This is a genomic window from Litorilituus sediminis (genome assembly GCF_004295665.1).
Lineage (GTDB): Bacteria > Pseudomonadota > Gammaproteobacteria > Enterobacterales > Alteromonadaceae > Colwellia > Colwellia sediminis.
Genome location: NZ_CP034759.1, coordinates 3,748,647 through 3,863,989, shown reverse-complemented (window position 1 = coordinate 3,863,989; position 115,343 = coordinate 3,748,647). Strand labels below are relative to the sequence as shown.

99 protein-coding genes (2 of these 99 cut by a window edge) are annotated in these 115,343 nt (G+C 39.0%); 23 read left to right on the top strand and 76 right to left on the bottom strand.

Going from position 1 to position 115,343, the window contains the following annotated elements:
- Nucleotides 1-1,019: the start of an OsmC domain/YcaO domain-containing protein gene (locus tag EMK97_RS17105; RefSeq protein WP_130603999.1), read on the bottom strand. Its footprint begins 1,168 nt before the window's first position; only the first 1,019 of its 2,187 coding nucleotides appear in the window; it begins with the start codon at nt 1,017-1,019; its stop codon lies beyond the left edge, outside the window.
- A gap of 443 nt (nt 1,020-1,462) precedes the next feature.
- Between EMK97_RS17105 and EMK97_RS17100 the strand changes: the two genes are divergently transcribed.
- Complete coding sequence (locus tag EMK97_RS17100) at nt 1,463-2,161, top strand: substrate-binding periplasmic protein (protein WP_170176801.1); 699 nt, start codon at nt 1,463-1,465, stop codon at nt 2,159-2,161.
- 57 nt (nt 2,162-2,218) lie between these two features.
- On the opposite strand, the gene EMK97_RS17095 is transcribed toward EMK97_RS17100, so the two are convergent.
- Nucleotides 2,219-3,358, bottom strand: coding sequence for a PQQ-dependent sugar dehydrogenase (locus EMK97_RS17095; protein ID WP_130603997.1), 1,140 nt, complete (start codon nt 3,356-3,358; stop codon nt 2,219-2,221).
- Nucleotides 3,359-3,646: 288 nt separating this feature from the next.
- Between EMK97_RS17095 and EMK97_RS17090 the strand changes: the two genes are divergently transcribed.
- The 4 genes from EMK97_RS17090 (at nt 3,647) to EMK97_RS17075 (ending at nt 5,463) form a co-directional block, all read left to right on the top strand.
- A complete protein-coding gene (locus EMK97_RS17090) occupies nt 3,647-4,321 on the top strand; it encodes a hypothetical protein (protein ID WP_130603996.1) in 675 nt (224 codons plus the stop codon).
- Nucleotides 4,321-4,701, top strand: coding sequence for a hypothetical protein (locus EMK97_RS17085; protein ID WP_130603995.1), 381 nt, complete (start codon nt 4,321-4,323; stop codon nt 4,699-4,701). Before EMK97_RS17090 ends, EMK97_RS17085 begins: the two co-directional genes overlap by 1 nt.
- 202 nt (nt 4,702-4,903) lie before the next feature.
- Nucleotides 4,904-5,188 carry a damage-inducible protein J gene (locus EMK97_RS17080; RefSeq protein WP_130603994.1) on the top strand — a complete coding sequence of 95 codons (285 nt, stop codon included), beginning with the start codon at nt 4,904-4,906 and terminating at the stop codon, nt 5,186-5,188.
- The gene (locus tag EMK97_RS17075; protein WP_130603993.1) at nt 5,185-5,463 is read left to right on the top strand and encodes a type II toxin-antitoxin system RelE/ParE family toxin; all 279 of its coding nucleotides are present in this window, start codon (nt 5,185-5,187) and stop codon (nt 5,461-5,463) included. Before EMK97_RS17080 ends, EMK97_RS17075 begins: the two co-directional genes overlap by 4 nt.
- 14 nt (nt 5,464-5,477) lie before the next feature.
- Here EMK97_RS17075 and arsJ read toward each other — a convergent pair whose 3' ends face one another.
- From arsJ to EMK97_RS17050, 5 genes are all read right to left on the bottom strand, one after another.
- Nucleotides 5,478-6,698, bottom strand: coding sequence for an organoarsenical effux MFS transporter ArsJ (gene arsJ, locus EMK97_RS17070; protein ID WP_130603992.1), 1,221 nt, complete (start codon nt 6,696-6,698; stop codon nt 5,478-5,480).
- 4 nt (nt 6,699-6,702) lie between these two features.
- Nucleotides 6,703-7,713: an ArsJ-associated glyceraldehyde-3-phosphate dehydrogenase gene (locus tag EMK97_RS17065; RefSeq protein ID WP_130603991.1), complete on the bottom strand. Its 1,011-nt coding sequence runs from the start codon at nt 7,711-7,713 to the stop codon at nt 6,703-6,705.
- Between the two features lie 48 nt (nt 7,714-7,761).
- Nucleotides 7,762-8,778: an ACR3 family arsenite efflux transporter gene (arsB, locus tag EMK97_RS17060; RefSeq protein ID WP_130603990.1), complete on the bottom strand. Its 1,017-nt coding sequence runs from the start codon at nt 8,776-8,778 to the stop codon at nt 7,762-7,764.
- 27 nt (nt 8,779-8,805) lie between these two features.
- On the bottom strand, nt 8,806-9,609 hold the full coding sequence (locus EMK97_RS17055; protein ID WP_130603989.1) for a metalloregulator ArsR/SmtB family transcription factor: 804 nt from the start codon (nt 9,607-9,609) through the stop codon (nt 8,806-8,808).
- A gap of 135 nt (nt 9,610-9,744) precedes the next feature.
- Nucleotides 9,745-10,902 carry an iron-containing alcohol dehydrogenase gene (locus EMK97_RS17050; protein ID WP_130603988.1) on the bottom strand — a complete coding sequence of 386 codons (1,158 nt, stop codon included), beginning with the start codon at nt 10,900-10,902 and terminating at the stop codon, nt 9,745-9,747.
- A gap of 167 nt (nt 10,903-11,069) precedes the next feature.
- Here EMK97_RS17050 and EMK97_RS17045 point away from each other — a divergent pair, with 167 nt between their 5' ends.
- A complete protein-coding gene (locus tag EMK97_RS17045) occupies nt 11,070-11,939 on the top strand; it encodes an AraC family transcriptional regulator (RefSeq protein ID WP_130603987.1) in 870 nt (289 codons plus the stop codon).
- A gap of 77 nt (nt 11,940-12,016) precedes the next feature.
- On the opposite strand, the gene EMK97_RS17040 is transcribed toward EMK97_RS17045, so the two are convergent.
- Nucleotides 12,017-14,302, bottom strand: a complete 2,286-nt coding sequence (locus EMK97_RS17040; protein ID WP_130603986.1) for a response regulator — start codon at nt 14,300-14,302, stop codon at nt 12,017-12,019.
- Between the two features lie 148 nt (nt 14,303-14,450).
- Here EMK97_RS17040 and EMK97_RS17035 point away from each other — a divergent pair, with 148 nt between their 5' ends.
- Nucleotides 14,451-15,203, top strand: a complete 753-nt coding sequence (locus EMK97_RS17035) for a substrate-binding periplasmic protein (protein ID WP_130603985.1) — start codon at nt 14,451-14,453, stop codon at nt 15,201-15,203.
- A gap of 84 nt (nt 15,204-15,287) precedes the next feature.
- On the opposite strand, the gene ribA is transcribed toward EMK97_RS17035, so the two are convergent.
- The gene (gene ribA, locus EMK97_RS17030) at nt 15,288-15,887 is read right to left on the bottom strand and encodes a GTP cyclohydrolase II (RefSeq protein WP_130603984.1); all 600 of its coding nucleotides are present in this window, start codon (nt 15,885-15,887) and stop codon (nt 15,288-15,290) included.
- A 232-nt stretch (nt 15,888-16,119) separates the two neighbouring features.
- Nucleotides 16,120-17,013, bottom strand: coding sequence for a LysR substrate-binding domain-containing protein (locus EMK97_RS17025; RefSeq protein ID WP_130604526.1), 894 nt, complete (start codon nt 17,011-17,013; stop codon nt 16,120-16,122).
- A gap of 128 nt (nt 17,014-17,141) precedes the next feature.
- Between EMK97_RS17025 and EMK97_RS17020 the strand changes: the two genes are divergently transcribed.
- The 3 genes from EMK97_RS17020 (at nt 17,142) to EMK97_RS17010 (ending at nt 19,374) form a co-directional block, all read left to right on the top strand.
- On the top strand, nt 17,142-17,588 hold the full coding sequence (locus tag EMK97_RS17020) for a DoxX family protein (protein WP_130603983.1): 447 nt from the start codon (nt 17,142-17,144) through the stop codon (nt 17,586-17,588).
- Nucleotides 17,589-17,683: 95 nt separating this feature from the next.
- Nucleotides 17,684-18,664, top strand: a complete 981-nt coding sequence (locus EMK97_RS17015) for a glutathione S-transferase family protein (RefSeq protein WP_130603982.1) — start codon at nt 17,684-17,686, stop codon at nt 18,662-18,664.
- The gene (locus tag EMK97_RS17010) at nt 18,661-19,374 is read left to right on the top strand and encodes a pirin family protein (RefSeq protein WP_130603981.1); all 714 of its coding nucleotides are present in this window, start codon (nt 18,661-18,663) and stop codon (nt 19,372-19,374) included. The genes EMK97_RS17015 and EMK97_RS17010 overlap by 4 nt, the downstream gene beginning before the upstream one ends.
- An 87-nt stretch (nt 19,375-19,461) precedes the next feature.
- Here the strand turns inward: EMK97_RS17010 and EMK97_RS17005 are convergent, their stop codons facing one another.
- From EMK97_RS17005 to EMK97_RS16935, 15 genes are all read right to left on the bottom strand, one after another.
- On the bottom strand, nt 19,462-20,688 hold the full coding sequence (locus EMK97_RS17005; RefSeq protein ID WP_130603980.1) for an SAM-dependent methyltransferase: 1,227 nt from the start codon (nt 20,686-20,688) through the stop codon (nt 19,462-19,464).
- 2 nt (nt 20,689-20,690) lie between these two features.
- Complete coding sequence (locus tag EMK97_RS17000; RefSeq protein WP_170176800.1) at nt 20,691-21,467, bottom strand: DUF1365 domain-containing protein; 777 nt, start codon at nt 21,465-21,467, stop codon at nt 20,691-20,693.
- Nucleotides 21,439-22,743 (bottom strand): NAD(P)/FAD-dependent oxidoreductase, encoded by a 1,305-nt coding sequence (locus EMK97_RS16995; RefSeq protein WP_130603978.1) that lies wholly within the window; start codon nt 22,741-22,743, stop codon nt 21,439-21,441. Before EMK97_RS16995 ends, EMK97_RS17000 begins: the two co-directional genes overlap by 29 nt.
- Nucleotide 22,744: 1 nt before the next feature.
- A complete protein-coding gene (locus tag EMK97_RS16990; RefSeq protein ID WP_130603977.1) occupies nt 22,745-23,467 on the bottom strand; it encodes an SDR family NAD(P)-dependent oxidoreductase in 723 nt (240 codons plus the stop codon).
- Nucleotides 23,460-23,933, bottom strand: a complete 474-nt coding sequence (locus tag EMK97_RS16985; protein ID WP_130603976.1) for a nuclear transport factor 2 family protein — start codon at nt 23,931-23,933, stop codon at nt 23,460-23,462. The genes EMK97_RS16990 and EMK97_RS16985 overlap by 8 nt, the downstream gene beginning before the upstream one ends.
- Nucleotides 23,934-23,995: 62 nt before the next feature.
- The gene (phrB, locus tag EMK97_RS16980) at nt 23,996-25,375 is read right to left on the bottom strand and encodes a deoxyribodipyrimidine photo-lyase (protein WP_246028823.1); all 1,380 of its coding nucleotides are present in this window, start codon (nt 25,373-25,375) and stop codon (nt 23,996-23,998) included.
- Nucleotides 25,376-25,402: 27 nt separating this feature from the next.
- Nucleotides 25,403-26,362 (bottom strand): YbgA family protein, encoded by a 960-nt coding sequence (locus EMK97_RS16975; RefSeq protein ID WP_130603974.1) that lies wholly within the window; start codon nt 26,360-26,362, stop codon nt 25,403-25,405.
- A 136-nt stretch (nt 26,363-26,498) separates the two neighbouring features.
- Complete coding sequence (locus EMK97_RS16970) at nt 26,499-27,191, bottom strand: ChrR family anti-sigma-E factor (RefSeq protein WP_130603973.1); 693 nt, start codon at nt 27,189-27,191, stop codon at nt 26,499-26,501.
- Nucleotides 27,184-27,753 (bottom strand): sigma-70 family RNA polymerase sigma factor, encoded by a 570-nt coding sequence (locus tag EMK97_RS16965; protein WP_246028822.1) that lies wholly within the window; start codon nt 27,751-27,753, stop codon nt 27,184-27,186. Before EMK97_RS16965 ends, EMK97_RS16970 begins: the two co-directional genes overlap by 8 nt.
- A gap of 145 nt (nt 27,754-27,898) precedes the next feature.
- A complete protein-coding gene (locus EMK97_RS16960; RefSeq protein WP_130603971.1) occupies nt 27,899-28,528 on the bottom strand; it encodes an LON peptidase substrate-binding domain-containing protein in 630 nt (209 codons plus the stop codon).
- Nucleotides 28,529-28,625: 97 nt separating this feature from the next.
- Nucleotides 28,626-30,431, bottom strand: coding sequence for a fasciclin domain-containing protein (locus tag EMK97_RS19385; RefSeq protein ID WP_130604525.1), 1,806 nt, complete (start codon nt 30,429-30,431; stop codon nt 28,626-28,628).
- Nucleotides 30,432-30,666: 235 nt separating this feature from the next.
- A complete protein-coding gene (locus EMK97_RS16950) occupies nt 30,667-31,218 on the bottom strand; it encodes a DUF3833 domain-containing protein (RefSeq protein WP_130603970.1) in 552 nt (183 codons plus the stop codon).
- A complete protein-coding gene (locus EMK97_RS16945) occupies nt 31,208-31,750 on the bottom strand; it encodes a chalcone isomerase family protein (protein WP_246028821.1) in 543 nt (180 codons plus the stop codon). The genes EMK97_RS16950 and EMK97_RS16945 overlap by 11 nt, the downstream gene beginning before the upstream one ends.
- Entirely contained in the window at nt 31,743-32,237 is a 495-nt protein-coding gene (locus EMK97_RS16940) for a DUF2878 domain-containing protein (protein ID WP_130603969.1), read from the bottom strand. The genes EMK97_RS16945 and EMK97_RS16940 overlap by 8 nt, the downstream gene beginning before the upstream one ends.
- 62 nt (nt 32,238-32,299) lie before the next feature.
- On the bottom strand, nt 32,300-33,124 hold the full coding sequence (locus EMK97_RS16935; protein ID WP_130603968.1) for a M90 family metallopeptidase: 825 nt from the start codon (nt 33,122-33,124) through the stop codon (nt 32,300-32,302).
- Nucleotides 33,125-33,332: 208 nt separating this feature from the next.
- Here EMK97_RS16935 and EMK97_RS16930 point away from each other — a divergent pair, with 208 nt between their 5' ends.
- Nucleotides 33,333-35,459 carry a TonB-dependent siderophore receptor gene (locus tag EMK97_RS16930; protein ID WP_130603967.1) on the top strand — a complete coding sequence of 709 codons (2,127 nt, stop codon included), beginning with the start codon at nt 33,333-33,335 and terminating at the stop codon, nt 35,457-35,459.
- 66 nt (nt 35,460-35,525) lie between these two features.
- Nucleotides 35,526-36,632: a PepSY-associated TM helix domain-containing protein gene (locus tag EMK97_RS16925; RefSeq protein ID WP_130603966.1), complete on the top strand. Its 1,107-nt coding sequence runs from the start codon at nt 35,526-35,528 to the stop codon at nt 36,630-36,632.
- A 23-nt stretch (nt 36,633-36,655) separates the two neighbouring features.
- Here the strand turns inward: EMK97_RS16925 and EMK97_RS16920 are convergent, their stop codons facing one another.
- From EMK97_RS16920 to EMK97_RS16910, 3 genes are all read right to left on the bottom strand, one after another.
- Nucleotides 36,656-37,603: an ABC transporter substrate-binding protein gene (locus tag EMK97_RS16920; protein WP_130603965.1), complete on the bottom strand. Its 948-nt coding sequence runs from the start codon at nt 37,601-37,603 to the stop codon at nt 36,656-36,658.
- A gap of 272 nt (nt 37,604-37,875) precedes the next feature.
- Entirely contained in the window at nt 37,876-38,385 is a 510-nt protein-coding gene (locus EMK97_RS16915) for a TlpA family protein disulfide reductase (protein ID WP_130603964.1), read from the bottom strand.
- A gap of 29 nt (nt 38,386-38,414) precedes the next feature.
- Entirely contained in the window at nt 38,415-40,550 is a 2,136-nt protein-coding gene (locus EMK97_RS16910; protein WP_130603963.1) for a TonB-dependent receptor plug domain-containing protein, read from the bottom strand.
- 320 nt (nt 40,551-40,870) lie between these two features.
- Here EMK97_RS16910 and EMK97_RS16905 point away from each other — a divergent pair, with 320 nt between their 5' ends.
- Nucleotides 40,871-41,422 carry a hypothetical protein gene (locus EMK97_RS16905; protein ID WP_130603962.1) on the top strand — a complete coding sequence of 184 codons (552 nt, stop codon included), beginning with the start codon at nt 40,871-40,873 and terminating at the stop codon, nt 41,420-41,422.
- Nucleotides 41,423-41,582: 160 nt separating this feature from the next.
- On the opposite strand, the gene EMK97_RS16900 is transcribed toward EMK97_RS16905, so the two are convergent.
- Nucleotides 41,583-42,263 (bottom strand): cyclic nucleotide-binding domain-containing protein, encoded by a 681-nt coding sequence (locus tag EMK97_RS16900; protein ID WP_170176799.1) that lies wholly within the window; start codon nt 42,261-42,263, stop codon nt 41,583-41,585.
- 219 nt (nt 42,264-42,482) lie between these two features.
- Entirely contained in the window at nt 42,483-42,821 is a 339-nt protein-coding gene (locus tag EMK97_RS16895; protein WP_130603960.1) for a zinc ribbon domain-containing protein YjdM, read from the bottom strand.
- A 200-nt stretch (nt 42,822-43,021) separates the two neighbouring features.
- On the opposite strand from EMK97_RS16895, the gene EMK97_RS16890 reads away from it, so the two are divergent.
- Nucleotides 43,022-44,083, top strand: coding sequence for a sensor domain-containing diguanylate cyclase (locus EMK97_RS16890; RefSeq protein ID WP_130603959.1), 1,062 nt, complete (start codon nt 43,022-43,024; stop codon nt 44,081-44,083).
- 18 nt (nt 44,084-44,101) lie between these two features.
- On the opposite strand, the gene folM is transcribed toward EMK97_RS16890, so the two are convergent.
- The 5 genes from folM to EMK97_RS16865 form a co-directional block, all read right to left on the bottom strand.
- Entirely contained in the window at nt 44,102-44,824 is a 723-nt protein-coding gene (gene folM / locus EMK97_RS16885; protein ID WP_130603958.1) for a dihydromonapterin reductase, read from the bottom strand.
- Nucleotides 44,821-45,459 carry a GTP cyclohydrolase I FolE gene (gene folE / locus EMK97_RS16880; RefSeq protein WP_130603957.1) on the bottom strand — a complete coding sequence of 213 codons (639 nt, stop codon included), beginning with the start codon at nt 45,457-45,459 and terminating at the stop codon, nt 44,821-44,823. Before folE ends, folM begins: the two co-directional genes overlap by 4 nt.
- Nucleotides 45,456-45,833: a dihydroneopterin triphosphate 2'-epimerase gene (folX, locus tag EMK97_RS16875; protein ID WP_130603956.1), complete on the bottom strand. Its 378-nt coding sequence runs from the start codon at nt 45,831-45,833 to the stop codon at nt 45,456-45,458. Before folX ends, folE begins: the two co-directional genes overlap by 4 nt.
- 189 nt (nt 45,834-46,022) lie before the next feature.
- Nucleotides 46,023-46,880, bottom strand: coding sequence for a hypothetical protein (locus tag EMK97_RS16870; protein WP_130603955.1), 858 nt, complete (start codon nt 46,878-46,880; stop codon nt 46,023-46,025).
- 71 nt (nt 46,881-46,951) lie between these two features.
- Nucleotides 46,952-48,229: a sensor domain-containing diguanylate cyclase gene (locus tag EMK97_RS16865; RefSeq protein WP_130603954.1), complete on the bottom strand. Its 1,278-nt coding sequence runs from the start codon at nt 48,227-48,229 to the stop codon at nt 46,952-46,954.
- A gap of 394 nt (nt 48,230-48,623) precedes the next feature.
- Between EMK97_RS16865 and EMK97_RS16860 the strand changes: the two genes are divergently transcribed.
- Nucleotides 48,624-49,718: an endonuclease/exonuclease/phosphatase family protein gene (locus tag EMK97_RS16860; protein ID WP_342774649.1), complete on the top strand. Its 1,095-nt coding sequence runs from the start codon at nt 48,624-48,626 to the stop codon at nt 49,716-49,718.
- Nucleotides 49,719-49,793: 75 nt separating this feature from the next.
- Here the strand turns inward: EMK97_RS16860 and EMK97_RS16855 are convergent, their stop codons facing one another.
- The 6 genes from EMK97_RS16855 to EMK97_RS16830 form a co-directional block, all read right to left on the bottom strand.
- Complete coding sequence (locus EMK97_RS16855) at nt 49,794-50,513, bottom strand: substrate-binding periplasmic protein (RefSeq protein WP_170176798.1); 720 nt, start codon at nt 50,511-50,513, stop codon at nt 49,794-49,796.
- Between the two features lie 29 nt (nt 50,514-50,542).
- Nucleotides 50,543-50,980: a nucleoside deaminase gene (locus EMK97_RS16850; protein WP_130603951.1), complete on the bottom strand. Its 438-nt coding sequence runs from the start codon at nt 50,978-50,980 to the stop codon at nt 50,543-50,545.
- A gap of 144 nt (nt 50,981-51,124) precedes the next feature.
- The gene (locus EMK97_RS16845; RefSeq protein WP_246028820.1) at nt 51,125-51,778 is read right to left on the bottom strand and encodes a DsbA family protein; all 654 of its coding nucleotides are present in this window, start codon (nt 51,776-51,778) and stop codon (nt 51,125-51,127) included.
- Entirely contained in the window at nt 51,778-52,230 is a 453-nt protein-coding gene (locus EMK97_RS16840; protein WP_130603950.1) for a disulfide bond formation protein B, read from the bottom strand. The genes EMK97_RS16845 and EMK97_RS16840 overlap by 1 nt, the downstream gene beginning before the upstream one ends.
- A gap of 454 nt (nt 52,231-52,684) precedes the next feature.
- Nucleotides 52,685-54,169, bottom strand: a complete 1,485-nt coding sequence (gene modF / locus EMK97_RS16835) for a molybdate ABC transporter ATP-binding protein ModF (protein ID WP_130603949.1) — start codon at nt 54,167-54,169, stop codon at nt 52,685-52,687.
- Between the two features lie 158 nt (nt 54,170-54,327).
- Nucleotides 54,328-55,383: an alkene reductase gene (locus tag EMK97_RS16830; protein ID WP_130603948.1), complete on the bottom strand. Its 1,056-nt coding sequence runs from the start codon at nt 55,381-55,383 to the stop codon at nt 54,328-54,330.
- A gap of 128 nt (nt 55,384-55,511) precedes the next feature.
- On the opposite strand from EMK97_RS16830, the gene EMK97_RS16825 reads away from it, so the two are divergent.
- The gene (locus tag EMK97_RS16825; protein ID WP_130603947.1) at nt 55,512-56,093 is read left to right on the top strand and encodes a TetR/AcrR family transcriptional regulator; all 582 of its coding nucleotides are present in this window, start codon (nt 55,512-55,514) and stop codon (nt 56,091-56,093) included.
- A 16-nt stretch (nt 56,094-56,109) separates the two neighbouring features.
- Here the strand turns inward: EMK97_RS16825 and EMK97_RS16820 are convergent, their stop codons facing one another.
- Together EMK97_RS16820 and EMK97_RS16815 are read right to left on the bottom strand one after the other, a co-directional pair.
- A complete protein-coding gene (locus EMK97_RS16820; protein ID WP_130603946.1) occupies nt 56,110-56,868 on the bottom strand; it encodes a substrate-binding periplasmic protein in 759 nt (252 codons plus the stop codon).
- A gap of 34 nt (nt 56,869-56,902) precedes the next feature.
- Nucleotides 56,903-57,904: an MltA domain-containing protein gene (locus tag EMK97_RS16815; RefSeq protein ID WP_170176797.1), complete on the bottom strand. Its 1,002-nt coding sequence runs from the start codon at nt 57,902-57,904 to the stop codon at nt 56,903-56,905.
- Nucleotides 57,905-58,375: 471 nt separating this feature from the next.
- Between EMK97_RS16815 and EMK97_RS19080 the strand changes: the two genes are divergently transcribed.
- The 3 genes from EMK97_RS19080 to EMK97_RS16805 all read left to right on the top strand — a co-directional run bounded on the left by EMK97_RS19080 (nt 58,376) and on the right by EMK97_RS16805 (nt 60,795).
- Nucleotides 58,376-58,519, top strand: coding sequence for a hypothetical protein (locus tag EMK97_RS19080; RefSeq protein ID WP_170176796.1), 144 nt, complete (start codon nt 58,376-58,378; stop codon nt 58,517-58,519).
- 246 nt (nt 58,520-58,765) lie between these two features.
- Entirely contained in the window at nt 58,766-59,743 is a 978-nt protein-coding gene (locus EMK97_RS16810) for a DUF1852 domain-containing protein (RefSeq protein WP_130603944.1), read from the top strand.
- A gap of 17 nt (nt 59,744-59,760) precedes the next feature.
- On the top strand, nt 59,761-60,795 hold the full coding sequence (locus EMK97_RS16805) for a methionine synthase (protein WP_130603943.1): 1,035 nt from the start codon (nt 59,761-59,763) through the stop codon (nt 60,793-60,795).
- Nucleotides 60,796-60,860: 65 nt separating this feature from the next.
- Here EMK97_RS16805 and EMK97_RS16800 read toward each other — a convergent pair whose 3' ends face one another.
- Nucleotides 60,861-61,691, bottom strand: a complete 831-nt coding sequence (locus tag EMK97_RS16800) for a sulfite exporter TauE/SafE family protein (RefSeq protein ID WP_130603942.1) — start codon at nt 61,689-61,691, stop codon at nt 60,861-60,863.
- Between the two features lie 182 nt (nt 61,692-61,873).
- Here EMK97_RS16800 and EMK97_RS16795 point away from each other — a divergent pair, with 182 nt between their 5' ends.
- Nucleotides 61,874-62,758 (top strand): LysR family transcriptional regulator, encoded by an 885-nt coding sequence (locus EMK97_RS16795; RefSeq protein ID WP_130603941.1) that lies wholly within the window; start codon nt 61,874-61,876, stop codon nt 62,756-62,758.
- An 86-nt stretch (nt 62,759-62,844) separates the two neighbouring features.
- On the opposite strand, the gene tehB is transcribed toward EMK97_RS16795, so the two are convergent.
- Together tehB and EMK97_RS16785 are read right to left on the bottom strand one after the other, a co-directional pair.
- Complete coding sequence (tehB, locus tag EMK97_RS16790; RefSeq protein WP_130603940.1) at nt 62,845-63,411, bottom strand: tellurite resistance methyltransferase TehB; 567 nt, start codon at nt 63,409-63,411, stop codon at nt 62,845-62,847.
- A gap of 266 nt (nt 63,412-63,677) precedes the next feature.
- Complete coding sequence (locus EMK97_RS16785) at nt 63,678-63,857, bottom strand: hypothetical protein (RefSeq protein WP_130603939.1); 180 nt, start codon at nt 63,855-63,857, stop codon at nt 63,678-63,680.
- A gap of 280 nt (nt 63,858-64,137) precedes the next feature.
- On the opposite strand from EMK97_RS16785, the gene EMK97_RS16780 reads away from it, so the two are divergent.
- Nucleotides 64,138-66,237 carry a methyl-accepting chemotaxis protein gene (locus tag EMK97_RS16780; protein WP_130603938.1) on the top strand — a complete coding sequence of 700 codons (2,100 nt, stop codon included), beginning with the start codon at nt 64,138-64,140 and terminating at the stop codon, nt 66,235-66,237.
- 132 nt (nt 66,238-66,369) lie between these two features.
- Here the strand turns inward: EMK97_RS16780 and EMK97_RS16775 are convergent, their stop codons facing one another.
- The 4 genes from EMK97_RS16775 to EMK97_RS16760 form a co-directional block, all read right to left on the bottom strand.
- Nucleotides 66,370-66,744 (bottom strand): hypothetical protein, encoded by a 375-nt coding sequence (locus EMK97_RS16775; RefSeq protein WP_130603937.1) that lies wholly within the window; start codon nt 66,742-66,744, stop codon nt 66,370-66,372.
- Entirely contained in the window at nt 66,744-68,423 is a 1,680-nt protein-coding gene (locus EMK97_RS16770; RefSeq protein ID WP_170176795.1) for a S41 family peptidase, read from the bottom strand. Before EMK97_RS16770 ends, EMK97_RS16775 begins: the two co-directional genes overlap by 1 nt.
- Nucleotides 68,424-68,580: 157 nt before the next feature.
- Nucleotides 68,581-68,811, bottom strand: a complete 231-nt coding sequence (locus EMK97_RS16765; protein WP_130603935.1) for a glutaredoxin family protein — start codon at nt 68,809-68,811, stop codon at nt 68,581-68,583.
- Between the two features lie 174 nt (nt 68,812-68,985).
- Nucleotides 68,986-70,068, bottom strand: a complete 1,083-nt coding sequence (locus tag EMK97_RS16760) for a tetratricopeptide repeat protein (RefSeq protein ID WP_130603934.1) — start codon at nt 70,066-70,068, stop codon at nt 68,986-68,988.
- Nucleotides 70,069-70,345: 277 nt separating this feature from the next.
- Between EMK97_RS16760 and EMK97_RS16755 the strand changes: the two genes are divergently transcribed.
- Both EMK97_RS16755 and EMK97_RS16750 read left to right on the top strand, forming a co-directional pair.
- Nucleotides 70,346-71,194: a GNAT family N-acetyltransferase gene (locus EMK97_RS16755; protein ID WP_130603933.1), complete on the top strand. Its 849-nt coding sequence runs from the start codon at nt 70,346-70,348 to the stop codon at nt 71,192-71,194.
- Between the two features lie 225 nt (nt 71,195-71,419).
- The gene (locus EMK97_RS16750) at nt 71,420-72,724 is read left to right on the top strand and encodes a metal-dependent hydrolase family protein (protein ID WP_130603932.1); all 1,305 of its coding nucleotides are present in this window, start codon (nt 71,420-71,422) and stop codon (nt 72,722-72,724) included.
- A 615-nt stretch (nt 72,725-73,339) separates the two neighbouring features.
- Here EMK97_RS16750 and EMK97_RS16745 read toward each other — a convergent pair.
- From EMK97_RS16745 to gcvT, 26 genes are all read right to left on the bottom strand, one after another.
- Nucleotides 73,340-74,107, bottom strand: a complete 768-nt coding sequence (locus tag EMK97_RS16745; RefSeq protein ID WP_130603931.1) for a hypothetical protein — start codon at nt 74,105-74,107, stop codon at nt 73,340-73,342.
- Nucleotides 74,108-74,458: 351 nt separating this feature from the next.
- Complete coding sequence (locus EMK97_RS16740) at nt 74,459-75,721, bottom strand: hypothetical protein (protein ID WP_130603930.1); 1,263 nt, start codon at nt 75,719-75,721, stop codon at nt 74,459-74,461.
- A 27-nt stretch (nt 75,722-75,748) separates the two neighbouring features.
- Complete coding sequence (locus EMK97_RS16735) at nt 75,749-77,692, bottom strand: tetratricopeptide repeat protein (RefSeq protein WP_130603929.1); 1,944 nt, start codon at nt 77,690-77,692, stop codon at nt 75,749-75,751.
- A gap of 2 nt (nt 77,693-77,694) precedes the next feature.
- Entirely contained in the window at nt 77,695-80,505 is a 2,811-nt protein-coding gene (locus tag EMK97_RS16730) for an ATP-dependent DNA helicase (RefSeq protein ID WP_130603928.1), read from the bottom strand.
- 23 nt (nt 80,506-80,528) lie between these two features.
- On the bottom strand, nt 80,529-83,213 hold the full coding sequence (locus tag EMK97_RS16725; protein WP_130603927.1) for an ATP-binding domain-containing protein: 2,685 nt from the start codon (nt 83,211-83,213) through the stop codon (nt 80,529-80,531).
- Nucleotides 83,214-83,839: 626 nt separating this feature from the next.
- Entirely contained in the window at nt 83,840-84,157 is a 318-nt protein-coding gene (locus EMK97_RS16715; protein WP_130603925.1) for a hypothetical protein, read from the bottom strand.
- A gap of 84 nt (nt 84,158-84,241) precedes the next feature.
- The gene (locus EMK97_RS16710) at nt 84,242-85,876 is read right to left on the bottom strand and encodes a TnsD family Tn7-like transposition protein (RefSeq protein WP_130603924.1); all 1,635 of its coding nucleotides are present in this window, start codon (nt 85,874-85,876) and stop codon (nt 84,242-84,244) included.
- Nucleotides 85,845-86,774: a TniQ family protein gene (locus EMK97_RS16705; RefSeq protein ID WP_130603923.1), complete on the bottom strand. Its 930-nt coding sequence runs from the start codon at nt 86,772-86,774 to the stop codon at nt 85,845-85,847. Before EMK97_RS16705 ends, EMK97_RS16710 begins: the two co-directional genes overlap by 32 nt.
- Nucleotides 86,774-88,336: an ATP-binding protein gene (locus EMK97_RS16700; RefSeq protein ID WP_130603922.1), complete on the bottom strand. Its 1,563-nt coding sequence runs from the start codon at nt 88,334-88,336 to the stop codon at nt 86,774-86,776. The genes EMK97_RS16705 and EMK97_RS16700 overlap by 1 nt, the downstream gene beginning before the upstream one ends.
- Nucleotides 88,337-88,346: 10 nt before the next feature.
- Nucleotides 88,347-90,536 carry a transposase gene (locus EMK97_RS16695; protein WP_130603921.1) on the bottom strand — a complete coding sequence of 730 codons (2,190 nt, stop codon included), beginning with the start codon at nt 90,534-90,536 and terminating at the stop codon, nt 88,347-88,349.
- Nucleotides 90,526-91,395 carry a TnsA endonuclease N-terminal domain-containing protein gene (locus tag EMK97_RS16690; RefSeq protein WP_130603920.1) on the bottom strand — a complete coding sequence of 290 codons (870 nt, stop codon included), beginning with the start codon at nt 91,393-91,395 and terminating at the stop codon, nt 90,526-90,528. Before EMK97_RS16690 ends, EMK97_RS16695 begins: the two co-directional genes overlap by 11 nt.
- A gap of 358 nt (nt 91,396-91,753) precedes the next feature.
- The gene (locus EMK97_RS16685; protein WP_130603919.1) at nt 91,754-93,019 is read right to left on the bottom strand and encodes a DUF2130 domain-containing protein; all 1,266 of its coding nucleotides are present in this window, start codon (nt 93,017-93,019) and stop codon (nt 91,754-91,756) included.
- 132 nt (nt 93,020-93,151) lie between these two features.
- Nucleotides 93,152-94,486: an McrC family protein gene (locus EMK97_RS16680; RefSeq protein WP_130603918.1), complete on the bottom strand. Its 1,335-nt coding sequence runs from the start codon at nt 94,484-94,486 to the stop codon at nt 93,152-93,154.
- A 3-nt stretch (nt 94,487-94,489) separates the two neighbouring features.
- On the bottom strand, nt 94,490-96,400 hold the full coding sequence (locus EMK97_RS19265; protein WP_130603917.1) for an McrB family protein: 1,911 nt from the start codon (nt 96,398-96,400) through the stop codon (nt 94,490-94,492).
- 73 nt (nt 96,401-96,473) lie between these two features.
- Nucleotides 96,474-96,602: a hypothetical protein gene (locus tag EMK97_RS19380; RefSeq protein WP_281274933.1), complete on the bottom strand. Its 129-nt coding sequence runs from the start codon at nt 96,600-96,602 to the stop codon at nt 96,474-96,476.
- 2 nt (nt 96,603-96,604) lie between these two features.
- Nucleotides 96,605-98,668, bottom strand: coding sequence for a BREX system Lon protease-like protein BrxL (gene brxL, locus EMK97_RS16670; protein WP_130603916.1), 2,064 nt, complete (start codon nt 98,666-98,668; stop codon nt 96,605-96,607).
- 62 nt (nt 98,669-98,730) lie between these two features.
- The gene (gene pglZ, locus EMK97_RS16665) at nt 98,731-101,313 is read right to left on the bottom strand and encodes a BREX-1 system phosphatase PglZ type A (RefSeq protein WP_130603915.1); all 2,583 of its coding nucleotides are present in this window, start codon (nt 101,311-101,313) and stop codon (nt 98,731-98,733) included.
- 8 nt (nt 101,314-101,321) lie between these two features.
- Entirely contained in the window at nt 101,322-104,819 is a 3,498-nt protein-coding gene (gene pglX, locus EMK97_RS16660) for a BREX-1 system adenine-specific DNA-methyltransferase PglX (RefSeq protein ID WP_130603914.1), read from the bottom strand.
- A 50-nt stretch (nt 104,820-104,869) separates the two neighbouring features.
- Complete coding sequence (gene brxC / locus EMK97_RS16655) at nt 104,870-108,436, bottom strand: BREX system P-loop protein BrxC (protein WP_130603913.1); 3,567 nt, start codon at nt 108,434-108,436, stop codon at nt 104,870-104,872.
- Nucleotides 108,437-108,451: 15 nt separating this feature from the next.
- Nucleotides 108,452-109,075: a DUF1788 domain-containing protein gene (locus EMK97_RS16650; protein ID WP_130603912.1), complete on the bottom strand. Its 624-nt coding sequence runs from the start codon at nt 109,073-109,075 to the stop codon at nt 108,452-108,454.
- A 1-nt stretch (nt 109,076) separates the two neighbouring features.
- Nucleotides 109,077-109,658 (bottom strand): DUF1819 family protein, encoded by a 582-nt coding sequence (locus tag EMK97_RS16645; RefSeq protein ID WP_130603911.1) that lies wholly within the window; start codon nt 109,656-109,658, stop codon nt 109,077-109,079.
- Complete coding sequence (locus tag EMK97_RS16640) at nt 109,655-109,852, bottom strand: helix-turn-helix domain-containing protein (protein ID WP_010607323.1); 198 nt, start codon at nt 109,850-109,852, stop codon at nt 109,655-109,657. Before EMK97_RS16640 ends, EMK97_RS16645 begins: the two co-directional genes overlap by 4 nt.
- 117 nt (nt 109,853-109,969) lie before the next feature.
- Nucleotides 109,970-111,493 (bottom strand): sigma-54 interaction domain-containing protein, encoded by a 1,524-nt coding sequence (locus EMK97_RS16635; RefSeq protein WP_130603910.1) that lies wholly within the window; start codon nt 111,491-111,493, stop codon nt 109,970-109,972.
- A 195-nt stretch (nt 111,494-111,688) separates the two neighbouring features.
- Complete coding sequence (gcvP, locus tag EMK97_RS16630; RefSeq protein WP_130603909.1) at nt 111,689-114,574, bottom strand: aminomethyl-transferring glycine dehydrogenase; 2,886 nt, start codon at nt 114,572-114,574, stop codon at nt 111,689-111,691.
- 76 nt (nt 114,575-114,650) lie between these two features.
- Nucleotides 114,651-115,040, bottom strand: a complete 390-nt coding sequence (gcvH, locus tag EMK97_RS16625) for a glycine cleavage system protein GcvH (protein WP_130603908.1) — start codon at nt 115,038-115,040, stop codon at nt 114,651-114,653.
- Nucleotides 115,041-115,166: 126 nt separating this feature from the next.
- Nucleotides 115,167-115,343 carry the 3' portion of a glycine cleavage system aminomethyltransferase GcvT gene (gcvT, locus tag EMK97_RS16620; protein WP_130603907.1) on the bottom strand. Its footprint extends 912 nt past the window's final position, so 177 of the gene's 1,089 nt are visible here — the last part of the coding sequence; the start codon falls outside the window, past its right edge — the gene reads right to left on this strand; the stop codon is at nt 115,167-115,169.

The window sequence follows — 115,343 nt, the reverse complement described above, 5'->3', positions numbered from 1 at the left end:
ACCTTAGCTTCCGCTAAGTTATTACCGGCACTCATACCATTACTTAAGAATAAATTTTCAATTAAGTTTGACGGAATAAAAACGGTCTCACCATCACTATGACGAGTATAAGGAATCGTACAAATGCCGCGCTCAATATTACCTGAGTTAGTATCAATTAAATGCGAGCCTCTAAGCTCACCATCATTATCATAAATACTTAAGCAGTAATCATCTAGCATACCTGCTGGCAAGCTATCGTCGTCCGTTAAAGCGAACCACTTTTCATTGGGGTAATGAACAAAGTCGCTATGAGCAATCTCTTCACCAAAGAATTGATCATTGTAAAAGAAGTTACAGTTTAAGCGCTCAATAAACTCACCTAGCGCAGAACATAACGCACTTTCTTTAGTTGCGCCTTTACCATTGGTAAAACACATAGGTGAAGCAGCATCGCGAATATGCAACGACCAAACATTAGGGACAATATTACGCCATGAGGCGACTTCTATTTTCATACCTAAATCAGCCAACATAGCGGTCATATTGCTGATGGTTTGTTCAAGCGGTAAATCTTTACCTAAAATATAAGTGCTTGAGTCGCTATCAAGCTGCTCCATTAGCATAGCTTGCGCATCATCTTCTAGGCTTTCAACGGTTTCAATTTTAAACTCTGGCCCAGTTTGTACCACTTTTTTCACCGTACAACGCTCAACAGAGCGTAAAATACCTTGGCGATCTTTATCTGAAATACTCTCAGGTAATTCCACCTGAATTTGGAAGATTTGATTGTAGCGATCTTCAGGATCAACAATATTGTTTTGCGATAAGCGAATATTATCGGTAGGAATATCGCGTGATAAACAATAAACACGAATAAAGTACGCCGCGCAAAGGGCAGATGACGCTAAAAAGTAATCAAAAGGGCTTGGCGCAGAGCCATCACCTTTGTAGCGAATGGGTTGATCAGCAACCACGGTAAAATCATCAAACTTGGCTTCTAGTCGCAAGTTTTCAAGAAAATTAACTTTAATTTCCATAGAATATTCCAAATATGTCGTATGTAGCTAGCTAGAGTTTTACCGCCAATTAGCAGGCTAAAAACAATAAACGAGCCATTTAAGTGCAATAACTGGATTATCCTAGGTTTCGAGCCAATAGTCTTGGGTTAATTACAAATTAGCGTAATTTTATCTAGCGCGAATATTTATAGCACTACTCAAGCATTAGTTTAATAATATCTTTTTGTTTACTTTCTTCGCTTAACAGTAACTGAGACTAGATATCCGCCAAAGTAAGTGAAAACAGCCCAGTCAGCTTGTCGAGTTTATACACGATTTTTTATGAAGCACCAGGTAAAGTATTTTGCAAATTAAAGCAAGCTCGCTAATACTTTTAGATTAAGATTTCTAAACTAAATTTTGTAATGTTTAACAAAGAAATAATTTTAGCTTGTTTTCTTTTTTGCGCGCCTTTTCATTGTTTGGCAGAAAAAATATCCGTTGCCTTTGGTAATACCTTGGCCCCTTGGGTAATGAGCGAAAGCCAATCAGGTATTTTGCTTGATATTGTCAAACAAGCCTTAGAACCTTTAGGCTACAAAGTAAAACCTTATTATTACCCTTATGCCCGCCGCATCAATGCATTTAGGCAAAAAGAAGTCGATGTGGTATGCGACATTAATTTAGCCAACATAAAACACCTTAGTTTACGCGGTCATTTTTCTGGCGAAATCTATCAATACGAGAATTATTTTTATGCGTTAAGCCGAAATAAGTTTCAATTTTCGAGTATGGATGATCTGGTGGGTAGTAGCATTGTCGCTTGGCAAGGTGCAATGTATTCACTTGATGACAAGTATGAAAAAATGGCTACTGCCAATCCATTTTATATGGAAATACATAACCAAAAATCACAAGTCAAATTACTCTTTAATGGCAGGGTTGATGTTATTCAACTGGATAAAAATATTTTCGAGTATTACCGATTACAAATTGCGAAAGATGGTTATATCAATGTAAATCAAGGCGTTGATAAATTTGCTTTTTTAACCCCTAACCCAGGTGGCTTTATGTTTCATTCACAAAAAGTGCGAGATGACTTTTTAACACAAGTGAACAAGATGATAGAGTCAGGTCAGATGCATCGTATCTTTCAGCAATATGGCGGCTCCTATCAATAGTTGATAAAAAACTGAGCTTCTTTTGATAGGCTTTTGCAAGCTCCTCTTAAACGCTCATTAACGCTTAGCTTGTAGCTTGAAAATGCCTTTACCATCAACAGCAGCATAAATATAGCCATCAGGCCCTTGCTTAACATTTCTCACACGGGTGAGCTTATCTTTTACTATGGCTTCACCAATAATCTTATTACCCTGCAAAGTTAGCATAGTTAAATAACCAAACTTTAAAGAACCAATCAGCAAATTGCCTTGCCAGTTCGGATATTTGTCACTGGTAACAAAGGTCATGCCTGATGGCGCAATAGACGGGTTCCAATACCATAGCGGTTGTTCCATCCCCGCTTTTTCAGTAATATCGGTAAAACGTGTACCAGAATAATTAATGCCGTAACTTATCACAGGCCAACCATAGTTTTTGCCTTTGGCAATAATATTCACTTCATCACCACCGCGCGGGCCGTGTTCATGTGTCCAAATAGCGCCTGTTTTTGGGTGCGTTGCCATACCTTGTGGGTTGCGATGGCCGAAAGAATATATCGCCTGCTTACTATTTGCTTTACCAGCAAAAGGGTTATCTGTAGGAATACGACCATCATCATAAAGGCGATAAACTTTACCGGCATCACGACTAATATCTTGAGGGTTATTATCTCGATGACCACGATCGCCAATAGAAAAGTACAAATACCCTTGATGATCAAACGCTAAACGACTGCCAAAGTGAACACGTTTATCATCATAAGCTTTGGCTACGTAGATATCTTCTTTATCGACAAGCTGGCTTCCCTTTTGACTCATCTTTAGCTTAGCGCGCATAATCGCTGTGCTTTTATTGCCTTCACCATCAGCTTTACTGTACGAGAAATACAGCCAGCCATTTTCGCTGTAATTAGGGTGTAAAATAATATCGAGCAAACCACCCTGGCCACCACGTGCGATTTTAGGTAGCCCCGTTATTTTCTCAACCGTGTTAGCGCCCTTATTCGCTAGCAATAACTCACCGCCACGCATGGTAATCAGCATATCGCCGCTCGGTAGCCAAGCCATGCCCCAAGGAATACCATCATAAGCAACCACTAACTCAGTTTCTAATGAGTGATTTAACTTTTCTGCTATCACTTTTCCTGAAGTAATACCGCTGGCATTCACTGAAGTAACAGCAAATACAGCAATAACAAAGGCAATTAATTTAGACATCAATTTGGTCACAAAGAAAACGAACTAATGCCTCACATCATAGCCAATTGCGATAAATTTGAAAATAGCGTGAAAGATTTCAACCAAAACGACTTGTGGCTTATTAACAGGCAGCTATGGGCGAACGGTGAATGCTCAGCAAGACTTTATTCTATTTCAAAGAAATTGTTATTTTATCGATTAACATTATGAAAATGATAGTTTTTCTGGTAGTTTTGTTTAATTGTGGTAGACGGACATTACCGAGAAGTCTACAGAATATACTGTTATATTTTTCAGGAGAGTTTGGTGTTACAAATTACAGAATTAATACCTATAACGGTTTTTGTAGCCTTAATACTTTTTATACTGAGAGAATTATTAGATATTGTTAAAAAGAGAGCAGAGCGTAAAAAAGCTATCAATGTATATAAAACTTTATTAAGTGAAGAGATTAGAGAAAACTTTACAACATTAGATGGGCTTTACAATGTAATAGAAATGCTTCTAAAAGGATCTGAACAAGAAATAAAGCCGCAAAAGTATAATGTCAAAACAGATCGCTATGACAATGATTTTGTAATGATTCAATTAGGCGAGAAATCTGAGTACGGTTTCTTATCTATGAGACTTCCGAATTTTAAAACAGAGCAGTTTAATAATCATATTTCTACCTTGGTTGCTCTTGATAAAGAGCTGTATGATTCCCTAAATGAGCTTTATAAAAAGATTAGATTTTGGAGTGACCTGAGGAATGATGCAGTATGTCTACTTGCCAATGAAATAGAAGATATACGCAATTACTTTTTAGGCGCAAACTTCCATCATTTAAAAGAAGAAAAAGAGTATAATATTCGCCTCTTGAGAGAAGCCCATATACAGCTAACAAATCAAACTATTAATTTTCATGCTGGTAAAGCGACTGCTATTGATGTGAAAAAGTATAAACGAATCAATCAGGATAATAGTGTTGGCCAGTATTAGTGGACGTTAAATCCTATATGCATCACCTCTTACATTTGACTATATATTTAGTACTGATGGTTTTATACCTGCTATATGATTCAGCAGGTAGATCGGATGCTAACATTCTTGAAGGTATAATTGTCGGTACAATGAGCTTTGCCCCTTGGCATGCGCTTTGGGCTGTTGCGAGTATTGCTTTTAAAGCATCAAGACCTGTTGTTAATGGCGCATATTTAGCATTACACCTTTTTTGGTGTTTTATTTGCCTACAAGTTGTAACTTCTATTGCTCGTGACTCAATGAACCTATGGTTTATATATATAGTATTTGCCCCCATAGCTATTTTTCTTGGGGCTTTTATTGGTAAAAAGCTCTTTAAAAATAGTATACAGCCCTAACAAGGCATATTCACAAAGCTCCCCTATTTATCAATTACTTTGTTAAATACCTAGGTACTGCTCAACTAAATCAGCAGATAAACAGCAAGCCTTTGATGTTAAATACTGCCTGTTTAACCACTAAATTTACTCGAACAAGTTGTCTTAGCAAAACACCAGTGCTAACATTTGTGTGTACACTTAGTATTTAAGGTAACTGATTATGGACACTCGTATACAATTTAGAGTTGATGAAGAAACCAAACGATTAGCACAGTTGATGGCTCAAAGCCAAGGGCGAACTTTAAGTGACGCATGCCGAGAACTTACCGAGCGTTTAGCTGAAGAACAACGAAAATCAATGAGTCATGATACATGGCTATCAGAACAAATAAATGCTGCATTTAGTAAGCTTGATAGTGACAAAGCTAATTTTATTGCACATGATGAAGCTAGAAGCTTAATGGAAGAAAGAAAACAAAAAATCCGCAACCGGAGTAAAACGTGATTTTTTGGGAAGAAGAGTCGCTTAATGATAGGGAAAAAATATTCGAGTTTCTTTACGATGTTAACCCTAAAGCTGCCGAAAAAACGGATCAAATAATTGAGGCGAAAGTTGAACATTTGCTGGAGCATCCACTAATGGGTGTTCAACGGGATATTTTTCCAGGCCGATTATTAATTATTCCAGAAATTTCAATGATCATTTCTTACTGGCTTGATGGAAGCACTATTCGAGTCATGCGAGTTTTACACCAAAAGCAAAAGTTTCCAGCTGAGTAACCCTATTAGCAAAACTAACCGTTTTGCTGCGGTAACTTGATTGAAAGAGCAGCAGCTAAGGCAATAAAAGCACAACTAACCCACAAGCACGTTGCTAAACCATATTGCTGATACAAAAAGCCAGAAAGTACCGTACCTATTAAGCGCCCCATGGCATTAGCCATATAATAAAAGCCGACATCAAGCGAGACGCCATCACGACCTGCATAACTAACAATAAGGTAACTATGCAGTGATGAATTCACCGCAAACACCGCACCAAAAATTAATAAGCCTACAATTAAACTTATTTGCACATAAAAATTAAGCTGTAGCGAAATGGCTATGCCCGCAGGAATAAGCAATAAGTAACATGCCCAGCGCATTGCCGCCGGCCCTGAAGGCACTTTACCTTGTTTTTTGCCAGTAACATAAGGCGCAAATGATTGCACAACACCATAGCCAATCACCCAACAAGCCATAAAGGTGCCAACCCACCAGTGATGCCAATTAAATTGCGCGGCAAGAAAAACAGGTAGCGCGACCACAAACCAAACATCACGCGCGCCAAAGAGAAACATACGTGCTGCAGAAAGATAATTTATCGCGGCACTTTTTGAGAAAATATCAGTGAATTTTGCTTTGTTTTTTGCCTTACCTAACTCAGCCTTTAAGGTCATTAAACTAAATAACCACACTGCTAATAAACATGCTGCCATCAAGGTAACAGCACCAGTAAATTCAAATAGCGTCAGTAACAAGCCACCTAAAAAGAAACCAACACCTTTTAAGGTATTTTTAGAGCCAGTTAAAATTGCCACCCATTGATATAACTTACCTTCAGCCCCTTCTTTTACTAATAATTTGATGGAACTTTTGGCACTCATTTTATTTAAATCTTTAGCGATACCTGACAAGGCTTGCGCCGCCATAACATAAGCAACCGTGAGGTAATCACTCGGCGCTGCTAGCATACCTAAGGCAACAATTTGCATGGCTAAACCAATATTCATGGTTTTATTAAGCCCTAACCTAGCACCTAACCAACCACCAACTAAGTTGGTTACCACGCCAAAAAATTCATAAAATAAAAACAGCATGGCAATATTTAACGGGCTATATCCGAGTTGATGGAAATATAACACCACCAACATACGCAGTGCGCCATCAGTTAAGGTAAACGCCCAGTAATTTCCGGTAATAATTAAATATTGCTTCACCTGCGGTGATAGCTGTTTTAATGACAAAAGCCCCACACGCTTATTCCTTATCAGATAAGCCAACTAAACGAGCAAGTTCAGCAGTACGATTAGCGTAGCCCCACTCGTTGTCGTACCAAACATAAAGTTTTACTTGCGTACCATTAACTACCATGGTTGATAAGGCATCAATAATACTTGAGCGCGGATCAGTTTTATAATCAATTGATACGAGTGGTTTTTCTTCAAAACCAAGAATATCCTTTAACTCATTTTCTGACGCTTCTTTCAAAAAGGCGTTCACTTGTTCACTTGTCGTAGCCTTTTCAACTTCAAACACACAATCGGTAATTGAGGCATTAGCTAGCGGCACACGAATAGCATGGCCATTTAACTTACCTTGCAGCTCAGGGAAAATATGGGTAATTGCCGTTGCTGAGCCTGTTGTTGTTGGAATTAAACTCATACCACAAGCGCGCGCTCTACGTAAATCTTTGTGAGGTGCATCTAAAATGGTTTGCGTATTGGTAATATCGTGAATGGTTGTCATTGAGCCATGCTTAATGCCTAGCTTTTCATGAATAACTTTTACCACAGGCGCTAAACAGTTTGTCGTACAAGAAGCCGCAGTAACTATTGGATATTGAGCTTTATCATAAAGATGCTCATTAACACCCATCACAATATTAAGCACGCCCTCTTCTTTTACTGGCGCAGTCACTACAACACGCTTAACCCCCTGCTTAAGGTAGGCTTGCAGCAAGGCTTTGGTTTTAATTTTTCCTGATGCTTCAATCACTACATCACATGCTGACCAATCAGTATCATCAATCGCGGTATTTTGTGAGCAAGTAATGGCTTTGCCATTAATTAGCATACTATCGCCTTGGTGATTGGCATCATGGTGCCAACGACCGTGTACTGAATCAAAGGTCATTAAATGCGCTAATGTTTCAGCATTGCCCGCTGGATCATTGATATGAACAATCTCAATATCCTGCCAATCGTACATAGCACGCATGGTTAAACGCCCCATGCGACCAAAACCATTAATACCAATTTTAATTGTCATTGTATTTTCCTTTTTAAATATAAATCTTTAATTCGCGACTAGCTAAAACTATTTATGCTCAAACCAATGCTTACTTCGATTCACCATAGTCACTAACGATAGCATCACTGGTACTTCCACCAATACACCCACTACAGTGGCAAGCGCAGCCCCTGAATGTAAGCCAAACAGTGATATAGCCACAGCAACCGCTAGCTCAAAGAAGTTTGATGTACCAATTAAGCAAGCAGGTGCGGCAATGTTATGCGGGAGTTTTAGCCATTTAGCAGCTAAATAAGCAATTAAGAAAATGCCATAGGTTTGAATAAGTAGCGGAATAGCAATTAAACCAATAGTTTCTGGCTGTGAAATAATTGTTTCAGCTTGAAAGCCAAATAAAAGCACTACTGTTGCTAATAAACCTATCACTGACCAAGGCTTTAGTTTTGCCAAAAAGCCATCAAGTACGGCTTGATTGTTATTAAGCTTTTTACGTGTGATAGCGCCTGCAATCAAAGGTATCAAGACATAAAGTACTACCGATAAAAATAGCGTCTGCCAAGGTACTTGAATATCGCTAACACCCAGTAAAAATGCTGAAATTGGCGCGAAAGCAAATATCATAATGACATCATTCACTGACACTTGCACTAAGGTGTAGTTAGCATCACCTTTGGTTAATTGCGACCAAACAAATACCATAGCAGTACAAGGGGCAACGCCCAATAAAATCATACCTGCGATGTATTCTTGTGCCGACTCAGGATCAACAAAATCAGCAAAAAAGTAATTAAAAAATAGCCAACCAAGAGCTGCCATAGTAAATGGTTTAATTAACCAGTTCACCACCACAGTTAGCACTAAACCCTTAGGGTTTTTGCCAACATCTTTAATGGAAGAAAAGTCAATTTGCACCATCATGGGATATATCATTAACCAAATAAATAGCGCGACAATCACATTAACATGGGCGATTTCAAGGCCAGCAATCAGTTGAAAAGTTTCTGGGCTCCATAAACCCAAGAGCACACCTGCCAAAATACAAAGTGCCACCCAAAGTGATAAATAACGCTCAAAAATTCCCATATTAGGCTCCGATAACTACTGACAAAACTACTGACAAAAACTTGCTTTATCAGGGCGATTATTCATTGTTTTTAATCTTTGCAACGCTGACATTATCAAGGGCACATTATGCTCAGTGGTTTGTGCTATCACAGTCTTTGCCCATAATGGCAAATCAGGGTTAATGCGATAAAACACCCACTGACCGTGTTTTCTATCCGTTAAGATTTGCGCTTTTTTCAATACCGCCAAATTGCGCGAGACTTTAGGCTGGCTCTCTTGCTCAAGGGCCACCATCAACTCACAAACACATAACTCACCATGGTAATGGGTTAACATTAACGATTTAAGACGAATATCATCGGTAAGGGTTTTATAAAAGTCGGTTGGCGTTAAAGCAAACTCAGAGGAAGTTGCCTGTTTAAAATCAGCCGCGTCGCAGTTATCAACCAACAAAAACATCGATATTCTGTTATTAATTTCTTGTAAGCTATCATCAAAAGCCGTACTAGATTGACGCGACTTAGGGTCGATAAAATCCCACGCAAGTTGTTGCCTAGCTCCCGGATAGCTTCGACATTCACTATTGGCCTTATCACAAAGAGTAATAACATAATCAAACTTCTGACCAGCAAAAATGCTTAAGTCTTTTGCGGCTAAATCTTGCGTAGTAATAGCCATTTTCTGCAATGCAGCTATCGCGCGTTTATCTACCTGCTCAGGGTGAGTGCCTGCACTATAAACATCGTATTTATCACTGGCTCTATATTTTAAAATGGCTTCTGCCATTTGCGAGCGAGCCGAATTACCCGTACATAAAAAGAGCACTCGAGTTTTCAAAGCATTGGTCATCTATAGCTACCTCTTTAATGAATGCGACAGATTATATATACGAAAAACCATATATACAATTTTTTATATAAAAAAAGTCCGCAATAATGCAGACTTTTTGAACATCCATAATTTACTTATAAATTTATCAGAGCGTTATTTTGCCGCATGTAAAATACGTTTAACGATATCTAGCGTTAAATCACCCGTTTCAGATAACTGGGTTAAGCCCATTTTTTCCATATTAGCCACTAAAGTATCAATATCGTTATCATCAATATTGTAATGACTTAGCTGGGTAACAATACCAAGTGAGTTGAAAAATCTCTCGGTTTTATCAATAGCAGCATCAATTTTTTCATCATCACTACCGTCAGTAATATCCCAAACTCGCTCAGCATATTGCAGCAACTTGGCACGTTTATGAGTTTTTCGCTCTCGCAATAAACTTGGTAGCACTATGGCTAAAGTACGACCATGAGCAATGCCAAACATAGCCGTCATTTCATGACCTATCATATGCGTAGACCAATCTTGCATAACACCGACACCAATTAAGCCATTAAGTGCTGATGTGGCAGACCACATAAAGTTTTTACGGGCAGCAATATCAGTATTGTCTTGATAAGTCACAGGACCATCTTCAATTAAAGTTTTTAGCAATCCTTCTGAAAACCTATCTTGCACCTTAGCGTTTTGTGGCTGAGTTAAGTACTGCTCAATAACGTGAATAAAGGCATCGGCAACACCATTAGCAATTTGCTCTTTCGGTAAAGTTAAGGTTAAGTCCGGATCTAAAAATGAAAACTTCGGATAAACAAGTGCTGAGGTAAACGGGTATTTTTGCGCATTGTAAGTAATTACGCCAAAGGTGTTCATTTCAGAGCCAGTAGCAGGCAAGGTAACCACACAACCTAATGGAATAGCACTTGCTGACGGCACACTGGCAAAACCATTGAACAATATTTTTTCATGATCAGCTTGTTGCTTGGCAGCTAAGGCAACAAACTTAGTGCCATCCATCACAGAGCCACCACCAACAGCCAGCAGAAAATCAACATTTTCAGCTTGAACCAGTTTTACAGCCTTCATTAACGTGTCAAATTCTGGATTAGCCTCAATACCGGCAAACTCTAGTACTTCACGCTCACCTAAACTGGCTTTAATTTTGTCTAAGGTACCGAAACGTTTAACGCTACCGCCACCATATAACACCAAGACTTTGGCATCCTTAGCTATTAAATTATCTAATTCATTTAATCTATCCTGACCAAATACAATTTGTGTTGGATTATAATAATCAAAGTTTTCCATGGTTTGTCCTCTCTCAGTAAAGTATGCCTATTTTACTAATAACACCCCATATTAGAATGACAAAAACCACCAATTTCATGCCTAAAACTATCACAATAAGAATTTAAAAAGATATTTACTAGCGAATTAAGTATACTCGAGACAAAGAAAATAGAGACTTAACCGCTATGAATAACCTAGTTAATAATTTAATGAAGCTTGCCAAGGAAGAAGGCTACAACAACACCTATTTACCCGGTGTTGGTATATATAAAGCCAGTAGCTCAACAGCGCGAGTGCCCTTATGTTACAGCCAAGGCATTATCATCATTATTCAGGGGCAAAAGCGTATACACTTTAATCAACACAGCTATGATTATAACCCTGAGAATTACCTGACCCTGACGCTACCGCTTCCGGCAGAGTGTGAAACCATAGTACAAGACGGCAAGCCATTATTGGCACTTGCCATAGATTTAAACTTAACCATATTAAGTGAGTTAGTGCGGGTACTCGATGAGCATGGTAAAGGAAGACACATAGACAATATTGCCGAAAGCAAAGGTTTATTTGTTAGCCAATGTACAGAAGCGTTTTCATGTGTGGTTTCACGCCTTGCAGATTGCCTAACCTCTAAACTACAGTGCGATATTATTGGTCAAGGCTTGCTGCGAGAAATCTTCTTTCACGTATTAAGCGGGCCGCAAGCATCGCCACTGTTCGCTTTAGTATCGCACAATACCCATTTATCGCGCATGGAAAGAGTATTAAAACACCTACATAATAATTTTACTGGTCATTTAGATGTTGACCAACTTGCTGCTATGGCCAATATGAGTAGCTCAAGCTTTCACCGTAACTTCAAACAAATTACCGCATCATCACCGATACAGTATGTGAAAAAAATTCGCTTAAGTAGAGCTAGGGAGTTGCTGCAAGATCATGGCCTTAAAGTAAAACAAGCAGCGGCTCAAGTTGGTTATGAAAGCCCCACTCAATTTAGTCGTGAATTTAGCCGCTACTTTGGCTTAAGCCCGAGTGACTGTGCAAAAGCCTAGAGCTGCTCTAGGCGTAAATATAATAATTTTAAACCATTGCAAGAGCTATCAGCCATATAAATGCTATATGATTGTAGCTAGCTGTGTTTAATAGGCCAAACCCCTGTGCTATGAGATAAACAAGCATTAATTTCATTATATAAGTCATCAGGATCATAAGGTTTGGCAATAAAGCCATCCATTCCTGCATCAACGCAGTGTTGCTTCTCTAGATTCATATCGCTTGCGGTAATAGCAATAATGATGGTGTGCTGATCTGTACCTTTCTCTAAACGTCTTATTGCTCTTGTTGCCGTTGCACCGTCCATTACTGGCATATGACAATCCATAAGAATAAGGTGGTACTTATGCTCTTGCCATAACTCTACCGCTTCTTTACCGTCATTGGCAGTGCTGACATTCGCTTTAATAGCAGATAGCATATTTACGCAAACCTTAAGGTTTATCTTAGAGTCATCAACGACTAAAATATCAAGCACCTGGCCCTCTAGCTGGCCATCGAGGTAAACCACATTATCAGGTAAGGCTTGCTCGCCACTCGCAGCTATCACTTTTAACAATGTTCTTTGAATAACTTCAGGTGGAGCAGGAAGCTCCAAAAAGGCGTCAATACCCAACTCTAAGCATTGCCAGTTATCAGTTTCATTGGCGCTAGCAGAGACCATAATAACTTTCGGTTGGCTAGCCAAAGCAATTTCTTTTAGCTGGCTATATAACTCAAAACCATTCAGTAAAGGCATATTTTTGTCAACAATGACTAAGTCATAGCTATTTCCTTGCTGATCAGATGAAATAATATCATCGATGGCATAAATAGGATCATTGATAACAACTACCGACATTTGCCAAGAACTAAGAAGCTCAAACAATAACTTGCCATTAAAAGATTGATCATCAACCACCAGAACCCGTTTATTGAAAAGTGTCGCCATATCTTCAGCAGAGAATCCTGTTTTAATATGGGAGTTTTGTAAGGTCAGCGAAAAATAGAAGCTACTGCCAACACCTGTATGGCTAGCAACCGACAATTTCCCCCCCATAAAGTCAACCAAGCGATGACAAATTGTTAGCCCTAAACCTGTGCCCCCATATACTCGAGTGGTTGAATTTTCCGCTTGGGTAAACTTATCAAAAATAGTCTCTAACTTATCTTCTGCTATGCCAACACCAGTGTCAATTACCGAAAACTGTATTTGACAGTGATCCGATTGCACATCATCGACATCAACCTTAAGGCTCACTCTACCTTCCGGTGTAAATTTAATGGCATTATTAATTAAATTGATCAATACCTGCTTTATTTTTGCCGCATCCCCGATAACATAATGTTCAAGTTTTCTTTCGAAAACTAAATTAAGCTCAAGACCACTCTCCTCTGCAACCGGTTTAAATAACAACATAACATCGTCGACAAGTTCAACAATATCAAAGTGATGCTCATCTTTTTCTAGCCGACCCGCTTCAATTTTAGAAAAATCTAAAATACTATTAAGCAAGTCCAGCATGTGATTGGCACTTTTTTGAATTACTCGGGCAAATTCATATTGTTTTTTATCAAGTGGGGTTCTTAACAGTAGCTGCGTCATACCATACACACCATTCATCGGTGTTTTTACCTCATGACTCATATTGGCTAAAAACTCACTTTTAAGTTGATTGGCTTGCTCAGCTTTTTCTTTTTCTTCTTCAAGTTTGTGAAAAGATTTTGCTAACATTTGCCACATGCCATTGTAGGAATTAACCAGATAGTTTAACTCATCATCAACAACTTTATCCCTACCTTCTAGGGCGATATCTTTGTGCTCTTTGATTGCGCTAGTCGCCATAGACTTTGCCAAATAGGTTAGATGACGACCAACAAGTAGGTAAACAATAAATAAAATAACAAATGAAACGATAAAAGTTTTCGCGCCTTGCGTGATTAGCGTGAGCAGTACCTTATCGGCCAAATGTCGATAAACAGGATACAAGTCACTAACCACATATAGTTCTCCTAATGTAGTTGTTTCACCTTCATACTCAAAACTTACCGGCCAACGGCCAACACGTGAATATTCAGTCTCGTCTACACCAAGGTTGTTAACAACTTGCCCATCTCGAATTAACTGCACTAAGGCTATATCTGGGAGGTTTTTGATTCCGCTAAGCTGAACGCTAATTTGCTCATCATCCTCAACCCATAATGCATTGGCGATGGCGGGTAAATAACTTGCCTCTATTTGAAGTAATCTTTCATCCAATACAGACATGTCACGATTGTAATCCACAAATAAGTGAACCAAGGTAATAATGAGCGTTAATAATGAGCTACACAGCATTATCCAGATCAGTAAGCGCTTAGCTATAGAATTTTTAAACTTCATCTACATTATCATCCTTAAATATAGAAGTTCGCTGGGAAACTAAAAACCTTGTCTATATTTAGGCTAGTAAACAAGCCATTCTTTTGCAATTTTTAAATAACTTACTAAGTTTAAAGCGACACAAAAATAAAATTCACAGGCGGGTGACATGCATATTCTCAAACTCTCCTTATTGGTACTGCTGCTAATGCCAATAAAGACTTATGCACTAACAAAAATTAATTACATGGTCATTCAAGACCAAGCGCAGCCTTTTCAAAACCATCAAAATAAAAAGCACCATAACGGCATTATTACCGACATAGTGAAAGAGATTTTTCCTGCGTCTGACTATGACTTAACCATACATACACTGCCATTTAACCGCATGATTAAAACACTGGAACAAGGAAAATTGGAGAATTGGATTACTTTTGGCTCACCAAATTGGCCGGGAGTTCAATCGCTAAATTTATCTCAGCTACCCGTATTTAATGTGCAACATTCGTTATTAACGGCAAAACAGCATGAATTTGACATCAAGTCTGCGCAAGATCTTTTTGGCAAAACCGTGATATTACTACATGGTTTTGATTATCCTGGTTTAGAAGAGCATATTAGCAATAAAGACATCAACGCGATCAAGGTGAAGTCCTATAGTTCGGCCTTTAAAGTAGTCAACAGACTAAAAGATAAAGCAGGCTTTGTAGAAATGACAGTACGTATTAATTACAACCTAAAGGAGCAAAAGCTAGCACCTGATGATTATAACTTGCTTAATTTTTCCAGCGTTATTGCTGACTACAATTTACATTTAGCCATGGCACCCGATATGGATGCCAAGATAGAAAATCATATCAACGAACAGCTCAAAAAAATGCAAAGCTCAGGTAAGTTAAAGGAGATTATAGACGCTTACTAAACCAATTTAATAAGCTCAGTTAATATGTGCAACCTAAGTGACTTAGCTGAAATGACTTAGCTTAAGTGGCTTAGCCAAAGTAAATTAATCAAACTTCAACTTATGACCAGCATTGTCCACTTTAGCTTTTAAGTAGTCTTCGTTACCGTCTTTGATATGCGTTGAGGTATTCACTTCTTTTTCTACCGTTAAACCATAGTCTGATAGTGCTTTGACTTTTTTAGGATTATTGGTCATCAACTTAATACGAGAAATGGATAACGCCTCTAACATTTGCCCAGCTTCAGTAAAATCACGCAAGTCATCACCAAAACCTAAGTGATTATTGGCTTGGTAGGTATTCATGCCTTCAGATTGCAATTTATAAGCATCAATTTTATTGTACAAACCTATGCCTCGGCCTTCTTGGCGAAGATATAAAATAATACCGCCCTGCTCTGCCATTTGATTAATGGCTTCATCAAGCTGTTCACCACAGTCACAACGAGATGAATGAAAAACATCCCCTGTTAAACACTCAGAATGTAACCTTACCAGTGGCACAGCTTGAATTTGATCTGCTTGCCCAAAAATAATGGCGACATGCTCTTTGTCAGAGTTAAGGCCATGAAATGACACCATTTCTGCTGGAATGTGGCTTTGTGAACCAACTTTTAAAGAAATTCTTGTACGTACTTCAGCCATAGCTACTACTTATTTACCCACTTACTATGAGTTTATATCAAAAAAATAACACCAGCGAGCTAGGTCGCTAGTTGAAGATGGCGCATTATACCCTATTATTTTTACTGTTCTGAGCATTATTACGATTTTTCTTCTGCAGAAATCACTTTCTTAATAATTCACTTTGTTTCTTCACCTAGCAATCGTGCAACTTAATGCTTAGATAGAAAACACAGAAAGATTTTAAGCCAAATTAGAGAAAGTGTTGCTGCAATATTTCTCTTAAGCGCGCTAATCCTTTGCCTTTATTCACCGTTTTCCAAGCCATAAATAAATCACTCGCTTCGCTGGTGTGCTGATAATCTAAAGCAACTAACTCGCCTGAGTCTAAATAACACTGAACTCTATTTTTAGGTAAAAAACCCACACCAATTCCCGCTAATACAGCATGAATTTTATGTTCAACAGAGCTGACAAAAAAGTGCTGGCTCTGCTCAATAATGTTACTCGACCAAGGAATGCCGCGCTTGGTTGAGTCATGCGTGATCACGGTTCGATATTGCTGTATATCAGCTTTAGTCACAGGTCTATTAAAAAAGCTCAACTCATGATCTTTTGCCGCAACAAACACTTGTTCAAGTACTGATAAAGGCTGTGTTCTTATACCTTGTTGCGCAGGTATTGGCGCAGGAGCACCAATAAGTAAGTCAACCTTATCTTCTATCAGCGCCTCCCAAGAGCCATTCATGACTTCTTCGGTAAAATCAATTTCAATATTAGGGTGTTCTGTTAAAAACTGCGCAATAGGAACAAAAAGTGATTGCACATCAAAGATGGAATCCACCGCGAGTCGAATGCTCGGCTCCCAGCCGTGAGAGATTGTTTGTGTTTGCGCAGTCACTTTACTGACCGCGCCAAGTAATTTACGTCCCTCAACAAGTAGATGCCTGCCCGCAGGCGTCAACACAGAACGGCGACCTTGTCTGACAAACAAGGTAACCCCTAATTGCTCTTCCAACTTTTGCACTATATAGGATAGCGCAGAAGGCACTTTATTTAGTTGCTCTGCTGCTGCAGCAAAGCTACCCCGACTATCAATGGCATCTAGCACTAACAAGGCTTCTAAAGTAATTGGTGAGCTATACATAGGGTAAATATAATTATTCAAATAATTTGAACATATTAAACAAAAAACAGGACTTATTCCATCAAACGACAAAACATACAATAGCTACACATTAACAAAACAAGACAGTTTATCTAACGGAGACAATCATGAATACATCAATAGTTAAGAACATTTTAGCATCAAATCCCAGCTTTGCTGGCCTGCCACTACGCATTATTGCTGGCATTATTTTCGCTGCCCATGGCGCTCAAAAGCTCTTCGCCTGGTTTGGCGGTTACGGCCTAGATGGCACCGGCCAATGGATGGAGTCTATCGGTATCACTCCTGGCTACTTAATGGCAATGATGGCTGGAAGTGTTGAATTTTTTGGTGGCTTATTACTCATTATCGGCTTACTAACAAGACCTGCTGCTTTATTACTTGCTTTTACCATGCTAGTTGCCATTTTCAGCGTACATATAGATAACGGTTTATTTATGAGCAACAACGGCTATGAATTTGGTTTAGCACTATTTGCCATTAGCATAGCGCTAATGATTCAAGGTGCAGGCAAATATTCAGTCGATAACTTCTTAGCTCGCAAGTTGAGTTAATAGCGTATTAACTTACTTATATCGATACAAAAGCGCCTAACTACTAGGCGCATTTATTAAACTAAACGCAAACATAAACAAGATTGAGGTTTATTATGGGACTAATTATTAACGGCAAATGGCATGACCAATGGTACGACACTAAAAGCCATCAAGGTGAATTTGAACGACAAGAAAGCCGCTTTCGAGACACCATTAGCAATGATAACACTAGCCAGTATCCAGCTGAGGCTAATCGCTATCACTTATACGTATCGCTTGCTTGTCCATGGGCACATCGCACGCTGATTTTCAGACAGCTAAAACAGTTAGAAGACATTATCTCGGTCAGTATTGTTCAGCCAGAAATGTTAGACAATGGCTGGGAGTTTGGCGAGCCAACTAGTGAGTTTGCAGATAGCTTGTATCAGCAAGAATACTTATACCAGCTCTATTTAAAAGCAGCGCCTGACTATCAAGGTCGAGTTACAGTGCCAGTACTTTGGGATAAAAAAACGCAAACAATTGTCAATAATGAGTCCAGTGAAATTATTCGCATTTTTAATCATGCTTTTAATGAATTAACTGGCAACTATGATGACTACTATCCCCAAGCATTACGTAGCGAGATAGATAGCATTAATGAGCGTATTTATCACACCATTAACAATGGTGTTTATCGTGCAGGCTTTGCCACCACACAGCAAGCCTATGATCATGCTTATGACGAGTTATTTGCTAGCCTTGATTGGCTTGAAGCGCACTTAAGCAGCAATAGATACCTAGTGGGCGATACCCTAACCGAAGCTGACTGGCGATTATTCACCACCTTAATTCGATTTGATGCCATCTATCACGGCCATTTTAAATGTAACCGTAATAAGCTTGCAGAATTTAGCAACATTAGTCATTACCTGCGCGAGTTATATCAGTTTGCTGATGTAGCAAAAACCGTAGATCTGCACTACAGCAAAGTGCACTACTACGCTAGTCATAAAACCATCAACCCAACCTTAATTGTGCCTAAAGGTCCAGTGCAAGACTTTCTTGCGCCACATAACCGAGCGCAGTTATCAGCGAAAAGGAGACAGTCATGATCAAGCATTATCCTTTTGCTCAATTGGGCAAAGCCAATCATGGCTGGTTACAGACCAGCCATCATTTTAGCTTTGCCCATTACTACAACCCTAAAAGAATGGGCTTTGGCACGCTGCGTGTTATCAATGATGACTGGGTTGCTCCCAAATCAGGATTTGCTCCACACCCCCATAAAAATATGGAAATCATTAGTTTTATTCGCACAGGGGCAATAACTCATCAAGACAGTGAAGGCAATAAAGGCATCACCAGTGCGGGACAAGTACAGGTAATGAGTGCCGGAACTGGCATAGCTCATTCAGAGTATAACCTAACTCATGAGCCATTAACCTTTTATCAAATATGGATAGAGCCAAATAAGCATAATATCAAACCGCGCTGGGACTGTAAGTCATTCCTGAACAAGGCCAGCGATACTGAGCTGCCCTTGTTAGTCTCTGGCTATCAAGAAGATAGCGAACAAGCACTGTTTATTAACCAAAAAGCACGTATTTATGGTGGTAAATTAGCTCAAGGTGCGCAAGTTGATATAGCGATTAAGCACCAAGCCTATGTGTTGGCATCTTCAGGTGAGTTCACGCTAATTGATGGTCAACAAAGTGTTGAAATGAAAAAAGGTGATGGCGCAGAGGTAAGCCAGCAAAAGCAATTAACGATAAAAGTAACGAGCGAAGCTGAGGTGATAATTATCGATGCGCCCGAGCATTAGGAGAATTAGGATTATCAAGCTCACTAAACCATAGTCTAAACAATAGTGAGCTTTAGCCAATCCTAGCCGTATTTACTTTCCTGTCGTTTATTTTCGCGCAACAAGATGTACAGTACTGGTAGAGCGCTCTAAAAAAGCCCCTTCACAATAGGCAAAATAATATAGCCATAAACGCTTAAACGCTTCATCATAGCCAAACTGAGTTAGCTCAGACCAAGAATCAAGAAAGGCACTGCGCCAATCAGCCAATGTTTTCGCATAATCTAAACCAATATCATCAATTGATTCAATCACCAGTGACGAATGTTGACTCATATGCTCGGTTAACACTGTGATGGAAGGTAAAAAGCCGCCCGGAAAAATATAACGCTGAATAAAATCAACATTATTTTTATAGTAGTCAAAGCGCTGATCGGCAATGGTAATTGACTGAATTAACATTTTACCGCCAGCTTTTAACCTTTGCTGGCAAACCTGAAAAAAGCTCGGTAAGTATTCATAACCTACCGCTTCTATCATCTCTATCGAGACTAATTTGTCATACTGACCTTGTAAGTCTCGATAATCTTTTTTCAACAAGGTAATTTGTTGCTCTAGTCCTAAGGCTTTTATTTTCGCTTGGGCAAAGTCGTATTGCGCATCAGAAATCGTGGTGGTGGTTACTTTACAACCATAATGCTGAGCGGCATAAATAGCTAAACCGCCCCAGCCACTACCAATTTCTAATAGGTGATCACTTGAGGTTAGCTCTAAGCGTTGGCAAATGGTTGCCAACTTATGCTGCTGAGCTTGCGCTAAGCTGGCAGTAGGCGTTGGATAAATGGCCGAAGAGTACATCATGCTGTCATCTAAAAAGCGGGTATACAGCTCATTACCTAAATCATAATGGGCTAAAATATTGCGTTTTGAGCCTGACTGGCTATTACGATTTCGCCAATGAAAGAGTTTGTTTTTAAGCTTACTTAACCAAGCACCTTTTTTCTCGAGCTGATCGGTTTGTTGCTGAGCTTTAGCAAAAATACGAATAACAGCGGTTAAATCAGGGCTAGTCCACTTACCATCAATAAACGACTCAGCAGCGCCAATACTGCCGCCACGAACAAAGTCCTTATAAACACTAGCATCATGAATAATAATTTTACCCTGCACTTTAGCCGCTAGATTTTTACTTGGAAAATAACAAGAGTGCTCGGCTTCAACGAGCTCTAAACAACCGTAATCTATTTTTTCTAAAACAGAAAACACTAAACGTCGACAATGTTTTTCCAACCAAGTTAACGATTTTGTTGTCGGTAAAACAGCAATATTTTCCATGTTCAACTCCTTTTTTTATCAGCTAAGCTTTGGTAGCCGATAAAGGGAATACGCTTACTAAATAGTTTCAATGCCTGCCAATAAATGCTGGCAAATATCTTTAACGTCATCACAGGTATTTGGCACCATACTTTAAAAATATTGCTACGGGTTAACGGCTGAGACTGCATATTCAAGCTTGCCGCAAACACCTTTTCTGATGAAACAAAGTTACGATAATTTTCTATATTAATAAGCAAGTTATTATTTTCATCACATGGCGGCTCAACCTGCCAGTGATAACTCATATTCAAATCCATAAAAGGAGATACTTGAAATTCTTTATCGGTAATATCTCGTTTTGTTAAATCAACTAAATAGTAATGGCGCTGATGCCAGGGGGTATTACTGACTTCTACTAACATTTGCTGACATTGGTTATCTTTGTTGTAGCAAAAGTAGAAGTTTGCTGGGCTAAAGTACAAGCCAAAACACCTAACCTGAACCAACATAGTGACGCGATAAACATCATCATTACCATTAAGCTGTTGGATTTTATCTTTAATACGAGCCAATAAAGGTTTTGGTTCACCTTTTAGGTAATCTTTTTCATTTAGCCACAGCGGCTTAAACCAAGAGTAACCAAATACCCCAGTTGCCCCTTGCTGTTTTTCCACTGATTCTGCATCAAGCGCCAGCATAAATAATGAATAACAAAACTGATGCGCTTTAGGAGAAAAGCGTTTGTGGCCTATTTTACCTTGAAAGATCTTATGCAACTTTGCTGCTGGCCTTGGCATTAGCCTCTCCATCTATCACTTTATTAAGAAAACAGCCAAAGCGTTTAGCTACCTCGATTGCACTTTTAACGCCGTCTTCATGAAAACCATTATGCCAATAAGCACCAGCAAAATGAGTATGGCGCTGACCACAAATTAAATGCCGCTGTTTTTGCGCTTCAATGGATTGCAATGAAAACACCGGATGATGATAAGTAAACTCGCGCAGTATTTTATCTTGGGCCACAGCTTGTTTTTGATTTAAGGTCACACAAAAGGTGTGCTCGCTATTAAGCCCCTGTAATATATTCATATTATAGGTGACGCTTGCGGATGCTTGTCGATTTGTTCCTAATTGATAATTCCAACTAGCCCAGGCTTTTTTTCGCTTAGGCAACAAGGAAGTATCTGTATGTAGCACCACCGAGTTGGCTTTGTAAGGCATGGCAGATAACAGCTTCTCTTCCTCTTCACTGGCATCGGCAAGAAGCGCTAATGCCTGATCAGAATGACAGGCCAAAACAACATCATCAAAGTGTTGCTCGCTGCCATCATTAAAGCGAATAACAACGCCCGCCTGTTTTCTTTGTATCGAATTAATATCAGCATTTACCTGAATATTTTTATCAAAGCGCTGACATAATGGTGCTAAATAGTTGCGTGAACCACCGGGAATTACGTACCACTGCGGTCTATCTTGAATATTGAGTAGCCCGTGGTTGTAGAAGAACTTAACAAAAAACTGAAACTCAAATGCTTCCATTTCCACTAAAGAGCTAGACCAAATCGCAGCCCCCATAGGTAAAATATAGTGCTCAGAAAAAAATGAACTAAAACCGTGAGCCGTTAAAAACTCACCTAAGGTCATCTCTTTTTTAAATTTATTTAACTGATAAATTTGTTTACACAATTTATTAAAACGAAGAATTTCTCTAATTAATAGCCAAAATTTTGGCCGAAAAATATTTCGTCTTTGCGCAAACAAGGTATCTAGGTTATGACCATTATACTCAAGACCTGTTTGACAGTTATGTACTGAAAAGCTCATTTCTGTTGGCTGTTTTTCAACGCCAATTTCATTAAGCAAGGCTAAAAAGTTAGGGTAGGTTTTATTATTAAAAACAATAAAACCTGTATCTATCGCATAGTCTTGCTGACCAATATTGACATCAACTGTGGCAGTGTGTCCGCCAATAACAGTATTTTTTTCAAAGACAGTGACTTGATGTTTTTTCGATAGTAAATAAGCCGCCGTTAAACCAGAAATACCTGATCCGATAATAGCAATATTCTTCATATTAAGACTCCTTAGTTAACAGCGCAGAAGACAATGATTGTGGAAAAAGAGCTAAAAACTTGAGCAGCAAAGTTAAACGCTTAGGAAAGTGCACATAGTTTTTACGCTGCTTTAATCCTTGAACTATTCGCTTACCTGCTTGCTTAGGTGTTAAAATAAAAGGCATAGGAAAGTCGTTTCTATCGGTCAGAGGTGTTTTAACAAACCCCGGATGAATAAGACTGACAGAAATACCCGCTGATTTTAAATCCACACGCAGACTATTGGCTAAGTAATCTAAACCTGCCTTGGAAGCGCCGTAAGCCTGAGCTCGCGGAAATGGAATTATGGTTGCGCTCGAGCTGATTAATGCTAACTGGCCACCACGGACAACTTTTGCCAAAAAGCCCTCAAGTAATGCGCCCATGGCTAATAAATTGGTTTCAATCACCTCTCGAAACGCTTGACCGTTAAAATGCTGGGCATCATCTATGTACTGACATGTTCCAGCATTCAGTATCAAAATATCGAGCTCAGCAACTTGTTGTGCAGCCGACAATACCGCTTCAGGGTTAGTGACATCAAAAGCAAGCTTAGTGACGGCCTCAGGATTAACTTGATTAAGTTTTTCTTTATCACGGCCACAGGCAATCACCTGATAACCTAAGCTCAAGTATTCATGGTACAGGGCAAGACCAATACCAGAACTACTTCCTGTTATCATCACAGTTTTAGCCCTAGTCATGACGAGCAGCCCTTTTTTTGATAAAAGCTATCAGTTTGCCAATAAAGGGTAAGTGCTCATACAACATGGCGCCTAAATCAACAAAGTCTCTATGATAAACCACTTTATCATCAATACCTTGCAATTGTGAGCTGCCATCTAGCTCTATGATATTACCTTTATTTAACTTAGGATGACAAAAGCGCATTTGCCAATAAATAGCCGCTTGATCTCCTTCAACAATCACTTGCTCAATACGAAAACGGCATAAGCTTAAATTGCTATATAAATGGTCAAAATAATCACGCAAGGCATCACGGCCTTGTAACGCCTGTATTGGATCAATAAAAATAACATCAGCATGATAAACATTATCAAGCAAATGCAGGTTATCTATAGATAATTGCTGGTAACTAGCAATAAAATTATCTAGCCATAGCGGATGGTGTTGACCTGCTTGCTCAATAGAATGAGATGATGTTGTCATTGCTACCCTCTTAGGAACTTATTGTGCGTACAATTTAACTGTGTACAACTTAACTGTGTGTACTAATTCGCTTTAAAAAATGCTAACGCCCTAAGCCGTGCTGATTTATGCTCAACTATCGGCGGCCAATACTGGCGTAAGCCATGCTTGGCAATATAGTCATGAGGAAAATGAATCTCCTTATCCGGAATATTTGCCAGCTCTGGTATATAGGTACGTATAAACTCACCATTAGGATCAAATCGTTCACTTTGGCGAATAGGATTAAAGATACGAAAATACGGTTGAGCATCACAACCTGTGCTAGCAGCCCACTGCCAGCCGCCATTATTGGCAGCAAAATCACCATCAATTAATTGCTGCATAAAATATTGCTCGCCCCAGCGCCAATCAATAAGTAAGTGTTTAGTTAAAAAACTTGCAACAACCATACGCAAGCGATTATGCATCCAGCCAGTGCTGTTAAGTTGTCTCATAGCGGCATCAACTAAGGGATAACCAGTTTTGCCTTGTTGCCATGCTTTAAAGGCATGAGCATCATTTAACCAAGGTAAACCTTGATATTGAGATTTAAAGCTCTCGTGTTTGCATAACTTAGGGTGATGAAAGAGCTGGTGACGATAAAATTCTCGCCAAATTAATTCATTTAACCAGGAAAATGCCTCAGCGTTTGGCGAGCTAAGTAAATCTGGGTATTTAGTTAGAAGTAACCTAAGAAGATACCTAGGGCTGATAACCCCTGCGGCCAAATAAGGTGAAATACCCGCCGTGCCTTTAATTGCTGGGAAGTCTCGTTTTTGTGCATATTGTGCAAGCTTTTCGGCTAAAAATTGTGGTAAAACATCGCGTTCATAATCTTTAGCCAAAGGCCAAGCGCTAGTTAAGCTAGTTTCAGTTTCACTGTGCTGACACGCTTCAAGCTGTTTATGAGTTAGCTTACCTAAATAATCAAAACCAAGCGCCTTAACATAGCTAAGCCAAGCCTGCTTAAATGGCGTAAATACCTTAAACATTTCACCTGATTGAGTTAAGAGTTTGCCTTTAGGGACAATAACATCGGCTTCAAACAGGGTTAACTTAACACCAGCTGCTTGTAATGCGTTATCACGTAAGGTCTCGTTTAACTCAACTTCACTATTGGCAACAATTTCACTGACTTGATTATTTTGACAATAGCTGACTAGGTAACTAATTTGCTCAGCAAAACTATCAACCTCAACCAATTTAAGCATGATATTAACGTTTGCTAGCTCAGCAACTAAAGCATTGGCATGGCGCATAATAAAGTCGATTTTTCTTGCTGACCAATCATGCTGCAACCACTGCTTATGGGTAACAAAAAATATCGCCTCAACAGGCGTATCTAACTTGTGCTGCGCTAAAACATACTGTAACGCTGGATTGTCATGGCTTCTTAAATCATTTCTAAACCAAAGTAACAAATTAATTCCTTATCAATAAAGAGCGTATTAATAACCATACCTAAGTCTAAGCTGCTCCGGGTAAGGAGACAGATACACTTGATTAGCAAGATACTGCTTAGGATATTGTAATAAATAGTGTTTTATTAACGTCAATGGCGCTATTAAGGGGATAAGCCCTTCTCTATAGGCAGATATTTGCTGACACAACTCTGCTCTTTCCTTAGCCTGTAAATGCTTAGAAAAATAACCTTGAATATGAGATAAGGTATTAGCGTGTTTTTTTCTGGTGGCAATCACCTTTAATGCTGACATTAAGCCGCTAATATACTCTTGCGCCTGCTGTTCAAGTGGCAAAGCGTTATCCGCCAATAATTGCCCCAACTTTTTATAGGCAATTAAATCATGACTCATGACAGTGTATTTATATTGGCTGTGAAACGTCATTAATTTATGGTGACTTAAGCCAGAAGCAACTAAGTTTTGCCAATGCTTATAAGCAAAAATACGGGCAACAAAATTCTCTCTAATTTTGGCATCATTTAATCGGCCATTTTCTTCACAAGGCAATAACGGATTAGCCGCCATAATTTCACGGGCAAAAGCACCAACACCATCAGACTTTAATGAGTTACCTTTCTCATTATAAACTTTCACTCGCTCCATACCGCAACTTGGGCTTTTCGCACAAAAAATAAAGCCGCTTAAGTTTTCACTCAGTTTGGCGACTTTTTTACCGTAAGCAGCCAACGCATCAGTAACATCGCCGCTACCATCAGGGCGAGCCACACGAATAATGTCATCTTTATTAATTAAACGAATTGTCGGTCTTGGAATAGGTAAACCAATGGCAACTTCTGGGCAAAATGATTTAAAGGTGACATGCTCACTTAACTCATTAATGCAAAAGTTAGACGGCTTATTACTGGCATCAAAGCGCACCTTTTCACCAATTAAACAAGCACTGATGCCTAAAGTTATTTCTTTTTTATCAATTGCGTGAATCATAGACAACTCCATAATTATATTAACCATTATTCTTGAGCTGAGTGATAAAATCACTTTAATCAAGGCAAAAGTTGCGCCGTTTAGTTCGCTAAATCAGCAGCTTTTAACGCAGAGTAAAGGGGTTTTAGCCTCAGTCCTAATAAATAAATGAGCCGATAGGATTAAGTAACTTATTAATACCTTGGGTAAAGTGCAGCGCATCGTTTGCCACCGTATAGCATAAGCAACCTTTCGCTGAAATTGGCTGATGAGTATCCTCACCACCTAACATGATAAAGTCACCTTTAACATAGCTACCCTTTTCATCTTCAAATGAGCCATCAAGTAATAACGTCAACTCAAAGCCTTTATGGGTATGTTGTGGCACGCCACCACCTGGTTCAATATGTAACAAGCTAGTATGAATTTCATCTTCATCGAGTTGTATTCTGGCTCTAGCGAGCTTACCTATATGCGCCGTTTTGCCAAAATTCATATGCTGCAAGGCGCGCGGTAAGGTATAAGTACTGTTATTAAAAGCAATAGTCTTTTCTTCTAATACCGCTAACTCTTCAATATCAGATGAGGCAGTGATATCGGCTATCATGTCATCAAAATCAATGCTGGCAACTTGCGCTATATCTTGCTCATCATCAACAATAAAGCGATCTAAGTAGGTTTGTTCAAATTCAAAGTTCGCTTCAGCCACTTGCTCGGTAAGCAAAGCGATTTGCTGCTGACACTGCTGACACATATCCGCATGAATTGCGACACCAGCAGCTAAAGAAGCAGGTAGTTCGCCATCAACAAAGGCTTTTAACAACTCAAATGTAGGGTGGTGTTTAATCATGATTTTCTCCTAACTGCACTTTGAGTTTCGCCAGCGCTAAACGCAACCGAGATTTAATCGTGCCCAGTGGCAAGTTCAATTGCGCCGCTAACTGTTCTTGAGACATTTCCATTAAATAAAAACCTTTAACAACCTCTTGTTGCGACTCAGGTAACTTATTAATCACAGTAAGCAACTTATCGTGTTGTAAATGATCTTGATAAGTATCTGCTTCGCTGACAGCACTTTCTGCTAATGGCCAAATATCTTCACTTAAATTATCTTCTTTGTTGGCTTTTACCTTACGTAACATATCAAAAGTAACATTACGCATGACGGTATAAACCCAAGTGGTTGCTGCGCCTTTATCAGGGTTAAATAAATGTGCTTTACGCCAGACATTGGTCATGGTCTCTTGCACTACTTCATTCGCTTGCGCTTCAACGGGAAATTTACCCCGGGCAATACGCAAAATTTTAGGCGCAAAAAACTTAAACAAACAGGTAAACGCTTGCTTATTTCTACTAACGGCAACGGCATTAAGCCATTGACATAGTTGTGGATGATTGATTTCTTCAGACATGTTAATAGATTTAGCATTTGTCTTTTGGCATAGCAAATTTGTTTGCATTCGATTAAGCACCACTAAATTATTGACTTAACCATTAATACGAAACAAACGCGCTTAAGATCACTAAATATTAAATAATTTATAAGTAATTGATAAACTACTTGTAAATTATTGATTTTACAAATGCTTTAGCTTGCTCAAAACTTTGCTCGATAACAAAGTTAGCCTTTACACTGGCAGCGACAGGTAATAATTCTAACCACCTGGCAATAACCCAAGCCGGCTCATCAGAAATTTGCTCTGTATATAAACTGCTAAGCATTGCATCACGAGAGATAATATCTGCCAATGTTGGTGCTAAGCTTTGCCTAACAAAGCTATCTTCCCTAGCTTGCTCTGACCAATGGGCAAACACCTCAGTATCAGCAAAATGCAAGCTATCCTTGTCTATGGTGACATTACGTAAACGCACTAAAGCCGTACAGCTTACATCCACCTCTAAAATGCCGTCATGACCTTGGGCAAAGTCTTCTATGGTAACTAAGCTGCCCCAAGTAAACTGCTTATGGCTTTCGCCTTCACTTGAGATCATGCTTGAGGTTCCTTCACTTGAAGTCATGCTTGAAGTGATAACAAAGCCTTGCGATGATGAGGCAATGCCAATCATTTTTAAGTAACGCGCCTCGAAAATGCGTAAGCGCATTTTACCGCCCGGCAAAATAAACACAGGTAAGGGAAATACGGGTAAATTCGACACTGATGTCGCACAGTTATTAATCTTATTCATAGTTATTAATACGTTTGATTGACGCATTTTGATCAATCTATTTACGCAAAAAGCCCCATTAAAAATGGGGCTAAGTGTTATTCGAGTCGTTATGAGGTTATTCAAGAATCACAGTATCTATCACGTGAATAACGCCGTTACTGGTCTGGATGTTAGTCATGGTCACTTTAGCGTTACCTATCATCAGCATGCCACTTTGTTCGTCAACACCTACATCTACTTGCGCACCTGATGCCGTAGTAATTTGTTTACCATTGGCAGCATAAGCATCTAGGGCTGATAGCGCGGCATCTGAAACCACATGCGATAATAGTACGTTAGTTAACGCCTCTTTATCTGCTAATAAGTTAGCTAAAGCATCTGGGTCGATTTTAGCAAAAGCATCATTGGTTGGTGCAAATACAGTGAAGGTAGCCGTTTCATCCGCTAATGTAGTGACTAAGTCAGCAGCTGATAAAGCAGATACTAAGGTTGAAAAGGTATCAGGGTCTGCAAGGGCAACATCAACAATAGATTGCGAGCTCATATCAACTGAACTTGGCGGTAAGATCACGCTATCAACCACATGAATTACGCCGTTATCTGCCATCACGTCAGCAGCACTCACCTTAGCACCATTGATATAAAGCATACTATCAACAAAAGATAATGAAACTTTAGCGCCACTTGCCGTGGTTGCCATATTATCGCTTGATTGCGCTAAGCTAATCGCGCCATCAGCCATCACTTTTCCTGCTAATACATGATAAAGCAAGATATCAGTTAGTTGCTCAGTGGTTAAACTGTCAAGTGTTCCAGCGGGTAGTTTGGCAAAAGCAGCGTCGGTTGGTGCAAATACAGTGTAGTCATTGTCGAGATCACTTAAAACACTGTCTAAGCCGGTTGCTTGTAGTGCAGAAGCCAAGACAGTGAAATTGCCATTATTAACAGCAACATCAACTAAACTCATTGCATTAGCTGGAATATCCACATCACCAACAATAACCGCATCAATAACATGAATAATACCATTGCTGGTGTAAATATCTTTCACCTGAACATTAGCACCGCCAAAGGTAAGCATATCTGTCATGCTATTAATGGCCAGTGGTAACATAGCCATTGACGCTGTTTCTACTTGGTTACCACTTAAGCTATACGCGGTAACAGCATCAACCGCACTGCCAGCAATTACGTGCTGTAGTAATATTGATGAAAGTACCTCTGTGTTAGCTAGCAAGGTATTGATTGTCTGTTCACCGATTAAGGAAAATGCGGCATCAGTTGGTGCAAATACGGTAAACTCAGTACTTTCATCAGCAAGCACAGCATCTAACCCCGTTGCTTGCAGCGCCGCAACTAAGGTAGTGAAGTTACCGTCAGCAATAGCTGTATCAACAATATTTGCTGTTGGCGTCATCATCTCGGCTGGCGGTAGTAATACCGCATCAATCACATGAATAATGCCGTTATCAGTTTGAATATCTGTTGCGGTAACGGTGGCGGTATTGACCAACAAACTACCGTCATTAAGCGATAACCCTATGTTATCACCATTTACCATTGCAAGCGTTGAACCAGCGCTGGCAATGGCAGCTTCCGCATTTATTTCTTGAGCAATAACATGGTAAGTAAGAATATTCGACAAGGTATCAGTGTCGGCTAATAAAGCGTCAATGGTTTCTTGTCCTAACAAAGCAAAGGCGTCATCTGTTGGTGCAAATACCGTAAATTTCTGACTGGTATCAGCAAGTGTTGTATCAAGCCCAGTTGCTTGTAAGGCGGCAACTAAGGTAGTAAAGTCGCCAGCTGCAACCGCAGCATCAACTATGGTTGTGCTAGTAGCTATTGGCTCATCTGCAATCACTACTTCTTGTTTACGGTCGTCGTCATCATTACAACCTTGTAGCATTATCAACGTCATAAAGGCTACGCATATCGTTTTTACATTTTTCACGGTAATCCCCTTCAGTACTAATTAACTATCAGGGAAACTTACGAGATATAAATTGCACAAGATCACTTTTTTTCTTTAAAAAACAAACTATTTACAAAGTGATCTTAACTGGATTTTTATTCGTATTGGCGAGGGGGAGATATTATTTTTGACAAGATAAAAAATAAAAATTCTCTGATAAAAACCTCCCTAAAAAATTTGATTAATCTTTTTTACATGTCAGCGAAGCGCTAGATTTTTCAAAAAACAGCGTAATGTTAGCAACCGTTACCCCAAGCTTTTTCATCTTGGTTTTATTAAGTACTCGCTTATCATCAAGCTGATACATCCAATCATCTAAAGTAAAGGTATACACCTCATCATCAATAGGCACTTGCAAACTATATTGCCAATGAAAAGCAAAACCAGCATGTTGCCCGTATGCAACACCCACGACATCTTCTGCCGTACCTTGATACTTACCCTCTGCAAGTTTAACTAATTGCCAATTACGATAACTTACTTCACCATCATCAAAATAAAAGGTCTCTGCTAAAACACCGTTATTTTCCTGCCAGCTAGCATCAATTTCCACACAAAAACGTCGCGTAACTTTGTCAGTAAAATCTTGCACTGTTCCCCAAGCAAGCACTCTGCCTTGAAAATAGTCTTTAATATCAAATTTAGGTGTTGTGTTTTGATAATCTTGCCGGTTGTGCGAGCAGCTCATTAAGCTTGTTAGCAGAAAAATAAAAAAGATTAATCTAACTGCCATCGTACTGTACTCCTAAAAGTTGTCGTCTTAATGCCGGTTGACTAGTATTTGTTGAGAGCCAAATACTGAGAAAGTCATCACCAAACTGCTGATTATCTACCATGCCAATGGCTTTATCGTTAAAAAAGAACTGACTTTGACTGGCGGTTTTGAGCAAAGCTAAGCTATCGCCTGCCTTAATATCGGGCCAAAGATCAGTTAACAATTCGCTGTATTGCTCGATTTTCTCGTCAGGTATAGCTAAGTGCTGCCATTGCTCTAACGTTCTTGCTATTAACTCTTGGCTGGAAATATCACGTAAATAGCGAATTTTAAAATATACCGGCGAGTCAGACTGTAAGCTGGAATATGTGCCTGAGTGCGTGTACAAGGTGCTTTCGTATATATCCCAAAATAGCAGCGAAAATTTAGCACTGCCAACTTGCTTCATCTCACTGGGCAGTTGGCGATAGTGTTTATCATCACCATTATCAGCATAAGCTGTTAACTGAACGCACATGGCAACAATAAAGTAGGCAAGATACTTAAGCATAATGTACTCCTTTGGTTAAGCAATTGGCTTTAATATAGAAAAACAACAGCATTAACGGACCCCAAAGCAGTGCCAGTAATAAGTAGGTAGGTAAATTATCCAAGCCAAAAGTAACCGCGCCTAATCGCTCACCAGCAAGGTAACTTAACGGAGCAAAAATAGTACCTGCTAACCATTGATAAACTCTGTTCACCGATAAAAAGGCCAAGCTATGGTTCAAGGTAGCAGCAAAGGCAATCCATAAAACCATTAGCCACACAGGGAAAAACTGTTCTTGATTAAATTGAAAAATATTCAGGTAGGTCAGGGCAAAATCAACGCCTATGCCAATACAAGCAACAAACACTAACAAGCGTATTTCCGCTGGTTTATTTGGCGATAAAAATATGTGTAGCAATAGCCAGCTGATCACAGCAGGAATAAAGCTATTACCCGATAAAATTAACCCTAGCCAAGAAATATTGAAGGCGAATAAATTGAACCACATACATCTTTCTGCTCATTGGTGTTTTTTCTTACTACGTAACCGCAGAGCAAAAAGATCAGTAATTAACACCAATGAATAGGATCTACTTGGTAATATTGACGTAACTGTTGATACAGCTCAGGAAATTGCTGATGAAATGCTTTGGCTTTTTCAAAAAATACTTCACTGGCGACAGCAAAAAATTCTGCCGGATTAGTTGCGCCATAATGATCAAATAATGACTGTTCACCGAAAGCTGCTTGACGCTGAAGTTGATTAAATTGCGCCAAAAATGCCGCCGACCAATCACTATAATTTTGCCCTTTCGCTAAAATAGGCGCACCATTAGCTCGACCATTTTCTTGATCTAATTGATGAGCAAATTCATGAATGACGACATTGCGACCATCATCAGGAATCAAGGCACCTTCAATAGTATCTTGCCAAGATAACACCACCTTACCAAAATCCCATGATTCACCCGCCAATACTGACTTTTGTGCAAACTGTACACCATCTGCTTGCGTGGTTAACTGCTCTTTTATAAAAGCGCTCGGGTAAATTAAAATGGTTTTTAGCTTAGGGTAATAGTCGGTTTTTCTATTTAACAATAACAGGCATGCTTGCGCGGCAACCGTGACGCGAATGTCATCGTTAATTTTAACGCCATTACAACCAATAAACTGTTTTTCTGCCAAAAACACCTGAATATGTTGTTTCAACTGCAACTGCAAATCAGCTGGCATCAATCTAAAATACGGCATTCTCGCTTGCAGTATTTTTCGCCATGATTTTTTAAACGGCTGAGCCATTACTTTTTTGCGCTGATAACTTTGCCAATAAGGCTTTCCAGCAATAAAAGCGATTAAGGCTATGGCAACAAATAGCGGTAATACATATGAAAACATACTAAAACCTTTTTAATTAAGATTATTATGACATAAGAGCGCTTAGCTCAAATATCAAGGTTTAGTGTTTATTAACCTTTCCCTTACCCCTTCCTCCCTCCTTTCACATACAAATAAAAACAATTATCATTTGTATTGCGTTTATTTTGTGTAAATGCTATCTTCGCGGCGCTCATTTACAAACAACTTACAAATAACGGGAATAAACATGAACACTCTGAAGTTGTCACTTATTGCAAGTTCACTTCTCGCCGCAGGTACGGCATTCGCTGATCAGGAAAAGAAGAGCGATTTAGAAGTAATTGAAGTTAAAGGGAGTTATTTGAAAGGATACAATGCCCATGATGCCAGTGGTGCTTCTCGACTAAAATTAGACATCATCGATATTCCACAGTCTGTTTCAGTGATTACTGATAGCCAAATGTCAGACTTTCAACTGAACGATATCGATACGCTATTAGACACAGCGACCGGTGTTAATGTTGAACGAATTGAAACAGACAGAACCTACTACACTGCCCGTGGCTTTGACATCACCAACTTTCAGGTTGATGGCGTCGGCTTACCGCTAAGTTCTGGTAACAATCATGCCGATGAAGATACCGCGATTTATGACCGTATTGAAATTATCCGTGGTGCCAATGGCCTAATGACAGGTGTTGGTAACCCTTCTGCTACTGTTAACTTTATTCGTAAGCGCCCTACTGTTGATAACGAGCTTGCCATTAGTGGCACAATTGGCAGTTGGAACAAGCAACGATTAGAGGCCGATGGTACCTACAATTTCTCTGACAGTACCGCATTTCGAGGGGTATTAGTCAACCAAGATACTGATTCATATCTTGATCGCTATAGCCAAAATAAAACAGTACTTTACGCATTTTTATCTCATGACTTTTCAGATAATACCACCCTATCACTAAGTCACTCATACAGTGATAGTCGTGCAACAGGTAATAACTGGGGAGCAAACCCACTCTTTTATACTGACGGCTCGGCAACCGATTATCATGTCTCTACCAGCACCTCAGCTGATTGGTCAAATTGGGACGTTCTCAAACAAAATACAGTGGTGGAATTAAGTCACTTTTTTGCCAACAGCTGGCAATTAAGAGCAACCTACTCTCATAAAACCACCGATGAAGACACCGAATTATTTTATGTTTATGGCACACCGGATAAAACCACTGAGCTAGGACTTAAAGGCTACGCCAGTGAATATGACAACGATGATAAACATGACTTAGTAGACGTTTATTTAACAGGTGATTTTACCCTATTCAACCGTGATCATGAATTTGTTGTTGGTGCTAACTATTCAAAAATGGACGGTGAAGAAGTCTCTCTATACGATTACACCACAGGTAATGGCTTTCCTGTAATGCCACCATTAACCAAGTGGGACGGCAACACACCAAAACCAACCTTTAATGATGGCCGTACCGGCTCTGATGTTACCAGAGAGCAAGGAGCGCTTTACTTTACTGGTCGATTCAATATTGTTGATGGTTTACATTTACTCGCCGGCGGTCGCTACAATGATTGGAAAGTTGAGGGTGTATCGTACGATAAAGTACAAGATGCACAAGATAAAGAGTTCATTCCCTACCTTGGTGGTGTTTATGAATTTACCGACGGTATCGTTGCCTATGCAAGCTACACCGAAACCTTTGTATCGCAAACCGAGCTAGATATTAACAATAATGTGCTTGACCCTATCACAGGAGAAAGCAAAGAAGTTGGTATTAAAGGTAGCTTATTTGATGATAGATTAATTGCGACATTAACTTACTTCAAAACAGCTCAATCCAATGTTGCCCATGTTCACCCCGATACCGTTGACTTACCACCAGAGGAAAAGCGCTATATAGGCCTTGACGGTATCAGTTCAAAAGGTTTTGAAGTTGATGTAGCAGGTGAAATATACCCCGGCCTACAAACCAGTATTGGCTTTACCAGCTTTGATATTGATGGTGATAAAGGGGTTGCTGATTACACGCCTGAAAAATTATTTAAGCTTGCTGCGGTATATTCCTTTGAACAAGTGGAAGGCTTATCAGTTGGTGTAAATATGCGCTGGCAAGATGATATTTCTAGGGAGCAAGGCGTTGTTGGTGAAGGCTTTGACAACGCTGGTGAGACTATTGTAACTAAGCAGGACGCTTATGCCTTAGTTGGCTTAATGGCACGTTATGAAATAACTCCTGACATTCATGTTAGTGTTAATGCCAATAACATTACCGATGAAAAATACTTAACCAGTCTTTATTGGGCACAAGGTTATTACGGCGCGCCAGCGAACTACTCAGCGTCGTTAACTTGGTCATTTAATTAGTATTACCACAAAATAAAAGCACTACTTAGCAATAGGTAGTGCTTTTCTACCTTAGGTTAAAAGAAAATGCGAAAGTCTCTATTTAAATGGCACTCTATTACCGCGCTGGTGGCACTGCTCCCGTTAATACTGATCGCCATCACAGGTAGTATTCTAGTATTTAAAACGGAAATTGATACTTGGCTTATGCCAAAGCAAATGTCGGTGAATCTAACCGCAAGCCAGCCAAGAGAAAATCTCAACGTACTTATTAACAACATCAGCACGACTCATCCTAATTTTCTTATGGGTAGTTGGGAGTTATTTGATGACAAAGTCAGAGCAGATACCGCTTACATCATAGATAAACATTCTGGCGCTTGGTATAAACTTTATATCAACCAATACAATGGCGAGCTGTTATCAACGCCAGTACCGTTAAATCATAATTTAACAGATTGGCTTTTATCCTTACATTACACCTTTCTACTGGATTTTACTGGTACGGTATTAGGCTCAATTTTTGCCATTATTTTATTGTTTTTAGGCATCAGTGGCATCATTTTACACAAACGTTTTTGGGCCAAGCTATTTACCTTGCGCTTTAGTGCCGCCAGGCGAATTTTTTACAGTGATGTTCACAAACTCATTGGCATTATTTCTTCCCCTATCATTCTTATTTTAGCCTTTACCGGAGGCTATTATAATATCGCCGAAGTGGTACATGAGGTTAGTGAACACATAGAGCCACACCCAATTCTAAAAGCACCGCTTTATCATAAAGATACTGACTTTCAGCTGTTGTTAGATAAAAGTGAAAATTACATTGCCAATTTTAAAGCCAGCTATTTTACTTTCCCGTTTGAGCCTGAGCTTCATATTACTTTTTACGGTGAGGTACCTACAGCTAATCCGTTAACCAGTGAATATGCCAGCACGGTGACTTATCATAGAGAAACCTCAAAACTGCTCAGCAGTTACGATATACGCAACGCCAGTGATATCAATGCTGTTGTCGATACGTTTAGAAAACTGCACTTTGGTTACTTTGCCGGGCTACCAAGTAAAATTATTTGGTGCGTTTTGGGATTATCACCACTGTGGTTAGCACTAACAGGCTTATATTTTTACTGGTTTCGTAAAGCTCGCCCAAGTAAAAAAGCACTAGCAAAGCAAGCGGCACAAGCTTGTTAAAAAGGTATTTAATCTCAGGTTATTTAGTTAGCGATACATTGAATATTCAACCAATCGCTAACTTGTTGACTATATTTTTCTAACCAAATTTTTGCCGCTTGACGTTCATCAAACTTATCAGCAATCACTAACGCAGAAGCTTCAGCTATCATTTCTTTGCTAAAATCAACTCTGCTAATAAATTGATACACACAAGGCCAGCGTGACTGCAAACCTGGCCATGCCACTTTTTTTAACCAGCCTTGTTTAAGATTGCCACAATCGTGAACTAAGTTGGGGTTAAGCCCCCAAGAAGGATTAGACTCACAGCCTTTCTCAAAACGAGGAAACTCAACAAACTTCCCTTTCATACGAACATCAGTCCAGTTCGGCGACCAGTTAAGCAACATAATAGCGCGCTTTTTTTCAACCGATTTTTGTAACTTACGCCACAATGCCTTTTCATTGCTTAAGCGCTCAATGGTAAAGTCTAAATCAAGCGCGCGAATCAAATCAGCATCATGATACTCCCACGGGCCGGTATAATAAGTACCCTTGCCGCTAAGTGGCAGTTCAGAAAACAAGTAGGCGCATTCATTTAGCGCTTGCCAATTAGGTAAGCCAGCGCACTTTTGCTCAACATAGTCGGGATACCACCACTCTTCTCGAACAACTGCACTATGTGAGCCTAAATCATGGATATGCTGCTGAGCCAACATGCGAGAAAACTCTGCTCCCATTGACTGCTGCCAAACCTCAATTTGGATATGCACTATGCCTTTTCGCAATGCGCCCCACTGATCGTAGGCGCCTATCTCTTGATAATTAACAGTGTGATTAAATTGCTGCTCGATTAAGTCGCCAATAACATAGCTAAGCACCCGTTGGCTTGCCCAGTTATTAAGCGGCAGCGTGATAGACTCTTTGCTCGACGACGCCACGGCAAATTGAGGAAAGAAATAGAAAAAGATAAACATGAATAAAAACTTCATGTTGATAAAATGCAACATAACTCACCAGACTTATTTGTTAAACGCCCAAATTCCTCTGGATTAGTTTTATTTCCTTATCGTACTAACATCAATTACTTAAAGAATGATTCTTGCTATAACTGACTGCCAGTTACGCTATTGTAACAAGTTATAAGCTAAGATCAAATTAGACTAAAGTACGGTAGCTAAGGGCTAGAGATAGTTAACCCTATGAATAGTTAATAAAAAACCCGATAAAAATCGGGCTTTTCTGTTTCACTTTGAAATTAAGTTTATATGAGACACTTATTTCGACTAACGATACTTAAAGCATTAGCCAACTTATCTTCATCAATAAAGCCACGTTTTTTAACTATCAATTCGCCATGCTCATCAAATATCAAGGTGGTTGGCGATGCTTGATAACCACCTATCTTACGTAAAAATTGACGATCCGCCTTATACGCAGGAATACCGTTATGATAATACTTTAATTCCTTTTTAAGTTGTCTGGCATTACCTTGTGTGCCAACCAACACTATATTGACACTAGCTTGGCATTGCTCAAAAGCCTTTGCCAAGGTTTTTCCCTGCTTCTTACACCAACTACAATCAGGTTGATAAATCATAGCAATAGTAGCTAAAGCACTAGCTTGTTTTACCGCTAAAGACTGCTCAGCTGTTAACGGCTTCAACTGAAAAGGCAAGGCTTGTACGGGTGTCGCTAAGACACTAACACTCGCACTCAATAAGCCCAACATTAGTGTACTTTTTACTTTTTCAAATAAGTTAGATACGTTCATGGCAGCACCAGTTAAAGGTAAAGTAAAAATTAAAGCTTCACTTCAATACCGGCATACAGCTCTCTGCCGTGTAATGCGCCATAAATATAAGCAACATCGTAGCCACCATCAGCATCCCAGAATAATGGTGTATCACCACCATCTATTTGCGTTTCTTCAAAAATATTAGAAACACCGGCATATAGCTTGGTATGCTCTGTTAACTGATATTGCACCTTAATATCTGACGTTGAAAAGGCTTTACCCACTAAGGTTTTCACGCTGCTAGCATCACCTTTAATGTTATAACCCTCATAACCGTAATCACTTAAGTCTTTCTCGCCAAACCAAACTGTTGACCAGAATACTTTTAAGTTATCTTTTTCATATTGCAACTCAAAGCTAGCACGCTCTTCAACCGGTGCTATGGCATAAGAGGATTTAAAGGCATCATCATAATTAAACTTTTCTAGGCCAAGATTAACGGTAAAGTGCTCGGTTAGGTTATAGCCAACGGTAATATCATAAGTAGTAACCGAGGCAGTTTCTTTAAGTTGCGTTAATAACGGCACACCGTCTTCCGTTTCTTCCAACGATGCCAAATTATCTACCGAAGAGTGAGCAACTGAGCCAGTTACGGCCAGCACTTCAGTATCATAACTTAATGAATAGCTTGCCGATAATGACTCTTCTAATGAATCGATATCAATTTGATAACCTAATTCTGCATCCAAAATACCGTGATCTGTTTCAAAGAATGACAATGGCGCGCGATAGCCTCGGCCAGTAGAAAAGCGCGAAGTTAATTCCTCTGTATGGAAGTAACGTAAATCTAGGCGCGGCGCAAAAAAGGTTTCATCAATTTCAGTACCCACTTTTTCTGGGTCAACAAAGTCAGCGGTAACTTGGTCAACACGCATAGCAAGGGCTAGTTCTAATTCATCAATAGGCGTCCAGGTATCTTGAAAGAAAACACCAACAGTATCATAGTCAAAGGCATCACTTTGGTAGGCGGCAACCGCTTCTAGCGCATCAGTTGAAGAGCGCATTTCTTCACGACGAGTATCAACACCAAAGGTGATAAAGTGACTGTCTGATAATTCCATATCAATTTTGCCACGTAAGTACCACATTTTATCTTCTGCTTGATAATCAATGCCTTCATAAAAAGAGTCTTGAATATGCTTAGCATAACTTACGGCAAATTCTGCTACGGTATAATCACTTAATTCAGTTAAATACTTCACATAAGCTTCATCACGAGAGGTATCAATCCACTCAGTTGTTTCCCATGGCTTGCCAATATATTGCTTACGTACATCATCATCAACAAACAGCTGCTCTGATTCTTGTTGATCATAACCGGCAATGGCTGCGCCAATTGAACTCACTATATCGCCAATAACAGGGCCACCAAAAATTTCAGATTGCACTTTCGAAATACGTAGCTGCACATTACTACGGTCAGATAAATCTTGGGTTAAGAAAGTGGTTAGCGATAAGTTCTCAATAAAAGGTGCTTCACTTACGCCGTTATCGTCATGATCTTCTTGATCTTGCTTGTCGTATTGACCAATAAAAGTGATACCGGTTTTACCGTCATCAGAAATACCCGTAGCCATGCCTTTCATTGCGGTAAAATCATGAGAGCCTTTGGCAAAGTCAAAGCTGGCACCATTTTCATAAGCTTCTTTGGTAATAATATTAACCGTACCACCAATGGCTTCTGGGGCAATAAGTGATGCACCAGCACCACGTGCTACTTCTATACGGTCAACCCCAGTGGTGGCAATGGCATCTACTGCGTAGAAACCTGAAATCAGCGTATGGGTAGGTAAACCATCCACTAAAATCGTGGTATGTTCACCTTTCATACCGTTTAACATAATACGTTTAACACCACACATAGAGCACTCGTTAGAAACATTTACCCCCGGCTCATTATTAATGGCCGCGGTAAGGCTCAGGGCATTCTTATTTTCAATGGTTAGTGCATCTAACACTTCTGTTTTTTGAATAACATCTTTTAAACGACCTGCTTGATCGAGTTTTTGTCTAAGACTTCTAACTTCGATAACTTCAGTTTCGTTATCAACCGATGTTGCTTCTTCGGCAAAAGCGAGTGTTGGCGTAGCTAAAGGCAAGCTTGCCGCAATGGCAAGGTATAAAGGAGATAGTGATTTCATGGACAGCTCAAAAATAAAAATAATCGTAAAACAAAATTTGAGCGCTATTGTTAATCATTCTCAATTACATTTAGTTGATCAAAATCAATGAAGGTTACACTTTGTTACATTGGCAGTTATAAATGCCATTAACCATACAAAAGCCATGGATAAATTTAGCAAAATCAATAGCTAATCCTCTCCTGCTATAAAAAGAAACTTATCTGCCAGCCGTTAATTTAAAAAAAATTTAACGCCTCATTAAACTTTCCTAGCTGGCCTAGCAACTATATCTATAAACCAAGCAATGCAAAACCAACCAATACAGCTAGGAATCATACATGAGAACAATAATCAGCAAATCAAACTTAACCATGAGCTTAATCGCAGCATCAGTAATCACCATGACAGCAACGGCAGTAAATGCTGCTACTGAGGCGAAGCAAGAATACAAAATTTTCGTTTATCAAGACTGCCAAAAGGTAGATGAAATCCCGATGAATGAGGCACAAATTACCGCCTATCAAAAGCTTAATGGCCTTGAGTCGACCATGCGCGAGTTAGAAATCCCCGTAGATGAAATGGAAGAAGAACTTGCTAGCTATGAGCAAGAGTTTGAGCAATTAAGTGATAAAATTGTGGAAGAATCAGAAGGTGCGATAACAGTGAATAAAGCCATGATAAAGCAGCATGAAAAAATAGCCCAAAAAATGCAAGCCGTGGTTAGCGCTTACCAAAAAGATCTTGGTCTTTTAGAAAAACAAGCCAATGTTATTCAAGCCGCTGCTCATCAGTTTGAGCAAGCCATTAAGCCAAGTATCAAGCAATATCAAAATCAACATATTACTATTAATATCGGCACACACGAGCCAGACTGGCAATGCCATGCTTAACTTCACATAGCTTACTAGGGTCAGCAAAGGCGCTCAGCTCATAACACGGAGTTAGTTTTCATGGGCGCTTTTTAACGCATATAAAAAGCCATATTGCTGTTATTCAATAACTGTCACAACCGCTATCACAACTTCACCTTTAAAGCTGCATTAACCCAAGTCAAAGCCGATTTAATTTCAGTAATTTACCTTTCAGCTCTATGCGATGGTTTTTCTGTAATTTACTAAACACTCGACTAACGGTTTCTGGGCTTAAGCCATTATAATTGCCAATTTCAACCTTAGACATGGTTAGCAAAAACTCTGATGCTGATAAGCCAAGCTGTTGAAAAACCTTGCTGAGCGATAAAATAAAGTTAATGACTCGCTTTTCCGCACTATGCTGGCTAACCGCCAAAGAGTGCTTGTGAATCTTGTTTATCGCTCGACTCATCAGGCTCACTAAATTTTCTTCAATTTCAGGCAGCTCAGCAAGCACCTTAGCTAAAGGAATTTGACAGACCATGGCGGTTTCTAGTGCTTGTGCATAACTAGCATGTTTATTTTCCACCATGGCATCTAAGCCTAAAAGGCTACCTGGAAAGTGAAAGCCAGTAATTTGTTTAGTCCCATCTGAGGAAATGGTATAGGTCTTAACACTACCAGTGCGAATCGCATATAAAGACGAAAAGTTATCCCCTGCACTAAAGAGCATATCTTTGATATGAAACGGCTCACTACGGCTAACAAGCTCATTGAGTTTCTGCAGCTTTTGCTGATCTAACTGAGCGCCAATGCAGTTGCCTCGATGGCCACAAGTTTGACAATAAATATAGTGACCGCTGTGATTCCTATCCGCCATAATAAACATACATAACTTTAGTTAAAGGTATTATTACTATAGCTAAGAAAAATGACTTTTCTATAAAAGTGCCATGATATTAATATGACATTTCACTAACATTAACATTAGCTTAGTCGCAGAAAGGCAAGGCAAAGGCTTTTATTTAATGACTCGGTACTAAATAAAAGCACTAGCATCTAAGGACGGGACACTACTAAGATTTATGTTGCAGTGAAACTAAGCCTTTTTAACAAACTTAGCGGTTACCATCATTTCACCGACACCGTCTACTTTACAATCAAGCTCATGATCTTTTTTATCAAGTACGCGTCGGATCACCGCTTTAGTGCCAATTTTAATCACTTGTGAACTGGCTTTGATTTTCAAGTCTTTAATTACGGTAACTTTATCGCCGTCCGCTAATAACGCACCGTTAGCATCTTTTACTTGAATGACTTCTTCTTCAAGGTCGGCGGCCGTCCATTCGTGGCTACATTCAGGACAAATAAATAACGACTGATCTTGATAAACATAGTCAGACTGGCATTTTGGGCAAGGTGGTAATGATTCACTCATAATATCTTTACAAAGGCAATAATAAAAAAGAGCGCTAGTTTAACAGCTCAATAAGCGATTAACCAAACAGATCCTAGAAAATCTTTACTCATCAACAGTAAAGCGCAAAGCTTAGTAAGGTTCACAAACCATTGAAGCTTATTAACTATTTGCTATAGTAAGCATACAAAAAGACAATGATAATTGAGAAATTAATATTTATGGCTAAGGTAACGAGTAGTGAAAAAATCATTCGCAGATTATATGAAATTACCAATAGCCATGCGCTAGGCTTTGATAAACAAGTTGAACAACTTTTAAAAATGGGCTTAGAGCGCTTTAATCTTGATATTGCCATCTTGTCAAAAATTGAAGGCAACAAATACCTTGTTAAACACTGTGTTGTACCTGACGATGTAGAGCTAAGCTCAGGGGTCGAGTTTGACTTTAGCTCGACCTATTGCCATATAACCTGTCATGCTGATAAACCTGTCGCTTTAGAGCATGTCGGCCAACATGATCAGTATGCCTCTCACCCTGCCTATCAATCCTTTGGGCTTGAGTCTTATATCGGTATGCCATTGAAGCTTAATGGCCAGCTATATGGCACCATTAATTTTTCCAGCCCAACCCCTTACAACAGAAAGTTTCATGCCGTTGATATTGATGCGCTACAACTGATGACCTCTTGGGTTGAAGTAGAGCTGATTAGGCGAAAACAAGAAAAACAACTAATCGAGCTCAATGCCATTTTAGAGAAAAAAGCCTATCAAGATAGTTTAACGGCTATTCCTAACAGACGCGCCGCCTTTAAACATATCAATAGCGATCTTAATCGTATTAGCCGAGAAAATAACACTGCGGTACTCGCCATCATAGACATTGACTTTTTTAAGCAAATTAACGATAACTTTGGTCATCAAGTGGGTGATGATGTCTTAGTGCAAGTGGCAAAAACCATAGCTGATAGCAAGCGAGACTATGATTACCTCGCTCGTTTTGGTGGTGAAGAGTTTTTACTTTGGTTACCTAATATTAATTTAGACAAAGCAACAAAAGTCTGTAAACGTATAAAAGACCAGGTAGCGGCATTATCAAGTCAAGATAAAAACATTACTATTTCTATTGGCTTAACGCTTTTTAGCCCAGAAAATACTCAGCAGATACAGATTAAAGCTAACGCAAAAGCCAAGATAGATGAATTAATCACCCAAGCAGATAACGCTCTATACCAAGCTAAAGCCGCCGGTAGAAACTGTATAAAAACCTTCTCAAACCAATAAAAGCAGCGCTACACACAACTACTTAAGGTGTCTGCCACCATCAAGTTGTAGATTTCGCCCGGTCATAAAGTCACTCGCCAAGATAAAATCAATGGCATTAATGATTTCACTAAAGCCAGCCTCTTTCGGTAACAGTGCCTTAGCTAGTGCTTTTTCTTTATAAGCATCATCATCACCTTCATTAAACTTAATCATGGCAGGTGAAATCGAGTTCACCTTGACATCCGGTGCTAAAAGAGAGGCAAATGACATAGTTAAGCTATTTAATGCCGCCTTACTGGCCGCATAAGCCATATGCTTCTTACTACCTTTTTCAGCAACATAATCGCTAATGTGAATAATATCTTTAAAGCGACTTTCATGATTTCTCAGCAAACTTTGCAAAGCTAAGTTTAATTGATAAGGAATACCAACATGAATCGACATCATTTTCTCAAGGACTTGTGCCTGCTTTATATCGCTACCCGCTTGAATTTGATCAGGTAGCCAATCCGAGGCATTGTGAACTATCGCCCGTAATGATTGATAGTTAGCTTTAATCTGTTCAATAAAACTATCAACTTGCGCCTGTTGGTAAAAGTCTACCTGATATAAGTCAGCACCTTGTGAGCGCAACTCGTCTAAAACAGGATATGAACGACGATAAGTGCCAATAACATGATAGCCATTCGCCAATAAGTGGCTTGCCAACGCCAAGCCCAAGCGCTTACCCACGCCGGTAATTAATACTGCTTGTTTCACATTAAAAACTCCGCACGAGTTTGTGGATTTGATTTAAATATGCCACCTAAGGCTGTCGTTGAGGTTGACGAGTTTACATCCATCACGCCACGAGATTTTACGCAATAATGGGTCGCTTCAATAGAAACGGCAACATTATCGGTTTCAGTTAATGCTTGAATTGCGATTAAAATTTGTTGTGTTAATCGCTCTTGTACTTGTGGTCTTTGGGCAAAAAAGCGCACGATGCGGTTAATTTTAGACAAACCAAGTATTTTATCTTTTGGGATATAGGCAACTTTGGCTAAACCATCGATAGTAACAAAGTGATGCTCGCAGGTTGATGTTAGGTTAATATTTGACACCTTGACCATTTCATCTACGGCCATTTTGTTTTCTATCAGGCTAATACTTGGGAAGTTTTGATAATCTAAGCCGGAAAAAATCTCATGAACATACATCTTAGCAATGCGATGTGGGGTTTCAGCTAAGCTATCATCTTGCAAATCAAGCCCTAAGGTACTGACCACTTCAGTTAGCAAACCTTTAATGCGAAGGTACTTCTCATCGGCGGACATATCACTTGGTAATAACGGCGTTTCCAAGCCCTTTGCCACTAGCGTATCACGTACTAGTGCTGCTTCTAAGCTTATCATAACGCTTCCTCATCACTTTTTTGATAACTTAACGTTAACGATACTGAATCAGCAAATCGCAGCGCGTGCGGCTTATCTATACGCACTTTGGCAAAGGTCACCCAAGAGTGATCAGCACAAATCGCTAAGACATCGCTGGTCAGCTTTTCTAATAGCAGGAAACGGCCATTCTCCACTTTACTGATAATATTTTTACAAATCACTTTGTAGTTTAAAGCATTGTCAACATTGTCGTTTAAGCACATTTTATTGGCGGGATAATGCACTTCAGCATTAATAATAATATCTTGTTGCTTACGTTTTTCTTCTTCGTTAAAACCTATATATGTCCTTAACCTTAAATTGGTTATGGTAATAATGGCATTATGACTCATGTAGTGAACCTATTGGTGTTTATGTAATGAAAAGTATATACGTTGATTACTATTTTTGGGATCAGTAGCATATGCCCGTAAATCAATAGCAAACAAACAAGATAACAATTTACCTAGTGTTAAAGCAAATTACCTGCTGTTAAAGCAAGCAAAGCATGTTAATAACAATAACTAAGTCACCTATAAGTATTAATTCTCTTTTGCTCTAAGTATATATTGTGCTTTCGCTTTTTGATTGTAAGCATCAAGCAGTGACATTGAGCTGTTAACTTTAGCCAATTGTAATAAATCTATTTTAAGCTTACCTTGAGCATCAAACTGGCTGGCAAAGGAGCCCATATTTGGCATATCTACTTGCCAATTAACCAGCAAGCCTATCATTTGATTGCCAAATTGAAACGCTTCATATTCATTTAGCAAGGTCAAAAAGTCACTGAATGAAAAGCCCGTTTGTTGTGCTTGTGTAGTAAATGCTTCCCTATACCCTTGCGCTAATAAAGTCTCTTCATTAAACGCCAGTTGAAACTGATAAGCATGGCGTGTCTCATGAATTAAAAATGCTAAAGGTGCGTAGGTTTCCATGGCTTTAAGCTTGTCTGGATTTAAATAAACTAAACCCGAGCCTGGCGCTTTAACATCAAAAACAAAGTTTACCGCGCGAGTAGGATATAAGCTGTTATTGATAACCAGCTCAGGGCAAATCATCTGCAAGACCTGACATTCAATAGCAAAAACTTCTGGCAAAAGAGATATACGCTGTTCAAATGATAAATTTGGCCAGTCAATTAACGAGGCAAATAGTTTAGGCTCTTGTTTTAGCGCATTAAAAAAACGTTTGGCATCTTGGTTTCTTATATTATGTGCTTGCTTTAACCACGCTTGGTTTAGCTCACTTAAGGCATAAGCTTTCGGCGATTTCGCCTGCATAGCTTCATTAGCGTAAAACTTATCTGCATCAGCAAATGCATTCGGCATTACCGCAAGCGCTGAAATAACAGCAATGACTTTTACTAGAGTAAGACTAAATAACCGATAATATTGATTCATAATATTCCTAACGACTGACTACTCACTGCCGCAGCAGATGAGTTAATAATTTGATAAAGGCGCAAAAAAGCCTATTTCGCGACAAAGCAAGCCTTGCCACGTTTTTTCGCCTGATACATGGTTTGATCAGCGAGCTGAATTAATTTTTCAGGGCTATCACCGCCTTCAGGATAAAAAGCAATGCCAATACTGGCACTTAAAGACACTTGATAATTACAGCCATCATCACCAACAATAGCATAGGGTTTAGCAATTTCATCAATCGCCTTTTGCGCTAGATTCAAAGCAAATTGATTTTCCTGTAAATCAGGCAAACAAATGAGAAACTCATCACCACCAAGTCGGCCAACCGTATCTGAATCCCTAAAAATTGCACTTAAGCGCTGAGCAACCTTAACTAGTACCTGATCACCTCCGTCATGACCATAGTTATCATTGACTGGCTTAAAACCATCTAAGTCCATAAACATCACAGCAATCAAGCTTTGCTCGCGCTTAGCATATGCCAAAGCTGACGCTAGCCTTGCTTTGGTTAATCTTGCTGTTGGCAAGTTAGTTAAGGCATCATAATGTGCTTGCTGTTTTAACTCTTCTTTCGCCTGCTCAAGCGCAGCGATAGAATGATGTAACTCAGTAACATCATATTCAGTGACAAGAAAGACATAGTCTCCCGTTAACGGATGACGACTGGTGCGAATATCAACATTATGTCGTCTTTGCCCCTGCTTAGTTTGCATAACATGCTCTTGATGACCGTCATTTTGCGCCTGTGCTTGTAAAAGCCTGGCTTTTCCTTCATCGCTATTGACAAAACGTGCGCCAAAATCTAGCGCTTCATTATCATATAAAGCGGTAAAAGCCGGGTTTTCAAATAGTCGCTTGCCTTGCATATCAAAGCAACTTACCGCAACCGAGGTATAACGAACCGCTTCTGCAAACAATAAGTTTTCAGGCTGGTTATTACCATCTAATTGCTCGCTGATAAAAGCAATAATACCACGGTGTTTTTCTTCCCCTAACAATACAGCAACATGACGCATTAGCATCACTTTAGGTTTACCGTTAGGATAGGTTGTCCAAGGATCTGAAGTAACGCCTTCAAGGGCAGCTTTAACAAAGGTTTGCTCAGTGCGTTTTCTTGCCCCTTGAGTATCTTCAGATAAATCTTTATTTATCAACGCATCAACATCTGCCAAGCCCCAAAAATTCAAAGCATTTTGATTACCCCACCAAAAGCCATGGCGATCTAAATCGAACACCCAAATAATATCGGGTGAAAAATTAAACGCTGATAAATCAGCAACAGAGTTAATAACAGGTAAATGCGCTACTTTTACATCTTGATACAAGGCAAATCCCCAAAAGGCATGTTATAAATATATTAGAGCGTGTTGATCTTTGAGGTATAAATTTTGTTCGAATTAAACGCAATTTAATCGCGGCGTTTCGATTGCAGTATAGTTATTCTATATAAAATCGTAACAACAAAGAGTAAATTGCGTTTAAACGAATCTACAAGACAGCGGCTATTGAGCATTTTTACTGCGTTATCGCCTATTCATGTGGAATAACCACACTTTATAGGCTCTGCCTTGTATAAATACTCAATAGGCTGCTGCAAAAACATACAGCAAAGGTCAACACGCTCTAGTTTTACACTATTAAACTTAATGTCCTTTAACATGTAAACACTAGCTTTATTCAAAAGGGCTAAAAACCATCACTTTAAAACAAAATAATTGCATAGAGACGAATACTATCAGTAAAAGCACCATAAAAATTGCCACATTAAACTTATTTAACTATCTAGCACCGCCCTACGCTTGCTATGACTTTGACCGCATTTATAGCGAAACACAGTGGCAAAAAAAACAACACTGGCTTAGCAATTACTTAAGCAAGCAACAACCAGATATTATTGGCTTTCAAGAAGTATTTAGCATTGAATCACTAAAAACCTTAGTAACAAGCCATGGCTACAAGTATTTTGCCGTGATTGATCAGCCAGAAGTTATTGATGAGCATATTTTTCAAAAACCTGTGGTCGCCATCGCGTCTAAATACCCAATAATGAAGGCCGAAGCAATTAGCGTAAATAGCACATTAGCTAAAACCATAGGCCTTAATGACAAGTTTACTTTTGCACGCAAAGTACTTAGAGCGACAATAAACATCCCTAACTTAGGGGCTACTGATTGCTATGTGGTGCATTTTAAATCAAAACGTTCAACCTTAGAGTCCGAATCAAAACCAGAAAGTAAGCAAGCACTTACAAAGCAATTAGAAAATTACATCACAGGCAAATGGGCAGCAAGTTTACAGCGTGGCAGTGAAGCAACGCTATTAATGTGCGAAATCATCACAAGGCGAGAGAAAAGCAAGCACCCCATCATTTTAATGGGGGATTTTAACGATAACCTGCATGAAGGTGTATTAAAGCAACTAACAACCACGCAACTAGCCGCTGATAAAAGCCAAGATGAAGCCAAAGAATTTGCCAAATACCTACCGCAAGATGCCTGGCAACTCTACCTTAGGGCAATTAGCAATGAACAGCAAAATAGCTCAGAACTTAACGTAAGCAAACACTCAACGCTTAAAGAAAACAAACATTCAGCTCAAAAAGCGCGAACTGCCACACATTATTATGGCAGCAAAGGCTCAGTGCTTGATTACATTTTGCTATCGCATGAATTCGATGCTAGTCATCAAGATAGCTTTTTTATGATCAGTCAATATGATGTTTTTGATAAACACCTTATCAAGCCAAATTTTGAGCTAGATGGTGAAAGCAGTGATCATGCACCTGTAATGGTGACCTTAACCCTGAGAGCTTAAACCTGAGAACTTAACCTTAAGTGCTTAAGGCTAATTGCCCGTAATCAGCCTTGTTCAGCATAAAAACAAGCGCTGTTAATGAATAACTTCTAGCCCATATTGCTGCCATAAAAAATCTAAACTTGCTTTGCGCTTCATTTGCTCAAGCAAATTGTTAACATATTCAATGGTTATTTTACTTGGTTGACGAATAAGAATGGTATGACGATAAATTTGATCAAATTTATCAGAAATGAGCAATTTAGCTTTATCTTCTGGTGAATTAGAAAAATGATAATTTAAGTAAGCTTTTGATAAAACAGCAATATCACCTCGGTTATTTAAAATCAATTCAATACTACGTTTTTGGCTATCCGTTTGAATAATATTAAAGTGTTTATCCAAGTAATCTAAGTCGGCACTAAAGTTAGCAAACTGGTAATGATAGCCAAGCACCCCGACCATAACTTTCTGCTCAAAATGATTAAAGTACGCTTGCGTCTTCTGTTTGTCTGCTTTGGTTACATATAATTCACCACCAGATACAAATGGCTTAGAAGCAACCACAGGATAACCCTCCCAGCCCCACTTCTTGCTTTCAAACATCAAGACATCAAACTTATTCTTTTTAAAATCGCTATAACGACGCCTAGAGGTTGTTGGCACAGCAACAAATTCATAATCGTTTTGCAGTTGATTCATCTTAGCGATCATCTCAATGGTTATGCCAGAAACCTTATCAGACATAAATACGTAGGGAGGGAAGTCGTAAACCCCTATTCTGATCTCTTCTGCCGCCCAGCTACAAGATGACATGACAAAACTAAAACACAATAAAAAAGCTCTCATTCGCCGATATCTTCATTCCACAATTCTGGTTTTTCAGCCATAAAATCACGCATTAATTGCTTACACTCATCTGAGTCTACCATGTCAATTTCAACACCTCTAGATTTAAGCAGTTGCTCTTCACCCATAAAACTTTCATTTTCACCAATCACTACTTTAGGAATGCCATAAAGCAAAATAGCGCCCGTACACATAGAGCAAGGCGACAAGGTGGTATAAATAACTGATTCTCGATAAACGCTGGCACTTTGCCTGCCAGCATTTTCTAGGGCATCCATTTCACCATGTAACGTTGGACTACCAGTTTGTACGCGCTTATTATGCCCGCGACCAATAATTTTTCCTTTATGCACCAATACCGAGCCAATTGGAATACCACCTTCTGCTAACCCCAACTTGGCTTCTTCAATTGCCGCTTGCATAAACTTATCCATGAAAAGACCCCTTCATTTAACATGCATAACGTTAATACTAGTAGAAATTACAAAGACTAATAAAATTTCAGCAAAATTTATTTTTTCCATAAAAAAAGGAAAGCTACAATTTGCCTTCCTTTTTGTTGCTATTTGCTTAACAAGCTAGTAATGCTTGGCAATTTCCTGCTCTATTAACTGCTGTAATTGCTGATAACCAAAAGTCTGCATTTTTCTGCCATTAACAAAAAACTCTGGTGTCGCTCTGACTTGCAAAGATTTAACCGCAGCTAAATCATCATTAAGGGCTTGCGAGACTTTTTGACCCAAAACATCTTTGGCAAACATCTCTTGATCTAAATTTAAAGCAGATAAAAGCTGTTTAGCAATTTGTGGTTGCGATACATGATGCAATGTCCATTCTTGCTGTTTGGCAAACAATACTTCTAACGCCGGCCAAAACTGCCCTTGTAAATGCGCCGCTTCAAGTAACCTAACCACCTTATCGGAGTTTTTATGTAGTGGCGCATAACGCACCATTAACTTAATTTTACCCGGATATTTCGCCATCAACTTATTAACAAAAGGGAAAAACACTTTACAGGTTTCACAGGCAGGATCTAAAAATTCAACAATAGTTACCTTAGCATTATCATCACCTTTACTTGGCGCACCTTGACGAAGCAATTGCGTGAGCTGTTCATTTGATACTGCACTTTGATTTAAGCTCTGCAGGTTTTGATAAAAAACCGTCGCAATAGCGAATATGCCAACAAGCATCACGGTAAAGCCAATAAATAAGGTTTTTTTATTCATCATTACATCGATTCCTCGCTATCTCGATTTTTTGCTAAAAAAAGTAACACAGCCATTAGGGTAAAAGTTAATAAAGACATCATTGGCATATTTAAAAAGCCAAATAAATTCAGATGCGTTTCCGAGCAAGGAATATCTTGCACACAAGGCTGAGCGGCTTTGGGAATGATACCCGCCACTAAAAGCACATGAAATAACGCCACCAGCCAACCAAATAAGGTTAATATGCCGGCATAAGCTATCACCTTCTTATCCAATGGAAATAAGGCTAGTGGCATAATTAATACTAAAGGATAAATAGCAATACGTTGATACCAACACAAAGAGCACACAGGTAGTTTGACAATTTCGCTAAAAAATAAGCTCGACAGTGTGGCAATAGTAGCAATAGCCCAGACAGCAAATAGCATTAGCCATTGTCTAGACATTGCATTAGCAGATTTTTCATTAGACATTGAATTAGCTTGCTTTGACAATCGTTAAGAAATCAATGCCGCGATTGTACTACAGCTTATACCAAGTGAAATAATTATTTTACCAGTTCAGAGCTATGTCAGGGAGGTGAGAATAAAGCAAATTTATGCCGCTGTAGTCATTCTCCAGCCAAGAAATTTGTGAAATTATCATCTTCCTGACAAGCTCCCAAGGGCGAGTTTAAAAGGCTTATATGCTGTGTTATTGATTTTGACAAGGGAATAACCATTATCGAAAATCAATGCCTTGCCTATAAACCTTTTAATTCTCGCTAAATGATCAAATAGTTAATTCAATTGGTATTATTAAAGAGTACAGCTAAGCCATATCAACAAAATCTCACAAAACCCTAAGCAGAAAATATTCATGCCGCTTGCCGCTTGCCGCTAGCGATAAAAATAGCCATGGTCTTAGAACTTATTAGTTACTTATTAGTTACTTATTAGTTACCTTAGCTGTATAGCCTAAGCACTGTGCCTGTGCTTCACTTTCAAGCCCGTCAACTGTTTGTTCAACAAACTCAAGCTCATGGGTGATACAGTTAAGTTGATCTCTGATATCATGACTAACAAATATTAAATGCGTTTTACTATTGGCAGCAATATAGTCCATCAATGCCAATACCTTATCTCGATTATGATTATCTAAGCCTTGGCAAGGCTCATCTAAAATTAAAATCATCGGCAATTTAACCACGGCTCTCGCAATCAATACTAAACGCTGCTCACCATAAGATAACTGATTAAAATAAGTATTCTCTTGCTGCTCTAAACCTAATAAAACTAACCATTCACGCGCGATATTAACTTGATAACGGGTCGGGCTATCATACAAGCCAATACTGTCATAAAAGCCTGATAACACTACCTGAATCAAGGTTGTTGGCACACGATAATCACGGTGTAACTGCGCACTTACAACGCCATAATGACGTTTAATATCCCAAATAGACTCGCCACTGCCGCGCTTAACGCCAAAAAGATGAATATCTTTTCCGTAGGCTTTTGGACTATCACCAGAAATCATTGCTAATAACGTCGACTTACCACAACCATTTGGGCCAATAATCCGCCAGTGCTGCCCTTGCTCAAATTGCCAGTTTAAGTGATTAAAAACAGGCTTTTGTTCAAAGCTTACCGAGACATTCTTCATCGCAACTAACGGCGTGTCTTTATTTAAATTGTCATACTGCAAACAGTCAGGCAAATGATGTGGCAGGCTGTAGTGATGTTCATTAAGCTGTTGCCATTTTTCGCTAGCAATTACTTGTTCACGCTTACCTGAAAGTACAATACGACCCTCTTGCATATAAACCAAGTTATCAATGGTACTTGGCAGGCTTTGATGGTAAAAATCAAACAAGATAATACTCATACCTTGCTCAACCAAGGTATTTAAGACCTTACTTAAATGTGCTTGCGAACTAATATCAAGACCAGCATAAGGCTCGTCTAGCAGCATAACCTGTGGTTTTAGCATAAGTGCTCTTGCCATCAGCACTTTACGCGTTTCACCGGTAGAGAGTATTTTGAAAGGCTTTTCTAATAACGTTTCGATTGCCAGCAAGGCAACAATATCATCAAGTTCAGTTTGTAGATAAGGCTGCTCATCGACAATGACTTGCAACGCGCTACGACCATGATCAACACCTTCTTCCATAAAATCACTACGATCATTTAAACGATCCACAGCTAAGGTGTGCGCTTCAAGTTCAAAGCTGAGTGTGGTAAAACGCTCTGTTAGTGTCACTTGGCCTTGAAAATCACTAATCTCGCCAGCAAGTATTTGTGCTAATACCGATTTGCCACTGGCGTTATCGCCGACGACAAGGAGTGACTCACCTTGTTTAAGTGATAGCTGGTCAATAACTAATTGCGACTGATTAGATAACTGAAAGTGTAAATTCTCAATAGATAACATGGAATATTCAATATAAAATGCTGATGCGAAATTATAGTAACGCCAGCATTGGAATAGCTAGAATTAAATCGCTATTAGTTATATTGCTATCAGTTATATTGCTACTGCTAAGGAAAACTCTTTGGCACACTGCAACCAAAGAGTTTTATGCTTTTTCTTTACACTAAACTTGTTAACATCTCATCAGTGTAGGCAACAAGGGGCTCTTTGCTTTTCACTTTACTAACATAGTCAGGGTTGGCAATAAATGGTCTACCAATAGCAATTAAGTCAAATTTACTATCAGCAATAGCATTACTGGCGGTTTCGGCGCTATAACCCCCTACTCCCACCAAAGTTTTGTTGTAGTTTGCTCTCACATAACTCGATGCACTGCCGCCTAAGTAGTCGAACTCCATGCTGTCATCGAAAATTCCGATATGTAAAAACGCTAAGTTGCGCTTTTCTAATTCAGGCAATAAATAATCAAACACCGCTTTATCTCGAGCATCACCTGCCATATTAACGTAAGCCCCTGGTGATACTCTTAACGCAGTTCTATCTGCACCTATTTTATCAATAATGGCATCTACCACGGCGAGTGGGAAGCGCGCCATATTTTCACTGCTGCCACCGTATTCATCTTGTCGGCGGTTACTGTCATGGTGTAAAAACTGATCAATCAAGTAGCCATTAGCGCCGTGGATCTCTACGCCATCAAAACCAGCCTGCATTGCATTTTCTGCAGCTTTGGCATAATCAAGCACAAGTGAGGCGATATCTTCTTTAGTCACTGCCTTGGGCGTCTTATAAGTTAAGTCACGCATTCTCGCCACAGTACCTTCTAATCGAATAGCAGAAGGAGCCAATACCACGGCATCCTGATCATCCTTAGCATAAAAATAAGGATGAGCGATACGACCAGTATGCCAAAGTTGGGCAAAAATCTTACCACCATTTTTGTGAACCGCTGCGGTAACTTTTTGCCAACCGGCAATTTGCGCTTTGCTGAATAAACCCGGTGTGTTTGGATAACCTTGGCCATCTGGGCGAATTATCACCGCTTCGGAAATAATTAAGCCCGCATCAGCACGACGAGCATAATACTCAGCCATAGCTGGTGTCGGCACAAGCTCATCATCCGCCATACAGCGAGTTAATGGCGCCATTAAAATGCGATTATTTAGTTTAATTGTCTCGTTTAACGCATATGACTCGAATAAATTTTCCGTCATGAGAAGAACCTCTTTATTGAATGTTCGTTCAAGATACAGCCATTTGAACGATCATTCAATAATTATTTTTGAATGAATATTCAAATAAGAGTATCATAGCGCCAATTGACGCCGCTGGAGTTGTTTTAATGCGAAATGCAGAATTTGATAAAGAAGCTGTTTTAAGAGCAGCAATGCACGCTTTTTTGAATAAAGGCTACGCTAAAACCAGCATGCAAGATCTCAAAAAAGCCACAGGGCTTCACCCGGGCTCTATTTATTGTGCCTTTGAAAACAAACGTGGTTTATTGCTCGCCGCGCTTGAACAATATCGTTTAGATAGAGCAAGTGAATTTGAACAATTTTTTTCAGCACGTACTAGCACTATTGCCGGCATTAAGTCTTATCTTGATAACGTAGTATCTGAATGTATTAGTTGTGATAATACCCAAGCCTGTTTAATGACCAAAGCACTGAATGAAATTGCCGAACAAGATACAGAAATTCAAGCCATTATCAGTAGTAATTTAATCTTATTACAAAAGACCTTAGCTGAAAAATTTGCCTTAGCGCTCAAAGAAAAAGCCATTAGTGAAGAAAAAAACAGCGAGCACTTAGCGCGATATTTTTTGATGGGAGTCTACGGCTTGCGAACCTTTGCCCAAACGCATCCAGAGCCTGCAGTACTTAAGCAACTAGCCGAACAGCTTTACCAAGATATTATTAAATAGCTCCTTCAACAGTCACTTATTGGCTCTGCCATTTAGTGGCAATTTCACTGATAACACCTGACGATACTAACGCGTTTAATGCCTTTTCTAGCCTTTTTACCAATGCGCTATTAGTAGGCTTGCTTAAGGCAATGTACAAGCCTTTGCTGGTATTTAGCATTTGTGGGCCACGTTCAATAAGGCTGACATCATAACCGAGTGAATCAATCAGCTCAGATCTTGCCAATTCACCGCTAAGGATATAATCCACCCTATTACGAAATAGCATATGAATAACCTGCTCACGACTGCCAACGGTATAGATATTGGGCCTTAAACCTAACTTATCCATATAGTTCTTATAGTATTGCACCTTATGATCGCCTAACACCACAGCAACCATTGCATTGCTAATATCTTTAGGTGCTTTTTCTCTAGCGTTTTTAGTCAATCCCCAAAGATATATGTTTTGCCGTTTAACAGCCATAGGCAAAGCTAATAGCCAATGAAAGTCATGTTCTCGAGATTTGGTTCTAACAAGGCCAGTTAGCATAACATTTGCCTTGTGTTTTGCTTCATGAAATGCGCGCGACCAGACAATTTCTTGGTATTCAACCTTAATACCACTTGCCTTTGCTGCTTGGTTGATAATGTCAATCGCCATGCCAGAAATCTTGTTTTCATCAGTAAAAACAAAAGGGGGAATGTGCTCAACATAAACACGTATTTTATCAGCAGCGCTCGCTGTAATAGAAAGCAAACACAGGCAATAGAAAATAAATATCCGCCAACTCATACTATTTCGAACTAGACCTCTTTAACAAACTTTATTAGTGCTTTTTCAGTAATAGCCAAGCCTTGCTGTAATCTGGCAGGTGCTTATTTGCTTGATGATAATCGCGCCAGCCGCGATAGCTATCTACTAACATATCCAATTGAAACAGGTTATTATCAAACGCACCACCTTGGTCTGCTAACACGCCTAATCGACTATAAGCATTACCATCAATGTCATAGCTCACCATAAACAGCTTACCTAAGCCAAGTTGCTTAACGTTGCCAGCGAAGGTAACTTGAGGCTTTATTGCTATTTTTTCATCAATCTCATCGCCATAACCTAAAATACCTTTAACCTCAGCAAAATACCAATAACGAGCCTGCTCTCGCTTACCTATAGCATAATCATAGGGAATGCCATTATTGCGATGCACGTTAAAATAACGAATATCACCATCAACGTCTAATACACCGGTACCTTGCAACAAAACATCATGCAAGGCTTCTTCACTAATCCAAACAAGCGGCTTAGCAAGTGCTTTACCCTGATTATTTTCAGCCGATAACGCCCCGGCAATCACTTGCTGCCGAGTAAATTTAAAGCGCGTAAGCTCAGTTTTTAATTTATCAGCATCTGATAACGCTAAATGCATTTCATCAAATGGGATTTGATATAAAGCTTGGTTAAACTCAGCTGTTTTTACCGAACTGGCACTTAATAATTTAGTGTAATACTTGGTTAAGAAGATCTTGTCACGCGGAATAGCATTAAGCATACGTGATTTAACTTTATTGGTGCTTTTTTTCGCTATGCTTTGAGCAGTGTTAATATCTGGTGACCAGCGATAAAAGTCAAAATGACGGGAGATAAATTCAACATCGTGTAAACGACTCACGCCATTATTGCTGATATCTTCTCGATAGACCTTACAGAGAAAATCGAGCGTTTCTGTCACCCTTTCTAAGGTAATTTCCTCATCATAAACACTGCCGCCATGTACGGCAAAGTTATCATCTCGATGTGCGTTAATAAACTGCTGCGTATTTTTTGCCACGCTACACAAATCTTTGGCATTAAAGTGCTTCATTACGCCAATATTTGGTTTAAGTGCAAGTTTAAAATGGCCAGTGGAGGCACTATTAGCATGAAGCGTTAGCGGCAATATAGAAAAAAGCAGAAAAGATAGCGGCTTTAAAAAATCACTTAGCATAATGAAGTAATATGGTAATAAACAAAGGTTAAACCGAAGTTTAATTTATTCTCAGGTAATTAACACTGGTTTTTATAGTGTATTAGCCGCCTGCCTTTATAAGGCCTATCGCGGCACATGACTAGTCTAACTAAAATACTCCGCATTACCTTTGCTTAATACTATTATTACCTTAGTCCACATAGTCAATTCATTATTATCCAAGCACAGAATATTGTAATTTTACTACATTAACTTGATTTATTATCAATTCGTGCTACATTTTGAATGGTAAACACGTAATAAAACCACAAACAAATAGTAGAGGTGATAACTATGGAAGAGCAGCACAAACCATTAAAAGACGACCATGCTAGTGAAGTGACAGTATTTGATTATAGTAACGACAACCTGCCACGAGATTTTGATATTCGCATTAAAGTTGCTGAGCAGCGTGAAATATTAGAACAGTCTAAATAGTTGCTTGTCACTGGATTTGGCGAAACAACAATAACCACTTGTTTTTCGCCAAATTATATCAAAGCCTAATAATCCTCAACCTGTAAATCACTTATTTACATACCTTAGAACACGTCAAGCCAGATAAAACACCATAAACATGAAATAATTTCATGATTCAATGAATTAATATCAATTTTATTCATACAAAGAAGTCAGTATAAATCACACATTGCTTTCAACATTGAACAAAGGATTAAACTGACAATGTCTAACGATTTTAGCTTTACCATTAAAAACATCAGCTTTGATGAAAATTATCAGCCAGCAAATAATACTCGTGCAACAACCAATTTCGCCAATTTAGCTAGAGGCGAAAGCCGTCAACAGAACTTGCGCAACGCATTAAAAATGATCAATAACAGCTTTAATGCACTAGCACATTGGGATAACCCTCATGGCGAGCGCTATGCTGTTGAACTTGAAATCATCTCTGTTGATATTAATGTTCAAGAGGATGACCAAGCATTCCCATCAATTGAAGTGCTAAAAACCCACATTATTGATCATCAAACAGGCGAACGTATTGAAGGCATAGTAGGAAATAATTTCTCCTCTTACGTGCGTGATTATGACTTTAGCGTACGATTACTAGCGCACAATAAAGATCAAAAACAATTTACTATTCCTGAAGATTTTGGCGACCTGCACGGCAAGCTGTTTCAATGCTTTATTAACTCAGCCACATACAAAGAGCACTTTAACAAGCCGCCAGTTATCTGCTTAAGCGTTTCAGATAACAAAATCTATCAACGAAGTGATAACCAGCACCCAGTATTAGGTTTTGAGTACCTTGCCAATGAATCATCTTTAACTGAGCAATATTTCCAAAAAATGGGCTTACAGGTTCGCTACTTTATGCCGCCAAATAGTGTTGCGCCACTGGCATTTTATTTCTTTGGCGACCTACTTAATGATTACTCTAATTTAGAGCTGATCAGCACTATTAGCACCATGGAGACTTTTCAGAAAATCTATAGACCAGAGATTTACAACGCCAATGCCGTAGCGGGCAATCGCTACCAGCCGAACTTAAACAATCAAGATCATTCATTGACTCAGATTGTTTACGATAGAGAAGAGCGCAGTAAACTTGCGGTTAAACAAGGTAAGTTTGCTGAAGAGCACTTTATCAAACCCTACCAAAATATACTTGAGCAATGGTCTGCTAACTACGCGCTTTAATTAAAGGTACAAGAAAAATGAATAATATACTTTTGCCTACCTCAACCGCAGGTAGCTTACCTAAGCCTTCATGGCTTGCTCAATCAGAAACACTTTGGTCACCGTGGAAGTTACAAGGGGAGCAACTCATTGATGGCAAGCACGATGCCTTACGCATCGCTATACAAGAGCAGCAATTCGCTGGCATTGACATTGTCAGCGATGGCGAACAAAGCCGCCAACACTTTGTCACAACATTTATTGAGCACCTTGACGGTGTAGACTTTGAAAACCGTAAAACCGTAAAAATTCGCGATCGCTACGACGCCAGTGTGCCAACCGTTGTTGGCCCTGTTAGCCGTCAAAAGCCAGTATTTGTAAACGATGCTAAGTTTCTACGCAAGCAAACCAATAAAATAATTAAGTGGGCACTCCCTGGCCCGATGACCATGGTTGATACCCTTTATGATGCCCATTACCAAAGCCGTGAAAAATTAGCTTGGCAGTTTGCCAAAATACTCAATCAAGAGGCCAAAGAGTTGGAAGCTGCCGGTGTGGATATTATTCAATTTGATGAGCCAGCATTTAATGTCTTTTTTGATGAAGTAAATAGCTGGGGCATCGCCTGTTTAGAAAGAGCTATCGAAGGGCTTAAATGTCAAACCGCTGTGCATATTTGCTATGGCTATGGCATCAAAGCCAATACTGACTGGAAGAAGTCCTTAGGCTCGCAATGGCGTCAATATGAGCAAGTATTTCCTAAGCTGAAACAATCAAATATCGATATCATTTCTCTTGAATGTCACAACTCCCGCGTACCTATTGAATTACTTGAGCTAATTCGTGGTAAAAAAGTCATGGTTGGCGCTATTGATGTTGCCAGCAATAACATAGAAACACCTGAAGAAGTTGCCGAGACACTTAGAAAAGCACTTAAGTATGTTGATGCTGATAAGCTCTACCCATCAACGAACTGTGGAATGGCACCATTATCTCGACAGGTAGCGCGAGGCAAGCTACAGGCCTTAAGTGCGGGCACTGAGATTGTTAGAAAAGAGCTATTAGCTCAGTAGCCCCTTATAACAAAAAGCCCAGTATTTATAAGCTAAATACTGGGCTTTTTTAACCAATTAAACAGTTAAATAAAAAGCTGCGCTAGCATGCGTGCCCCGGTAATTAACAACACCACAGAAAACACTTTCTTCAGTTTATTAGCATCTAATTTTGCCGCAAGCGCTGCACCAACAGGGGCAAATAATACCGTTAGTGGCACAATACAAATAAAACCAATGACATTCACTAAACCGAAAGTACCAACAGGGGCATCAGTTGGTGTACTGCCCATCAGCAACATGGTTACCGCCCCAGGTAAAGAGATAATCAGGCCAATGGCGGCTGCGCTGCCAACAGCCTTGTGGGTTGGGTAGTTATATAAAGTTAATAAGGGGACAGAAAGAGTACCACCACCAATGCCAACCATAGCACTAAAAAAGCCTATCGATGACCCCATAACTGATTGTCCGAACTTATTAGGTAATCGCAAAAAAACAGCCGCCTTTCCCGTTCTAAATAACATATTTAATGCCGATAAGGTTGCTATCACCCCAAAAAGTAAAGTCAAAAACCTACCATCAATACGAGTAACTAACCAACTTCCAAGCAAAACACCAAGCAAAATAAAGCCAGCCCAGCGCTTTAATAAGTCAAAATCAACATTGCCCTTTTGTTGGTGAGAGCGTATTGAGCTAATAGAGGTAGGTACTATGGTTGCCAGCGACGTTGCTGTTGCCACCAACATGGCAGATTCGGCTGAAACCCCAAAGCTTTGAAATAAAAAAAACAGCACAGGCACAATAACAATGCCGCCGCCAACACCTAATAAACCAGCTAGAATCCCAGCAAATATGCCTGTGCTAACCAAAGCTAAAATCGTAGTAAAATTATTTGTTATCAATTCAATCATATTCATTACTAATTATGTCTCTGCCAAGCAAAGTCTCTCCGCTGCTAATCACTTAATTTTAATAGTTTTTTGCTGCTTTAAATAGCAAAAGGATATTGTACCGACACTTGTTTGATGAATAGAAATGATATAATTTCATTATCCGATGAACATAGCTCATAAGTTATAGGCAAATATTGGAGTTAACTATGCTAGAGAGAATACACTTAGAAATACTCACGGCAATAAAAGAGCATGGCACCCTAACCAAAGCCGCCGAGTCATTACACTTATCTCAATCAGCATTAAGCCACAGTATAAAAAAACTTGAAGGGCAAATTTCAACACCGATTTGGCAAAAAGATGGCAGAAACCTTCGCCTGACCGCCGCAGGTGAGCGCATTCAAACATTAGCTAACAGACTTTTACCTCAATTTTTACATACTGAGTTATTGCTAAAGCAAATTGCCAAAGGTGAAATGGGCTCGCTACGCATTGGTATGGAGTGCCACCCCTGTTACCAATGGTTATTGAGAGTGATAGAACCATACCTAGAACAGTGGCCTGATATTGATATCGATGTAAAGCAGGAGTTCCAGTTTGGCGCACTCGGGGCATTGCTTAGTTATGAAATCGATGTCCTTATTACACCAGACCCACTATTTAAGCCAAAAATAGAATACATCCCCGTTTTTGACTATGAGCATAGACTGGTCGTTGCTAGCTCTCACCCATTGGCAGAGCAAGATTTCGTTACACCAGAGCAATTAAGTGAAGACGTACTACTGAGTTACCCTGTTGAGCCCATGAGATTAGATATTTTTAGTCAGTTTCTCACCCCAGCGAAATGCTCTGTCAAGAAACATAAAAATATTGAAACAACTGAAATTATGCTGCAAATGGTAGCAGCTGGTCGTGGTGTTTGCGCTTTGCCCGGTTGGCTTGTTGATCACTACGCGAAAACAATGGCCATTAAAAGCATTCGTTTTGGTAAACAAGGAATTAACAAACAAATCTTTATTGGTATTCGCAAAGACGAACAGCAAGTCGGTTATTTAAAAGACTTTATCATGCAAGCGAAAAAGACAAGATAACCGGCTATTCATACAAGGCCAATAAATACAACAATAACGAGCAAGTTATATTTTGCTCGTTAAACCTGCTTAATTAACTTGTGAGCTTATTCAGGCTTTTTCGCCAACATAGTGGCAAACTGCAAGCTAGCACCATTGTGCATAGTGCCCACATCTTCGTTGTACTTTATAAGCTGCCAGCCGCTATACGCTTCAGATAACTGCTCTTCTGCTAAAGTAAATGGAAAAGGAACAGGACACGGATGAGCATCGGTATTCATGGCACAGACAATCAAGTTATAACCACCAGGTAAAGTACGCTTTTGCATATCTGCAATAACCTCTGCAATACGTGCAGGCGCTAAAAACATCAAGGTGACTGTACAAGAAATAAAACCATAGTCCTCTTCTAAGCTGGCATCATTAATATCGTAAACTTGCGCGTTAATATTACCGAGCTGCTCTTGGCTGCTAATCGTTTGCAGCATATCTATGGCGCTAGGATTAGCATCAATTGCGGTTACATCAAAACCAAGCTGGCTAAGATACAAGGCATTTCGACCGTTTGAGCAGCCCATATCTAACGCCTTACAAGGCTGAATTATTTTACACGCCTCAACCACTTCACTGTGCGGAGGATTTAAGCCATAACGGCTATTTATATCAACTGTCATTAGTATTACTTCGCTATAAACCAAGGGACTGTATCTTACTATCGCGCTTAGCCAACGAGGTAATAATAGATTCGTTATTTCGCCTAAGTTTGACGTTAATCAACAAGCATACATTTATAAAAATTTTCGCAAATGTATAACGGGAACAAATGCACAAACGCTAACAATACCATTCAACTAGGCTTATCTTATTTAGGACGGGTCATCAGCATATAAAAAAGGTAGTAAGTTATCGTTACTACCTTTTTGCTGCCTAAGCTAATAAATTAATACTTTTTAATCTCAGTCATACTAGCAAAATCACCCTCAACCAAATTTATGGTTGGCAATTGCTCCCACTGTGTAAGTAACTGATTAAACTCTTTTAACTCATCAATGCTAGCTACTTGGTTTAGCGCTTTATCTGCAATAGTATTCATGCGCTCTAAGTCATCTGCTGTCATCACACCTCTCCACCTATTACATTAAGCTTAGAGCAGTGCGAATAAACTGCAAGCGAGTCCAAGTCCATTATAAATAGGGTTAGCTCTATTTCTTATAAACAGCGCTATTCTTATACACAGCGCTATTAAACGTAAATATAACCTTAGTATTCATAAGGTCTTGTATATTAATTACATTTTTACAAATTGAAATTGGCAAGAATTTAGATCGCTAACTATAGTTAGAAAAACTCAACATCAACAAAGCATTACAGCCTACCTAAGTTAAGAGAGGGAATTCACAATGACCAAACAAAGTAGTCAACATCAAGACGTTCAATTACTTATTTCACAGGTAGACGCATTAAATCGTGTGCAAGCAGTTATCGAATTTGAATTAGATGGCACGATAAAAACAGCCAATGAAAACTTTCTTAGTACAACAGGCTACGATTTAGAGGAAATTGTCGGTAAACATCACCGAATGTTTACTAAGCCTGAGTATCACCAAAGTGATGAATACCAGCGCTTTTGGCAAAAACTCAATGAGGGTATATTTGATTCAGGTGAGTATCAACGTATAGGAAAAAATGGCAAAGAAATATGGATACAAGCTTCGTATAACCCAGTACTAGATGAAAACGGCCAGGTTGTTAGTATTATCAAGTTTGCCACAGATATTACCAAAGAGAAGCTTCGCCAAGCCGATTATCAAGGGCAAATTGATGCCATCAGTAAATCTCAAGCGGTGATTGAATTTAATATGGATGGCACCATCATCACCGCTAATGAAAACTTCTTAAATACCTTGGGCTACAGCTTAGACGAGATAGTCGGTCAACATCATCGCATGTTTGCCGAGCCAGCTTATGCTAATAGCCCTGAATACCAAGCATTTTGGCGCAATTTAAATGAAGGAAAATACGACAGTGGTGAATATAAGCGTTTAGGCAAAGGTAATAAAGAAATTTGGATACACGCAAGTTACAACCCTATCTTAGATTTAAATGGCAAACCATTTAAAGTGGTTAAATTCGCCAGTGATATTACCGCAGAAAAACTACGCCAAGCCGATTATCAAGGGCAAATTGATGCCATCAGTAAATCGCAAGCGGTGATTGAATTTAATATGGATGGCAGCATTATCACCGCCAATGACAACTTCTTACAAACCATGGGTTACCGACTTGAAGAGATTAAAGGTAAACACCACAGCATGTTTGCCGAGCAAGATTATGCGCAAAGCCTAGAATATAAAGCATTTTGGCAAAAACTAAACAATGGCGAGTTCGACTCTGGCGAATATATGCGGATAGGTAAACACGGCAAAACCGTCTGGATTCAGGCCTCTTACAACCCTATTTATGATGTAAACGGTCGACCTTATAAAGTCGTTAAGTACGCAGTTGATGTCACTAAACGAAAATTTGCCGTATCGGCCATAAAAGCATCTTTGCTTGCTATGGCTAATGGTGATTTAACCGCGAGCGTTGACGATGATTTGGGTACAGAGTTTAATGTGCTCGCCGATTCAATCAATGATTTAACTGTAAACCTTAGTAAAATGTTTAGCTCTGTGACTGACTCAGCCAATAATGTCTTTGGCGCATCAAAAGAGTTAACACAAGGTAACCAAGACTTAAGCGAACGTACCGAATCACAAGCTGCAAACCTTGAAGAGACCTCATCAACAATGGAACAGTTAACTCAGACTGTTCAGGAAAATGCCAATAATGCCAGTGAAGCGACAAAGAAATCGCAAAATGCCATGGATAGAGCAAGTGAAGGTGGTCAAGTGGTATCAAGTGCTATAGAAGCCATGGCAGCCATTGAAAAGTCGAGTAAAAAGATCTCCGATATTATCGGCGTTATTGATGAAATTGCTTTTCAAACCAATTTATTGGCATTAAATGCTGCAGTAGAAGCAGCTAGAGCTGGCGAGCAGGGTCGTGGTTTTGCCGTTGTTGCCAGTGAAGTTAGAAATTTAGCACAAAGAAGTGCCTCAGCAGCGAAAGAAATTAAAGGCTTAATCAATGACAGTGTCGAAGCGGTAAGTCAAGGTAGCAGCCTAGTCGATCGTACCGGCAATACCTTTAAAGATTTAATTGTCTCGGTAGAAGATGTCGTCACTATGATTTCACAAATTGAAATGGCCAGTAAAGATCAAGCTGCAAGTATTAATGAAGTCAACAGTGCTGTAAGTAATATGGACGATATGACCCAGCGGAATTCTGCCTTAGTTGAAGAAGCTGCGGCAGCCAGTAAATCACTAGAAAGTGAAGCACAGCAATTACTTGAACAGGTCTCACAATTTAAAACACAAGAGAGCCCTACGGCGAGTAAGCCAGTTACAGAAACGCAATCTCGTCCAAAAGTGCGACAAATTGCCAATGTTAGATTTTAAGGCTTAATTCACTTGCTATCACTAACAGCTCATATGTGGCTTTAATTTACCTCATGGTAAATTAAAGCCACTGACTAAATATATTTGAACACCATCACTTAAAACTTAATAGCGCTTGCTATAGCAAACTGTTTACTTAGCAATACACAGTTTAGTTTGTAGCGGCCATTCTTGCTGGGTATCGGCACGTTTAAGTAAGCAGTTATCCCCTTGCTTTCGTAACTCAAACACTAAGGCTTTTTTTGCTTCCTTTGGTAATACCTTAACACCCGATGGTGAGCTTACTGGTGCTGCAGTAAGTAATAACTTACTCGATTCTTGAAAAACATCTTGGGCAATAGGCACTTGCTTACCGCCTAGCGCTTTACTCACTGTTGCCACTATTTCTGCACGCGCTTCACTGCTATTTTCTGGTAAAAGCGCGGCAACTGATTCATGGGCACGAATTGAGCATGCAGCCAATGAAGTCATAGTTAAACCAATAAATAGTAAAGATTTCAATGTCATTACTGCTCACCTACTTTAGATTTAATATCGCGAAACTTATCAAAATATATATCGCTAATAATAGCATCTTGTCGTGGCGTGCGAGTTTTCACCGCAGGGCCAGTACCGACACTGCTAGCTGCATTTACCCTAGGCGTTGTCGACTGAGTTAGCGTTAAACTTGCATTGTTTTCAATCTCAGGACAAGTATTATGAGCAAGGTAATATAAAGCACTTGAAAGGAGAATTTCTTGCTCATCCCCTAAAGCGTTTAAGTAATCTTCTTGTATTGGACATCCCTGTATTTGATAGTCTTTGCCCGCTTCTGGTAATTCAGTTGGAATTAAGCCATCAGCGTAATCACCAAAACCTAAATGGTTTTCACCTTTAAACTGCACCGTAAAATAAGTTGAACCACAGTTATCTTCACTAACAAAGCCATAAGGCTTACCACAGGTTGTATCACCAATTTGAATCACTTCAACGCCAACGCCCACTAGCGCATTAATAAAAGATTCACTAGCAGAGCACGACGAGCCTGTCGTTAAGACATAGACACGTGGCAAATCAAGCGTAGGCAATGGCTGATTTTCTTGAATGATAGAATCACCACCTATAAGGCGACGTAAATCGAGGGTGACATCAAAAAATGGAATCACTTCACTGGCAATTTTGTCATTATAAACAATACGTTCATATAACTTATTTTGTGTGGCAACTTCACCAGCAACCATATAAGCAAGTTGTGAAGATAATGCGATAAAGCCGCCACCGTTGTAACGCAAATCAACCACTAAATCAGTAATTTGCTCATTTGAGAATTGGGTAAATTGTTCAAATAGATCTTTCTCAACCACAGTATTATTAAAGGAATTTAATAATAAATAGCCAACCTTCCCTTGGGCGGTATCTATGGTTTTGGCAAGCTGTAATGGCTTACCTGAAATAGCTGCGGTTTGCAGGATAACTTCATACTCTACATTGTTAATATCAACAAACTTAAAGGTATGAGACTCGCCTTCATTGCGACTAAACATGGCATCATTAATCGCATCTACATCACTTTGGCTGACGGTATTTACAAAATCAATGCCATCGATTTCTAACAGCTTAGAGCCGCGAGATACGCCTAAATCAAATGCTTGTGTATCTGGAGTAACATTTTTTACTTGCCAACTTCTCGGCACTTGACTGCTTTGAAAGTCAAAACTGATACCATAACCATAGGTAACGCCAAGCTGAGTTTGCTCTTCCACTTCACTTGTGGGCTGCATCCAGTGAAACTGATCTTTCGGCGCGCCTGAGTCAGTCACAGCCGTTGTTTTCAGCTGGTTAAAGTATTCAACCAGACCAAAGTTTTTAGGGTCTTTATCAACAACTTCTTTATACCAAAGATAGGTTTCGTGAGTAAAAGCACGTTGCCAATGCTTTTCATGAAGTTCACTGCCCGCTTTATCCGGGTACGCTATGCCTGTAATTGGGCTACTACCGCTGCGTGGCGATTGACATTGAGCAACAAAGTCACTCGATGGTTGGAAAACACCTTGAACCCAAGTAGGCTCGTTAGCGCCATTATTAGCAGGTGGAGTAAGTGGAGTCTCATTTGAGTCGCTAGAGCCACCGCAAGCAGAAAGCAAGCTTATGCCAAGCGCTACGCTTAATGACAGCAATGATTGTTTATTATTTCTGATGAAAGACATGAAGTATGTTCCCTTTTTAATAAAGTCCATGAAGTAATATAATACGCTTAAGTTTACAGTACGCTGAAGGCTGTTCATAATAACTTTATGTTAGAAAATATACAATGCGCTTTCCCTGAGAAAAACCACAAATTAACAATCACTTAAAGATAATAAATTAACCAGCCCCATAAAGCTTTTTAAAGTTTTTCACATTCCAACCAATCATAACTTCGTTGCCAATTTTTAAAACCGGTACAGAACGTGCGCCAATGGCATCAAGCTCTTTTCTACCACGCTGCATTTTGGCATTGGTTAATCGGTATTGAATACCGTTATCATCTAAATACTTCTTGGCTTCTCGACAATGAGGACATTTATCTGAGACATATAAAACAACGCGTTTCATTATTAACCTTTGCTTGATGTGTTAGGGCTGACTATTTTACTGGACTCTTAATGCAATACAAAGAAAATTAGCCAAGCCAGTGAGGTCGGGCTTTCGACTCTTTGACAATCTATTAGGGTAATTGTCTTAGTTAGCTTGCAGCGCTATGTTACAGCTGCAATGAAATGCTTAGCTTTAATGGATTTCATAAGTTGCGCCCGCTTCGTTTAGTGCTTGGTAAAAATCAGCAATATCGCAATTATCTTCCTGAGCACAAATCACCCGGTACTTTTCAATAGCAGGCTGATAGCCTTGTAAAGCAGCCTGAAATAGCCAACGAGCTGCCATTTCTACATTACCACTGCCCTCATAATCAATATCTGTTAAGTAAAGTTCAGCCAAATTAGTTTGCCCTGGGGCATAACCTAACTCTGCAGATTGCTTAAACAATTTAAACGCTTTATCAAAGCGCTCATTATCATGCACAACCTTAAGAATCGCCATTCCTCGAGTATTCTCCCGTTTACCGGCAATATAAACCCAAGGCTCTTTGGCAACGGTAGGGTTGGTTACAGCATGACCATCAATCATATAAACCGCCATATTTCGACCTATATAAGCAAACTCAGGCCGGACAACGCGATACACAAAGCCTTGTTCAAACAAGCTTTGTAGCTCTGCTGGCGAATAATTGTGACGCTGTTTTTCAAAATAATCAAAGTTAGTGCTATGACCAAAAAGCACGGCATCGGTAAGCGATTTTTTTAACGGATAAAAGTAATTACCATAACTAAGAGATACCGTACTGCCAGTAATATCGACAACTTTAGCAACGCGATAGTTATGAAGCGGCCGTCTGTCCCCTACACTTTGTCGATAATCTAAATAATAAAAGTCATTCACTTTAGGTGCTGCAATATAACTTTGACTTAGCCGCTGTTTTTCTTGCTCTTGTGAAAAGTACCAACTTAAAAGTAAGATAAGCATGAAACTACCAGTGAAGGTACTCAACAAACGTAGTTTGCTAAAAAGAGCTAAAGCAAAGTCTGAAAAGATCAGCTTTAAATCTGCGGTGTTGTTAGCAACATCAGCAAGGTTTTGACATTGTAAACACTGTACACGTGTATCACGTTTTACAGGGAAAATCGGCAAATATTCAATAATATAGAAGCTGTAGGTAATAACTGAACTAACGCTGTGCTGTTGGTTTCCGCATAGAGGACAACGTAATTTATCTGTTGTGCCTAAACTCACCGTTGACTCGCGATAATCCATCATCAAATATTCCTATTAGTCATTGCTTTTATTTTTATAGCATTCGTTCAAAAATCAGACAAGCCTTTTCTACTAATGATTTCGTATATCAAGCTTTGCTTTTCCTTTAAGTCGTTTACGCTGACAGCTTTGGTTAGTATCGCAGTAGCACCTGCACAAAAAGGGGCTTGTTCCTGCGCTACGACAGCGAATAAATACACGAGAGCAAGGCGTTATAGTCGCGTATTGCCATAGCAGAAATTATTGTTTAGCATACAAAAAAAGCAAAAAGGGAAAGCAAATGGCAAGTTCAAAGTTAAACATTCGCACTATGCGCCAAGATGAAGTTGCTATTGCCGTTGACTGGGCAAAGCAAGAAGGCTGGAACCCTGGAATCAATGATGCTGAACTATTCTACCAAGCAGATCCTAACGGCTTTTTCGTTGGCGAAGTCGACGGTGAAATAGTCGCGGTAGGTATTGCCGTGGTATATGACGATAACTTTGCTTTTTGCGGCCTTTATATTGTTGCCCCACAACATCGTGGCAAAGGTTACGGGCTTGAGCTAACCAAACATCGGCTTAACTATTGTGCAAACCGTAATATAGGCATTGATGGTGTTTTAGAGAATGTAGCAATCTATCAGCGCATTGGTTACATCCCTTTTTATCAAAATAAACGTTACCAGTTTACGGCCTCGGCTTCAGGCAAGCATTCAGCAACTGTGCGCAGCATTACTGCTGATGATCTACCTGCGCTGCTTAGCTATGACAGACAATGCTTTCCTGCGCCAAGAGATAACTTTCTCAAAGCATGGATAACTCAAGAAAACGGTAAATCAGTATTATTTAAAGCAAACGGTAAAGTTCAAGGTTTTGCTGTTAGGCGTCAATGTCATCAAGGCTACAAAATAGGCCCTTTATTTGCGGATAATATTGATATAGCCAAGCAATTACTAAGCGCTTTACAAACCGATATTTCCGGAGAAAGCGTCCTTTTAGATGTACCTGAAAATAATGATGATGCTGTTCAGCTGGCCGAATCCCTTGATATGACCGTTGTCTTTGCCACAGCAAGAATGTACCAAAAAGGGCTACCTGATATTAACAATGAAAAAATCTTTGGTATTACTACTTTTGAGCTAGGATAACAGCTGCTAAAGGAAGTTATCTGATATTGAAACGCTCAAAAGGTTAATCTAGAGTACATTCTGCCGCAGCGTAATTTTGAAATGACAATAATCCCGTTTACTCAAGTTTACGGTTTACCCGCCATTCAACGATGAGTTTCTTTCATTCAGCGATTTTTTATTTTCCCTTACCAGCAAGATTGCTATGGTAGAGTTCGAATTATAAACAATAAGAATGAATACATAATGAAATTTCTACTAAAAGCTAGCCTAACGATAGCACTAGTGCTTTCTATCCTTACTTGCAATCAAGCCCAGTCAAAGACACAAGTTATTCATGCCGGAAAAGTCTTAGCTATACCTGGTAAGCCATTATTATCTAAACAAACAATAGTGGTCACCGATGGCAAAATCACTCAGATGAAATCTGGCTTTATCGCGGCTAGTGATATTGCAAAAGATGCCCTGCTAGTTGATTTATCAAGTAGTTACGTTATGCCGGGTTTAATGGACATGCACGTTCACCTACAAGGCGAACTAGGACCGAATAACGATAGAGAAAAACTAAGAATGTCTGATTCAGACAAATTAGTTAAAAGCGCATATTTTGCTAAAAAAACCTTACTCGCTGGCTTTACAACGGTACGGGATTTAGGCGGTAGCCCAGAACAAAGCTTCGCACTGCGTGATGGCATCGCCAAAGGATATTTACAAGGCCCCAGAATCATAGCAGCAGGCAGTAACGTTGCGGTAACTGGAGGTCATGGTGACGTTGATGGTATGAGCCCAGATTTATTAGCGATGCATACGGCAAAAACAATCTGTGATGGTCCTTTTGATTGTCGCCGCGCTACGCGTCATGCAATAAAATTTGGCGCTGATGTTATTAAAATCACATCAACCGGCGGCGTTTTATCCGACACTGATACCGGTACAGGGCAACAAATGGCAGATGATGAATTAAAAGAAGTGATTAATGCCGCACACGCGTTAGGGCGAAAAGTTGCCAGCCATGCACATGCCGCATCAGGTATAAATGCCGCGTTAAGAGCAGGTGTTGATAGTATTGAACACGGCAGCTACGCCGATGAAGAAAGTATTAAATTATTTAAAGAAACTGGCGCATACCTAGTACCAACCTTAATGGCTGGGGATACCGTGGTTAACTTAGCAAAAAATACTAACTTTATGTCACCGGCAATAAGCGCTAAAGCGATTCGTGTAGGCGGTGATATGATTAAGAACTTTAAACGCGCTTATAACTCAGGTGTTAAAATTGCCTACGGTACTGACAGCGGCGTTTCTAAACATGGTAACAATGCTAAAGAAGCGGTATTAATGTTTAACGCAGGCATGACGCCACAAGATATTTTAAAGTCTGCCACCATTCATGCAGCCGATCTTATCGGCCAATCGAAGTCTTTAGGGACAATTGAAGCAGGAAAAATAGCGGATATTATAGCTACTAACGACAACCCACTTAACGATATCAAAGCCTTACTTGATGTTGATTTTGTCATGAAATCAGGTGAGATTGTTAAACAAAAATAATGCTTTTTTGCTGTTATCTGAAGCCTGTGGGTAAGTTCATAGGCTTGGAGTTCTTTTTTCTGCTTGGCGTCGCGGTGGCGACAGCACGAAAAGGGGAACGACCGCTCCGCTCCCCTTTTCAATCCCCAGAGCGCCCACTCAGTGAAAACATAAATCATCAATTTTGAGTTTACAGTCAATACCTGCCGATATTCGTCCATGAAAAGCGGCAGTCTTCGCCATCCATGGCTCAGCTTGACTGACACTTTAAAAATTGAGATCTATTCACTGAGATGGGAATTGGTGATCGCTATATCACTGTCGTTAGTTTCAACGTGTGTGATGCACGATAGAAGAAACAAGCACCAAGTCTGCTTCTTCAAACGCCGGTGTGAGGCACAATATTCACCTATTGCCATCATGGATGATGGCAAAAGCAATGTGGCACAAGGATGTGCCTTCATTGCTGTTAGGTCGAAAATATTGAGCTGAATGTTGGATTACGTTTGATGCAGCAGCTCCGTGGGATTCCAAAGGGAGGCCGGAGGCAGTCTCCCTTTGGGTGCCGTCGCCACCGCGACATACCAATTAATTTTGCTTGTTCCTGTATATATTAATTTCACACACAAATGCACTCTATTTTTGTAAACTTAACTCATAGTGGCAAATTTGATTTTTGATCTGATACTTTTCATTTAAGTCTGCCAAAATTACATTTTCCTGAGAAACAGATGAATAACCATAATGCAACATTAACAATACATATACATGGTTATTGAGAGTGATAAATTCAAAATGGAAATTTCGTGCAACTGGCTGATAAGTATCACTGTAAGAGATGTTTATATTGTTATCCCTATAACTAAAACCTACCGATTGTTTAGCATCTAGCAAAGATAAAGCCTCTTGAATATAGGGATTAAATCTAGGGTATACCCACCAACCAAACCCATCAGACACATCAGTTAAGTCAGGAAGCTTAACTACAAACTCAGATTTTCCGTCATTATTAATATCTGCGTATATAAACTCATCTTCCCTAATTTCATCACCATCAAGACTTTCAAACTTCACACTTTTTTTTGACCATAAAATGGTCTCCTTACCAATACTTAAAACATTCTTTACACCATGAGTCGTCAAATAACTTAATGTCATTGCTTCCTTTTGTGCTGTATTTAACTTTTGATAGTTTTTAGCAGCAGTTTTCTTAATAGAATATATAACCGATGAGCACAAACTCTTATCTTTCTCGTATATTTCTTTAACAATAAGTGGGGAAACATTTTCCTCTGCATAAGAGGCAATCGAAAAAAAACATAATATAGAAGAGTAAAAACAAAAAGTAAGCCCATATAAAGCTAGGTATAATTGGCGATATACTTTTAAATTTTTAATTAACAAAATGAATCCCTTCCAAAGTTTTTTAATGTTTGATTATCTTTAAAGTCAATGGCTAACATAACAAAAAAAGCGAGCCTAAGCTCGCTTTTTATTATTCTATATCAACCAGTGATCACGACAGCTCTAGTCGGAAACTCAGCACCTATATTTTTCAATGACTTACGACAAGCCTTGTTACAAACCTAGTTGGAAACTTTGCCCCTTTTTATTGAGAAAAAGTTCGCTAGATAAGCAATAGTACTTGGAAACCGCCTGAATCCCTTTAATAGCAAGGGATTCGGACTATGCACTTTAAATCTATATTGTTTACGGTTACAACGTCACGCTTTTTAACAAATTATCACTATAAAGCTATGAACTACTTTCTGAAGCAGCTAAATATTCTTGATGCGCTTTCTCCCAGTTAGTATCTGGGAACGCATTAAAAACCGCATCTAAAAACTCTTTATCATTTAGATTTTCGTAAGTGATATCTTTAAATATAACAGATAACTCCATTTTCTGAATCATACCTTCCGCGCTTGGGAAAACTCTTTCTAACTGCCTTTTTGCCCATTTAAATATTTGATCACTATCGACGTCTTTACCAAGAGTTCCAATCAATTTATTTGGTGGATTCCGTTCCACGATAGGTGTGTAATATTTAGCTATTTTGTCTATCGATTCATCAATGCTTTTCTGAAGGTTTTCTTTAACATTTTTTGAATGAGCATTTAACTCGCTTTTTAGACTCTCAATCTCTTTATCAAATATGTCTCGATTGCATTTAAGCATAACTCGACCATGCTTTTTTCCTAATGATGGAGAAAAATCGTCTCTGATTTGCTTTAATTTGTCTTCCAATTCTTTTGAAGATAGTTTGTTATCTTTTTCAAGCAGATCAAAACTAGTATTCAATCGATTCTGTAATTCCTTGTCTTCATCTCCTAGAGACTGGAAAACTTTCGGTATAGATATCTTTTGCCGCTGTATCGCAACACCAGTCATTTTAACTTCTACATATTGTAAATATGAGCTATAAACCCTGACCTGCCTTGTTATATCAAACTTTGCTACTGGGTTAATTTTGATAGAATGATCGATTTTCTCAATATCTGACTGTTGAACCGGATTGTTGGGGATCTCAGGAATGGTTGTTGATATTTTCTGATATTCTTCTTCAGATGTGCAAGTTGCCAAAGCAATTGCTTTGGCTGCGGGAGATAACCTTGTTGTAGCTTCCAGCACTTGCGCATCTGTCATTTTAATTGAATTAAAACCTAAGCTAGTTGAGCTTTCACTTTCGAGATATAAGGCCGTTGGAGAAAAGCTATAGCCAACACCGTCAACAATAATCAATGCAAATCGCAATTGAGGGATATTATTTATGATTAATACTTCCTCTAATTGACTTATCGCATCTATATCACCAAATCCCATTCGAACCGTATGCTCGCTAACATCCAAACATACAGTTACCATCCCATCACCTAGCTTATTGGAAATTTTAACAAACTCTTCTGCGACCTCATTTCTTATCCCCGGAGCCGCATATATCACTGATTCTTCTGCTTGCTTGATAAATTGACATAGTGCTTCTGAATCTATGTACTTAAAAAATTGTTCATCACTCAACGTTAAAACTCCCTTTCAAAACTTGTATTAAAAGCGCTCTTTATTATTAATAGCTATCGCTTTCCAGCCCCAGCTTGATCTTTTCTTGTTATAATTCAATACGGCTTTTCCCGAAACAGTATCACCGTCTTCAACATCACAATCTTCTAATAAATTTCTATCAATAAAAATATCAGTCGAGGTGAATCCAAGCCCATTAGAAATTCGGACATCATCACTGAATTCTTTTAAAACATTGGTACTGGCCTTTTCATCAGACTTGGCAATAGTTAACGCTTGGTACTTGGTGCCATGTTTTGTCTTGGACTTTGACAGCTTTGCTTTAATTGAATCACCAACGATTAGTCGCTCAGGTGTTTTTGAAAATGGAATAACGGTATCGACACCTCTATCAAAAATCACATGAACTAGCTTCTTAGCTACGTTCACATGATCGACCACTCCGATAAATGATGAGAAAATATCCCACTGATTAGCAGTTGTTCTTGTTTCAAATTGATAAGCAGTAAAACGATTGGTAATTCTGTCTAACTCACCTTTAAACCTGACAGCCGCCCCTTCTGGTAGAGATGAAAACGAAAATCTATTTTCGGGAAGAGTAATCTCCACTGGAAATCTATCTTCGCTATTATTTAAATATATCTTTCTTCTTTTTTTGTTGGGCTTATCTGGTAACGAAAAAACACTTCCTAGGTTTGCATGTATCCAAGGTAAGTTCTGAAATAAAACCTCTTCTGCTTTTCCAGCATGATCTTTATATAAAGATTGATTACTTGCCGCAGCTTCAGTGGCCGAAAACCAAGATTGACTCTGTAACATCTCAGCTTTCTCTGGTATCGACCATCCCTCACGATTTCTTGCATCCATAACACAAGTAACTTCATATTTTGCCGCTGAATAATTACCTTTTTCAATCAAAAGTTCCGCCAACTTTAATCGGAGGTTAGCAATAAAGTTTTCTTTTGGATTTGAGGACAATGCCCGGCAATAACAATTGAATGCACTACTTTTATCATAATTACCTTGTATATCCCCAAGTAACTCCCAAATCCAATATTCACCAATCTTTTGCTTTGCAACTTTTACTGCCAAATCAAAGCTCTTCTGATATTCACCAAGTAGGTTTAACGCTCGCGCTTTATTTAACTCCAACCAAATAGGGTCATCTGAACTTGGAATAACTCTATCTATTACCTCTAATAACAAAGGTAAAGATTCAAGATCATTATGTTCAACTGCTTGTTTCGTACCATGCAAAGCAACCTTTGAGGCCAAACTTGGATAACTATTTCCTGTGACGTCATCAACATATGGCTCAAAGTCCTCATCACGTAGGTTTTGAATTCCCCATATTTTTATAAATGCGGCTAGGTTGAAGTTGTGGTGACTGGTAAGCTTGTCTGCGAGGCCAAGGAAAAGGCTGTGTAACAGAGAAGGAACATTACAGTTAAGTTTTAGGTAATCATTCAACAATTTCTTTACGGCAAAAACATTCACGTTTTCATTATTAAATTGTGCTTTCGCTAGTTTGTAAATTTCCCAGCCTATACTGCTCCTAATATCATGATTATCAGGCTGCTCCGATAATGCTTTGGTATATATATTTATCGCTAACTGATGCTTCCCTTCTTTACTCGCTTGCTTTGCTCGTTGTGTCTCTTTAAATATGGGACTCGCCATATTTCTAACATACAAAACTTGCTTATTAAGTATCTCGTCATTTGGATCTATTGATAATGAGTCAAGCTGTTGCAGGTAATGATTTGTTGAATCGCTGTTACCAAGCTTGGCATCTCGCTTTATAAGATCGATAAGACACCATGCAAAAGCTTTAACATTCCACTCATCATTCGGAGAGCTATTAATTAGTTCAATGGCTAAATTATATGCTTCGTCTATTTTACCTACTTTTCTTAAAGCAAAAACATCCTTGCTCGTTTTTGACGACGTGTTATTGTTTTGAATAAACATTACTAATTAAACGCCTCTTCAATCAATCCCTCTACTTGATGCATTAATTTCTCCGAACCAGACAAGTTTTTCATGCCCATCAAGCGCGTGAACTGACTCTTTCCATTATAAAAGATATCAACAACGGCAGTCTCACCTGACCTATGAAAGCTGTACCTTTGCGTATAGTCTCTCGCTAATACTTCAGAAATTGAAATGTCATGCTCTTTGAGAATGTTGGTCAATTGGCCGTGAAATTCCTCTAAAAATGGCTCTGGGAACTCAAAATTTGTAGAAGCTGTGCTTAAACCTAAAGTAATTAGCTTACCTTTAAGACAACTAAGTTTTTCAGATAACAAATTGCCAGTCGCATTGTCCATACTACAATTCACTGCTGATATTTTGTTCTTACCATTGTATGAAACCCTTGCTGTACCAAACTCTTCACCCAGTTGGCAAAGATAAACTTCTTGATATTGATTATGTGTAACCTCAACTATCTTGATATCTGTATTAGATATTTGCTTACTCACTTCTAAATACAAATTGCGCAAGAACTGGTTCCCCTCAGGAATGTTTTCACAATTCAATGCTGGATTGGAATTATTCAAATCTTGCTCTTTATGAGAAGAAGTATCATTTACCGGGTAATTATTGTTCCCTCCAACACGCGAGATCCCAGTGCCTAATTTTACTTTGGGAGGATCTAAAACGAAAAGCTGTGAAGAAGATCTTGTTATGGCTGTGTATAGCCATCGGAAGTAATCTTGGCTAAGGGTTTTATGATGTGAGCTACACTTTAAGAATACATTTTGCCATTCACTGCCTTGAGCTTTATGACAAGTGATGGCATAACCAAATTTCACCTTAAAGGCATTAAAATAAGGATCTGCCAATAGCTCAAGACGAAACTCATTTTTTTTATCCTTACTTCTCAGCTCAGGATGACGATTAACAAAATCTACATACAATGCTTTATATTCATCAGAGCTTAAACTTGGCTCATCGTTATAGAGCAAGTTTTCAACAATCTTACAGACAAAAAAGCTGACATCGCCATTTTCGTCCCTAAAACCTAACTCAACATCTCGAAATTGAAGTTCGACTGTAAAAGTAATTGTAGTGCCATCTTCACCTTTTTTACGCAGTGTTACCTTTCTTAACTCAGGCCCTGAAAGCACTCGCCTAACCATACCGAATTCACCGTTGGTAATAACTTTTTCTTTTACATAGTGATTCGCGACAGAAATGATTTTATCGCCTGCAACCACTTCAGTTTGCATGGGGAAAAAATGTTCCCTCACTACTCTATTATATTGGCTTACTTGTGCATTCGATGAAGCAATAAGAATGGAGTTTTTAGTATTTGCTAACTTGTTATCACAAACATTTAAAAATCGAGTAAGGAGACTTTCGCTTGAAAGCTCGTGGACATCTTTCTCATTTATTTGAAAATCTAATTTATTAAAGACACCAACCTGCATAGATTCTCTTAGTGAGCTGGCATTATCCATAATACCGCTATCAGCTTTTTGTCTTACAACTTCTGTAAGCTCAAATTCATTTGAATTTAGCTGGTATTTATCTTGAAGGTAATTAGCGCTTAATGCAGGAGAAATATTCATCCCAACGGGGGGTAACTGCGCATTATCACCAATAAAAATAACTTTTTTTGTATGGTCGTTGTGATCAAGATTTATATAACTGAGTAAGTCTTTAAGCAAATAACCAGAACCAAATCGAAAAAACTCAGAGTCAGAGTAACTATCAGAAACCATAGAGGATTCATCAATGATATAAACTGTCTCAGATGTATTTTGATTTACTTTTATTTCAGCGTAACATCTAAACGTCTCTGAACCTTCAAGTCCGTCCAAGGTATACTCTTTAACGTTTTCGTAATTGTAAATTACTCTGTGGATGGTAGAGGCTTCTTGACCTATTTTATCACTGATTACTTTTGCTGCTTTTCCAGTTGGAGCCATTACCACAAATTGGCGACCAATAGCTGTTAGATATTGCGTTAGACCTTCTGTAATAAACGTTTTACCCGTACCTGCATAACCCTTTAAAAGGAAAACAGGCTCTTTATCCTTATTTAAAAACTGGTCTATTTGCTTTACAAGTTGGGATTGAGATTCTGTTAATGAGTGTTGTCGAAAACTATCAAATATATCAATATTCTTTCTTGTAATGTTCATTTGAAGATCAAAGCTTGATGCAGCGGCTTTACCAGCTTGCTTGAATGCTTCAAGAACATGATATTCTGATTTTTGAGAGTGAGTTCTTTGTGCTTCAACTAATTGCTCTCGAAGTAACTTTAGTTCATCTTCGGCACTCTTTAACGCTTCTGAGCGTTGGTCTAATTGCCCTTGCAAATCTTTATTATTAGATAATGTTTCTGCTAGTCCCGGCAATGGTTTAGGCTCAACAAAATCAGGAATATCAATATAGGTTTGTTTAATAGTCTGGATAAACCATTTGCCTACTAAAAATGCTTCTTTCAACAACCAGAGACTATGCTCTTTAGAATGTTTAACATTATTGTGGGCCGCTTTATTTCCATCAATACGCAGAGCATGCAGTTTCGCTACGATAGAGTGGTCAACAACTTCTTTAAAATCCCTGTTATTTAGCCGTTTGAACAAATCCGCTTCAGGATCAATTTCGATTGAAAGCTCTGTATAGATAAAACCTACTAGCGACTCAGTAAAGCATCTTAACTTAACTAATGCGGCCTGTGGATCTCGATGGACATAATCCTCGGCAGCACCACCTAAATCAGCTAGAGACTGAAAACCATCTCTTAAAAATGCAAAATTTGAATTCGACATCGTTACTCCTTCAACTCTTATCACTAGCGCCAATAATCACGGAAGCTTGTTTTAAGATCTGCAATTAATTTAGGAGCATTCCCTTCACACGTTAACCCGAAAAAGGTAGCAGCCCTCGTCGCACCAACGTAGAGATATTTGTCAAAAAGCTCTGGATTTTTCTTAGCGAGAACATCAACACCGACAAAAAATACGGCTTCGAACTCCAGTCCTTTAATGTGCTGAACATCAAATACTCTCACATCGTTAGCTTCACCTAACGACTTGCCTCCAACACATGCTTCCGCACGAATATTATGATCTTCCAACTCATTTGTTAATGCCTCTGCCATTGGTATCACTTCATCTTCATGATTGACCAATATCGCTATTGTTGGTAACCCTTCCACTTGTTGCCCAACGTTTCTCTCAACTTCAAGGATACGGTCTTTTAACCAGCCAACACATTCCCCTGTTGAATGAGTGTTTTCAATAATAACGGGAGGAACACCTTTATGATTGGCGTTCTTAGGCAGTTGTCCAACGAAGTCAATATCGCCTTTCATCCCCATTAACAATTTTTTGGCAAATTGATTCAATAATTCACTCTGTCGATAAACCACGTCAATTTTTTCTGTTTTCAATTTTGGTGAAATCCAATTTAGTTGCTCAGTACTCTGTGTCCCAAGCTCAGTTATACGCTGATTAAAATCACCACAGGCGAAAAAAGAACCTATAGATGGCTCAGATAATGATTCCATACAGGCTAATTGAATCGGAGAAAAGTCAGTTGCTTCATCAACTAAGATTTGATTTTTAAAACTACTTGCTACTGATTCAATTGCACTAACTCCAGAGCTTTCAATTTTTTGTTGAACAAATCGCTCTTTAAGTAGCGCTCTAGCTATTTTTAAATTAGCAAGAATGAGAATGTCTAACTCGCACTGTTCAATATAGTTTGGTTTTAAAGGAGTACTCTCAAACCAGTTCTTAAATACTTCTTCTGATTTTCGGAACAAGCGATAGCTGCGTGAGATCCCTTTTAGATATCTAACTTCAGCGTTCTTAAATTTTCTTAGCTCAGTCATGATGACAGTTGAACTACCAAGTTCAATAAGGTCATCTTGATTAGGTAGACGCTCACCTAACCAATCAATAATAGCGGTTGATAAACTTCCCTTAGGAAGGCTTCGCTTTAAGAATTTAGCTTTACCCAGTGCTCGGATTGCTTTTTTATAATCACTGAACGCTTGCTGCTGAGCGGTCGTAATTACTTCGTCTTCATCGTCTTCATCAAATTCTTCATTTTCTGAATCTTGCAGTTTCGCACTTTTCCAATCATTGATAACGCCTGTTAGCTCCTCAATAAACTGCTTATTTTTATTAAATTGAAGAGCTAGGTAACCTCTAAGATCCTTGTCTGTCCCAGTTTTTATTTCTTCAATGGTTTGAGTAATGTCAGCTTGATATTTCTCAAGCTGACGATAAAACTCAATTAGGTTATTTTCAGTTAGTCGGTCCTTAATGCCTAATAAACCACTACATATATGCTTTAATCTCTCGTCTTCAAATGACGACAGTTGTTCTATGCTTGAGCTTAATTCATCAGCCACACGGACCTGATGAAATGATATGAAATCTTCGTATACGGTAGGCAAACTGCCTCTTGCACTAATATTTAAATAACAATCAGGTTTTAAAATAAACCCACTACTATTACCTGATTGTAAAATCGAAAGCGTGTTCCGTCCCAAAATATTACTAAAGTTATCCCATGTTTTTAGCTGATCATTAGATGCTGGTACTTGCTCTTTAGCGAAAGCCTCTTTTAAATAGTGTTTGAGTAGGTCTGTTGGTGTAAACATGATCCAACTCGTTTTATGTCCAGCTTCACCTGAATCTAGTTTGTTAATTTTCGCTTTTTCAGCGGGATCTAATAGGTCAATATCTAACTTTTGACCCAGACGCTTAATGAGCGTTGTTGTTTTACCCGTTCCCGGAGGCCCCAAGATTATTAACTGGCTCTCTAGCGGCAATCTAAATATTTCAGATTGAATTTTATCTAGAATTGGCTGATCTCTAAGGCTCATCGCCACTCTAACTTGGTGGGCAACACCAGAAACCACACCACCGTCAGGTTGGTCTGAAAGAAGTAAATCTAAAGATGTCGTATCGGATAGATCAATTTCACCTTCAAAAAGCTTTCTAAGTGATGGAGCAATTGTGCTTACATCTTCATCTTCTGACGTAAAAACGGAATAAATGGAGTCCCAATTGTTTTCGACTTTACTAGGTTTAATGGTCAGCGTTTCGATAACTTCAACCAACTGAAGTTGACCGTCAATAGGCACTCTATACTCATCTCCAACATTTAGTGAAGCAAGATGTCCTTTTGGTGAACCATAACTGGCTAACTCATTATCATCGTTTAGCCTGATTGAGCCTTTCCTTGCAACATATAACGTTCTTCGTTGCTCACCATTATCATAAATGATTCTGGCAATAGCGGGTTCATCTTGTAGAGCTTGATTAGCAGCTAAAACAGAACTCGAAATTTTATTCATGCTACTCACAGCACCAGTATCATTAAAAGTATTTACGGCTGCTAGATGGGATGAGGAATTGGAGCTATCCGATTGGGATGAAGAAATTTTTGCCTTATCAGCGATTTCCTTTAATACATCCACTGTTTCATTAGCTAATTTCTTTAAATTGGAATTAACGTCCATCTATCGTACTCCTTGTGAAAAACTGGTGCTCTTTAACTTCGAGGCTTTCAGTTAAATATCTGGACGAACAAAATATTATTGATATTCAATTAGATTTTATTTGATCTTCCGTAACTATTTATCAACCTATCGATTTAATTTATAAACATTACAAGAAAGAAGCAACTCTCAAATGGCTTTTTACTAATAAATATAATCAGTTACAAAGTGAATGCTTCAACCATTAATCTTCACTAATGAAATGTTCAACAGCGACATCACAACTGCCTTTTTTAAGCAATTCGGCAAAACACGGACTGCACCATGTACCCAGAGCCTCAGCATAGTCAGGCTGAACCGAATTAGACGAAACAATCTTCTCTCTGGTATAGCTAATGCTATGTACTCGCTCACCTACATGTATTGGTCTGTCGCAGCCGAAGCAATTGCAAAAAGTTTCTTGGTTTAAATCACTCATATCTTCTCCTAAATTATTTCGCTAAACCTGTTTGAATTGGTTATGCATGTTAACTATTAAAGAGCAAACATCAGACCAATATTAAACTTAAACAATTTCAATAAGTTGAAAATTAACAACACGTACAATTGTAAAGATATTTATCTAATAGTAAATTTAATTATATTACTCAATGTATAATTTGCCCAGTATGATCATTAAGCTGCTGAATCACCTGTGGACTAAACCCATTTCTAAGCAACTCAAAATCACGTAACTGAATAACCGAATGCTTGCCATCACCCAGTGTCTGATAAAGGCTACCACTGTGCGTTCTTATCAACTGACTATTTGAGCGGCTCTCTATGATCCTAGACGTACATATGTAATCGCCTTTAAAAAACCTAAATGTCATATCCTCAACACATGTTGCCCAGAGCACGTCACCAATGTGCTCGTCTTTATCCATTACTGAAACAATTTGCCAATCTGAAACGATAGTATTCATGCGCTGAACTCCTAGGTAGGTTGTCCAACAATAGTAAAAAAGACTCGGTTAAAAATATAATGAAAGCATGGATCTAATCCTTAACTATTTTTTACCTATTGAATTTTCAATAATTTTAGCTGCCTCTTTCATTGTCTCAGGCAACTTTTTCGCATCATGAAGCAACCAGCCATGTCCGCCGATTGCTCTGTCCAACTCAGATAATGATTTGAATGCCCCCGGTAAACACTTAACTTTTATAGCGAGGAATATGTCTCTTGAGGCCCAATCGACTGATGGGTAATACTTTTGGGTTTGTGGCGATGGTAAGTTTTGATACAGCCACTCGCGGTCATTCTTATAAAGCCACATATAACAACTAAATGAGCGTTTTAATTCGTTTCGTGTAATTTGAGGATTGCTATCAATGGCTTGCAACAAAGCAGTTCGGTTTTTCGCTCTTCGTTTTGCCATGACCAAATGATGACGCCAACCAGATAAACCTTTGTGGCTTTGAATGAGTTGCTCAACAGTGCCAACTGATACATCATGATGTTTTGCAATATCAGCTCTATGCCATCCAACAAATGCTTTTCGCCAAACATCTCGCTCTATTTCATCGGTTAACTTCCATCGACGTCGATCAATTTCGTAGTTATTACGAAGGGCGAGTTGTTTTACATAGCCAACTGATACTTCTAAAGTAGCGCTGATCTCCCTCAGACTTTTGCCATCATCAAGAAGTTTAAATACATTACTTTCCAATGCTGAGTCGTGCCGCTTTAAAGGCTCACAATCAGGTTTTGAGGTTTTACTCAATGCAAAAAAATCTTCGGGTGATTTTGCAAGATAAGCCATTAGCAAAACATGTTTTAAATAATGGACTGGTCGGCGTTCATGAATGATATCCGCCACATAATTGAAATTGCTCAACTCAAGAGGTATCAGCTCTTCAGTAGCTTCAAATAGCTCTTTCCAATAGTTAAATAATTCATCCACCAAAAAACGATTTCTTATGTGTCCGCATTTGGTTAAAAATCCTTTTATCGTCAACCACTCAGTATACATATCAATCACGCTTTGAGGCTGATTGTCATCCTGAAGTAAACGGTATAATTTAGTGACAAAGCTTGATAAGCGGACTGCTTTATCATTTGGTTCCAATAAGATGGGTTCGCCACCTTCTGGTAAACAGTAGTGTCTGTTTATACCTCCTTCTCCTGAATTTAGATAAAACAATGGTTCTCCATGCTCTGGGCAGTGGCTTACCCCGTATAGTTGATGCTCGATTCGCCAAGCCAAAGTACCAAAATTCTCAAATGACTCTTCGATGCACTTTGCGCAATAGCGGTGTTGCTTGGCTAATGGCAGCGATGACGGGGCTTGCCGCGAATAACTCGCAATCAACTGCCCTTTTGCTGATAAGAGTACTTTCTTTAGCTTAGACGCTTGGTTCGACAGTGAAAAAGCGTAGAGTGGATAACCAGTCGCATGAGTAAGTAAATATACTGGATCTACTTCAAAGAATTTTGCTATCACGCTGATGTTATTGGGCAACACAGAATGAAGCCGCACGTGTGTACGGCCAAATATATCTAAATTTGTCTGTTTCCAGCTCCGATTGCCACTCGCGACATGGTAATTAGTGATCAACCCGTAAATTGACTCACCTTCCATAAATTGCGAATAACTGAAGCTAGGCATAACATCACGCTGCCATTGCGTTGCCGAGCATTTCATTTAAAAAATGCCAAATGACAGCTATTGCAACAGGGTGAAGCGGCAAACCAGTAGAATACTGGTCGTAAACACGAGCACCTTTAAACGCAGGGCATTTTAATCCCTGCTTTAGCTCCTTTACCGTATGTAAGTGAATACGTAACTCATCTGCACCATAAAAGTCGATAACATCTCTATAAAATGCTCTTATCGAGGCTCTCGCTACATCTAGTTCAATATCGTCTTGCCTTATTCCCAGATAATACTGAACCCTGATAGCAAGTTGCTGCTGCGATATATTTAACCTCCCATAAGCCATTTCTAAACAGAGTGACTCAACAGCAGGCGTGTTCGGCGATGTAAGTCTCATATCGCTATCAAACTCACTTCCGCATTTCATACAACGCCCATCTAGTGGTGGGATTGGCTGTTGCCTCAATTGGCCTATCTCATTACCACATGTATTACACTTTGAGACCAACACACACTTGTGCTTCGAACAGTGTTTCACACCGGGAACTTGGTGATCACGATGGTAATAAGGGATACCAAAACTTTCGATATCCTCCTTTACACACTCAGAGCACCAACGCCAAGGTTGTGCTAACTCACTACCTTTTATGTTAAAAGTAACGTTCTTTGAAAGACTGCGATGATGTTCAAGCTCATCTTGGGAGATAGATGAATTGAGCATATTGAAGCATGTATGCTTGGCGTGAACATCACTAGGTGCCAGTTTTAATGCTTCAATCAGTTTTTCAAAATCCCGACTAATGAACACGCCCGCAAGATGACGATAATGTGTTAATTGCCATTCCTGACGCATAGCACTGAAGTCCCGAAAGCTACTCATGACATATGAACGACCAGCTAAACCAAATAAATCTTCGCCGGGAAGTAGTTTTTGCAACTGTTCCATTAAGAATTCTCCGGCATAACACTTGATTTTGGACCTGAGCCTGCTTTCAACAAGGTTTTCGCTCCAATTTTTGCAGCGAGTTTGGCATCCATTACAGGTACTTTTTTACGTTTCGGTTTAACTTTTGCTTTGCGAACTTTATCTAGCTCCTGTTCAACTTTAGCGTCTGCTTCCTTGTCCGTGTCTGGTATCGTTTGCTCCTTCTTGTCCTTTTTCCGATTTTTTAATTCAGACTCAGATTCCACCAACTGCTTTGATATCTCTTTATTAATCTCAACTAAGTCGGCTAAAGGCGCTAAGTCTTCATATAAGTGGTACTTTTCATTTTTAAGAGCCTTTAAAGGCTTATGAAGCTCAGAAAACTGTTGACGGAACACGTGGGATAAAGCTTTTATCGTCAAGCCTTGGTCACCCTTGTGAAACTTAGACATATGACTCAATGCGGCTCGCATTAAGCTAATCGCGATAGCTGGGATACCTTGTGTCAGGCTGTGCAGGTGACGCTTTAAGTGTTCTTCAGGATCATGTTTACCATCTAATAAATGACACAAGTTTATTTCCTTGAAGAATCGGTTCCAAAAGCCACCTTCGACATCTGCCCCTAGCAGTAAAAGACTCCCATCAATTAAGGTTCGGCGGCTAATAGTTACGTCTTTACCAAATAGTTTTAACGTCGATAACGTGCCAATAAAAAAGAGCGGTACGCCTATGCGGTTAAAGATCTCCTCGATGAATTTAATTGAAGTTTTCTCATTGCTAATTAAGACTTTGTTGTCATTATCAGCAGCAACATTTGGCGCAATATTCTGAGCCTCATCTATAACCAATATGCCAACATTGTGTTTTAGCATTAATTTTCGAACTAAACGAATAAGATCGTCAACTGAATCGCCATTTTTCACATCACGTGTTAAATAAGGAATTTTAGTTGCAACTTGGATAGCTTCTATAACGGTCTTTAAAAACGCTTTTTGCCCCTTACGATTATGAATTTGCACATAAAGATATGGGATTTGAAGCTCTTCAATTTCTATTTCATTACCATCTGGATCGATGTAAGTTGAATGATAAAGCTCTTGCTGCATTAGCTGTAATATACGAACCATCAATGAAGTTTTTCCGGCACCGCTTAGACCAGCCAGCAAAAAGCTTCCGTTTGCTCTTAGCATAGAGTCGATGTCCTGACCCGTAATGGCTTTTAGATGAAACGCCTCCTGCTGATTTTTTCCATCTTGATGAACAGCCGTTATCATTTTGTTCTTAAATGCCGCATCAGCAGGGTTTCTATTTTTGTACCCCGCCTCAATCATCCGACGCAGCTTCTCATACAAAGCGTAAACTTCATCACGAGCAATATAACATTCAGCCAAATTATCTATGGCGCTTCGGATATAATAACTATGGTATTGAACAGGAACGTCGTCCAACGTTCCTAGTTGCGTAACACCGTCATCGCATGCCTTTTCAACTTCTTCCTGTAACATAGGGTATCCTAACCCTTCAATTAACGGGTTGCCTTTGCAGCTAGGGTTTGGGTGTGAAATGTATGTAATATTTGTCATTTGAATTCTCCTATGCTGCGACATTTTTACGTTTGTATGTTGGATCTAAAAGCTCATCACCACCTACCACATGGGGATCTGGTGTTTCGGTGAAATTGGCTGCATCTTCCATCGCTATTAACAAATCTTGATATTGAACTTGTTTTTCCATATCACCATGTTGCTGTTTTCTTTCTCTTACTGTCTTATCAGGGCTAACCGCTTGAGACTTCTTAAGCTTGCGAACCTCTTCTTTTACAGTATTGTCCAGCTCTTCTAGCGACATATTCAGAAGAACACGTTCACTAAAACGCTGCTCATCTAGCAGAGCCAAAAGCTCTTTCAGTGTTTCTTGATGAGCCAAAACTTGTGCCCACAAGCGATTTTTGTATTGACAACTTCGCTCCGTGATCTCCATTTGGATCAACTTTTTTTTATCCTCAGGGTGACGACACCAAATATGGCTAGAATTTACATCGGTGTATCGTATTTCTTCTTCAAAATGCCCCTCATTCTTTGCTTTATCCAGCCATTTAAGCGCCATTACTTCAGGGCTGTTGTAAAATACTCCTCTGAATCTAACGCCTTTAGCAGTGACCATAGCGCGATCCTTTTTCATCAACGCATACAAAAGCGCATCCTTAGACTTTTTAATAGGTGGAAAAATGGACTGTTTGAGACCCCAATTCCAAATATCACGAGGTGTTAAACCAACTTCATCACGACACATTTCAAAATTGTGATTATCAACTTTTGCTGCGGTATTATTGCGATGGATGATTTCTCGAATTAAACGTTGCATGAATTGCTTATAGGTATACACAGCACCTCTTGACGGGTGGGCATCTTCTTTTTTCGGGGCTTTGTAAACCTTACCTTCATGCTGCGGTATCGCTTTTCCTTGGACAATATCAAAAGCTTTTTCAACGGTCCCTTTGCAATCACCACGGTGATACGCATTAAAATTCGCCGCTTTAATACCAATTTTGCCTTTTAACACTGAAGTAATCGCGTTGTGGCTATTTTCTGTGCCTCTATCTAACGTTAATTCGTTACAAATATCTGCACAGGGCCAATCTTTATGCGTGATTTCAATCCCAAATTGTCCGCAAAACTCAACCTTGTCAGTAAAAGCATTGAAGAGCGCTTGCGATTCAGCGTGCCAGTCTGGTCCATGAAAACAAACATGAACACCCACGATCATTGAACTGACTACATCTATTACAAAATAGATGGTTGGTCGCCCAATACTCAGTTGTTCGTCATTGGTGTAGTCGTAACGAATGTATATATCAGCCGTAGTGCTATCAATTTCATAGCGGCTTCGTGGACCTCGTAAACCATGAGCTGCTAACCCCGGTTTACCAGCGTGGTCTTTTTCATACAGAATGCTGCCTGTGCGTCTACGAATAAACTCCAATGTGCCAATACATTTTTTAAGATGACGCTTAAATGCTCTCGGACTAATTAAACGGACGCGCGGTAATACAGCATAAAACTCTTCAGCGACATCATCATCTTCAGCACCCTCTGGCCTAATTAAAACCACACAGTATTCTTTACAATAATCTTCATATAGATCCTTCAAGTTAACTTCTTGCAGGTCTTTTAGCTTTTTAGAAAGTTCAAATATATTCTGCTTATCTTCAACCGTTATATATCGGAAGGGGTTACCATATTGTGTGTCTATGCCGGGTTTAGATTTAAGGCAAGTACTGCCATCTTCCTTGTAAATCGGCTTTTCGGGACCAACATATTTTTTACCTAGCTCTTCATAGTGAGGTAACAACGCATTTGGCACACTACCGTATCGAAAATATCGATTAATTGATGCTTGAACCCACTTTCTGCTGCGCCCAGACTCTTTAATTAAGCGAGCTAAGATGCCACTAGGATCACCATAAAAATATTGATCCAACTGATATGGGTCTTCCACTAAGCTAGAAATTGCCAAATATGCTGCATCACGTCTTTTTATCCAACTCGGCTTAAGCTCTGAATCATCAGCCATCAATAGATCTGAGTGATCGTGCTCTTCCAGTTTTAATTCTTTCGAAGCCAACTTTTCCTGAACCCAATCAAATGATTGCGCTTTAGGACGTTTAGGTGGATCGCACAGCATATCTACAATAGCAACTTGAGCACGGTCTTGGTTCACGTCAACAATCAAATACTCGGCTGGATTTTTATTCGTACTAACTAGTTTCTGATTAAGCTGCATACTTCACCTCCACAGGATTAGCGATGAGAGGTCGAAATAATTCGATTTCCTGAAACAGGTCAATTTTCAAATCTTTAAAATAAGCTGCTTTTTGGAATAACGCTTGAGCATGGAACAAATCCATATTTAGCTCATCTGATACCTTTTCGAGAATGTTTCTCAACGTATAAACCGCGTACTTGTCGTCATATTGGCGAAACGTTTTAATGAATAATTGATAAAACTCCTCACTGACATCCAGCAATTCTGGATACTCAAAACACTCTCGGAGGTACTCTAAGTTGTAGATATAAATTGGTGAGTAACACTGCTCAGTCATTAATACCCACTCAATCTCTTCTCTTTGCCAGTACTCTCTTTCAAGTTTTAACTTATCCCAAGCCCGATTTGCGGTTCTGGGGTTAGCTAAATAATCTAAAGATTGTTGGTACTTAAACGAGTAAACAACGACTTTTTCTTCATTGTTTGCTAAGCGGAACGTTACCACCAAATCAGATGTCATGGTTTTAGCTGGGATAATACCGTCATGTTCGAAACGTTCTTTGTAAGCACCGGGATGCTTAATATTAAGCTCTGATGCCAAGTCCAGTGTTTCATTGAGCGGCAATGGAAACTGCTCTTTGATATCGATAACATTTGGCATAGCCTCAAGTAGAACAAATAACTGTCTTTCACCACGGCTGTATAAATGGATGGTTCGGTCGTTAAAACGATTTAAGATCTCCTGACCCTGACCATAAGTGTGAGACTGTCGAATTGTATTCCAAGGCTTGTACCCGTACTTTTCGACGTCATTGTGATATGCAATGATTTTATTCAACTCTTTTTGAGTAATTTCAGGCTGTTTTATAGTTTTCATAATTAACTCCTATAAATTTCATAAACTATAAATTCATAGCAGCTCATTTTTCATACAGCAAATTGTAATACTTCTTACAATTCAATACATTATTTTATTGTTTATTAATTATTCCACCTCCTTACAAAGGAGTTGATTGAAAGACAATTTATTAGATATCAGTCAATTAAAAATACTTATTATACAAATATGCATAACTAACTAACGATTTCCAACAAACACGTCAAAAATTGACATTTTCTTAATTTTCATCACGTTAAGAAATTTCAATTTTTTTGCAAAAATTTCGTTATTAACTGTGTTTTGAGCTACAAAATGAGACCTCCAGCTACATTGGAGGTCTCCCCAATATCCTTAGTTAGTCGCCTAACAAGGCGATATCGTCTAATAAAGGCATGCTTCCTTGCGACAATCCTTGTAATTCCCCGCAAATCGACATCATTTGATTAGTAATGCCACCGATTTGCCCTTCGCGTTTCTTCCAGATCCGCTGCATCGCTGATTTTTCCTTTTCCAGCTCCAAGCGCATTTGCTCTTGGTGATCGACTACCGCCTTAATACGCTGCACAAACTGCGTACTACAGATGTAGTCATAGAGCGCTTCCATTTGCTCATTTTTGCCTACGCTCACCGCTTTTTGGCGCTGAGCTTCGGTTAATACCGTTCTTAGGGCTTCTGATAGCCCTTTGGCTAACGCAGGTTTAACTAACCAAACGCCATCTTTCATTACCATTGGCTCTTCAATTCCCGCCGGGAACGCAGTAGAAACCAATACCGCAATATCTCCAGCCACTTCTTGCATGTCGGCCTTAAGCTTAGTGATCCAGCCATTTGACCAGTTCTCGGCACGCTTGGTCTCCCAAACAATCTTTCCGCAAACCGTACCTGTTCTTAATCGAACCGTTTGAATGACGTCCGCACCACGAGTGCCTTTTCCAACAGGGTCGATATCGTCTAACGGATACGCCTGAGCAAGTTCATGCTCTAGTTCAAGCTCTAGCACTTCTCCCTGAAGTTGCTGTGATCCCTGTTCCAACTTGCGCTTTAGATCTTCATTAGCCTTTGACGCATCGTCGATTTTCTTCCTAAGCTCAGCTTCTTTAAGCTTGAACTCATCACCAATGGATGCACGCAGTGACTCCTTTTCACTTTCAACACGACGAGCTAACTCAAGCTCCATATCCTTTTGCTTATCTTCAAGCTCAGTTTTAGCTTTTCGCAATGCAAGTTCTTGCTCGCGAAATTTTGCTAGTTGCTCTTCTTTGGACTTCAAAGACTCTTCCAAAGCATCATGCTCAAGTTTGACCGACTCCCGGATCTTGTCTTCCGCCTTTTTCTTCTCTTCAGCAATTCTTGCTTGCAACGATTTCGCGCTGTCTTGGCTTTCAGCAAGCTGCTCTTGAAGCGTTTCAATCTGCTTCTTGAACGTTTTCGCAATAGACTTTTCAGCATCTTTTGCGGCTTGCTCTTGAAGGCTAACCAGCTCTTTACTGAGCAGTTGCTGATATTCATCTTCGTGTTTTTCAATCAGGTGTTTCGCGACAGCCTCCTTGATTGGGAATTCACTGTTACAGTGCGGACAAGCAATTTGGTCAGCGGCGTTAAGAATGATTTTTGAGTTCATGGCAAAATCTCACAATAGTTAAACACATGCCAACTATTACAATCTTGATGCCAAAAGCTATCTTATTGTATTTATTAACTTTTATTAAAAGCAAACAAAATCAATATGTAATAATATTTACATATTGGTAAATTAATCTACCTTAATTGGTGTTTGAAAAGTGCTATTGGAGGGAAATATAAGCCTTTTGTTGTCATCAACATTATCTGAAACATCAAAAGGAATTATCCATAGTTTTAATTCATTACTGTATTCGAATGGGAATTCAATAGGTTCAATGAAGTCATCATGACTGGGATAGATCAAGAACAGTTCTCCATAACCAGATAAATATTTGTGCCCGTAGGCAAACATTTGATACAAATCGCTCTGTGACAACCCAAATTTATCAGTGCCATTGTCTTTTCTACTGTCGATTAATTTCCATTTTGTATCTAATACAACAATTCTCTTGCTACTTTCTGTGATGAGGAGATCTGGTTGTAAACGAAAAAATTTTCGTTTATTGAATGACACTAGCGATTCAGCTTTTGCTTGAGTCTCAAGAGTCATATTTTGAGGTAACTGCGTTGCTAAAATTGAAGCTACATAGCTTTCGAAAACAGTTTCTAGTGGAAATAGTAATGATGACGCATAACTGCTGCCCGTCATCGTCAAAGGAGAAAATCCTTCGAGAATTAACTTAGCCCAGTCAAAAGGTTCTTTATAATAATTCATCCCCCGATCTAACTTAACAGCAGACAAATCATTTTTAACATTTGTGCTTAAAGGGATACCTGTAAAAGCAAATAAAAGTTCTTTAGCTAACTTTTGATTTGAAGCACTAGAAGAATAAGTAAAGACTTTAGTTAATGCTAAGTGAATTAACCTATTAATAGGTCTATCAAGTACAAACTCATCATGCGAAACATAAAATTTATGTTTATTAATTGAGTTCTTTTTCAACTGCTTACTAATTAACAATTTTCCCTTCAAAAAAGAGAGGTTGTTTTCACGTCCAATATAATCACTTCGTAGCCCCTTTTTAATCAGTACGTTCACTGAATCAAGAAATTGACCGATAAATACTTCTAGTAGTGGCATTCTAGACTTAGACAAATTGGCGCTCCTAGTGCGAATGTGGCGGAAGGAGCCTAGTGTTGCCAACATATTTAGCAATGAATTACGCGCTCTAGCTTGACCGTCTTCGCCATCTAGCTTTCGACCGATTTTAGGCAAGACTTCAATTTGAGTGCCATCTGGTGTAAACAGCACCCCAGCATAGTTCTGGAGCTGGAGTACCTCGGTATTATCTATACTCTTTAAACTCAAAAATCGGCTTTCAGATTCGTCACATAGGCAAAGTTGCTTCAAGTAAGCGAATGATGATTGACTGATTCTACTTATGCGTTTCGAATGCTCTGCTTTTTCGCCAACACCTAAATAGCCAAACTCAAATACTGTTAATGCAGCTTGAATCCTTTTCACTGCTTAATCTTCTTTTTGTGCTTTATAAATGCCTATGTATGCTTCCGGTTTATTCCATACATCATTATCAAAAGGCAAAAGCGTATAGCTTTTTTCTTCTTGTTGATAATTATTCAAACCGTGGTTATTGCCAAACAAGTTATCAAACGATTGTTTTTCTTCTCTTACAAATTGCAGCTCTTCGACTTTTTGGTTATCACCAAGTACTAATCGTATTTTATTCCAGTCTTCAAAAAAATACTCTTCTAGCAATGGAATTATTTTGTTTTTAAATACTGACTTTAGGGTTTCAAATGCTAGGTCCTGTTTGCCTACTAAATCTTTAGCAGGGATGAAAAAAGCATGACCAAGTGTATGCTCTCTATCATAAAGTACTTCAATGCGCTGATTCATTTTGCTAAGTAGCGCTTCCAAATCTATACCGTTAATTGACACCTCATGAAACAACTCAGGTCTAGGCATCATTTCGACAAAATCAAAGCGGCGACGAAGCGCTGTGTCCATCATTGCTAATGAGCGATCCGCCGTATTCATAGTTCCAATTAGATACAGATTTTCTGGAACACTAAACGGTTCACCTGAATTTGGCAAAACAACTTCTAATGCTTCATCTTGCTCCTCTCCAGACCTTTTCGATTCTTCTATTAAGGTAATCAATTCACCAAATATTTTTGAAATGTTACCCCTATTTATTTCATCGATCACAAGCACAAAGTTTTTAGCTTCACCTTGTTTCGGCGCTTCAAAATCATTTACCTTATATGTTTTTTTAATATGGTTAAGAATCGATTTAACATACGATGAATTATAAATTTTCTTAACACTTAACCCACGATATAACTTTCGTATATTATCAATTGAAACAGGGTATCCCTTTCCTAAATCTTCGTGTGATGTTGCTTCAGGGAACACTCTAAATGTAGTGTTGCCATGATATTGCACATCAAAATCATTTCCACGAAGTGTCTTTAGCGTAATGGTAGAGGTTTCTTCTAATTCGGATTTAAACAGCTCTATTGCTTGTTCTAGAGGATCATTATCTGGCTCAACCCCTTGGCGAGCATCTTCACAAATTTGCTTAAAAATACCGGGTTCAACATCATAAGAAATTTCTCCGTTATTTGAATTTGCTTTCAAGCCCTCTACAAACTCTTCGTAACCATAACTTTGATGGAACGTAACAAATCGAACTCTTTTTTCTTCTACTAATGAGTCATACTTTGCCTTCAGCTCTTTTCTTGAACTTGCATTGAAGTTAGGCTCCGCAGCTTTAACAGCAGCCTCAATAGTATGGTATGTTTTTCCAGTACCCGGTGGGCCATACAATATGGTGTTAAGGGAAATAGGGGTATCATCCATAGAATATTCTGCTGTAGGCTCATTTACCTGTTTTGACTGTTCAAGCATCTGCGCTACCTCATCATATCCTATTGAAAACTTATTTATTTCAGCTTCACTCCAATCCACTAATTCAGATATCGAACTAAATTTTTGTAAACCTTCGCTTGGAGGAAGAATACTCACGATCCCAGAACCAGCGTAGTCATCTCCACGAATAGCTAGATATTTTTCTCTAAGATCTTTTTTAGCATTTACCGTATCAATTTTTACAGCAAAACCATCCGTTGCAATACCTACCGTATATGCCAAATGTTCTGGGGAGTTTTTACTTGGGTATATTTTTGCCCAGTTGTAAGAAAAAAAATTCCCCCCCTGATTAACTGGGCTTTTTCTAATTTTTACCGTTCCAGATGGGAACATTTTTTTCTGTAGTGCTTTAGCCCACCGCTCAGTTATAGCGTATGCATCTTTTAATTGCGGGTAATCTTGTTTTTGATCTATGTTTTCAGGATTACTTTTTTTGCCTTGCCACTTATTCAGCAAATTAAAATGTTCTTGAGTGAAAAAATCCATGTGTTCAATCCAAATTTCAAAATTTTCGTGTCACTGACTTTTTAATATCAAAAGCCTTAAGCTCACAGTATTGTTAAAGGCGTTTGCTTAATACTTCTTCGTTGCGCATAATGAAACCATCATTCACTTCCGAAAAGCGCTCGTCTAAACCAATACCCCAGAAAACCGCACCAAGCCGACTAATGATATATATACCTGACAATTCTAATCGACTTTAATATAAGTCACTTCGAATGCTTTTACGGCTCGATGAGTTTGCAAGCGGGTAGATAAACTAAAAGCATCATTAGAGTCATATTGCTGAAATATATCTAATCCTCTGTCGAGTGATATCTTCCAACCATGATCGGTAACAATATGGCGAGCATGTTGAGTTCCTGAGTTATCAAATGAATACGCAAACTTTATCCCAACCGAGAACATCGTACTTTGGATCTGTTCGAAAAAGTCTCGCTGAGCTTCACCTTTTGACTCATCTTCAACGGTTACTAGGCTAACGACAACTTCTTCACCTTCCTCTTTTAATTTCACTATCGTTTCAAGCAATTCCATTAGATTTTTAGCCTGATAGAACAATCTAATATAAGGGTCGGTGATCGTTATATGTTTAGCGCCTTTCAAATATGGCCCGAAAAGCTTGTCATAACTCACACCACGTTGATTTTCAGCATACGTTACATGATGTTCTTTTAATTCAGAAACTGGTTCAGACACAGGCTTTGATGGCTGTGGCACTGAACTGACATCTACTGGTTCAATATCAGGCTCTGGCATACCAATATCCGACACTTCACCAACAGTTTGACTAAAGTAATTAGGATATTGACGTTCTTCTAGGGTTTGAACAGGCAATTCTTGTCCAGCTTTATTGCTATATGCAAAATTAACGTCTGCATAGGTACTGTCTATTCGGAACAACTGATCTTTAACTCGTTTACGACCTTCCATTGCAAACTTAAGGATCTCTTCAATTTCTGCTTCTGTTGCTCCGCCTTGCGGGAACAATATTTTCATCAAACCGCTGAACGTTTTATGTATCGCATCCCTGTCACGGGTTGAAATTTGAGATGAAAGTTTGAAGTATTCTTGGTATTGATCTGAGTAATCTTGGTTTCTTAAATGACGCAAAACCTCCGCCAAATAATCCACTACAAAGCCATATCCGCTAGAGAACATTTCACCACGGATAATGTCAACTTCCCAGCCCGGAATATAGAAATGAAGACGGTCTAAAAATGCCGAGTCGTAGAACTTTTCAGGCAAGGCATCAAATAGGTCGGAATGCTTCAACATGTACGGCAAGCTGTGCTCAGTATTACCCACAAAAGCCATAGATGCATCAGCGCCTAAGGTTTCGACACCACGAGAGAACGACTTGTTCGCCATGTAGTTTTTCATGATATCAACGAGCGCTTTGTCTACTCGCTTTTGCTTACCAGCAAATTCATCAAAAGCGACGGTATCCCAGTATCCAACTAGGCCCAATTTACCACTGGAGTTATTAACAAATAGTTTTGGAACAGTAACTTCACCACCAGAAATCAAAATACCATGTGGAGAAAATTCCGAATAAATATGTGATTTACCCGTACCTTTGGGACCAAGCTCAATTAAGTTATAGTTACGTTCACAAAAGGGGATCAAGCGAACTAGCTGGGTAAGTTTACTTCTTCGACCAAAAAACTCTGGATTAAAACCAATGCTTTGTACCAGTACGTCAATCCATTCATCTAAATCAAACTTGTTTCTAGCAGTGATATAACCATCGTAATCAAAGTGAGACATTTGGATGGGCTTAATGGTACTTAAAATCCAAGGACTGGCATCTTTATCTTCAGTATGGTCGTATTCGATATCGGCGATAACCCATACGCCACCCACCAACAATTTCGGGTGTTTTTTTACCGTGCCAGAATCTATCAGAACCTTTTTAATACCAAGATTCGAGAACTCCGTCTCATAAACATCTTTCTTGTCATTAAGTGACACACTCACTTTGTCAATTACTTTATGGCGACCTTTCTCACGAATGGTAGAGCGAATTAATCCTGCCTCATTACGATGCACATAATGCTTAGCTAAAATTTCTTTAACCGTTTGTATACCTGACTCAATGCTTGCCTCATCACTTGTCGCACAATACTGACCAAGCAAGTATTCAAGTACATAAGATGGAACAATAGCGTTACCTTTTACGGTTTTTACCAAGTCTTTTCTAACGACAAGACCTGCAAATTCATCACATATTTTTTGGTTAAGTTCATTCATTCTTTAGTCCCAAATTTAGTTGTTAAAGTCCCTTTCAACTTTATTATTCTTCGTCAGCTATCTTAAAAATCGAAATCAGATGTAAAAGAGCGCTTAATGGTATAGCGCAACTGTTTGTATTCTTCCCACTGGTTTGTTCCAGCAACTGGCTCTTCTAACTTTAAGATAACTTCTTGATTGTTAGCCGAATCCGCTTCTTGGTTTAGTAAGAATCGTAACTTCATCTCACGTTCACGCGCATTTTCAGAAGTTAAATCTACATCCACCGTATGGCTATCTGAAATCAGCTTGCCTGATTCGGTATAAATACCTAAACGTAACTTTCTAGGTTGGATTTTGTCAGTCACTGCTTCAACTTGATAAAGAGTAACCGCTATCTGCCCACTCGTAATGACGCTAGAGCCGCTGCGCAATACTTCAACCTCAACCATTGTGATATCACTAGAGCGCTTTTTATTAATACTGATGATAGGAATAATGGTCTCTTGAAGTGAGGCTCCACCATGCACAAAACGACTGCCAGAGCCGCTTAGTCGCATGCGTTGAATTCCTTTTGGAATAACCGCATGTACATCACCAGTTACGCCCAATTGCTCTGGTGTAAAGGTTTTAAATGATTTACCAGCGCTAAGTTTTTTACCTAAAACAAAACGTCTATCGTTATAAACGATTTCGCCTTCAACATTCTTCGCTGAATAATCGCTGTCATCTAACGCACTATTTTGATAAATAAAGCCGTGATCGGCGGTAATCACTAGGTTGTTAGCATTAGCATTAGCTAATTTTTTAATTAGCTTAATTAAATCATCGAAAGTTTTTTCAGCCGCTTCAAACGCTTCACCTTCCGATTGCATTTTATCGCCAGCATGATCAATTCGATTATGGTAAATATACAAAACGTCATTTGCCTTCAACAGCTCTCTACTGTTGGTCTGATTCATCTCCAACAACTCTTTAGCCTGAATCGCACTAGCCCGTTCACCATGAATGGTCTTTAGCACCTTATCCCGGTTATCAGTACCTTGGGTTGATAGCTCTCCCATAAATACGGTGCCTTTGCTATCAGCCAAGCGCAGTGGATACTCTTTTGATTGTGGTAACAACGAGGCCATACCTAATTGCGTATAGCTAGGTAAAGACGACAAAGCGTGGTTTAGCTTTGCTTCATAACGGTCTTCTTGCCTAATTCGGCTTACCATTTCTTCACCAGCTTCATATCTGAATGCGTCAGATATGATCACACAAACCTTTTTATTTTTGTTTAGGTAGTTAGTCTCAACATATTTATTGAAGAATCGGCTTTGTGGATCAACACCGCTAACCTGCCATTTATCCATATCATTAACATGTTGTTGCCAGCCATTAGTTAATGGCTGTACATAGTTATTGATATATAAATTTTCTATTTGCTCTGTCAGCGAGCTAAGCAGCGAGTGTTGTGACGATGCTTTTAACGCATAGATGTATTTGCGATATAACTGATCTAACTTAAACCATTGGCGTGTGTAACTTTGAACCGCTTCAGAAGCCGATGACATATCAAGTTGAGTCGTGTCTAACAATGCAAAGAACTGGCTTGCTACATCAACTGCATCGTACAATAACTCAAAATCTTTATACCAGTGCCCTTGTCGTCGCTGACGACACCATAGCGCTACTTCACCTTGTGATAAGGTTCTTTTTGCAACGCCATTAACCAATTCATGGATTACTTTCTTATCAATGACTCTAAAGTAATCCAGATCCAGTACATCTTTCAGTGAGCGATGCTGAAGGTCATCTTCAATTTTCATTGAATTTGAACATTGCTCAGACAACCACTCAAACGTTTCTTGGTGAGTTCTACTGTCTTTCCACCGTTTAAAAAATACTAGAGCGTTATTAGTCATGTTTTGCAATTTAGCTGCATCCGAGTCCTGACTGACCCCCTGCAAACCACTTGGTAGCTCAGCACAATAACAATACTTAAACAGCTCAAATACAAAGTCCATTACTGATGGGCTATCACTCTGATAACCATAAAGATTATTCACCTGCTCCCATAAAAAATGATGCAAGTTGCAACGCTCAATAAACTTATAAGTTTTACCTTCGGCTTTTTCAGCAATCAAACGTTCAAGGGCAACGTCTAAACGCACATCCCCTTTTTGCTTTATGCCCGTTGCTATTGCCAACATTTTCAACCTAACGCGACTTAAAGTATCGTCACTTTCTATTGAGGTTTTTAATGTGGCTCTTCGTTCTTCAGCCCTTGAAGCCGCCTCTCTTGATTTACCTTCAGGCTCAAAAAAAGCAGCATGCTGCTGAACAATTTCAGCAAACTCACTCGGCAGCTCTAATTCACTTAACCAAATCGCATTTTGATCTGTTTTAAATATGGTATTCGCTAACTCTATGTCGTATAACCAATTCTTAACTGGCTCTGGCTGACTCCCTTCTTTGTATACTAAGAATCTTGATTTAGGGTCATCACGCAACAAAGTGTGCTTGAGTGAAAACTCATTGTTGTTAATTTCAACTTTTTTAACGTCTTCAAGCTCAAGCCTTTCAAAGTCATTACGCAATTCTTGCTTATCGTCGTACCAAAATACGATTCTGTGTTTTGTAAATAATCGCGCTAAGGCGTTGGAAATTCTTGATGCCATACTGCCTCTTACGATAATCCTGTTATTTTCTTAAGCGCTTTACCAAATAATGGGTAGTTATGTTTAACACCATCATCTAGGTCGATTTCAATTTTTTCACCAGCCAGTGGATACAAAACGTCATGCTCGTAGTCATTAATTTCTTCAAGCACTTTGTTAATTTTGCTAATTGCTTTGATCGCGTTGGTCTTATCTTTTTGGCTAGCAGAAGCACTGATTTCAACTTGCTCATAGCTTTCTTTGCGTGCTTCTAGTTTGGTTCTGAATTCACGTAAATAATCGTTAAGCACAATACTTACCGTATCTGGTTGATAACGATGCATATAAATCAAAGCGTTGAACGAGCCTTTAGGACTAGAGAACATCCAATATATCGGGCGTTTTTTATAACGTTTAACATGATCAGCATAGAAATCTTTAACAAAGTATTTCCTGATGTCTTTACCTATCGCATCTTCAATAAATGCTAAATTTTCAGCAAAGTTTTCTTCACCGAATGTAACCTTTAGGAATTCCTTAAAACGCTCGCTGATATCATCTTCGAACCAATCACCTTCAAAATCTATGATGGGGATTACGTTGTCTGCATCAGGGATGAAAGAGGAGGAAGGAACCTTAGTTAAATAATCTTCAAGAGTTTCATTTTGAGTTCCAAGTATCAAACCTTCTTTATCAATTGAATATCTTCCAAACATACAGCCAACAGCATAAGATATGAATTCAAATATTGATTTTTCACGATGTAAGGAATCTAAATCATCAGCTTTCACATTAAAAGTGAATTCAGGGTTGGCGTAAATTGATACATTTTCTGGGTCTACATCAGGTGAAATCATTCGCCCCAAATCATATAACTCAATAAACATTTGGTTGATTTCAAACTCGATTTTTAAAAGTCTTTCGTATTTCTCATTTGCGTGCTTTTTTGTTTCTTCATAGGAGCTGCGCAGCGAGTTGAATCCGCACTTCAATATTGGATTCCACTTAAAATCTCTCGATGTTTCATAACTATCCCAATCTTCTTGTGAAATAGATATAGCTTCTCTGGACAACTCAATAATTTTTGGAGTAAATCTACTATCTTCTAATAATGGGAGGGATAAAATTTGTCCCAATTTGAAATCCGCTGTAGGAGAAAGCATTCCCAGCAAATAGGAAGCAACAGAACTATTTAGAAACGCCTCAACATAGAACAAATCATGATTTCCAAGTGTGAACCCCATTGGACCCTTAGCATCAAACTTGTAACCTCCATCGACGTGTCTGACTGAAAAGCCTCCATTCGTTAACCCCGACCAAGTAAAACCCTTTCTGAATGCGTACTTTCCATTATAATTGTGGGATCTAACACGTCCTGTTCTTTCATCAATATTATTTTTGACATCGAATCCATCATCAAACCAGTCTACTACCAAGTCTGAGTTTCCAGCCCACTTTCTATACGAACCGCCCTTAACATAAGGAAACCATCTTTTTCGAGACTTTATTGCATCTTCTTCATCTGAAATACCTAGTCCGATGTTATTGAAACTTATTTCGTGCCATTCTCTTAAAAAACGATCATTATCCGCTGTAGCAAGCCCTTCTCTTGTTTCAAAATAATCCGAGATACTCTTTTGTAAAAATAGACTTCTAACTTTATCGTCAGCCCAATAAACAATAGGACTTTCTGGAAGCGATTTAATATCAAATATTGACGCTGTGGATTTTCGGCAAAACTCTTTAGGCTTATCACCGTCCATATTGTTCATACCAACAAAAGAATATTGCCCAAGCTTGTGCTCGTTATAAGAATGTTTAAAAACACTAGCACTTGTCCCGAAAGCAATACCCATAACCATATTCCCTAGGTGGGCTAAACATTCGATATGTGATGATAAAAATAACTCTTGTCTGAACTTTGAATACCTCTGAGTAAACATCCAACTCTGCATTGTAACCAAAGCAGCATAACAATTTCTTTTTGTTAGATTTAGTGAACGAATGATAAAAGCTGCATACATATCACTTTTACCAACACTATAATTGTCTCCTAGCCACTTATTCATTCTAGGGTTCATCCCTTTATTACCTAAATAAGGAGGGTTAGCTATAACTGCGTGATAAATTGGAGATAAATACTTGACTTGCTCTAATATTTTTAAAATAGATTCATGGGTTCCTTTTAAAAAGAGGTCAATTTGAGCATCTTTTGATTCAAGTTTTTCTAGTAATGCTGCTGGTTCTTTCAATGTAGGTTGAATCAATGAACCAAAGTTATCCGCTTCTTCAAACTCTTTAAGCGTTGCTCGAACATCAGCCGTGAATAAGTCTTTACCCGCAAACTCGATGTACTCTTCTAGGTCAGTTTCATTAATTTTAACTTTTTCTAATCGGCAAATATTAGGCTTAATTGGATTACGGAAAAAGCGTCTTCTGTTGTTACTGTCATCAAACGGATTACCTTTCATGGCCTTCATGCTAAGGGCGAATGCTGCAAGCTCAGCAGCTCGCTCATCAATCTCAATGCCGTATAAGTTCTTAGTTAAAATTAACTCTGGAATATCTACAGGGTCGTAGTTTGCATCAAGATAGATGGCATAAAGTAAATCATAAGCATAGGTAAGCATATGCCCAGAGCCAGCAGCTGGGTCGCATATTTTTAACTCTTCTGGGCTAGAGATTTTGAGAAAGTCCTGTTCTTCCTCAACTGGCTTTATGTAGTACTCCATTTGCTCAATCAATTTTGAGCTTGGATTATTCAACATCCATAAACGACCAAGCGAGTTTTCTACTAAGTACTTAACAATCCAATGCGGTGTAAATAACTGAGTGGCCGCCGGGATATTCTCTGGTGTAATCTTTTTGTTTTTCTTTAAACCCTCAAATACCTGATCTTTCTTTTCTGAAATGTAGAATTGATATAACCAGCCAATAGATTCAACGGACTCACAATTCTCAGGTGTCATTGCCTCTCGTGTGTAGGCAAGTATTGAATTACCTGATAATAAATCTTCAGGCATAAGAAGTTCCGTGTAATCTTGGATACGCTCAAATAAATAGGGCATTAATCGATGGTAATCATTACATACACCGACAATAATTAAGCGATAGGCTTCTGCCTGTCCGTCTCGGCTTGGAATAGCCCCCGATAACAAGCCTCGGATCTTGTCACTGGTCTTAGCATCAAAAACAGAATCATCCAAATGCCCAGCTTTCGCTTCAGCTAAAATTTCAGGCTGGAACTGACCTGCAATTGGCGATACCACCATAATACGGTTGTATTGATTTGCATCCATAAATCTAAGCGCACAAAAACGGTTAAACCATGTATATGCTACTTGTTCAATAAGCTGCTGATCATCTCCGAACTCTTTTTGTTTAGCTTCGAGTGCTTTTACCGCCTGAGGATGTTCACGCCTTGCTGCACTATCTTCAGCTAAGACTAACTTTAATTTGCTTTGCACTTGTTCAATCAGGCTTCTACGAGCGTATTGAGCAAATTTTTTTAATTTTGAAGTATCCATAAAAACCTTGTTTTTTTAATTTGGTAACATTGCCTATTAGCACTTATTTCTTATATCTGTATGTGCTTTCCTGACTTTATTGCTGCCAACAATGCTTTTTTATATTCTGCAACATACCCATCAACATCATCTTCTGTAGACAACCAAGGTTTGTTATATTCGACTCGTATCTGCTTTGCAGATACGCTCTGGATCTCAGGTTTCGCAGGCTCTTTTACACCCGGTACAACATCAGAAGCTCCGCCATTGGGTTCACTTCCTGTTGCATCATTATTGCCGTTTGGTTTAGAAGGCTCGCTTGTTGGTGGTATAGGCTGAGACCACGCCATCATTTTTTGCACTAACTGAGAATATGTATGTTCTTCGAAGCGACGAGCATCGTCTCGGATCATGGCGATTAAAGATTGCTGTTTTATCTTATCTGTAATACGTTGAAACTCAGCTAATAACTGCTGCTGTTGACTACTATCCAAATTTATAAATTCATTGAAGCCTTGTAATTGTGACTTCATCAAATCTATTTGTTCTAATGCTTGAGTTCTTTCTTCTTCAACCTTTTCGGTGATCTTACTTGCAAGTAGTTCAGAATCAGCTTTCAATTGCTGAATAGCACTTCCTTTGTATATGTTCACGTTGACTAATGCATCTTTAATTTTTTGAAGTTCATCGCCTTCTACATATTCACTATTGGCTGACTGATCTGTGATTAGCTTTCTTGCGTTATCATAAGTTGCTTTTTGAGGGCCATTCATGAATTTAGTCATAGGTTCGATGGTTTTCTCTTTATAGTCGAACCAAGTATCTTCTTGTTGAGCCAACTCTGTCATAAACCATGTATAAGGCTTTGACTTTAGCTCACCTAATTTTTCTATGATTTCTGCAAGCGCCCTTAAAAATGGGTACTGTGCTGCTTGCGCTTTCAGTTTGTCGAGCGTTATAGCTTGAGCTGAAAACGACTCTTGTACTTCTTTGGCTATCGCTTTCGCCTCAGTAGCAAGGAGTGGCTTTTCAAAATAATCTTGAGAGAAGTCTCTAACTGCTCTTATTTGCGATGGCGTAAATTCCACTTGCGGGTCAAGAATAAGGTTGGCATGTGTCGCCATATTTCTTAACGCTTTAACAAGCTCACCGTCATCTAACAAATTGGTTGATTCACGAACTTCAACTTTGCCTCTTGCACACAGGTGAGCGAGGTTGCAAAGGATTGCAGCGAATGACCATCCGTAAGATTTGCGTTCGAACTTGTCGATTAATGACTTAACCGTTGTTCTTACACCACCACGACTATTACTTTGAATAAATGAAAACATTTCTTGTTGTGCTTCGGGTAATTGAGTGTCGTCACTAAATAGTCCCTGATCACCTTTCTTAATAATGTCCGCGATATCGTTTTCATTAAATACTATATCTCGCAACATTTTGAGATTTGGGTAAGTGTGTTTAATTAACTCCCCAAATGCTTTTACCATTTTGTTCTGACCGTCTTCCCCGGACAATTCAACTTCTTTACCCGCAACAAAATACTTTGCCGAACCAACTAACTTTGATGTTAATGTTTTAAGTTGGTTATAACGCTCAACATTTTGAATGCCTTTTTCAGTCAAAATTCGTTTAATCGTATCTTGCTGAGTCGCCTTAGTTTCATGGGCTACATATTTTTCAGTCTGTTTATAAAGCACCAAGTCACTAACAAGTCTTGCACTCTCTGGAAGTACAATTCTTAACTCATCATTGAATAAGGTATCTGACTTATGCTTCTCAAATGCATCTCTATGATCGTGGAAAGATGTGATCACATTGATCGCTAGCTCACTTTCACGACCAGATAGCTTATCGTCTAATTTTCGACTAAAAGGATAATCTTGTTTGTTGTCTTCCCAGCGAATTTTTCGTGTTTTTAACACCCCATCGTAAATCAGTTTCTCTAGCTCAGCGGCAACAACATCGGAATCGATTTCCGTATTCTTTATTTCTTTTTCGATGTCTTGTTCTTCGTCCGTTAAATACTCAAACAAATCACCGTTACGTTGAATGTAAGTTTCTTTTTCAAGTAGGTTTAGAGCTTCTTCTACTTCAAGTTTTAACGAAGGTATGTCACGTGAGAAGCTATCATGCATTAAGACACATAAGTTTCTGATGGTTGGTTTAAACTCTTTAACGTACTTAACCAGAAACAGCGCTTTTAATAGTCTGACTGCAAAATCACTGTCTAAATTGTTTTCAGCTTTAAGAATAGATTGTTGGTTCGCCGTTTTTAAAGCAGTTCTGATCCCCTCAAACATCAGATCAAATGTCGCTAATTCTCCAAGTTCATGCTCCTGAATAGTAATGGCTACTTCTTGGAAAACCTTTAACATTGAGCGCTCACCGACTGAGCTACTTTTACCCTCAAATGCTGAATGAGAAGATAAGTTTTGAATTGCAGATTGGAATAACCCAAATTGATATGGGATAAATGGGTAGCTTTGTAAAAAGTGCTCTCTGTCTCGAAAATTTCGATATGACTGGGAACCATCGGCAAAATCAAATAACGTTTTGAAGTTATTTTCCTGAACATGGTAAAGGTCAGAAAGCACAGGAATAAATGCATCTTTCTTTTCAAGTAATCGGCGTTGAATAACGTCAGCTACATCTTGGCTAGTTAGTTTCATCCGGTTGGCAAAGCGAGCCTGAATTTTAGTAAAGTCGTTCTCACTCTGTTGATCTACTTCACCGATCACTGTAGCCATGTCTTCTTGCGCAGTAACAATAACCCAAGCTTGGCCTTTACATTTAGTCGCGAGACTTTCTGCTACCGTTTGTAGATTTGTCATTAACTTGGTATTGCCAGCAATATATTGACCTACTTCATCCACAAAAAAGTTTAACCTGAAGCCTTCTTCCTGTTGTTCTATATAACTTTGAACCTGCTCAGCAAAATCTTCTATTGAAAGTCTGTAATCATCGCGGTACTTATCTAAAATTCCCGTTACTGATTGGCCTGACACTTGGTTATATGCTTTATCTACCGCATCAGCCATTCGTTTAGCTCTAGCTCGGCCTTTATCCCACTCCATACCGCTAGTAGATTTAAAAATCGCTTTAAAATCTTCTAATAAGCCATCATCTTTTAGTTCTCTTTCGAATTGGGCGATATAGGCTTGCTTCCCATAGAAGCCACAATGTTCGTCAAAAACCTTCACGAATACAGCAATTAACGCGTCCAACTCGGTTTTACTAATAACATCCGCTTTCTGGTCAATATTGAAAAGGATACTTTCAGAGGGGATAGCAACGGCACGCTTAAGGTCATTCGCAAAAATTCCCCCTTCGTTCAAAGGGCGCTTTTCTAAAAAGATTTCTAATGGGGAAATGCCCTCAATTGGATTATTTTCTAATAACAACGCTAGCATTTTTAAAAGGTGAGATTTACCTGAACCGAAAAAGCCCGAAACCCAAACACCATTAGCGCCATTGTAATTAAGGTAAGCGTCCAGAAAAATGTCGAGTCGTTTTGCAACTTCATCCGTAATAACGTATTCATCTAGTTCTAGATATAGCGCAACATCGTCATCGGCTTTGATAACACCTTCAATTGGCCTATCGACTTTCTTTGCGAATAATTCAGATAATTTCATAATGCAGCTTAATCCTTATATAGCGCGATCTAAAATGTTAAATGCTCTGTAGTATTTATCGTCTTCTAATGTGCCAAACAATATTAGCGACGTGCCTTTTTCTACAGAGTGTTTGTATTGACCGGGGTAAAACATTAGGGTTGGTTTGTCTTTGGCTTTTATTTGTAGGTTCTCTAACAGATTGCTTGATCTGATATATGGGTAGACTTCACCAACACCCGTGATTATTAATATGTCAAAATCGATTTCTGACATTTTTTTAACAATTGCAGGGATTAATACCGTTTTAGTATCAATGATCCCCTGAATCTCTTCTTTTAATTCTTGTTTGGTCATGGTCGACTCATTTTCGAGTAACCATTCCCAATCGCCTTCTTCTTTTAATATTTCTACAACAATGTCGTATAAATTGACTTCCAATGTCTTTACTTGAGCATCAGTTAGGTAGTTGCTAACTTGCTTCACTAGCAAATTAACTTGGCTTTGTAATGACGGTTCAAAAGGACAAATGTGAAAAGGAATATCACCATTCAGACCTTCCATATTTGTGAATGCCTGACTAGAGAGAACATCAGTTAAGTGCGTGTATGCTTCATTAAAATTTAATTTGGTTAGCACACTATTAAACTTCCCTGCCATATTAAACGTACTCTCCCGGAAATAGTCTCAAATCATCGATATTGTTTTGTGAAATTAACTCTCTCAACTTTGGCGATAACTGCTGGTGTAATATTTCTTTTTCTTTTGTGATCAGTCCACACTCAACCAGCATTTTGAACATTATTTGTTGAGACTTATAACGAGATTTTTGCGTTATATTGTCAAGGTTACTGTGCCATTCTGCCTTAGCATTAAGAAAAGCATCATAGTCTTCGGAATAAAGCTGATAACGGCTTCTGTCGTAGTATTCAGACAATACTTCAACCGCAAACTGATAAGTAAATGGGTATTGTCGGCAAATCGCGAGCCACACTAAATGTTTAACGTCAGCATCAGACTCAATCATCAACGCCAATTCTTCGTCAGTAAGGTTCTTTAATCTCTTTGAAACTTCACCATAAATTGTTTTTAAGGTGCTGTCGGTTCGTGACTGAAGCAGGTTGTTACTAATCACTTCATCACGAACTTGAGTCCAATCTTTAAATTTATTGTACTCTTCGGCAATAATTAAGTTTTCGTGGATCATTGCAGGACGCAGTGTTAGAGATAGCTTGTCACTCATCTACTATCTCCTTCAGAAGACTCTGAGGCACTTCCACTTCTTACCCACTCGTCTACTTCATTTGCTTTGAATTTCCAAAATCGTCCAATTCGGTGTGCTGGCAATCCTTTTTTTTCACGCCAAGCGTAAACAGTGTCTTTGCTAACACCCAAGTGAGTTGCTATTTCCTCAACTGAAAGCCATCTTTCGGTCATTATTTAAGCCATATTAAAATTAGATTATTGCTAATCCTAATATCGCACGTAACCTGTTAACTGTAAACATGGTTTAAACCGATTTGGTATGATTTGATAGGATTTAAAAAGATTTTATTAAGCCTTTTTACCTTGCCTCTTTTTGGGGAGTTCTATTTTTAACTTGTTTAATAATGTATCTAAGTTTTGATGAACACCAAGCCCTAACATTTTTGCAGTTTTGACTTTTGCATTTCCTGTGGCCTTTAATGCCGCAGTTACATACGCTCGCTCAATGTCCTCTTTGATTTTGTTTAGGTCAACAACATCACCTAGCGAAAGATGCACATCTAAATTGTTATCTTTTTTTGTTCTTTGTATTAAAGAAGCAATAATATCCTGCTCTGTAATTTCAACGTTATTTGACAAAAGAAGTGCTCGGTTCAATGTACTCCATAGTTCTCTTACGTTACCTCGCCACGGTTGTGATCGAATAAACTGCATCGCTTTAGTTGAAATGCTTTTGGCTTTGTAATTCTTATATTTACTTGCTGTTGAATTGATTTCGTTTACAAGAGCTTCAGTTAGTGGCTCGATGTCTTCCATTCTATTTCTTAAAGCAGGAATTTCTATCACTCCAACTGCTAAGCGATAAAATAAATCTTCCCTAAACTCTCCATTCGCAACCATTTCAGATAGATCACGATGAGTTGCCGCTATAACCCTAACATCAACGTTTGTCGATTTGTCATCACCGACACGTGTTACTTCACCTTGTTGCAGTGCCCTTAACAACTTTACTTGAGCATCTGGTGTCAACTCACCGACTTCGTCTAAAAATAAAGTGCCGCCATCTGCCTGTTCAAATAATCCAGAATGATCTTTTACAGCGCCAGTAAACGCACCTTTAACATGCCCAAAAAGTATAGAGTCAACTAAGTTTTCAGGTAGAGCGCCACAGTTAACTGTTTTAATAGGCTTTGATGATCTATTACTTGCTTTATGAATGGCGTTTGAAATAACTTCTTTACCAGTACCTGTCTCACCAAGGACCAATACGGGCAAATCCAACTCTGCTAATTTTTCAGCCTTTTCAATAACCGATTTCATTTGGTTTGATGTCGCTGTGATATCTTTAAATGCCTTGCTTTGGACAGGTAAGGCAGATGCTTTTGATGAAATTGACCTTGCAACGGATGCGTCATATTCAGCAACAAAGTTAAAAGGAATGTCGTCTATAAATATTTCACCGCCTTCTCTAGATTGACAAAAGTTAGTGTTGTTTTTCCCTTTACCTAGGATAACGCTCACAGCCGACATTGCTGGAGTTCCAGATGATAAATTTATATATAAACTTTCACTATCTGCTGATAATTTATTTATCCACTTTTGCGAAACATCAGAAATTGATTTGTAGTCTATCGGGCTAGCAATTCTAACTCTGTTAATTGATACGTCTTCATATGGACGATGTGCTATTGCTAATTTTTTCTTGAGCCAGTTTTCATAATCGATCCAATCTTCGTCCCAAGAATTGGCAACGATTACAATTTTATCAAACGGCTGAGCCATTTTTAGAGCTATAACAGAAATAGGACCGCTAACATCCTTTTTCATGTTATTGATATCAGTTTTGCCCAGCCAAGAGTATAGAATATTCACTGTTTACACTTTTTCTTGATTATTATGTAAATAATCTTACATGTTCTATTATTTTTTTACATAAAAAAAGGTGAGCTAATTTGCTCACCTTTTAAATATTCAGACAATCTGATCTAACTAGTTTCCATGTACATTTGCGGTTTCCAAGTACATTTGTTCAGTTTCCAATTAGATCTGTCGTGATCAACCAGTTATCTAGTCTTTATAAGTATCCGTTGCAGGACAAGAACAAATCAAGTTACGGTCACCGTACACATCATCGATACGGTTAACTGTTGGCCAGAATTTGTTTTCAGCAACTGCTGCTACTGGGTAAACTGCTTCTTTAATTGAGTAAGCACGGTTCCACTCAGAAGTCACATCAGCCATAGTGTGAGGAGCATTGTGTAACGGGTTATCATCAGCTGTCCACTCACCCTTTTCTACTTTGTTGATTTCTTCACGAATGCATACCATAGCTTCGATGAAACGATCGATTTCAACTTTGCTTTCAGATTCCGTTGGCTCAATCATTAACGTGCCAGCTACTGGGAATGACATAGTTGGCGCGTGGAAACCGTAGTCCATTAAACGCTTAGCTACGTCCATCTCGGTAACGCCAGAAGATTCTTTAAGCGGGCGTAAATCAACAATACACTCGTGGGCAACACGACCGTTAGCACCTGTGTATAAAATTGGGTAGTGCTCGCTTAATTTCTTCGCTAAGTAGTTTGCGTTTGTAATCGCGTACTTAGTTGAATCAGTAACACCTTGCTTACCTAGCATTGCACAATATAGGTAAGAAATACATAAAATACCCGCACTACCAAATGGAGCGGCTGATACGGCGCCGTTACCTTGAGTGCTTTCACTTACGTTGATTAACGCGTGATCTGGTAAGAATGGTGCTAAGTGCGACTTAACGCCAATAGGACCCATACCTGGACCACCACCACCGTGTGGAATAGCAAAAGTTTTATGTAGGTTTAAGTGAGAAACGTCAGCACCAATGTGACCTGGTGACGTTAAACCAACTTGTGCGTTCATGTTTGCGCCATCAAGGTAAACTTGACCGCCATTGTCATGAATGATGTTACAGATTTCAGCAATGGTCTTCTCGTAAACACCGTGCGTTGATGGATACGTGATCATGATACAAGATAAGCTATCGCGTAACTCTTCAGCTTTCGCTTTCAAGTCAGCCATATCAACGTTACCTTCTTTGTCACAATCAACAACCACAACCTTCATACCAACCATCATGGCTGATGCTGGGTTAGTACCGTGTGCAGACGCTGGTATTAAACAAATGTTACGGTGACCTTCACCACGGCTTTCATGGTACTTGTGAATTGCGATAAGACCTGCATATTCACCTTGTGCACCTGAGTTAGGTTGCATTGAGATGTTGTCGTAACCTGTTAATTCAACTAACCAATCACCTAATTCAGTAATCATCTCTTTGTAACCAACAGCTTGGTCAACTGGCGCGAATGGGTGCATGTTAGCAAATTCCGGCCATGATACTGGGATCATTTGTGCCGTTGCATTTAACTTCATGGTACAAGAGCCAAGAGAAATCATTGAGTGATTCAATGCTAAATCTTTGTTCTCTAGTTTTTTGATGTAACGTAGCATCTCAGTTTCACTGTGATACGAGTTAAATACAGGATGCGTTAAAATTTCAGATTCACGTACTAATGAAGCAGGAATTGACGAGTGACCACAATCGGTGATTTGCTTATCAAGTGCTGCTACGTCTAAACCGTGACCTTCACCTAATAACACATCAAATAAGGTTGCTACATTTTCACGTGTGGTTGTTTCATCTAATGACACTGAAATTTGACCATCAACGTCAGTACGTAAGTTAAGGTTAGCTGCTAAAGCACGAGCAACGATTTCTTCTTTGTTATCAAGGTTAAAGGTTAAGGTATCAAAGTAGTTAGCATGAAGTGCAGTTAAGCCTTTTGTTGCTGTACCTAAGCATAAAATGTCAGTTAAACGGTGAATGCGGTTAGCAATGGTTTTTAAGCCTTGTGGGCCATGGTAAACCGCGTAAAACGCTGCCATGTTTGCTAGCAATACTTGCGCTGTACAAATATTTGAGTTGGCTTTTTCACGACGAATGTGTTGCTCACGCGTTTGCATTGCCATACGAAGTGCTGGGTTATCACGCGTATCTTTTGATACACCGATAATACGACCAGGTAAAGAGCGCTTGTACTTGTCTGAAGTTGTAAAGAATGCTGCGTGTGGACCACCGTACCCCATAGGTACACCAAAGCGTTGGCTTGAACCAATTACTGCATCAGCACCTAACTCGCCCGGCGCTTTTAACATCACTAAGCTCATAATGTCTGCTGCAACGGCAACAATGGCTTTTTTCTCGTGAATTTTAGCGATTAAATCACTGATGTCTTTTACTTCACCGGTTGCGCTTGGGTATTGTAAAAGTGCACCAAAAATATCGTGATCCGCAGCTTCTTCAGCTGGTGCTACGATAGTGTCAAAACCAAACATCTCTGCACGTTGTTTTACCACGTCAATAGTTTGTGGGTAAACATCTGATGAGATAAAGAAAAGGTTAGATTTTTTATTTTTAGCTACACGCTTAGCAAGTGCCATAGCTTCAGCGGCTGCAGTACCTTCATCAAGTAATGAGGCTGACGCTAGGTCTAAACCTGTTAGGTCTAAACACATTTGTTGGTAGTTTAATAATGACTCTAAACGACCTTGAGCAATTTCTGGTTGATACGGCGTATAAGCAGTATACCAACCTGGGTTTTCCAATACATTACGTAAAATTACGTTCGGCGTTAACGTACCGTAGTAACCAAGACCAATGTATGTGTCGTTCACCTTGTTTTTGCTAGCAACAGCTTTTAAATCAGCCAATGCTTGCACTTCAGTTTTGCTTTCACCTATGTTTGGTAATTGTGATAAGCGAATATCGCTTGGTACAATTTCATCGATAAGTGCGTCTACTGACTCAGCACCAATGTCATTTAACATGGCTTGAGTTTGTGCTTCATCTGGACCGATATGGCGACGAATAAAATCTTGTTTTTGCTCTAAAGCGTCTAATGATTGAGTAGTCATAAAACAGTTTACCTAAAAATAAAAAAGAAAGCCCCGAACTTGAGTTCAGGGCTTTTAACACTTTGTTAATTAACGATTAGTCTTCGTCGATTGAGTTGGCATAACCTTCAGCATCAAGTAAGTCATCTAACTCACCCGCGTCATCAAGTTTAACTTTAAATAACCAACCGTCACCAAAGGCATCAGAGTTAACTAGCTCTGGTGAGTCTTCTAATTCTTCGTTTACTTCAATAACTTCACCTGATACTGGTGCATAAACGTCTGAAGCCGCTTTTACTGACTCAGCAACACATACGTCATCACCTGTGCTTACTGTATCGCCAACTTCTGGTAGCTCAACAAAAACCATGTCACCTAAAAGGCCTTGAGCATGCTCTGTAATACCAACAGTAACTGTACCGTCACCTTCGTTGCGAACCCACTCGTGTGATGTAGCATATTTTAATTCAGAAGGAATGTTGCTCATTTTTATGTTCCTATTTTTAATTATATTAAATTCATTTAAAGGTCAAAAACTAACCATAGTATATACTTGCTTTTCGTCAAAGGTATATGACAAAAATGTAATACAAATCAAGTAATGGTGAAAAAATTAAAATACTTTTTTACCGTTACGAACAAAGCTAGGTTTAGTTACCGTAACCTTAACTAATTTCTTACGCATTTCTACTTCTACTGTGTCACCCACTTTTACGCTACGTGGTACACGAGCTAAAGCAACACTGTGTTCTAATGTTGGCGAGAAAGTACCTGAGGTGATTTCACCATC

What these genes read in the sequence shown, in the direction of transcription:
- EMK97_RS17095 (WP_130603997.1), bottom strand. Translation starts at nt 3,358, where the DNA reads ATGTCTAAATTAATTGCCTTTGTTATTGCTGTATTTGCTGTTACTTCA.
- EMK97_RS17080 (WP_130603994.1), top strand. Translation starts at nt 4,904, where the DNA reads ATGGACACTCGTATACAATTTAGAGTTGATGAAGAAACCAAACGATTA.
- EMK97_RS17065 (WP_130603991.1), bottom strand. Translation starts at nt 7,713, where the DNA reads ATGACAATTAAAATTGGTATTAATGGTTTTGGTCGCATGGGGCGTTTA.
- arsB (WP_130603990.1), bottom strand. Translation starts at nt 8,778, where the DNA reads ATGGGAATTTTTGAGCGTTATTTATCACTTTGGGTGGCACTTTGTATT.
- EMK97_RS17055 (WP_130603989.1), bottom strand. Translation starts at nt 9,609, where the DNA reads ATGACCAATGCTTTGAAAACTCGAGTGCTCTTTTTATGTACGGGTAAT.
- EMK97_RS17050 (WP_130603988.1), bottom strand. Translation starts at nt 10,902, where the DNA reads ATGGAAAACTTTGATTATTATAATCCAACACAAATTGTATTTGGTCAG.
- EMK97_RS17045 (WP_130603987.1), top strand. Translation starts at nt 11,070, where the DNA reads ATGAATAACCTAGTTAATAATTTAATGAAGCTTGCCAAGGAAGAAGGC.
- EMK97_RS17040 (WP_130603986.1), bottom strand. Translation starts at nt 14,302, where the DNA reads ATGAAGTTTAAAAATTCTATAGCTAAGCGCTTACTGATCTGGATAATG.
- EMK97_RS17035 (WP_130603985.1), top strand. Translation starts at nt 14,451, where the DNA reads ATGCATATTCTCAAACTCTCCTTATTGGTACTGCTGCTAATGCCAATA.
- ribA (WP_130603984.1), bottom strand. Translation starts at nt 15,887, where the DNA reads ATGGCTGAAGTACGTACAAGAATTTCTTTAAAAGTTGGTTCACAAAGC.
- EMK97_RS17025 (WP_130604526.1), bottom strand. Translation starts at nt 17,013, where the DNA reads ATGTATAGCTCACCAATTACTTTAGAAGCCTTGTTAGTGCTAGATGCC.
- EMK97_RS17020 (WP_130603983.1), top strand. Translation starts at nt 17,142, where the DNA reads ATGAATACATCAATAGTTAAGAACATTTTAGCATCAAATCCCAGCTTT.
- EMK97_RS17015 (WP_130603982.1), top strand. Translation starts at nt 17,684, where the DNA reads ATGGGACTAATTATTAACGGCAAATGGCATGACCAATGGTACGACACT.
- EMK97_RS17010 (WP_130603981.1), top strand. Translation starts at nt 18,661, where the DNA reads ATGATCAAGCATTATCCTTTTGCTCAATTGGGCAAAGCCAATCATGGC.
- EMK97_RS17005 (WP_130603980.1), bottom strand. Translation starts at nt 20,688, where the DNA reads ATGGAAAATATTGCTGTTTTACCGACAACAAAATCGTTAACTTGGTTG.
- EMK97_RS17000 (WP_170176800.1), bottom strand. Translation starts at nt 21,467, where the DNA reads ATGCCAAGGCCAGCAGCAAAGTTGCATAAGATCTTTCAAGGTAAAATA.
- EMK97_RS16995 (WP_130603978.1), bottom strand. Translation starts at nt 22,743, where the DNA reads ATGAAGAATATTGCTATTATCGGATCAGGTATTTCTGGTTTAACGGCG.
- EMK97_RS16990 (WP_130603977.1), bottom strand. Translation starts at nt 23,467, where the DNA reads ATGACTAGGGCTAAAACTGTGATGATAACAGGAAGTAGTTCTGGTATT.
- EMK97_RS16985 (WP_130603976.1), bottom strand. Translation starts at nt 23,933, where the DNA reads ATGACAACATCATCTCATTCTATTGAGCAAGCAGGTCAACACCATCCG.
- EMK97_RS16975 (WP_130603974.1), bottom strand. Translation starts at nt 26,362, where the DNA reads ATGATTCACGCAATTGATAAAAAAGAAATAACTTTAGGCATCAGTGCT.
- EMK97_RS16970 (WP_130603973.1), bottom strand. Translation starts at nt 27,191, where the DNA reads ATGATTAAACACCACCCTACATTTGAGTTGTTAAAAGCCTTTGTTGAT.
- EMK97_RS16965 (WP_246028822.1), bottom strand. Translation starts at nt 27,753, where the DNA reads ATGTCTGAAGAAATCAATCATCCACAACTATGTCAATGGCTTAATGCC.
- EMK97_RS16960 (WP_130603971.1), bottom strand. Translation starts at nt 28,528, where the DNA reads ATGAATAAGATTAATAACTGTGCGACATCAGTGTCGAATTTACCCGTA.
- EMK97_RS19385 (WP_130604525.1), bottom strand. Translation starts at nt 30,431, where the DNA reads ATGACGTTGATAATGCTACAAGGTTGTAATGATGACGACGACCGTAAA.
- EMK97_RS16950 (WP_130603970.1), bottom strand. Translation starts at nt 31,218, where the DNA reads ATGGCAGTTAGATTAATCTTTTTTATTTTTCTGCTAACAAGCTTAATG.
- EMK97_RS16945 (WP_246028821.1), bottom strand. Translation starts at nt 31,750, where the DNA reads ATGCTTAAGTATCTTGCCTACTTTATTGTTGCCATGTGCGTTCAGTTA.
- EMK97_RS16940 (WP_130603969.1), bottom strand. Translation starts at nt 32,237, where the DNA reads ATGTGGTTCAATTTATTCGCCTTCAATATTTCTTGGCTAGGGTTAATT.
- EMK97_RS16935 (WP_130603968.1), bottom strand. Translation starts at nt 33,124, where the DNA reads ATGTTTTCATATGTATTACCGCTATTTGTTGCCATAGCCTTAATCGCT.
- EMK97_RS16930 (WP_130603967.1), top strand. Translation starts at nt 33,333, where the DNA reads ATGAACACTCTGAAGTTGTCACTTATTGCAAGTTCACTTCTCGCCGCA.
- EMK97_RS16925 (WP_130603966.1), top strand. Translation starts at nt 35,526, where the DNA reads ATGCGAAAGTCTCTATTTAAATGGCACTCTATTACCGCGCTGGTGGCA.
- EMK97_RS16920 (WP_130603965.1), bottom strand. Translation starts at nt 37,603, where the DNA reads ATGAAGTTTTTATTCATGTTTATCTTTTTCTATTTCTTTCCTCAATTT.
- EMK97_RS16915 (WP_130603964.1), bottom strand. Translation starts at nt 38,385, where the DNA reads ATGAACGTATCTAACTTATTTGAAAAAGTAAAAAGTACACTAATGTTG.
- EMK97_RS16910 (WP_130603963.1), bottom strand. Translation starts at nt 40,550, where the DNA reads ATGAAATCACTATCTCCTTTATACCTTGCCATTGCGGCAAGCTTGCCT.
- EMK97_RS16905 (WP_130603962.1), top strand. Translation starts at nt 40,871, where the DNA reads ATGAGAACAATAATCAGCAAATCAAACTTAACCATGAGCTTAATCGCA.
- EMK97_RS16900 (WP_170176799.1), bottom strand. Translation starts at nt 42,263, where the DNA reads ATGGCGGATAGGAATCACAGCGGTCACTATATTTATTGTCAAACTTGT.
- EMK97_RS16895 (WP_130603960.1), bottom strand. Translation starts at nt 42,821, where the DNA reads ATGAGTGAATCATTACCACCTTGCCCAAAATGCCAGTCTGACTATGTT.
- EMK97_RS16890 (WP_130603959.1), top strand. Translation starts at nt 43,022, where the DNA reads ATGGCTAAGGTAACGAGTAGTGAAAAAATCATTCGCAGATTATATGAA.
- folE (WP_130603957.1), bottom strand. Translation starts at nt 45,459, where the DNA reads ATGATAAGCTTAGAAGCAGCACTAGTACGTGATACGCTAGTGGCAAAG.
- folX (WP_130603956.1), bottom strand. Translation starts at nt 45,833, where the DNA reads ATGAGTCATAATGCCATTATTACCATAACCAATTTAAGGTTAAGGACA.
- EMK97_RS16870 (WP_130603955.1), bottom strand. Translation starts at nt 46,880, where the DNA reads ATGAATCAATATTATCGGTTATTTAGTCTTACTCTAGTAAAAGTCATT.
- EMK97_RS16855 (WP_170176798.1), bottom strand. Translation starts at nt 50,513, where the DNA reads ATGTCATCTTGTAGCTGGGCGGCAGAAGAGATCAGAATAGGGGTTTAC.
- EMK97_RS16850 (WP_130603951.1), bottom strand. Translation starts at nt 50,980, where the DNA reads ATGGATAAGTTTATGCAAGCGGCAATTGAAGAAGCCAAGTTGGGGTTA.
- EMK97_RS16845 (WP_246028820.1), bottom strand. Translation starts at nt 51,778, where the DNA reads ATGATGAATAAAAAAACCTTATTTATTGGCTTTACCGTGATGCTTGTT.
- EMK97_RS16840 (WP_130603950.1), bottom strand. Translation starts at nt 52,230, where the DNA reads ATGTCTAATGAAAAATCTGCTAATGCAATGTCTAGACAATGGCTAATG.
- modF (WP_130603949.1), bottom strand. Translation starts at nt 54,169, where the DNA reads ATGTTATCTATTGAGAATTTACACTTTCAGTTATCTAATCAGTCGCAA.
- EMK97_RS16830 (WP_130603948.1), bottom strand. Translation starts at nt 55,383, where the DNA reads ATGACGGAAAATTTATTCGAGTCATATGCGTTAAACGAGACAATTAAA.
- EMK97_RS16825 (WP_130603947.1), top strand. Translation starts at nt 55,512, where the DNA reads ATGCGAAATGCAGAATTTGATAAAGAAGCTGTTTTAAGAGCAGCAATG.
- EMK97_RS16820 (WP_130603946.1), bottom strand. Translation starts at nt 56,868, where the DNA reads ATGAGTTGGCGGATATTTATTTTCTATTGCCTGTGTTTGCTTTCTATT.
- EMK97_RS19080 (WP_170176796.1), top strand. Translation starts at nt 58,376, where the DNA reads ATGGAAGAGCAGCACAAACCATTAAAAGACGACCATGCTAGTGAAGTG.
- EMK97_RS16810 (WP_130603944.1), top strand. Translation starts at nt 58,766, where the DNA reads ATGTCTAACGATTTTAGCTTTACCATTAAAAACATCAGCTTTGATGAA.
- EMK97_RS16805 (WP_130603943.1), top strand. Translation starts at nt 59,761, where the DNA reads ATGAATAATATACTTTTGCCTACCTCAACCGCAGGTAGCTTACCTAAG.
- EMK97_RS16800 (WP_130603942.1), bottom strand. Translation starts at nt 61,691, where the DNA reads ATGAATATGATTGAATTGATAACAAATAATTTTACTACGATTTTAGCT.
- EMK97_RS16795 (WP_130603941.1), top strand. Translation starts at nt 61,874, where the DNA reads ATGCTAGAGAGAATACACTTAGAAATACTCACGGCAATAAAAGAGCAT.
- tehB (WP_130603940.1), bottom strand. Translation starts at nt 63,411, where the DNA reads ATGACAGTTGATATAAATAGCCGTTATGGCTTAAATCCTCCGCACAGT.
- EMK97_RS16780 (WP_130603938.1), top strand. Translation starts at nt 64,138, where the DNA reads ATGACCAAACAAAGTAGTCAACATCAAGACGTTCAATTACTTATTTCA.
- EMK97_RS16775 (WP_130603937.1), bottom strand. Translation starts at nt 66,744, where the DNA reads ATGACATTGAAATCTTTACTATTTATTGGTTTAACTATGACTTCATTG.
- EMK97_RS16770 (WP_170176795.1), bottom strand. Translation starts at nt 68,423, where the DNA reads ATGTCTTTCATCAGAAATAATAAACAATCATTGCTGTCATTAAGCGTA.
- EMK97_RS16765 (WP_130603935.1), bottom strand. Translation starts at nt 68,811, where the DNA reads ATGAAACGCGTTGTTTTATATGTCTCAGATAAATGTCCTCATTGTCGA.
- EMK97_RS16760 (WP_130603934.1), bottom strand. Translation starts at nt 70,068, where the DNA reads ATGATGGATTATCGCGAGTCAACGGTGAGTTTAGGCACAACAGATAAA.
- EMK97_RS16755 (WP_130603933.1), top strand. Translation starts at nt 70,346, where the DNA reads ATGGCAAGTTCAAAGTTAAACATTCGCACTATGCGCCAAGATGAAGTT.
- EMK97_RS16750 (WP_130603932.1), top strand. Translation starts at nt 71,420, where the DNA reads ATGAAATTTCTACTAAAAGCTAGCCTAACGATAGCACTAGTGCTTTCT.
- EMK97_RS16735 (WP_130603929.1), bottom strand. Translation starts at nt 77,692, where the DNA reads ATGTTTATTCAAAACAATAACACGTCGTCAAAAACGAGCAAGGATGTT.
- EMK97_RS16730 (WP_130603928.1), bottom strand. Translation starts at nt 80,505, where the DNA reads ATGTCGAATTCAAATTTTGCATTTTTAAGAGATGGTTTTCAGTCTCTA.
- EMK97_RS16725 (WP_130603927.1), bottom strand. Translation starts at nt 83,213, where the DNA reads ATGGACGTTAATTCCAATTTAAAGAAATTAGCTAATGAAACAGTGGAT.
- EMK97_RS16715 (WP_130603925.1), bottom strand. Translation starts at nt 84,157, where the DNA reads ATGAATACTATCGTTTCAGATTGGCAAATTGTTTCAGTAATGGATAAA.
- EMK97_RS16710 (WP_130603924.1), bottom strand. Translation starts at nt 85,876, where the DNA reads ATGAAATGCTCGGCAACGCAATGGCAGCGTGATGTTATGCCTAGCTTC.
- EMK97_RS16705 (WP_130603923.1), bottom strand. Translation starts at nt 86,774, where the DNA reads ATGGAACAGTTGCAAAAACTACTTCCCGGCGAAGATTTATTTGGTTTA.
- EMK97_RS16700 (WP_130603922.1), bottom strand. Translation starts at nt 88,336, where the DNA reads ATGACAAATATTACATACATTTCACACCCAAACCCTAGCTGCAAAGGC.
- EMK97_RS16695 (WP_130603921.1), bottom strand. Translation starts at nt 90,536, where the DNA reads ATGCAGCTTAATCAGAAACTAGTTAGTACGAATAAAAATCCAGCCGAG.
- EMK97_RS16690 (WP_130603920.1), bottom strand. Translation starts at nt 91,395, where the DNA reads ATGAAAACTATAAAACAGCCTGAAATTACTCAAAAAGAGTTGAATAAA.
- EMK97_RS16685 (WP_130603919.1), bottom strand. Translation starts at nt 93,019, where the DNA reads ATGAACTCAAAAATCATTCTTAACGCCGCTGACCAAATTGCTTGTCCG.
- EMK97_RS19265 (WP_130603917.1), bottom strand. Translation starts at nt 96,400, where the DNA reads ATGGATTTTTTCACTCAAGAACATTTTAATTTGCTGAATAAGTGGCAA.
- brxL (WP_130603916.1), bottom strand. Translation starts at nt 98,668, where the DNA reads ATGAATGAACTTAACCAAAAAATATGTGATGAATTTGCAGGTCTTGTC.
- pglZ (WP_130603915.1), bottom strand. Translation starts at nt 101,313, where the DNA reads ATGGCATCAAGAATTTCCAACGCCTTAGCGCGATTATTTACAAAACAC.
- pglX (WP_130603914.1), bottom strand. Translation starts at nt 104,819, where the DNA reads ATGGATACTTCAAAATTAAAAAAATTTGCTCAATACGCTCGTAGAAGC.
- brxC (WP_130603913.1), bottom strand. Translation starts at nt 108,436, where the DNA reads ATGAAATTATCTGAATTATTCGCAAAGAAAGTCGATAGGCCAATTGAA.
- EMK97_RS16650 (WP_130603912.1), bottom strand. Translation starts at nt 109,075, where the DNA reads ATGGCAGGGAAGTTTAATAGTGTGCTAACCAAATTAAATTTTAATGAA.
- EMK97_RS16645 (WP_130603911.1), bottom strand. Translation starts at nt 109,658, where the DNA reads ATGAGTGACAAGCTATCTCTAACACTGCGTCCTGCAATGATCCACGAA.
- EMK97_RS16640 (WP_010607323.1), bottom strand. Translation starts at nt 109,852, where the DNA reads ATGACCGAAAGATGGCTTTCAGTTGAGGAAATAGCAACTCACTTGGGT.
- gcvP (WP_130603909.1), bottom strand. Translation starts at nt 114,574, where the DNA reads ATGACTACTCAATCATTAGACGCTTTAGAGCAAAAACAAGATTTTATT.
- gcvH (WP_130603908.1), bottom strand. Translation starts at nt 115,040, where the DNA reads ATGAGCAACATTCCTTCTGAATTAAAATATGCTACATCACACGAGTGG.